Source organism: Xanthomonas sp. LMG 8993 (assembly GCF_009835065.2).
Lineage (GTDB): Bacteria > Pseudomonadota > Gammaproteobacteria > Xanthomonadales > Xanthomonadaceae > Xanthomonas > Xanthomonas arboricola.
In genome coordinates, this window is record NZ_QVIF02000012.1 from 1 (window position 1) to 113938 (window position 113938).

Consider the following 113938-nt stretch of genomic DNA (forward strand, 5'->3'; position numbering starts at 1 on the left):
TGCGCCGATGGTAGTGTGGCTCAAGCCATGCGAGAGTAGGTCATCGCCAGGGGCTTTACCCGAAACCCTCAGTCCAATAGGACTGAGGGTTTCTTTTTGTGCGAAATTTAAGCCAACTGGCCAAAGCCAGAGCCAGAGCCAGAGCCAGAGCCAGAGCCAAAGGCAGAGCTCAAGCCGAGTAGCGCCAGGGCAGTCGGGCACTTCAGGCGCATCCCTTGGAACTTTTGCCACGCTGTGATCGGGGCCTCATCGACATGTAGCGCAGTAGCTGACGCGTCGGTTCACGCAGGTCACTGACACGGCCCAAGGTTGAGCTTCTTTCTTACCTCTGTTCCCTGATTTTCACGTCGATGCCGAGAGGGAGGTACTCGCAGCGATGCTGTTGTGTAGCAATGACCTACCGCTTACTTCTACGCAATGCAGATCTACGGGCACGAGACCTTGTGCGGACATCTCGGCACAACAAAAAACCCCGCGATGCGGGGTTCTTGTTTTCCTCAGCGAGCCAAGAGATGGCCTGAAATGGTTTGGGCTGGATCTCAGTCGCCTAGTGTCAGAAGCGAGGCGTTGCCGCCTGCGGCCGTCGTATTGACGGTGACGACCTTCTCGGTGGCGAAACGGAGCAGGTAATGCGGGCCGCCGGCTTTCGGGCCGGTACCTGACAGACCCTGGCCGCCGAAGGGTTGTACGCCGACGACCGCACCGATCTGATTGCGGTTGACGTAGACATTGCCGACCGCAACACGCGTGGTGATGCGATCGATGGTCTCGTCGATGCGCGAGTGCACGCCCAGGGTCAGTCCGTAACCGGTGGCGTTGATCTGATCGATGACGACGTCGAGTTGGTCGGCTTTCCAGCGGATGATATGCAGGACCGGCCCGAAAATTTCGCGCTGCAGCTGCGCGAGCGAGGCCAGCTCGTACGCACGCGGGGCGAAAAAGCTGCCGTTGGCAGTGGCGGGGTCCAGGGTGGTGGTGCCGATCAGGCGGGCTTCGCGATCCATGCGCGCCGCATGATCGTCGAGGATCTTGAGCGCATCTGCGTCGATGACGGGGCCAACATCGGTGGACAGTAGCGCAGGATCGCCGATTTTCAGCTCTCCCATCGCGCCGGCCAGCATGGTCATGACCTTGTCGGCGATGTCGTCCTGCACGAACAGCACGCGGGCCGCCGAGCAGCGTTGGCCGGCGGACATGAAGGCGCTGGAGATCGCGTCCTTGACGACTGCTTCCGGCAACGAGGACGAGTCGGCGATGAAGGCGTTCTGGCCACCGGTTTCGGCAATCAGCACGCCGATCGCGGCATCGCGAGACGCCAGGGTACGGTTGATGACGCGCGCGGTCTCCGTGGAGCCAGTGAAGGCGACGCCCGCCACGCGCGGATCATTGGTCAGCGCAGCGCCGACGGTGGCGCCGTCGCCCGGCAGGAACTGCACGACCGCTTCGGGGATACCCGCTTCGTGCAGCAGCTTCACTGCAGCGTAGCCGATCAAGTTGGTTTGCTCTGCAGGCTTGGCGATCACGCTGTTGCCGGCAGCCAATGCGGCGGCGACCTGGCCGAGGAAGATGGCGAGCGGGAAGTTCCAGGGGCTGATGCAGACGAAGACACCGCGGCCATGCAGCTGCAGTTCGTTGGATTCGCCGGTTGGCCCGGGCAGACGCTCGGGTGCGCCGAACTGCGCGCGTGCCTGGGCGGCGTAATAACGCAGGAAGTCGACCGCCTCACGCACTTCTGCCACGGCGTCGGGCAGGGTCTTGCCGGCCTCCTTGACGCAGATCGCCATGAACTCGGGCATGCGTGCTTCGAGCAGGTCGGCGGCATGCTCCAGGATGGTGGCGCGGCTGGCCGCCGGCGTGCGGTTCCAGGCCGGCTGCGCGGCAGCGGCGGTTGCCAGCGAGGTCTGCACGGTGGCCGGATCGGCCGGCTGCCAGTGCCCGACCGTTTCGCGTCGGTCAGCCGGGTTGCGCACCGCCTCGCTCTGCGTGCTGATCACCGCGCCGGGCACCAGTGGGGTGGCCTTCCACGGCTTGATGGCGGCATTGAGTTGCTCGGCCAGCTGCCGCAGATCGTTGTCGTTGGCGAGATTGGCGCCCATGGAGTTTTTCCTGTGTTGGTTCTGGCTGCGCAACAGATCGGTGGGCAGCGGAATCTTGGGATGCGGAATGGAGCCGAACGAGGACACCGCTTCGACCGGATCGCGGATCAGGTCTTCGATGGCGACGTCCTCGTCGGTGATGCGATTGACGAAGCTGGAATTGGCGCCGTTCTCGAGCAGGCGACGCACCAGGTACGGCAGCAGATCCTCGTGCGAGCCGACCGGTGCGTACACGCGACAGGGCAGCCCCAGGCGATCGGCCGGAATCACTTCGGCATACAGGTCATCGCCCATGCCGTGCAGTTTCTGGTGTTCGTAATGCTTGGTCGTTGCGATTGCGCGTACCGCCGCGATGGTCTGCGCGTTGTGCGTGGCGAACATCGGATACAGCGCATCGCTGTGCGCGAACATGCGGCGCGCGCAGGCCAGATACGACACGTCGGTATTCTGCTTGCGGGTAAAGACCGGGTAGCCGGGGTGACCTTCGATCTGTGCGCGCTTGATCTCCGCGTCCCAGTACGCGCCCTTGACCAGACGCACCGGAATGCGACGGCCGACGCGGCGTGCCAGATCGGCGAGAAAATCGATCGTGTACGGCGTGCGCTTCTGATACGCCTGCACCGCCAGGCCATAGCCCTCCCATCCATCCAGCGACGGGTCCGAGAAGGTGGCCTCGATGATGTCCAGCGACAGTTCCAGACGGTCGGCTTCTTCGGCATCGACGGTGTAGCCGATGCCGTAGGACCTGGCCAGTTGCGCCAGCTCGAGCACGCCCGGCACCAGTTCGGCCATCACGCGTGCGCGTTTGGCATGCTCATAGCGCGGATACAGCGCGGACAATTTGATCGAGATGCTGGGCGCCGCAAAGACATCGGTACCGACGAAGCTGCCGCTGCGGCCGATCGCGTGGATGGCATCGCGGTACGCCTGCAGATAGCGCTGCGCATCCTTCATGGTCAATGCGCCTTCGCCGAGCATGTCGAACGAATAGCGGTAATCGGCGTTGTCGCCCTTGCGCGAGCGCGACAGGGCCTCACCGATGGTGCGGCCCATGACGAACTGGTGGCCCATGATCTTCATCGCCTGGCGCACTGCCAGGCGAATCACCGGCTCGCCGACGCGGCCGATCAGGCGCTTGAACGCACCCGGCACGTCGGCGCGGGTGAGGTCGTTGAGCTGCACCAGCTTGCCGGTGAGCATCAGGCCCCAGGTCGATGCGTTGACCAGCACCGAGTCGCTGCCGCCAACGTGTTTTTTCCAGTCCGCATCGCCGAGCTTGTCGCGGATCAGCTTGTCTGCGGTGTCCTGGTCGGGAATGCGCAACAGCGCTTCGGCCACGCACATCAGCAAGACGCCTTCTTCGCTGCCCAGGTCGTACTGGCGCATGAAGGCTTCGATCGCGCCCTGGTCCTGCGCACGTGCGCGGACGCGGGTGACCAGATCGGCGGCCACCGCCTGCACCTTGGCCTGTTCGGCGGCGGGCAGACGCGCCTGGTCGAGCAATTCGCGGACGTGCTCGGTTTCGTCCTTGAGCCAGGCGGCGGTGATCGCCGCACGCAATGCGCCGGGTGCGGCAGGCAGCTCGGGCGCCAGCAGCGGGCGCGCAACTGAGGGAGAGGCAAGCGGGTCGAGCTGAGCGTTCATGCGAAGGGTGCCTGGGAATCCTTGCTCATTCTAGAGAGCCGCAGCCCCTGCGCACTTGTGTGGAAGCGGCAACTTTTCCGCCGTTTTGTGCACGTGGCCGGCGCAGGCCCAAAACGGACTCGCTCCCTGCCGGCCGCAGCCGCGGGCATCGGCACATGCACCGGGAAGTGATTGATTTACGCGTGTTTTTAGCTGCACTGCAGCAATCGCATGATTGCCGGAAACGCTTGCCGCATGCGTTCGTGCGGGTCTACCATCGGGCCATTCCCGCAGTGCGCTGCGTGTTGCCAATGATCGAAGTACTGCCGTTGATGTCCGAAGGGGTCGGGACGCAGTTGCGGTTGCGGCCTCCGCGGGCATTGTCGGCCAGGCAATTCGTGCAGCTGTTCGCAGTGTTGGCGGGAACGATGTGGGTATTTGCGGGCCTGGGGTGGTGGACCGGCAATGCATTCGCGCCGGTGTTCGCCCTGTTGCACAGTGGTGTGGTGGCGCTGGCGCTACGGCAGTTGTGGCGAAGTGGCGAGCGCGAAGAAGCGATCCGGGTAGGGGAGACCGTTGTCGAGGTGTTTCCATCCGGACATGCGCCACCAGCGTTTCAGGCACATCCGCATTGGGTGCGGTTATGCATGGAACGCGACGACAGGGTGGTGCTGGTCAGCAGCGGCAAGCAGATCGAGATTGGAAGTTTTCTCGGGCCGGCCGAACGTGTGGAACTGGCAACTACGCTGAAACGCTTGCTCGCGGCCGCCAATGGCCGTCACCGATGACGTAAGGGTCTAGGCAATGACGCAACGCAGCAGCTGGAAGGCGACGTATCCGAAATTGGCTTTGGCGATGCTGGCGCTGTCGAGCGCCTCGGTTGCCTGGGCGCAATCGGCCGACCCGAAGGAATGGCAGCTCAACATGGGCCGCGGGGTCACCCAGACCGCGCGCATGGCCTACGAGGCGCACATGGTGGCGCTGTGGGTCTGCGTGGTGATCGGCGCGCTGGTGTTCGGTGCGATGGGCTATGCGATCTTCAAGTTCCGCAAGTCCAAGGGGGCGGTGGCCGCGCAATTCAGCCACAACACCACGGCAGAGGTGCTGTGGACGGTGATCCCGGTGCTGGTGCTGATTGCGATGGCCTGGCCGGCAACGGCCAAGCTGATTGCGATGTACGACACCCGCGAGTCGGAAATGACCGTCAAGGTCACCGGCTACCAGTGGATGTGGAAATACGAGTATCTGGGCCAGGGCGTGGAGTTCACCAGCCGGCTGGCGCGCGAATCCGATCGCATCCGCCAGAGTGGCGAGCGTCCGACCGCTGCATCGCAACCGCATTATCTGCTGGACGTGGACAATCGCCTGGTGCTGCCGGTCAACACCAAGATCCGTTTCGTGATCACCGCCGACGACGTGATCCATGCGTGGTGGGTGCCGGCCCTGGGCTGGAAGCAGGACGCGATCCCCGGCATCGTCAACGAGGCATGGACCAATATCGAGCAGCCGGGCGTGTATCGCGGGCAGTGCGCCGAGTTGTGCGGCAAGGATCATGGTTTCATGCCGATCGTGGTGGAAGCGCTGCCCAAGGCCGAATTCCAGCGCTGGCTGGCGGCCCGTCGCAGTGCCAGCGCAGCGCCTGCCGCACCGGCCGGCACCCCGGCGCCGGCGTCCACACCTGCAACACCGCCTGCCGGTGAGGCCGCTCCAGCCGCAGCGCCTGCTCCGACCGCCGCACCGACCGCCGCTCTTTAATCGCCCGCAACCGCACCGCTTCGTAGAGGTCGTTCCGTCATGGCGCATACCGCAGTCGATCACCACGGACACCACCAGCCCGGTTTTGTCGAGCGCTGGTTTTTCTCGACCAATCACAAGGACATCGGCACGCTGTATCTGCTGTTTTCCTTCGTGATGTTCATCATCGGCGCGGCGATGAGCGTGGTGATCCGCGCTGAACTGATGCAGCCCGGGCTGCAGTTCGTCAAGCCGGAATTCTTCAACCAGATGACCACCGTGCATGCCCTGGTGATGATCTTCGGCGGGGTGATGCCGGCCTTCGTCGGCCTGGCCAACTGGATGATTCCGCTGCAGATCGGCGCGCCGGACATGGCGTTGCCGCGCATGAACAACTGGTCGTTCTGGTTGCTGCCGGTGGCATTTACCTTACTGCTGCTGACGCTGTTCCTGCCCGGCGGTGCGCCGGCCGGCGGCTGGACGCTGTACCCGCCGCTGTCGCTGCAGGGCGGCTACAACGTGGCCTTCAGCGTGTTCGCGATCCATGTGGCCGGCGTCAGTTCGATCATGGGTGCGATCAACATCATCGCCACCGTGCTGAACATGCGCGCGCCGGGCATCGACCTGCTGAAGATGCCGATCTTCTGCTGGGCGTGGCTGATCACCGCCTTCCTGCTGATCGCGGTGATGCCGGTGCTGGCCGGCGCGGTGACCATGCTGCTGACCGACAAGTTCTTCGGTACCAGCTTCTTCAATGCGGCCGGCGGCGGCGACCCGGTGATGTACCAGCACATCTTCTGGTTCTTCGGGCATCCGGAGGTCTACATCATGATCCTGCCGGCGTTCGGCGTAGTCAGTGAGATCATCCCGACCTTCAGCCGCAAGCCGCTGTTCGGCTATCAGGCGATGGTCTATGCGATCGCGGCGATCGCGTTCCTGAGCTTCATCGTGTGGGCGCACCACATGTTCACCGTGGGCATGCCGCTGGGCGGCGAAATCTACTTCATGTTTGCCACGATGCTGATCTCCATCCCGACCGGGGTGAAGGTGTTCAACTGGGTCAGCACGATGTGGAAGGGCTCGCTGACGTTCGAATCGCCGATGCTGTGGGCGGTGGCGTTCGTGATTCTCTTCAGCATCGGTGGATTTTCGGGCCTGATGCTGGCAATCGTGCCGGCGGATTTCCAGTATCACGACACCTATTTTGTGGTTGCGCATTTCCATTATGTGCTGGTCACCGGTGCGGTCTTCGCGCTGATTGCGGCGGTGTACTACTGGTGGCCGAAGTGGACCGGGCGGATGTACAACGAGACCTGGGCCAAGTTCCATTTCTGGTGGACGATGGTGTTCGTCAATCTGCTGTTCTTCCCGCAGCATTTCCTTGGCCTGGCCGGCATGCCGCGGCGGATCCCCGATTACAACGTGGTGTTTGCCGACTGGAACCTGATCAGCTCGATCGGCGCGTTCGGCATGTTCGCCACGCCGTTCCTGATGGCCGGCATCCTGCTCGCCTCGCTGCGCAGCGGCGCCAAGGCCGACGCACGTGCCTGGGAAGGCGCCAAGGGACTGGAGTGGACGGTGCCGTCGCCGGCACCGGCGCATACCTTCACCGTGCCGCCGGTGATCAAGCCTGGAGATCTTGCGCATGAAGACATCGGTCACTGAGTCCGCGCCGCTGGCTGTGGCACGTCTGCTCTCCGCTGCCGAACGGCAGGCGCAACAGCGTCGTGCGGTGCGCCGCACGGCGATCACCGTCGGCGTCATCGCCCTGCTGATCTATGCGGGTTTCATTGCGTCGGGAGTCATCGGGCGGTGAACGCGCGGGCGCCCGCACCTGCACCGACGGCCGGCCTGTTCAAGCTGCTGGGCGTGGTGTTGGGCGTGTTCGTGCTGACCTTTTCGCTGGTGCCGCTGTATCGCATTGCGTGCGAAAAAGTCTTCGGCATCCGCATGGAGCGCGCGCCGGGCAGTACGCGTGGCAATGCCGCCGCGAGTGCAGGGGCTGGCAAACGCACGGTGCGGGTGGAGTTCGATGCCGGGGTCAATTCCAAACTGCCATGGACCTTTCATCCCGAGCAGATGACGATGGATGTGGTGCCGGGCGAACTCAATGAGGCGCTGTACTTCGCACGCAACGACAGTGCGCGGGCAGTGGTCGGCAGTGCGGTGCCATCGGTCGCACCGGCGCGGGCATCCGGATACTTCAACAAGACCGAATGCTTCTGTTTTACCGCGCAGACCTTGCAGGCCGGCGAAACGCGCGACATGCCGCTGCGTTTCATCGTCGACCCGGCGCTGCCGCCAGAAGTCACCACGATCACCCTGTCCTACACGTTCTATCGCAACGACACCCTGACCTCGGAGTTGCAGGGCGGTGGCGCATCCAGCGCGCCGCGCGCGGCGCCTTGATCCTTCATCCACACGCAGCACCGACACGGAAGCAACGCCATGGCCGACCATAGTCCCAACGCCGATGCGTATTTCGTCCCGAGCCAGAGCAAATGGCCCTTTGTCGGGTCGATTGCGATGTTCGTGATGATGATCGGCGTGGCCAGCTGGCTCAACGATGCGGCATGGGGGCGCTGGACGTTCTTCATCGGCATGGCGATGTTGCTGGCGACCTTGTTCATGTGGTTTGGCGATGTCATCCGCGAATCCAACGCCGGGCACTACAACCGCCAGGTGGACGGCTCCTTCCGCATGGGGATGGTGTGGTTCATCTTTTCCGAGGTGATGTTCTTCTGCGCCTTCTTCGGCGCGTTGTTCTACACGCGTGTGCTGACGCTGCCCTGGCTGGGCGGCGAAGGCGATGGCGTGATGACCAACGAGCTGCTGTGGAACGGCTATTCCGCTGCATGGCCGACCAATGGCCCCGGCACGATCGGTGGGCAGTTCCAGACCATTCCCGCCTGGGGCCTGCCGCTGATCAATACGCTGATCCTGCTCAGCTCCGGCGTGACCTTGACCATTGCGCACCACGCGCTCAAGGGCGGCCGTCGCGGCGCGCTATTGCTGTGGCTGGGCCTGACCGTGCTGCTGGGTTGCGTGTTCCTGTTCCTGCAGGCCGAGGAATATATCCACGCCTACACCGAGCTCAATCTGACGCTGGGATCGGGCATCTACGGCTCGACCTTCTTCATGCTCACCGGCTTCCACGGCATGCACGTACTGCTGGGCACGATCATGCTGGCGGTGATGTGGCTGCGGGTGGCGCGCGGGCACTTCACCCGCGACAACCACTTCGCCTTCGAAGCGGCGGCCTGGTACTGGCACTTCGTCGACGTGGTGTGGCTGGCGTTGTTCCTGTTCGTGTATGTACTTTGAGGGCGGGGATTGGGGAGTCGGGATTGGGGATTCGCAAGAGCGATCTGCGTTTGCTGTTACCAATCCCCAATCCCCAATCCCCAATCCATCGGCCGCGTCAGCGGCCGAGCCCATGCGGCTTGATCCAGCCGGTGTAGATGCCGAGGATCACGACGGCGATCAGTGCGACCGATAGACCGATGCGCCAGGTCAGTGCGTTGACTGTGCGCTTGGTTTCGCCACGGTCGGTGAGCAGGTAGTACAGGCCCGCACCCAGGTTCCACAGGATCACGATCAGGAAGGCGACAATCAGCAACGTCTTGAGCGAATCGTTCACAACAGCCCCGGTGGTCGTCGGCGTGGTAGCGGCATTGCACGCCTTTTTGCGTCGCTTGTCATGACGCGCAAGCACACGGCGGTGTTGGGATGGTGTCTGGCCGTGCTGGTCAGTGCGGGGTTTGCGGCGCTTGGTCAGTGGCAGCTGCAGCGCATGCACGACAAACAGGCCTTGCTGGAACGCGCAGCGCATGTGCGGCAGACGCCGTTGACCCTGGTGCAGGCGCTGGCCACGCCGCATGCGCTGGCCTGGGTGAGCGGAGAGGTGCGGTTCCTGCCGCAGCAGGTGCTGCTGGACAACCAGCTGCATGCCGGGCGCGCCGGTGTGCGGATCTATCAACTTGCCGCGCCGCAAGGCAGCCCGGTCACGCTGCTGGTCGATCTGGGCTGGCTGCCATTGCCGGCCAATCGGCAGTTGCCGACGATCACCCCGCTGCAAGGCACCCGGACACTGCAGGGCTTGCTGAGTGCGCCGCCGTCGGCCGGACTTGCGATCGGGCCGGCGTTGGCCGCCGGCAATGCGCCGCAGACCTGGCTGGCCACGCGCCTGGATACCAGCGCCCTGCGCAGCGCGTTGGGCAGGCGCGACATTTCGTCGCAGGTCCTGCGCCTGGATCCCGCCCTGCCGGTCGGGTATGCACGCGACCTGGAGATGCTGCCGAACACGCTGCCACCCGCGCGGCACTTGGGTTATGCGGTGCAATGGTTCGGTCTGGCCGCGGCCGTGCTGGCCACTGCGACGCTGCTGAGCTGGCGTGCGCGTCGCCGCCGTCAACGCGGGCACTGACGCCTGCGGCATGAGAAAATCGCCGGCATGACCTCCTCCACATCGGCCACGCCGCATTCGGTCAAACGCGGCCGCAGGATGCTGATTGCCCTGGCGTTGCTGTTCTTCGGCTCGATGTTGCTGGCCGGCGTGCTGCGCTTCTCCGGATGGCAGCCGGCATCGATGCGCAATCACGGCGAACTGCTCAAGCCGCCCGCTGACCTGCGCGGGTTGGTGCCGGTGCGCGCGGACGGGCAGCCGTATGCCTGGACGCCTGCCGAACGTGTGTGGCGGATTGCGCTCGCACCGCCTGCCGGCTGCACGCAGCGGTGCGTGATGTTGGCGGCCGAACTGGACAAGGTGTGGCAGCTGCTCGGCCATCGCGCCGACAAGGTGGAGGTGTTGTGGATCGGCGCCCCGCCGGCCGGTCTGCCGCCGATGCCGGCCCTGCGTGTGCTGCGCGATGACGCGCGGCTGCGGCAGGGCCTGCCGCGTGCCAACGATGCCGCCGGCGTGCCGGTGTATGTAATCGACCCGAATGGCTTCGTGATCCTGCGGTACGCCCCGGGCTTCGACCCGGCCGGCCTGCGTGCCGATCTGGTCAAGCTGCTGAAACTGATGTGAGCCCGTTTCGATGAATCTGTTTGCGCCACCGGCATTGTTCCGCCACTTCCATCGCATGGCCTGGCTGGCTGCGTTGTTCACTGCGAGCACGATCCTGTTCGGGTCGTTCGTGCGCCTGTCCGATGCCGGCATGAGCTGCCCGGACTGGCCGACCTGCTACGGCCGCGTCACCTGGCCGCAGACCAGCGACGAAGCCAATACGCATGTGGCCAGCAAGATCCGGCCGCTGGAATCGCACAAGGCCTGGCGCGAGCAGGTGCACCGCTTCCTGGCCGGTGCGCTCGGGGTGGAGGTGCTGGTGCTGTCGTTGCTGGCGGTGCGCCGCCGCCGCATGGGCATCGCCCAGGTGGTTTCTGCCGCGGTGCTGGTGGCCTTGTCGATTCCTTTGTACATGTCCGGCTGGCACGCACTGGCGTTCGGCGTGGCGATTGCCGGCGAGGCCATCCTGCTGCTGGCGGCGCTACGCTGGAGCAATATCGACCTGGCGCGTGCGGCGGTGCTGACGCTGGCAGTGGTGATCTTCCAGGCGCTGCTGGGCATGTGGACGGTGACGCTGCTGCTCAAACCCATCGTGGTGATGGGCCATCTGCTCGGCGGCATGCTGATGTTCTCGCTGCTGGTGTGGATGGCCTGGCGCGCGACGCACCTGCCGATCACGCTGGCCGATGCCTCGCGGCTCAAGTGGCTGCTGCGTGCGGGCGTGGCGGTGCTGGGCCTGCAGATCGCCCTCGGCGGCTGGGTCAGTGCCAATTACGCGGCGCTGGCCTGTGGCGGCGGTAGCTGGTCGGCCGATAATTTCCCGCGCTGCGTCAGTCAGTGGTGGCCGCCGCATGACTTCCGCGAAGGCTTCACGCTGTGGCGCGGGATCGGGGTGGATTACGAAGGCGGTGTGCTCGATGGCGCAGCGCGTATCGCCATCCAGATGGCGCACCGGTTGTGGGCAATTGCGACGGCGCTGTATCTGTGGTGGCTGGCCTGGCGCCTGTCGCGTTCGCCGGGCATGCGGGTGTGGGCCGGTGCGCTGGCGGTGCTGGTGGCGGTGCAGGTGACGCTGGGCATGCTCAACGTCAAGCTGGCGTTGCCGCTGGAAGTGTCGGTGCTGCATAACGGCGGCGCGGTCGCATTGTTGTTCGTGCTGGTCTCGCTGCTGGCGCGGCTGCGCGCGCCGGAGTGAGCATGGCTGCCAGCGCACGCGATTACTGGGATCTGACCAAACCCAAGGTGGTGGCACTGATCGTGTTCACCGCCCTGGTGGGCATGTTCCTGGCCATCCCCGATGTGCCGACGTGGGTGCAGGTGCGCACCGGTGCGTTGGGTTTTCTGGGCATCTGGCTGGCGGCGTCGGCGGCGGCGGCGATCAACCAGTTGCTGGACGCCAAGATCGACGCGCAGATGGCGCGGACCTCGTGGCGCCCGCTGGTGGTGGGCAAGGTACGGCCGTGGCAGGTACTGCTGTTTGCCGGCGTGTTGATCGTGATCTCCATGACCATCCTGGTGGTCTGGGTGAATGTGATCACCGCGGTGCTGACGTTCGCGTCGCTGATCGGTTACGCGGTGATCTACACCGTGTACCTGAAGCGTGCGACCTCGCAGAACATCGTGATCGGCGGCCTGGCCGGCGCCACGCCGCCGATGCTGGGCTGGGCCGCAGTGACCGGCTTGCCGACCAGCGCCGACTGGATCAACGCCTCGCTGCTGGTGCTGATCATCTTCATCTGGACGCCGCCGCATTTCTGGGCGCTGGCGATCTTCCGCCGTGCCGATTACGCCAAGGCGGCGATCCCGATGCTGCCGGTCACCCATGGCGTGCCGCATACGCGCAAGCAGATCCTGGTGTACACGGTGCTGCTGGCGATTGTGACCCTGCTGCCGGTGGCGGTGGGCATGAGCGGGCTGTTCTACCTGGGCGGCGCGGTGGTGCTCAACGTGGTGTTCCTCTGGTACGCCTGGCGCATGCTCGACCCGCCTGACGAGCTGTTCTCGATGAAGATGTTCGGTTACTCCATCGTCTACCTGATGGCGCTGTTCGCGTTTCTGATGGTGGACCACCTGCTGTTGCCGTGGGTGCGTTAGCGGCAGCGAACGCCCGCTGCTGCCATCACGGCGATCGATAGAGCTGCGACCGAGGCAGCCGTCAGGCGGATGCGGCCGGTGGCTGGAACCGGCTCATCTCGCTCTTACACACCCGTTGTGCGCGCCGTTGAGCATCCGGCGCGCAATCGCTACTTAGCGCACTCAAATTCGCCGCGTAGTGGGCTGCTCGCTCACGCCAGCTCAGCTCAGCCAGCTGGCGCACTCGCTGGTGTTCTTGCTGTCACAGCTGCTCTGCATCTTCTGCTGCAGGCGCGTCAGCACCGCATTGCCTTCCTGGCGATGCTGCTTGCTCCAGGTCTTCAACGTGGCGCCCAGCGTGGCGAAGCGCTGCCGGGTGCGTTGGCGGTAGCCATCGGGCTGCCCGGCCAGCTCGCCGATCACCTGCGTGGCAGCGGCCTCGATGCCGGCGGTGTCGTCCGGGCTGAGTCGGATCAGGCCATCCACGTACATCACGCCCCATTGCACGCGAGTGGCGGGGCCTTGCGCGCTTTCGTACGCCTTCCTGAGCCAGGACAACGCGGTCTTCTTATCGCCGCGTTGTTCGGCCAGATCGGCCAGTTCGGGCATGTAGTAGTAAGGCGTCTTGCTGCGCGTCAATTCGGCCAGCAGCAACTGTTCGGCGCCGCTGCGGTCGCCGACCTCGCCGAGCAGTGCCGCGGCGGTGCTGATGGTGGATTGGCGCTCCTCATCGGTCCTGGCGGTGTCGGTCGCCCATTGCACGCGTTGCTGCACGGTGTCGACCACGGTCTTGGGCAACGGCGGTTGCGGGCCCTTGGCCTCGGTTTCGGTGGGCTGGCCTTGTGCCAGGCGTGCCAGCTGGATGCGGGCGTACGCGGTGCCGAGCCGGTCGGCGATCGGCAGTGCGGTGTCGGCGTAGACCTTGTCCAATGCCAGATTCAGCGCATTGGACAAGGCAGTGCGCTCACCGGCATCGCTGCTGGCAGCGGCGACCAGCCGTGCAGGCATGTAGCTCAGCGTGCCGAGATTGGCGCGCACCTCTGCCGGATCGGCCAGCACCGCTTCCAGCAACGTGCGTGACGCCGCGCTGGGTGCAGGCGGTTCCTTGGCTGCGGTAATCGCCGCCAGGGCGAAGCTGCGTTGCAGCGCCGGCTGCGGCGCCGACCTGGACAGGCGCGTGAGCACATCCACGGCCTGCTCCGGCTTGACCAGCCGATCGTCGGTGCCCCAGGCATAGTTGCCGAGCACGGCCCAGTCGTCCGCGCTGAGCTGCTGCGGGGTCTGCAATGCGGTGTCGAGCAGTTGCCTGGCGGTGCTGGTGCTCTTGGCCGCCACCCGCAGCACATCGGCCAGACGTGCGTTGTCGGCATCGCCGGCCAGGCGGGTGATCTCGCTGCGATCCGGGCGCAGCACGATGATGGTGGGGTAGCCCTTGATGCCGAAGCGCTCGCCCCAGGCCTGCGCGCCCTCCGAATCGCCGTCCAGATGCACCGCCACGAATTGCTGCGTGCGGGCGATGAAGGCCGGGTCCTTGAACAAGGTGGCCTTCAGGCGATTGCAGGGCGGGCACCAGGCCGCACCCCAGTACAGCAGGATCGGCTTGCCGCTTTCCCTGGCCTCGGCGAAGGCATCTTCGACATCGCCCTCGCGCCAGGCGATGCTGGACGCAGGCGCCGGCGTGGCGGCCGCCTTGGTCTGTGTCGGGGCTGGCGGCGTGGCGGGCTTGTTGCAGGCAGTGAGCGTGGCCAGCACCGCCAGCAGCGCGATCAGGGACGGGGCAGGGCGTCGGAACGATAGCGTCATGGCAATCACCGATGGGGGCGGCAGCAAGGTGGATCGAACACTCTAGCGAGCGGCACTGTGCCAGCGTCGGAGTGCGTCATGACCGTTGTATATCTGCTTACAACCGGCACCGGCACGCAACGCGAACCGGTGTCGCGCCGGGCGTAGCGGGCCGGCGATGGCGCGCAGGCAACGCACCGGCGGCAAGCAGGCCTTTGCAGCGCGCGCAGCGTGGGCTGCGCCATGTGTCGTCGATCAGACCACCGCCGTGCAGTGGCCGTTACCTTCAATGACCACCGGGAGTGATCTGCGGCTCGCCCGGCGCGTTGCGCGCATAACGCGCGGCCACGAATGCACAGACGATCAGCTGCAACTGGTGATACAGCATGATCGGCAACACGATCGCGCCCAGGCCACCACCGGCGAACATCACCTTGGCCATCGGTACGCCGGTGGCCAGGCTCTTCTTCGAACCGCAGAACACGATCGCGATCTCGTCGGCGCGGTTGAAGCGCAGGCGCCGCGCGATGAAGGTGATCGAGAGCATCGCCACCGTCAGCAACAGCGCGGCGGCACCGAGCACCGCGAGCAAGGCCGGCAACGGCGTCTTCTGCCACAGGCCTTCGTTCACCGATGCGCTGAAGGCGGTGTAGACCACCAGCAGGATGGTGCCCTGGTCGGTGTAACGCAGCACCGCGCGATGCCGTTCGACCCAGCCGCCGATCCATGGGCGCATGAAATGGCCAGCCAGGAACGGCACCAGCAACTGCAGCAGGATCTTGCCGATCGCCTCGGCCGGGTGCGCCATCGCGCCCTGGCTGCCGACCAGGGCGCCCATCAGCAACGGTGTGAAAAACACCCCCAGCAGGCTGGAAAGCGAGGCGGCACACACGGCCGCCGGCACGTTGCCGCGCGCCATCGAGGTGAAGGCGATCGACGATTGCACCGTGGACGGCAGCGCGCACAGGAACAGCACGCCGATATACAGCTCCGGTGTCAGCGCAAGATGCGCGAGCGGTTTGAACAACAGCCCCAGCAGCGGGAACAGCACGAAGGTGCAGGCCAGGATCACCAGATGCAGGCGCCAATGCAGCGCGCCGGCCTTGACCGCCTCGCGCGACAGGCGCGCGCCGTGCAGGAAGAACAGCGCGGCGATCGCCACGTCGGTGACATCGTCCATGACCGCCGCGGCGGTGCCGGAGACCGGCAGGAACGAGGCGAGCGTGACCGTGCACAGCAGCGCGAGGGTGAATGGATCAATGCGCAACCGCGCCAGCCAGTGTTTGATCATCGTGCGTATTCAGGGGGAGGGCTGCCTGCAGAGTGCCATTGTAGAGGCCAGCGTGCACCGTGCGAGTCGGCCGCGCAGTGCAGGCCGGGGACGCATGCGTGCTCGCACCGGCTCCGGCAGCAGCATGCGCTTGCGCCTGCCTGCAGCACTGCAGACGGCGCCGCGTGTGGTGGTGAGCGATTCGTGCGATGCGTCGAGATTCCGCTGCGCGGGCGCTTCTGGCACGCACATCCTTTGTTAGATTCCGGTTGCACACGCCGCGCGTATCCGTGCCCGAACGGTGTCCGCGCGCTGCGTCCATGTTCGCTCGTGTTTCCACGCAAGGCCTAAGGAAAGGAGCCAGTCCATGCACTACGACCAATATCAACAGACCTTTGCGCTTTCCGCCCTGGCCAACTGGGTGGGCGATCGCAGGGGCAGCCAGCCGGCGTTGCAGGCGGACTACCAGGCCACGTTGCTGCAGACGCTGGCATCGGCCGACACCCAGGACCGGATCGGCGACTGGCAACTGGTGTGGGGGCCGCAGGTCTGGCAGGCGGCCGATTCGTCGCTGTCGGGCAATGCCATGTACGTGGCGCATACCGACGCCATGCCGGGCATCGGCGAGGCGTATGTGGTCGCGTTGAGCGCCACCAACCCGGAGTCGCTCTACGACTGGTTCACCGAAGACTTCGATGTGTCCTCGGTGGTGGATTTTGCGACCTACACGCCGTTGCTCGGCACCGCGCCGGTTGCGGCGAAGAAACCCGTCAAGCCAGGTTCGGCGGTCATCTCGATGGGGGCCGCCACCGGTGTGTGGCATCTGCTCAACATGGTCAGCCCCTCCACCGCACTGGCGCCGAACACGACGCTGCTGGATTTCCTGCAAGCGCTGGATGGCAGCAAGGCGACGGTGATCTTTGCCGGGCACAGCCTGGGCGGTGCGCTGTCGCCGACCTTGGCGACCTGGTTGAAGACCAACGGCAAGCTGGACAATTTCAGCGCCGTGCACTGCTATCCCACCGCCGGCGCCACGCCGGGCAACGGCGGGTTCGCCGCGCTGTATGCGCAGGCATTACCCTCTCCAGCGCCGGGCGCGGCGCCGTATCAGATCTGGAATGCCGACTTGTGGAACACGCTCGATTGCGTGCCGCATGCCTGGACCGTGCCGATGCTCAGCCAGATCAAGACGCTGTACGGGAACGCGCCGATCAAGGAGATCGATGTGCTGGTCGATGTGGCCATCGCCAATGCGGTGGCGTCCACGGTGAACTACCGGCAGATCGCCAACCAGCCGCTGACCGGCACGCTCACCGGCACCCCCACCACGGTCCTGCAATTTCTCGAGCAGATGGCTTCCCAGCACACCACCGCCTATCAGGCCTTGATTGCCCCGTGGCTCACGCCGGTGTCCGGTACGCCGCAGAGCCAGAGTGCCGACGAAGCACCCGCGCGCGATGCCCTGATCGAGCGGCTGACCGCGCATGCCGGCCAGGCCGCACTGGCCGATGCCGACAAGATCGAAGCGGTCAGCGCGGCGCTCGGCTCGATGGCCAAGACCTTGTTCAAGCAGCTATGAGCGCGCATCTGCATGCGGCGGCCAGCGCTGGCCGGCTGCGTCGGCAACAGGTGGTCTGACAGCATGCGCCGGATGCTCAGTGCGCGGTCGAACGCAGGCGCGGCAGTGCGCGCAGTGCGTGCTGGTCGATCTCGTCGAGTCCGTGTGCGCGTTGCCTTGTCTACAGCTCTTCGATGCGCTGCTGCAGCAGTTGCCGGTGCAACTGGGCCATGGCGTCGTGCAGCGTGCGCGCCTGGCCCGCACACGACAGCGTAAGTCGATCCCCTCGCGTTACCCGCACTACAACGCAGCGAGCGCCTTGAACAGCTCGCGCAATTCGTACTTGTCGGTGTCGTCCAGGCCCTGCGCGCGCTGCTTGTCCTGCAGTTCGTCCAGGCGCTGACGCAGCAATTGCTTGTCCAGTTGCGCGACGACGTCATGCAGTTCCATCGCCCAGCTGTGTTCGTCGCCGGGCAATGCCTGTGCGGCCAGTTTCTGCAGCGCGGCCTGTTCGTCGCGTTCGGCGAAGTGTTCCAGCAGCGCACCGGTGCTGATTTCCGGGCGTTGCCGCACCAGTGCCAGCAGTTCCATCAACAGGTCGATGCCGGGCAGGCGCAGGCCGGAAAAATCGTGGTCGCCCTCCAGGCTCATCGCCAGCGACGGCCGCTGCAGCAGGATCGCGATCGACGCGCGCACCAGGCTGCGTTTCTGCGCGGGCGCGCCCATGCGGGCAGGTGGCCGTGCCTGCGATGTGGACGCCTGCGCCGCCTGAGTGACGCCCACGCCGGTCAGGCGCGACAGCTCCTGCTTCATCAGGTCGCCGAATGCGCCTTCGGGGATCTGTGCCAGCATCGGCTTGGCGCGTTCGGCCAGCCGTGCCTTGCCATCGAGCGTGTGCAGGTTGATCTCGCGCGACATCTCGTCGAAGAAGAACTGCGACAGCGGCGTGGCCTGCTTCAGACGCTGATCGAAAGCCTGCGCGCCCTCCTTGCGCACGATGGTGTCCGGGTCCTCGCCATCGGGCAGGAACAGGAAGAACGCCTGGCGGCCGTCCTTCATGCGTGGCAGCACCGATTCCAGTGCACGCCAGCCCGCCTTGCGGCCGGCGTTGTCGCCGTCGAAGCAGAAGTACACATCCGGCGCGTTGCGGAACAGCAACTCGGCATGTTCGGGCGTGGTCGCCGTGCCCAGCGTGGCCACCGCCTGGGTGACGCCAAACTGGAACAGCGAGACCACGTCCATATAGCCTTCCACCACGATCAGCCGCTCGATCTTCTGATTGGCCTGGCGCACCTGCCACAGGCCGTACAACTCGCGGCCCTTGTGGAACAGCGCGGTTTCCGGCGAATTGAGGTATTTCGGCCCCGGGTCACGGCCGTCGGCCGGCGCGCCCATGATGCGTCCGCCGAAGGCGATCACGCGGCCGCGGCGGTCGAAGATCGGGAACATCACCCGGTCGCGGAACTTGTCGTAGACATGGCCGCGATCGTTCTTGGAAAACAGCCCGGCGCGTTCGAGCACGCTCATGCGGCGCGCATCGGTGCCCAGCGTGTCCTTCAGTGCGCTGTAGCCATCGGGCGCGTAGCCGATCTGGAAACGCGCGCGGTTGTCGGCATCCACGCCGCGGCCGTCCAGATAGTCGCGGGCGCGTTCGCTGCCCTCGAGCTGACGCTGGAAGAACTTGGTCGCCGCTTCCAGTGCCGAATACAGCTCGCGGCTGTCGTCCTGCTGCTGCGGGGTGCGTTGCTGGGTCTCGCGCGGGATTTCCATGCCGGCACGCTTGGCCAGCTCGTCGACCGCATCGAGAAATTCGAGGCGGTCGTAATTCATCAGAAAGCTGATCGCGGTGCCGTGCGCGCCGCAGCCGAAGCAGTGATAGAACTGCTTGGTCGGCGAGACCGTGAACGAGGCCGAGCGCTCGTCATGGAACGGGCAGCGCGCCGAGTATTCCTTGCCCTGACGCTTGAGCGGCACGCGACCGCCCACCACCTCGACGATGTCGGTGCGTGCAAGCAGTTCGTCGATGAATGCGTCGGGGATGCGGGCCATCCCGCTAGGATATCCCAGCCGCCGGCGCGCGCCGATTTCAGTGAGCGAGGGTCCTCAGCAAAGCGCTGGATGCCGCCTGGGTACGCGCGGCGCCAGGCGCAGCATGCGCAATCAACTGCGCGTCGGTGCTTCCGGCGGCTGCAGCGTGGCGTCTGGTTCGGCGGCGACCGGCGGCAGGTTGTCCGTATCCACCCCGGCCTCGCGCAGCTTGCGATGCGAGCGTACGCGCTCGTCGATCACCGCAGTCAGCAGGGCGCCGACGAAGAACACCACCGAGGCGTAGTACATCCACACCAGCAGGATGACCAAGGTGCCCATCGAACCATACGCGCTGCCAGGCGCGGCCTTGGCGATGTACAGGCCAATGCAGTAGCGGCCCAGTGCGAACAACAATGCAGTGATCACGCCGCCGACAAAGGCCTGCCGCCAGTTGACGGTACGATCGGGCAGATAGCGATACAGGAAAGCGAAGGCGAGCGAATACAGCGCCAGGGTGGTGACGTAGCCGATCGCCGGCAGCACTGATGGCAGCCGTGCAAACACCACCTGCAACGCGGTGGTGGCAATCATCGACACGATCAACAAGAAGCCCAGGGCCAGGATCACGCCGAACGAGAACACGCGCTTCTTCAGCCACGCCATCAGGCCTTCCAGGCGCTGCTTGTCGGTGCGGAAGATCAGGTTCAGGGCGTTCTGCAACTGCGCAAATACCGCCGTGGCGCCGATGAACAACAGCAACGTGCTCCACAGTCCGGCCAACGAGCCTACGCCGGGTTGATCGGTGGCGTTGCGGATCACCGTGTCGGCCACTTCCGCCGCGCTGCCACCGGCCAGTTGCGCGATCTGCTGCACCAGCGCTTCCTGTGCGGGCGGATACAGCGATGCGGTCAGCCACAGCAGCAGCACCAGCAGCGGTGCCAGCGACAGCAAGGCGTAGAACGACAGCGACGCGGCCTGCGTCATCACGTCGATCTCGAGAAAGCGATTGAGCAGTGCCATCGGCAGGCTGCGCTGCAGGCGGCTCAGATGTTTCTGCAGGTGTTCGGTTGAGAGCTTCGTCACCGGCGGGAGAATCCTTGGGCATACCGTTGTGTGCGCAGGCGTCGTAAGGCGAAGCCGGCATGCGGAATGCTTCACCCGGACCTGTGCTGGCGAAGGTGTTCTAACAGGGCATGTTCAAAGAGCGGGTGAAAGCGGGCGCTGGATGTTGCGCGTGTGCTGATATTGAAACGGCGCTGCAGCCAGCCGCACTCGGGCGGCTCGCTGCAGTGCCCTGGCCATCGGGCACAGGGCACTGTGCAGGCGAAGACTCAGCCTGCCAGATGCTGCTTGACCAGCGTCGAGACCAGGCCCATGTCGGCCTGACCGGCCAGCTTGGGCTTGAGTGCGCCCATCAGCTTGCCGATGTCGGCCGGGCTGCTGGCACCGGTCTGCGCGATGGCTGCCTGGATGGCGGCGACGATCTCTGCTTCGCCCATCTTGGCCGGCAGGTAGCGCTCGATCACCACGATCTCCTCGCGCTCGACCTGCGCCAGGTCGTCGCGTGCGGCAGCTTCGTACTGGGTGACCGAGTCCTTGCGCTGCTTGACCATCTTGTCGAGCACGGCGATCACGGCGGCATCGTCCATCTCGACGCGCTCGTCCACTTCCTTCTGCTTGATCGCGGCATTGATCAGCCGGATCACGCCCAGGCTGTGCTTGTCGCCGGACTTCATGGCGGCTTTCATGTCATCGGTGAGCTGTTGCTTGAGGGGCATGGTGTAACTCCTGGGAGTGCGTGTTGCAGATGTGCCGATGCGCCACGACGGGCGCAGTGCATCGGCAGGAAGTCGGCCTGACAGGCGCGGGTCATGGCAGCGACGCCGGCCGGCTCTGCAGCGCAGAACGCAGCGGTCGCCTGGCATCGGACCAATACAAAAAGCCGGCGACGCTTGCGCGTGCCGGCTCTTGGGTTCCACTCCGATGGGCCGCGCCTTCAGCGCATGCCCGTCGGCAAGGAACCGCGTTCGATCAGTACAAGCGCTGGCGCTTGGTGACGTCGCGCGAGGAACGACGCAACTGACGCTTCACAGCAGCGGCAGCCTTACGCTTGCGCTCCTGGGTCGGCTTTTCATAGAACTCGCGCTTGCGGGTTTCGGCCAGCACGCCGGCCTTTTCGCAGGTGCGCTTGAAACGACGGAGCGCAAATTCGAAGGGCTCGTTCTCGCGGACTTTAACGCTGGGCATGGGTTCTCCAGATAATGGGATTTCCGTCCGGGAGCCCCGGGCGGGTGCGAGCGGACTCGCGTGACGGAATTTCCGGGTTGCCCCGGCGAGCCGCGCATTATAACGACTTGCCAACGACCTGCAAGCCCCCTGCAGCATCTGCGCGAGCAAGCCTGATAAAGCCTGCGCTTGCGGGTGATCCGGTGGCGATGACATGGCCGCGCAGCAGATCGCCCCTGGCCGATCTGCGCAGGGTAAAAGCTGCGAAAATAGCCCGCATGTCCCTGCCTGCCGAGTTGCCGTGAAAGTTCTTGGGATCGAATCATCGTGCGATGAGACCGGCGTGGCGGTCTACGACACCGCACTGTCGGGCGTGCCGGCGCTGCGGGCCCACGCGGTCTACAGCCAGATCGCGCTGCATGCCGAATACGGCGGCGTGGTGCCGGAGCTGGCCAGTCGCGACCATGTGCGCAAGCTGCTGCCGCTGATCCGCCAGACCCTGGACGAGGCCGGATTGCGGATCGACGAACTCGATGGGGTGGCCTATACCGCCGGCCCGGGCCTGGTCGGCGCACTCCTTGTTGGTGCCGGTGTGGCGCGGTCGCTGGCCTGGGCGCTGGATGTGCCGGCGATCGGCGTGCATCACATGGAAGGCCATCTGCTGGCGCCGCTGATGGAAGACGACCCGCCGCAGCCGCCGTTCGTGGCGCTGCTGGTCTCCGGCGGCCACACCCAGCTGGTATCGGTGAAGGCGCTGGGCGAGTACGAGGTGCTTGGCGAGACGCTGGACGATGCGGCCGGCGAGGCTTTCGACAAGACCGCCAAGATGATGGGCCTGCCGTATCCGGGCGGGCCGCAACTGGCGGCGCTGGCTGAAACCGGCACTCCGGGGCGCTACAAGTTCGCGCGGCCGATGACCGACCGGCCCGGGCTGGATTTCAGTTTCAGCGGGCTCAAGACCCAGGTGCTGCTGGCCTGGCGCGGCAGCGACCAGTCCGACACCACGCGGGCGGACATCGCGCGCGGGTTCGAGGATGCGGTGGTGGAGACGCTGGCGATCAAATGCCTGCGCGCGCTGGATGCGGCCGACTGCAACACCCTGGTGGTGGCCGGCGGCGTGGGCGCCAACAAGCGCCTGCGCGCACGCCTGCAGGACGCGGCGCAGCGGCGCGGCGGCCGGGTGTGCTTCCCGCGGCCGGCCCTGTGCACCGATAACGGCGCGATGATCGCCTTCGCCGGCGCGCTGCGGCTGGAGGCCGGCGAGCGCGCCGACGCGGCAGTGCATGTGACGCCGCGTTGGGATATGGCTGCGCTGCCGCCGCTGGCGGCGGCGCGGGATTCGGGAGTGGGGATTGGAGATTCGTAGAAGCTAGTCCCTCTACCTGCTGTCTGTCGCGCTCTTGCCAATCCCCACTCCCGAATCCCTAATCACGGCTCCCAATGGACAAAGTTTTTATCGAAGGCCTGGAAATCGATGCGCTGATCGGCATCTACGACTGGGAGCGGCGCATCCGCCAGACGCTGCGGTTCGATCTGGAGATGGGCTTCGACAACCGCATTCCGGCCACCAGCGACGACATCGCCGATACCCTGAACTACAAGGCGGTGAGCAAGCGGCTGATCGAATTCGTGCAGGCCTCGGACTTCGGGTTGGTGGAGACCCTGGCCGAGCGCTGCGCGGCGATCGTGCTGGACGAGTTCGGCGTGCACTGGCTGCGGTTGAAGCTGAGCAAGCCCGGTGCGGTGCGCGGCGCGCAGGCGGTGGGAGTGATCATCGAGCGCGAGCGGGCCCGCTGACGGCCACCGGCCGCGGGCTCGCTCAGCGAGCTCCGATCCTTGGCCGCGCCCCGGAAAACCTAGGTGGCACCGGACCGAGATCTACGACCACGCCAACGATCCCCAGCCCCAAGGCGCGGTTCAACCGGACCCGACAAATCCCGAATCCCGAATTCCAAATCCCGGCACTTGCCCCCTCGCGGTCGCCTCAGGCTAGAATTGACGGCCATGTAAACGTTTTCTCAAGGATCTCATGGCTGCTGATCGTATCGAAACCCTGATTGCCCAGATGACCGTCGAAGAGAAGGTCGGACAGTTGGGTGTGTTCGCCGACATGGTGCGGCCGTTCGCGCCGGACGTGAATCCCGAAGCCAATGTGCTCAACGCCGACGAGGTGCTGCAGCAGGTGCGCGCAGGCCGGGTCGGCTCGTTGTTCAATGGCGTCGGCGCCGCGCTGGGCGTGCAGATCCAGAAGGTGGCGGTGGAAGAAAGCCGCCTGGGCATCCCGGTGATCCTGGCGGCGGACGTGATCCACGGCATGCGCACGGTGTTCCCGATCCCGCTGGGCGAGGCGGCCAGCTTCGAGCCCGAGCTGGCCGAGCGCACCGCGCGCGCCACCGCGATCGAGGCGACCGCCGCCGGCCTGCACTGGACCTACGCACCGGCCGTGGATATCGCGCGCGATCAGCGCTGGGGCCGTGGCGCGGAAGGCGCCGGCGAAGACGTGGTGCTGGGCGCGGCGTTTGCCGCCGCCCGCGTACGCGGCTTCCAGGGCAGCGATCTGAAGGCCGACGATTGCCTGCTGGCCACGCCCAAGCACTTCGCCGCCTACGGCGCCGTGGCTGCGGGCATGGAATACAACACCGTGGACATCGCGCCGCAGACGCTGCGCGATGTGCACCTGCCGCCGTTCAAGGCCGCCTTCGATGCCGGCGCACTGACCGTGATGTCTTCGTTCAACGACATCAACGGCGTGCCGGCCAGTGCCAACCACGAATTGCTGACCGAGATCCTGCGCGGCGAATGGCAGTTCCCCGGCGTGGTGATTTCCGACTACACCGCCGACATGGAATTGATTGCGCACGGCTATGCCGCCGATGAGCGCGATGCGACCAAGAAGGCGTTCCTGGCCGGCCTGGATCTGAGCATGCAGAGCGGCTTCTATGCCGCGCATCTGCCGTCGCTGGTGGAAAGCGGCGAGGTGCCGATGGCCACGCTGGATGCCAGCGTGCGCCGCATGCTGCAGCTCAAGGAGGCGATCGGGTTGTTCGACAACCCGTACCGTTCGCTGGATCCGGCACGCGAAGCCGACACCGCGCATCTGCCCGCGCACGATGCGTTGTCGCGCGATGCGGCGCGGCGTTCGATCGTGTTGTTGAAGAACCAGGGCGAGGTGTTGCCGCTGAAGAAAAGCGGGCAGCACATCGCGTTGATCGGGCCGTTCGTGCAGGACCGCGAGAACATCGAGGGGTGCTGGACACTGTTCGGCGACAAGCAGCGCTACGTGACCCTGGAGCAGGGTGTGCGCGCGGTGGTCGACAGCGAGCATCTGACGGTGGTGCCGGGCTGTGGCCTGGAAGACGCGCTCCCGGGCGGTATTTCCGCCGCCATCGATGCGGCGCAGGCCGCCGACGTGGTGGTGCTGGCGCTGGGCGAGCCGCAGCGCTTCAGTGGCGAAGCGCAGTCGCGCACCGAGATCGTGTTGCCGCCGGCGCAGCAGGCATTGGCCGAAGCCATCGCCGCCACCGGCACGCCGATGGTGGTGCTGCTGCGCAATGGCCGCGCGCTGGCCCTGAGCGGTGCGGTGCGCGATGCCGATGCGATCGCAGTGACCTGGTACCTGGGCACGCAGACCGGTACCGGCGTGGCCGACGTGTTGTTCGGCGACTACAACCCCTCCGCGCGTCTGCCGATCAGCTTTCCGCAGGTGACCGGGCAACAGCCGTATTTCTACAACCATCTGCGCACCGGCCGCCCTGAACTGCCGACGCTGTCCGAGTACAAGGCGCGCTGGCGCGAGATGCCCAACGAGCCGTTGTATCCGTTTGGCCACGGCTTGAGCTACACCACCTTTGCGTATGCGCAGCCGCAGCTGAGCAGTGCGCAGCTGGGCTGGGACCAGACCCTGACCATCACCACGCGCGTCACCAATACCGGTCGCGTGGCCGGCGAAGAAGTGGTGCAGCTATATGTGCACGATCGCGTGGCCAGCCGGGTGCGCCCGGTGCGCGAACTCAAGGGTTTCCGCAAGGTGTTGTTGCAGCCTGGCGAAAGTACGGACGTGGTGTTCACCCTGACCCGTGACGCACTGGCCTTTACCAACCACAAGAATGTGTTTGGCGCCGAGCCGGGCGTGTTCGATGTGTGGGTGTGCGCCTCGGCCAAGAGTGGCGAGGCGGTGACGTTCGAGTTGCTGGAGGCCTAAACACCCGCAGGCGTGGTAGGGCGCACTCACGCGATACGCAGCGGAGTGCGGCTGCTACGCGGAATTTGAGATGACGGTGGCGGACGTGGCCCAAGGGCGCGCCGTCATCGGGTCAGAGAAGATGTAGGCGCGTGCCTGGTCGATGTGGGACCACGGGGTTGCTCGCATCTGCGCGTGTCGCGCCATGCACCGCACCGGATCGAACGCGGCTTCGCCGCGAAAATCGTGGCCACCGCCAGCACGCATTCGACGCGTGGCGGTGGCACGACTCCCCTGGGCGCGATCTTGCGGAGTTATGCCTCGTTCTCGACTGCTGCCTTGCTCTTGGGCGTCAGCTTGAGCAGGCGCCCGGTGCTGCCGCTGGCTTCGTCTTCCAGCAACCACAGCGCGCCGTCCGGACCCTGTTCCACTTCGCGAATGCGCGCGCCCATGTCGTAGCGGGCCACCTCGCGCGGCTGATCGCCGAGCGAGACCTGCACCAGCGACATCGACGACAAGCCGCCGATAAAGCCGTTGCCGCGCCACGCCGGGAACTGCTTGCCGCTGTAGATCACAAAGCCGGCTGGCGAGATCACCGGTGTCCAGCTGATCTTGGGCGCGGCAAATTCTGGGCGGGTGTTGTGATCCGGGATCGGGGTGCCGTCGTAGTTGTCGCCGTTGGAGACGATCGGGTAACCGTAGTTGGCGCCGCGCTGGATCAGGTTCAACTCATCGCCGCCGAGCGGGCCCATCTCGTGTTCCCACAGGCGCCCCTTGCCGTCAAAGGCCAGGCCGAGAATATTGCGGTGACCCAGCGACCACACCTGCGCGGCAACGCCGCCCTGCGCAGCGAACGGGTTGTCGGCCGGCACGCTGCCGTCATCGTTGAGACGGATCAGCTTGCCGAGATTGGCTTGCATGTCCTGGGCGGGGGTGAACTTCTGGCGTTCGCTGGAACTGATCCACAGCTTGCCGTCCGGCCCGAACGCGAGCCGGTGGCCGAAGTGGCCGTTGCCGGTGACCTTGGGATCCTGGCGCCAGATCACCTTCAGGTCCGACAGCGTGCCGCTGCCGCTGGCATCCAGCGTGAGCTTGGCGCGTGCCACCGCTGCGCCGCGTGTATCGCCCTGTCCCGGTTCGGCGTAGCTGACATAGACCAGGCCATTTTTGGCAAAGCGCGGATGCGCCAGGACATCGCCAAAACCGCCCTGTCCGCCGTACGCCACCGCCGGAATGCCGGTAATGGCGCTCTTGCGGTTGGTCTTCAGGTCCAGCCGCATCAATGCGCCACGTTTTTCGCTGACCAACAGGCTGCCGTCAGGCAGGAAGGTCATTGCCCAGGGTTCGTCGAAATCGGCAACGGTGGTGGCCTGGAACGGCCACTGCGCCTTGGGAATGGCGGCCGCCGGCGCGACGGCAGGCGCGGCACATGCGGTGGCGGCGGTGAACAAGCTGGCCGAGCAGGCCAGGGCAAGCAGACGTCGGACAGACATGAGGTCCTCCAGGGAATGGGCGCAGTGACGTTGCAGCCCTCCCGCAACGTGTCCTGCGTCGGGTTTTAAAGTACCTTACACGACGCCTTCAAGGCCGCCTTGTCGTAGATCACTTTCTTTGTGAGACGTGTGCGTCCCACATTACCGCTTCACCATGAAAAGGAGTTTCCATGGCTGCCACGCAAAAAACGTCACCTGCTTTTATCGCCGCATCCTGGGCTGCATTGCTGCTGGGCGGCATTGCCTACCTGGTCGGGCTGTGGAACGCGCAGATGATGCTCAACGAAAAAGGCTATTACTTCACGCTGCTGTTGTTTGGCCTGTTCGCATCGGTGTCGTTGCAGAAGAGTGTGCGTGACCGCGCAGATGGAATTCCGGTGACGGGCCTGTACTACGCGATCTGTTGGTTTTCGCTGGTCATCGCGCTGCTGCTACTGGCAATCGGCTTGATCAACGCGACTTTATTGCTGAGCGAGAAAGGTTTCTACGCGATGGCCTACGCATTGAGCCTGTTCGGCGCAGTTGCGGTGCAAAAGAACACCCGCGATGCGATGGATGTCGCCAACGCATCGCATTACTCACGCGCAGTACCGCCGCCGCTGGACTGATGCACTACAGACAGATTGATACAACAACGCCACCTCGACGGTGGCGTTGCTGTCTTCAGGGCTTGGACTTGTTGTCGCCAGTCACGAAGTCTGTTGCATTTTCCCAGGCACGCTTGACGGCGTGACGGGCCTTGCTCCAGCTCAGGCCATCGGTACCTCGGTTGGCTTCCCACTCGCGGTGCAATTCCGCTTCCACCTGATCGTAGGCGCGGGCGTTTTCGCGGATGCGCGCTTGGTGTCCTGCGAGATAGGCGCCCTCGTAATCTTCGTAGCGGTCACCTTCGGTGTAATACGGTTCTTCGGTGAAGCGCTCGCGCCAATAATTGGACACGTTCTGGCTGCGGTCTTCGTCCGGTGCGCGGCCCGGAATCTGATACGGCACGTTCATGCTCGTCTCCGTGTTGAATGTGCGCCCTAACCTAGGCGGGCAGGTGTTAAATCCGTTGCCAGGACAGGTGAGGAGGGCATCAAGGCATGCTGCACTTGGTGACGCTCTCTGGCGCGCCCTTGCGCGACACGGTGCGCCGCGCCCAACGATTCAGCCGGTGGTCGGCGCGCGTCACGTCGCTGCCGATGCAGCTTCGTATGGTAGTGGCGTGGCACCGGCGGCACGCAGGCTGGCTTCGGCATGCTGCAGCGAGGGCTCGTCGGCGTCGATGATGACCAGGACGCGCCCTGCCTGGATTTCGTCCTCGAATTGGCGGCGGACCGGATCGGGGACGGTGGCGCCGATCAGTGCAGACGACCAGGTGCCGACCAGGGCACCTGCCAGTGCCATGACGCCGGCGCCGGCGATGGTGAGGCCGATCGGAGGCACGGCGATGGCAACCAGTCCGGCGACCAAGCCCGCAGCGCCCCCGGTGGCGGCGCCGCGCGCGGCAGCAGGGAGAAAATCCGTCTTGGCATCCTTGCGTTCATCGGGAATACCTTCCAGCTCGATATCCGAACGGGCAATCAAGGACAGCGCATCGTTGTCGATGCCGGCGCTGCGTGCGGCCTGCATGACGCGTTGCGCACTTTCGATATCGGGCGTGCTGTAGACACGGCGCAGTTTCATCGCAAGCTCCCATGCAGGTGAGAACTGCAGCGTTGGACGGGCACGGTTAGTCGTGCGTGATCATTGTGCGAGCGTCCTGCGAAAACCGCTAAGCAGACTTGCGCGGAAACAGGTAAATCAGCCAGCCCACCAGCAATGCCACCCCGGCGGCCGCCAGGTTCTGCCAGCTGGCGCTGGCTAGCAGGCCCAGCGACAGCAGCAGCGCTGCGATGGGAATGGCCGGTCCGCCAGGCAGGCGCAAGGTGTCGGTGCGTTGCCGGTAGCGACGCGCCAGCACGATCACTGCCGCAGCAGTGCCGATGTAGGCAAACAGCCGCGTGACCATCGACAGCAATGCCAGCTGCGTAAACGAGCCGGACACCGCCAGCGCCAGCGACAGCACGCCCTGGGTCAGCACCGCCGCAGCCGGGGTGTGGAAGCGCGGATGCACACGTGCCAGGAATGCGGGGCCGTAGCCATCCTGTGCCAGCGCGAACAGAAACCGCGGCCCGAGCATGACCGTATTGCTGGTGGTGCCGAGAATGGAAATGGTGGCACCCACGGTGAGGATCAGCGCCAGCGCTTCGCCACCGAAACGGCTTGCGGCATCGGCCAATGGCGTGGGCGAGGCGGCAAGATTGGGCAGCGTGCCCTGCGCGACGACCTGGACCGCGGCGTAGATCAAGGTGACGGTGACGATCATGGTGATCAGCGCAAACGGCACGTCGCGGCGTGGGTTGCGGTATTCGCCAGCGGCCGCAGGAATGTTTTCAAAGCCTGCATAGGCAAACAGCAGCAGCAAGGCCGCTTCGCCCAGATTGCCCAGGTCGCGCAGATCCGGCGTGGTGCCGGCAAAGGCCCACGACCAGTCCACGTAGAACAGACCGATGGCCACGAACAGCAGCAACGGCACCAGCTTGCCGATCACCAGCGCGATGCCGGTACGCGCAGCCGATTTCACGCCGATCACGTTGATGGCGGTGAGCAGACCCAGGGAACCGACGACCACCAGCAAGCGTGCCCAGTGATCGGTCGCCACGGTCGGCCAGAACCGCGCCACCGCATCGGCCAGGCCGTTGCTCAATGCCGCTGCCGAACTGATGCGCGTGAGCCAGATCATCCAGCCGATCTGAAAGCCGACAAACGGGCCGAACGCCTCACGCGTGTACAGGTAACTGCCGCCCGGCGTGTCGAAATAGCTGGCCGCCTGCGCGTAGCACAACACCAGCAACGCCACCGCCAGACCGGCCAGCATCACCGCCCACAGGCTCATCGGCCCCAGCAGTGCCGCGGTGGCCGCGGGCAGCAGATAGATGCCGCTGCCGATGACATCGTTGATCGACAAGCCGACGATCTGCCAGCGGCTGACCACGCGGACCAGGCCAGTGGAATCGGGTGCAGGAGCCGGGGTGGTCATCGTGCCGCCTCCTTCAATTCGGGCAACTGCCAGTGGGCTTGCAGGCGTGCATATTCGGCACGTGGCAACAGCACGAACAGCGGTTTGTCGTCTGGCTTCAACCAGGCCAGCAGGCGTTGCATATCGGCCGGCGCCATCGCGGTGCAGCCGGCGGTGAACTGGCCCGGCGTGCGCCACAGGTGCGCGAAGATGCAGCTGCCGCGCCCGGGAACCGCGTCAGGATTGTGGGCGATCACGAAGCCCTCGCTGTAACGCGCATCGCCGGGATGTTGCAGGTCCAGGCGCATCGGTTCGGTCGACCCGGCCACTGCGGCCTCACCGACCTGCGCGGCATCGACGATGCGGTTGTACAGCGGCGAACTCGGCACATCCATGCAGTAGTGGGTGGCGCGCATCGCCTGGTATGGCATGGCGCTGTCGATCTGCTGGGCATAGCCGAAGGCCGGGCCGATCGCGAATACACCGGCCGGGCTGCGGCCGTCGCCTTCGCGCTTCTGCGGGCCTTGCGCCTGCGCCGGATGCAGGCCATCGCCCCAGGCACTGCCATGCCGCCCGAGCGCGACCGCGAAGCCCGGTGCTGCCGGTTGCCAGTGACCGTCCACACGGGTGAATGTCTGCAGGCGCGCCTGGGTGCTGTCCCAGTCCGGCGTGGTCACCACGATCAATGCGCGCGCTTGATTCAGGGCATCGATCGGCCCGGCAGCGACGGCAACGCTGCCGCAGCTCGCCAGCGCCAACAGCACAGCGGATCGAAACAAGGTGGCAAGGCGCATGCAGGCTCCGGGGGGAATGGGTCGAGCGGGGGACGAGTCTGGGGGCGATACATGGTTGACGGAGACAGTACGCTGCTTTGGTGCCGCGTTGGGCACACCATCATGTCGCTACTGTACTCAGCAATGTGGCCGTGTGTCGCATGCGCGCGCCTGGTTTGTGCGACTGCTTGGCCGGGCTTCGAGTGTGTTTTGTTGTTCTGGGAGAGTTGGCCTCTGTGGCTGGCTGGCTGCAGAGCGGCTGATCTGGGGCATGGTTGCAGGGCCCTTGCCCGCCCACCATCGCAGGACACGCCGCAAGTACATCCTTGTAGGCGCTTACGCGGCATCCATGCCGCGTAAGGTCCCCGCGACCGTGAGCGGGCAAGGACCTGTCGAGATGATCGGTGTGCATGGTGCAAGCAATGCACGACGTTCGCTGTCGGGGTGACTGCGTGTGCAGAAGTGGTGAGGCATCGCGCCTGGACCAATGCGGCCTGGAGACCCTACTGACGTTTTAAGCCGGCAGGAGCTCCAGCCCGTGGATGCGGCGGATGCCCAGGCCGGGCGAGTCGTCGATATGGATCTGGGCATCGTCGAAGTGCACGCCGCCCTCGGTAGGATCGAACTGCCCGAGCGCGGGCGCATCCAGATCCGCCAGGGTGATGCTGCCGGCCTTGGCCACCGCCAGATGCACTGCAGCAGCCACGCTGATGCTGGATTCGATCATGCAGCCGATCATGCAGGGCACGCCGTACAGGCCAGCGATATCGGCAATGCGGATTGCGTTGGATAGCCCGCCGGTCTTCATCAGTTTGATGTTGACGATATCGGCGGCACGGCGCTGGATGAGGTCGATCACCTGGACCGGCGAGAACACGCTTTCGTCTGCCATCACCGGCGTGTCGATCCGCGCGGTGACAAACGCCAGCCCGTCGATGTCCGCGGCCTTGACCGGCTGCTCCACCAGTTCCATCACGATGCCGGTGTGTTCCAGCGTACGCATGGTGCGTACTGCCTGTTTGGGCGTCCAGCCCTGGTTGGCATCCAGGCGCAGCGATGCGCGGCCAGCGACAGCGGCATGTATCGCGGTGATCCGCTCGAGGTCCGAGCCGCTGTCCTTGCCGACCTTGATCTTCAGTGACCGATAGCCGCGCGCAAGCGCGGATTGCGCCTGCGCCACCATCACGTCGATGCTATCGACGCTGATGGTGATGTCGGTGGTGATGCGCGGCATGCCACCGCCGAGCGCCCGGTAGAGCGGGGTGCCCAGGGCCTGCGCCCAGAGGTCGTAGAGCGCGATCTCCACCGCCGCCTTGGCACTGGTGTTGCGCTCCAGCGCGTGTTGCACCAGCGCGCATAGCCGGTTGAGATCGGCCACGTCCTGGCCGATCAACGTCGGCCCGATGCAATGCTGGATCGCAGCGATGATGGAGCCGTGCGTATCGCCGGTGATCGGGGCGGTGGCCGGCGCTGCGCCATAGCCGATGTGGCCGCTGTCGGTCTGCAGCAGCACCACCACATCCTCGATCGCCTGCACGGTACGTACTGCCGTCTTGAACGGGGTTTTCAATGGCACGCGCAGCATGCCGAGGCGGAAGCCAGTGATCTTCATGGAAAGCCAATCGGTGCGATGCGTTGGATGCGGGTGATGTGGTCGACGAACGGTGTGCCGTCGCTGGCGAGCAGTGGCAGCAGCGGCGTCACCGACACACCGTTCAAGCGCGCGCGCTGCACGTTGCCGGCTGCGTCGCGATAACTGGCGCCGGCCACGTCATGGATCACCCATGGCGCACCGCGCTCGTGTCCGACCACCAGCATCACATGACCAGGGATGAAGATCAGGTCGCCGACCTGCAGCCGGGCGAGTTGTTGCAGGCGCTGCGGCAGTGCGGCCTGCGCCTGGAACGGAACGCCCAGCAGCGCAGGGCTGCGTGCCTGATCGCCGGTATTGCGCGGCAATGCGATGCCCAGGCTGCGATACACATCCAGCACGAAACCGCTGCAGTCGCGCGCATCGTAATCGTTGCCCCAGCCATAGCGTTCGCCAAGAAATTTGAACGCCTGCTGCAACAACGCTGCAGGCGTGGCCGGCAACGGGCCCACGCGCACGTCGGCGCCGCGTGGGATCAGTGCCGGCACCAGCTGCAAGCGACCATCACTGTTGCGCAGCGGCAGCTGCACGACATGGGCGGCCTGCGGCAACTGCCCGTTGACCGGTTGCTGCGGCGGCCAGTCGCCAAGCAGTGGCACGCTGGTGCCCATGTCCAGCGCCAGTGCGGAGATGGCGGGTACCTCCGGGGTGTAGGCGCTTTGCACGCGTGCGCCGGTGACCACCAGTCGTGGGCGGCGTTGTGCATAGTCCAGCACTTCCTCACGCGTGCCCACGGCAATCCGGTCGGCGGCGATCCAGGCCGCATAGTTGGCTGCCAGCACAAAGTGCCATGCACCATCGGCGCTGGTATGCAGCACCGCCACCGGTGTACCGGGGTAGAGCGCCGATTCCTGGAAGCGGTCGATATCGTGGTCGTCGGTGGTGCTGAACACGCGTTGCGCGGTGGGGAAGGTGCGCAGTGCCGCGCGCTGCACCACCAGTGCAAACCGTGGCGTGACCTGCGCAGGCAGTGCATCCAGTGCCAGGGCGTGGCGCAGCGTCGCAAGGCGGGAGGCATCGATGCTGCGAGCTTCGCTGTCGTACAGCGCACGCGTCGGCATGGCCGACAGCGCTTCGATGCGCGCGCGCACCTCGGCCGCCGGCAGCACTTCGGCCAGCTGCGACAGGTCGTGCATGGAGCGATCGTCACGCAGCAAACGCGCATTGAAGCCGGCGATCTGTGCGGCAGTCATACGCAGCGTCTGCGCGTTGTCAGTGCGCTGGATCCAGTAGTCGGCGGTCAGCTGCGCATCGCTGGCCGCAAACGGTGCCGTGTGCGATATCGGGTTGGCAGGCGTTGCCGCAGCGGCATCCCAGGACAGTCCGATGACCAGCAGCAACAACGTCAGCAGGCGGCGCGACAGTGGCATGAAGAGGGCTCTTGATGGGATACAGCGACTGGCGAGGCTTTTTACAGGGAATCACGACCGCAGGCGCGCGGACCTGCGCCGGCCTTTAGTGTACGCATGCGCATTATCACGGGTACGTGTCGCATGGCGCAGCGGCGCTGCAAGGTCTGTCGGTCTCTGCACACTCGCAGTCTGTCTGCCACTGGCCGCAGCCGCATGCTGCATGCCATCGTTCGCACGGCAGATAATGGGTACATCGCCTGCGCGGCCCATCAGGGTGCTGGTACAGCGCAAGCCCTTGCCGTTTTGCCAGGAGAATCCGGTGTCATCTGCTCCCACGCTGTCGCCATTGCCCTGGCTCCGTGCCGCGCTGTGCCTGGTGGTGCTGTCACTGGGGGCGTGCGCGCATGCGCCGCAGCGCAACCCGCTGGCCCAGTGGGTGCCCTCGCCCAACTACGACGCGCGGCGGCCGATCCTGATCGTGCTGCACTTCACCGACCAGCAATCGGTGCCGCAGAGCCTGGGCACGCTGCGCGGGCGCAATAGCGGCGGCCGGGTCAGTGCGCACTATCTGATCGGCGAGGATGGCGCGCGCTATCAACTGGTCAGCGACGACCAGCGCGCCTGGCATGGCGGCGCCGGGCGCTGGGGCACCATCACCGACATCAATTCCGCCTCGATCGGCATCGAACTGGACAACGACGGCAGCGAGCCGTTCGCGCCCGCCCAGATCGACAGCCTGCTGGTGCTGCTGGACGACCTGTGCACCCGCCTGCGCATTCCGCGCACGCAGATCGTCGGGCATGAAGACGTGGCCCCGACCCGCAAGAACGATCCCGGCCCGCTGTTTCCGTGGAAGCGCCTGGCCGACGCCGGCTTCGGCCGCTGGCCTGCCGCCGATGCCCCCGCCGCGCCGGCAGGCTTCGATCCCTGGCAGGCGCTGGCCCTGCTCGGCTACAGCCTCGACGATCCCGCTGCGACGCTGCAGGCATTTCATCATCACTACCGCGGCAGCGACGCCCGCACGCTGGATGCCGAGGATTTGCGCATCCTGCATGCGTTGACCGGGCCGCTGCGACCACTCAGCGTGCCAGTTACTGCCAAGCAGCTTGAGAGCGAAGGCTCATAAGTGCATCGTGGTCGCGTTCGCCAGCGCCATCCTGGCGACCGATTCGGGCGTGATGCCTGATGTGCAATGTCCCCATTGATTACAAGGGAAAAAACGATGAGGCAAATCAGGTCGGTGCGGACATTGCGTCGGCGGGTTCGGGGAGCGGTATGTCAGGCACTGCTGTCGATCGTGGTGGTGCCGTTGGTTGCCGCAGCTGCCGAGGTGCATGTCTCTTCGGCAACAACCGCCGCACAAGCCGGTCTGGTCAATGTGCACGGCCTTGCGCCCGAGATCGCGGTGGACATGCGTTATGCGGGCAGCAACAACTTCACCGGGCGTGTGGTGCCGGGGTATGAGGCGCCCACGTGCTATTTGCTGCGTCCGGCGGCGGAGGCGCTGGCACGGGTGGCGCGGTCCCTCAAGTCCCAGGGATATCGACTGCAGGTGTTCGACTGCTACCGGCCGGTGCGGGCGGTGCAGGCGTTCGTGGCCTGGGCTGCGGATCTGCAGGATCAGTCGACCAAGGCGCAGTACTACCCGCGTGTGGACAAGCGCGCGCTGTTGGGCGACTACATTGCCGAGACTTCGGGGCATAGCCGTGGCGCAACGCTGGACCTGGGCCTGCTCGATTGCCGGCAGGGCCCATGCCAGCCGGTGGCGATGGGCACCGACTTCGATTTCTTCGATGCGCGTGCGCATACCGATGCGCGCGACATCAGCCCCGCTCAGCGTGCCCACCGCCAGCAGCTGTTGCGTGCCATGGCGGCGGAGGGATTTGCCAACTATCCGATGGAGTGGTGGCATTTCACCTTCCGCCCTGAGCCGATGCCGGATACCGCGTTCGATGTGCCGGTCAACTGAGCAACCGCGCCGCAGGCGGTGACTCGGCCACCGGCCTGTCCATGTTGTGCATCACCCCAAATCGCTGCAAGGAATTGCCATGTCCGACCCGGAACGCTTTATCGATATCGCCTGCCCGTATTGCGGGGAGTGGATCACCCTGGCGCTGGATCTGACCGGCGGCGACCAGCACTACATCGAAGATTGCCAGGTGTGCTGCAAGCCGATCTCGGTCAGCGTGCAATGGGATGAGGAAGGCGAGGCGCAGGTGAGTGCGCGCGGGCAGGACGATGCGTGAGCGCGGCGTGCCGCAGTATCGGGCACTCGTAGCGCCCGGCCGGTCCGCGTTCGCGTAAGCGCTCGCGCTTGCTGCTTGGGCCGGGATCCATCACCCGCAACCGCTAGACTGATGCGCCTGCTGCCTGGATCGTCACGATGAATCTGCCTCTGCACTTCGGTCTGCTCGGTTCGCTGGAGGCTGGCCTGATCGCGTTGGTGCTGGGCGTACTGGTCTTCGCTGGGGTCGAGCACATCGGCCGGCGTGTGCACTTCACCCATGGGCACACCCTGGGTATTGCCTGTCTGCTCGCGGTCGCCATTGGCGGCGGCTACGACATCTGGAATCTCGTCTACACCAGCATCGTGCGGCTGGAGTCGCCGCTGTACGCGCGCCTGGCATTGGCCAAGATCCACGATCCCAACGAATTGGGATCGCGGGTGATCCTGGAAGTGGCTGGGGCGATCGCCGGTGTGGTGCTGGGTTGGAAACTGTTCAGCTCCGGAAGCTGGGATGACGAGGCACCGAATGCGTAAATTTACGTTATGAAATGGGGCGCGGTTCGCATATTTCGATGCATTGAATGAGCTGCTTCTGTTTGGCTCACCGATGTCTAACAGATGGCTAGGCGCAAATGTCCGACGCGTGGTTAAGAGGATGTTTTGCGCGAAATTGCGGCGGGTTTTGCGTTCATTCGTGCTGGGTAAGGTGGGGCCATGTGCGGCGACACCGCGCATTCCCAAGCCAAGGAGACCACCCAATGAAGAATCGCAATCGCACCTCGCTGCTCGCCGCCGCTGCCGCTCTTGCCGCCGCCCTGGCGCTGCCGGCGATGGCGCAGAGCACGCAGCAGGATGCCGCCGCGACGTCGGCCCAGTCGGGAAGCTCTGCCACGAGCGCGGCACAGCCTGCGCAGTCCGGCGGCGGCCAGACCTGGGCGAGCGTCGACACCGACAGCGACGGCGCCATCAGCACACAGGAGGCCCAGGTCAATGCCGGGCTCGCGCAGATCTTCAATGACGCCGATTCCGACAAGAACGGCAAGCTGACCCCGGACGAATACAAGGCATTTGTCGCCAAGCAGCAGGGCGGCGCAGCGGGTAGTGGGTCGCAAGGCAACTGAGGTAGTAGGTAGCAAGGTAGTGAGTTCGTTTGCTGACGTGTTTTTTCGACATCAGGAGGCAGCTTTCGCAATTGCAGTCATTTGAGCAGTTGTTGTCGTTTGATCCGTGGCATCGCTTCGTGGATGCCCGTGATCGGCAAGTAGCAGCATGACCACGTAACAGGATGGACACGCGGGAGCGATCTGCCAGGGTCGCTCCCGTTTTCTTTACGTGCACCGCGCTAGATTGCCCGCTCGTCCCTTCGGCACACTCTCATGCTGCTGCGTATCGCCATGCTGGTCGGCCTGTCGAGTCCACTGTGGGCGCTCGCGGCGCCGCCGGAGTTGCCACCAGCCAACCCGTCGCGTGCGACCTCCACCACAGGGCCGGCAACACCGACAATGGCGCCGTTGCCGATCGACCCACCACCGCCTGCCACAACACCCTTACTTCCGGTCGATGCTGCAGCGCCATCGGCTGCCAAAGGCGGTGCGGAGGCCGCACTGGCGCCGCAGGCCGGCACGTTGGCGCCACGGACCTTCCGCAGCCTGGACAGCGACGCCGACGGCTCATTGACGGTGGCCGAAGCCGGCGCCGACCCCGTCCTGCGCGAGAATTTTGCCGGCTTCGACAGCAATGGTGATGGGCGCCTGTCGCGCGACGAATTCGCCAGCTACCAGCCCGGTCCAGGCGACGCCGCGGGGGATTGACCGCGGCAGCACTCCAGTGCGCTGCTAAACTGGCGCGATGACCTCTTCTGCACAGCGCGACGGCCAGGCGATCCAACTGGTCGGCTTCGACGGCGACGATACCCTCTGGAAAAGCGAGGACTATTACCGCACTGCCGAAGCGGATTTCGAAGCGATCCTGGCCGATTACCTGGATCTGGGCGACAGCCGCATGCAGCAGCACCTGCTGGCGGTGGAGCGGCGCAATCTCAAGGTATTCGGCTATGGCGCCAAGGGCATGACGCTGTCGATGATCGAGACGGCGATCGAACTGACGCAGGCGCGCATCGCCGCACGCGACATCCAGCGCATCGTCGAGATCGGCCGCGCCACGCTGCAGCATCCGGTGGAGGTGATTGCCGGCGTGCGTGAGGCGGTCAGCGCAATTGCCGCCGACTATGCGGTGGTGCTGATCACCAAGGGTGACCTGTCCCATCAGGAGCAGAAGATCGAGCAATCCGGTCTGGCCGATCTGTTTCCGCGCGTGGAGGTGGTGTCCGAGAAGGATCCCCAGACCTATGCGCGCGTGTTGGGCGAGTTCGACCTGCCGGCGCAGCGCTTTGTGATGATCGGCAATTCCTTGCGCTCGGACGTGGAGCCGGTGCTGGCCATCGGCGGCTGGGGGATCTACACCCCGTACGCGGTGACCTGGGCGCACGAGCAGGAGCATGGCGTGGCCGCCGACGAGCCACGCATGCGCGAAGTGCCCGACGCTGCCGGCTGGCCGGCGGCAGTGCATGCGCTGGATGCAGTGGCCCGGCAGCACGCGCTAAGCTGACTTCCGTCGCGGCCAGCGCCGCGACCTGGATCTGCCGGCGCAACCAGCGGCGCCCAGCAACAGGACGTTTCCGGTCAGGCGCGAATGCCTGGCCGACTAGGAGGGATCACCGATGCGCATGTTGTCGTTTACCTGCCGTGTCAGCCTGACCGTATTGCTGGCTCTGTCAGGCGGCGTGCCGTCACTGACGGCTGCCGAGCTCGAAGAAGAAGTCATCAACCCGAGCGAAGTGATCTTTCGCGACGGTCAGCCTTACTACGACGATGGCGGCAACTATGTCCGCCTGCGTACGCGTCGGGACGCGGGAGAGCTGGTGTATTTCCGCATGGTGCGCTTCGACCGCGAGCAGGGCTATGTGGATGCCCAGGGCCAGAGCATTGCGACCTTGCAGACCCGGCCGGACCGGCACGAGCGCAGCAGCGTATTTGCTGTCGACGGATATTCGGGCGAGCGCTACGGCCCATACGGCGGCGACGCCCGCGCATACCTCGGGTATGGCGCCGGGCTGCGGCTGGGCGCGTCGCGCAACCGCCCCTCCGGCCAGATCTATTACGGCAATGGTCTGTACGGCCCGGACCCTTACAGCAGCCCGCACAATCGCGATGCGCGGCAGCGTTACATCGGCCCGGGCTATGTGGGTGCCTGCGATCTCAGCGGCTGCCGCGAAGTGCACTACGGCGGCTTTTACGATCTGCGCTGAGCGCGGCCGGCGCCGCTGTGTGCGCGCCACACATGCGAATGCTCGTGGCGGTCCGGCGTCATGCATCCGTTCCGACTCGGGGCATCCCATACGGCTGGCGCGCTGACGGCGCGCCGCCTGTGTCGGTGGCGCAAGCGCTCGGCCTGACAGCGACGCGGGCATGCGGCATCATCGGCGCATGCCTTCACTGCTTACCTCGCCGTTGCGATCCCTGCCGCTGCTGAGCGCGCTGCTGCTGCCGATGCTGGCAGTTGCGCAGACGTCGCCTGCGCCTGCCGCTGCGGCACCGGCTGCTGCGCCGGCAGTGACGCCAGGCACCGGCGATGCCTGGGTGGATCAGCATCTGGCCGACATGGGCAGCTACGCACAGCGCTACCCGGACAGCTTCATCGGCGAAGTTGCGCGCTACACCGGCACCCCGCGCGGCTATGTGCAGGCGTTGTTGCAGGTGCATGGCTGGCACGCCGGCGACATCTATTTCGCCTGTTTCTGGGCGCAGACGCTGCAGTTGTCCTGCCGCGACACCGTGCGCGCCTACAGCCGCGACCATCATGACGGCTGGGAGGGCGTGATCGCGCGGCTGTCGGTCACGCCGGAGACCGTGCATATGCGCGCGCTGCGGCACGCCATCGTCGCCAGTTACGACCGCTGGGAACGTCCGATCACGCTGGACGCGCTGCTGCGCCGCCAGCTCGGCGATCACGCGCAACGGCTGGAAGCCGCGCGCCAGGCCAGCGAGGCGGCCGAGGCAGCGGCGCAGGCCGGGCTTTAGAACGGCTGGCAAACCGACGGCGTAGCCGCCAGGCGGGTGCGGCCGTGCTCGGAACCGGCGTGTACCACTCGTACGCTGCGTTTCCTGCGCGCCGCCCACGCACATCCGGCGGCTGCCGGCTCAAGGTGGTGTCGGCTACCGGTGCGGCAGCGTGCTATTCGGCGTCAACTCGCTGCAGGTAGAGGCACCGGAGCTGTGCCAGCCGTTCGATGCGTGCCGGGTCAGCCTGAGCCTGGACGAGGCTGGCGGCCCCTCTCGCTTGTTAGCCATCCTCGGAGCGACCCACAAGATGACTGCGCTTCCGGCCACACGGGCGCAGCCGGCATTAAAACCGACATGGACCACGCCGTGCGCTGCGGTTCCGAGCTTTCCCACCATCCGCATCCAGCGGACGACCGCTCGCCAAGGATCGCCAGCCGCCACTTGATGCGTTTTACGCCTTGTTGGAACCCGCGCAGTGGCGAGGCGTGAGGTGACCAACCGGCTACGCTCCTGTCTGCGCGCCAACACAGGCGCCGGCATGCTGCCGTGCAGCTGGCCGCCGCAGGGCGCGGTCGGCGAGAATGCCGCAACGCCGGCGTTGGCCGGCCCTGCCAAGACCAGCCCATGCGCGATACCGTGTTTGTCTCTCCCGATCACATCCGCAGCCTGTTCGCGCAGGCGATGTCGGACATGTATCGCGCCGAGGTGCCGTTGTACGGCGACCTGATGACGCTGGTGGCGCAGGTCAACGCCGACACCCTGAGCGCCGATCCCGCCCTGGCCGCGCGCCTGCAACGCAACGACGAACGCGCGCGGCTGGATCTGGAACGGCACGGTGCCATCCGGGTCGGCACGGCGCAGGAACTGGCCACGTTGCGGCGGCTGTTTGCGGTGATGGGCATGCATCCGGTGGGCTATTACGATTTGTCGGTGGCCGGTGTGCCGGTGCATTCCACTGCGTTCCGCCCGATCGACGAGGCGGCGCTGTCGGTCAATCCGTTCCGCGTGTTCACCTCGTTGCTGCGGCTGGAGCTGATCGAAGACGCCGCGCTGCGGGCGCAGGCGGCGCAGATCCTGGAGCAGCGGCAGATCTTCACCGCCGCCGCGCTGGAGCTGATCGAGCAGCACGAGCGCCACGGCGGGCTGGAGGCGGCGCAGGCGCAGCAGTTCGTGGACGAAGCGCTGGAAACCTTCCGTTGGCATGGCGATGCCACGGTGTCGCTGCCGACCTACCGCGCGCTGAGCGAGGCGCACAAGCTGATCGCCGACGTGGTGAGCTTCCACGGGCCGCATATCAACCACCTGACGCCACGCACGCTGGATATCGATGCGGCGCAGGCGCAGATGCAGCGCGCCGGCATCGATGCCAAGGCGGTGATCGAGGGGCCGCCGCGTCGGCAGGTGCCGATCCTGCTGCGCCAGACCAGCTTCAAGGCACTGGAGGAGCCGGTGCGCTTTGTCGGCGACAGCGGGCAGGCCGAGCACGGCACGCACACCGCGCGCTTCGGCGAGATCGAACAACGCGGGCTCGCGCTGACGCCCAAGGGCCGCGCGCTGTACGACGCGCTGCTGGCGCAGGCACGCGACAGCGATGGCGCGGGCAGCACCGGTACCGATTACGCCACGCGGCTGCAGACCGCGTTCGTGGCGTTTCCCGACGACGAAGCCGTGCTGCGTCAGGAAGGTCTGGGCTATTTCCGCTATGCGCTGACCGAGGCCGGACGTGCCGACCCCGCGCAGGTGGCGGCAATGCCGGCAGAAACCGCAATTGCGCTCGGTCTGCTCAGTGCCGATCCGATCATCTATGAAGATTTTCTGCCGGTGAGTGCGGCCGGTATCTTCCAGTCCAATCTCGGTGGCGCCGAACAACGCGCCTATGCCGCCCATTCGAGCAAGCGCAGTTTCGAACAGGCGCTGGGTGCGCAGGTGCAGGATGAGTGCGCGTTGTATGCGCAGCTGGAGCGGGCGTCGCTGCAGGCGTTGCTGGTGTAGCGGTCAGGGCGCGCCGTCGCCCGAACAACGCATGTAACGCACGGTTTGCATCTTGCACACCGACCATCTCGACAGGTCATTGCCCGCCTATCGTCGCGAGACCTTACGCGGCATGGATGCCGCGTAAGCGCCTACACGGACGTACTTGCGGCGTGTCCTGCGATGGTAGGCGGGCAAGGGCCCTGCAACCAAGCTGCAGCCCTGCCGCGCGACAACTGATCCATCCCTGCCGTCCAACACGTCAAGGCAGCCGAACTTCCGGTCGCAGTGTCGTCTGGATGCGGTCAAACACGTGGGCTCTGGCCAGAAGCCGCGTGAGTCGAGCGCGCATTTGCAGCTCGCATCACTGTGCCGCGTTTGAATACGCTGCCAGCAGCGATGCCCCGACGTCATGCCAACAAGCGGCAAGCGATGGTGAGAGATGCCGGCCAACCGCCATGCCAGCCGGCACACACCGGTCCGTGCAGACCGGCGCGTGTGCTGCTTCGCCTCAGTGCGCCGACGCCGCCGGGCGCCGTGCCGCCGCGCGCTCTGCCCGGCGTGCACGCGCACGTGCGCGACGCGCCTTCCAGCGTTCGCTCAGGCAGGAGAAGATCACGTACAGCGCCGGGGTGCTGAGCAGGGTCAGGCTCTGCGAGAAGATCAGCCCGCCGATCATCGCGATGCCCAGCGGGCGGCGCAGTTCGGAGCCCTCGCCCAGGCCGACCGCCAGCGGCACCGCGGCCAGGATCGCCACCATCGTGGTCATCATGATCGGGCGGAAGCGCACGATCGAGGCCTCGCGTGCGGCCGCGCGCGCATCCATGCCGTGCACGCGCTGCGCCACCAGCGCGAAGTCGATCATCATGATCGCGTTCTTCTTGACGATGCCGATCAGCAGCACCAGCGCGATCATCGAAATCACCGACAACTCGGTGTTGGTGAGGAACAACGCCAGCAGTGCGCCGACGCCAGCGGCCGGCAGCGTGGACAGGATGGTCACCGGATGGATCAGGCTCTCGTAGAGCATGCCGAGCACGATGTAGACGGTGAGTACCGCGGCCAGCAGCAACACGCCCATCGAGTTGGGGCTGAGTTGCACGTTGAAGCTGTCATCGCCACTGAGGCGGATGCCGTCGGGCATGCGCAAGCCTTCCACGGTGGACTTGATGATCAGGTCCGCCTCGCCGGTGCTCACGCCCGGTGCGAGGTTGTAGCTCAGATCCATCGTGGTGTACTGGTTTTCGTGGACGATCTGCGGCGGCGCCAGCCCGGGCACCTGGGTGGCGACGGAGGTGATCGGCACCATCAGGCCGGCGCGGTTGGGCACGAAGACCTGGTCCAGCGCCTTGGGCGTTGCCGTTTGCGAGGGCAGTGCATTGACCACCACGCTGTACTGGTTGAGATCCGAATAGATGGTGGAAATGGAGCGCTGGCCGAAGGCGCCATACAGCGCGCCATCGATGGCACCGACCGAAATGCCCAGGCGCGCGGCCTTGGCGCGGTCGATCATGATGTTCTGGCGCAGGCCGGATGTATCCACGTCGGTGCCGACATCGCGCAGGCGCGGATTCTTCTTCAACGCCGCCTGCAGCTTGGGCAGCCATTCCTGCAGCTGCGCCAGGTCGTTGCCCTGCAGCGAAACGCGGTACTGCGCACCCTGGCTGGTGCCGCCACCGCCGTCGCTGGGCAGGTCCTGGATCGCGCGCAGGCGCAGATCCAGATCCGGGTAACGGTCGGCCTTGGCGCTCAGGCGTGCGACCACCTGCGCGGTGGTGTCGCGGCGGCCTTCGTCGCGCTTCTTCAATTCGATATTGAACGAGGCGCTGGAACCCTGCCGGCCGGAGCCCAGCCGCGCGCCGACGGTCTTCACCGCCGGGTCGGCCATCAGCATGTCGGTGATGCGGCGCTGGCGGCTGACCATGTCGGCAAACGACACCGTGGCGCTGGAATTGGCGCGGCCCCAGATCAGGCCGGTGTCCTGCGCCGGGAACGAGCCCTTCTTGACTGCGCCGCCGAGAAAGACGGTGGCGGCGATCAACAGCAGCGGCGTCAGCGACAGCAGCAAGGCGTGCCGCAGCGAGAAATCCAGTGCCACCGTGTACACCGCGAGCATGCGCTCGTGCATGCGATCCAGCCAGGCGCCAAAACGGCTAGGTTTTTCCGGTTCGGTGTGTGCGGACAGAAAGCGGCTGCACAGCGCCGGTGTCAGGGTCAGCGACACCAGCATCGACACCACGATCGCCGCCACCAGGGTCACGGTGAACTCGCGGAAGAACGCGCCGATCATGCCGCTGGCAAACAGCATCGGAATGAACACCGCCACCAGCGAGGCGGTGATCGAGACGATGGTGAAGCCGATCTCGCGCGCACCGGCCAGTGCGGCATCCAGACGCGGCATGCCTTCGTCCAGATGACGCATGATGTTTTCGATCACCACGATCGCATCGTCGACCACAAAGCCAATGGCGATCACCAGCGCCAGCAGGCTGAGGTTGTTCAAGGTGAAGCCCAGCATGTACATCACCAGCGCCGAGCCGGCCAGCGACAGCGGCACGGTGACCGCCGCGATCAGCGTCGGCGCCAGGCGGCGCAGGAACAGCGCCATGGTCAGGACCACCATCGCCAGGCTGATCAGCAGCGTGGCCTGCACCTCGTGCAGCGAGGCGCGGATGGTCGGGGTGCGGTCGAAGTAGGGCGTCAGCTTGGTGCCGGGCTGCAGGTAGGCGCGTAGCTCGGGAATCTGCGCCTTCACCTGGTCCACGGTTTCGACGATGTTGGCGCCGGCGCGGGTGAAGGCGTACATCACCACCGCCGGTTTGCCGTCGAACCAGGCCGCTTGATAGGCATCCTGCTGGCCGTCGTAGACGGTGGCCACATCGCCCAGCCGCACGATGCGGCCATTGGACTGGGTGGAGATCGCCAGCTGGGCGAAATCGGCGGCCTTGGATACCGAATCGTTGGCCACGATCGCCATGGTGGTGTTGCCGTCGGACAGGAATCCGGTCGGCGAGGTGACGTTGGCCGCGCGCACCGCGTTGCGCAGATCGTCCGGGGTCAGGCCCAGCGCGTTGAGCGCGCGCAGATCCACATCCACGCGGACCGCCGGTGTGGAGGCGCCGGCGATATCGACCGAACTGATGCCGGTGATCTGGCGCAGCCGTTGCGCCAGCAGCGAGTCGGCAACGTTGTAGAGCTCATCGGCCGATTGCGTGTCCGAGGTCAGCGCGATGGCAATGACCGGGTCGTCGTTCGGATTGGCTTTCGAATAGATCGGCGTGCCGAGCCCGGACGGCAGGTCCGATTGCGAGGAGTTGATCGCCGTCTGCACATCCTGCGCGGCCGAATCGATGTTGCGATTGCTCTGGAACACCAGCACCACCAGGCTGCTGCTCTCCGAACTGGAGGAGCGCATGCGGTCGATGCCGGGCAGCTGGCCCAGGTGGCGTTCCAGCGGTGCGGTGACGGTGGAGGCCATGGTGCTGGCATCGGCGCCGGACTGCGTGGCGTGCACGAAGATCACCGGAATCTGGATGTTCGGCAACGCCGCCACGCCCAGCCGCAGATAGCACATCAATCCGATCACGAACAAACCGATCGCCAGCAGCGCGGTGCCGATCGGGCGCTTGATGAAGGGCGCGGAGATGTTCATGGCTGTGGTGCCGGGATTTGGGAATCGGGATTAGGGATTCGGCAAGCGGGGGCAGCGCCACGCCCGAGCGCGCCTGCGCGCAGGCGAAGCCGCGGTCCGGTAATCCGATCAGCCATCGCTGCGCCGGTCATCATGCCGGGCGCTCCGAAGTGGAGGCCGGGGGCACGCCGTCGCGGCGGGCGGCACGCCGTGTGCGCCAGTCACGCAGCCGCTCGCCGGCACGTTCCATGTACAGGTAGATCACCGGCGTGGTGTAGAGCGTCACCAGCTGCGACAGCAGCAGGCCGCCGACGATGGCGATGCCGAGCGGACGCCGCAGTTCCGAGCCGATGCCGGTGCCCAGCGCCAGCGGCAGCGCGCCCAGCATCGCGGCGGCGGTGGTCATCATGATCGGGCGGAAACGCAGCAGGCAGGCGCGCCGGATCGCCTCGTGCGCATTGGCGCCTTCGCGGCGGGCGTCGATGGCGAAGTCGATCATCATGATCGCGTTCTTCTTGACGATGCCGATCAGCAACACGATGCCGACGATGCCGTCCACCGACAGGCTCAACCCGCACATCATCAGCGCCAGCAGCGCGCCGACGCCGGCCGGCGGCAGCGTGGAGATGATCGTCAGCGGGTGGATGTAGCTCTCGTAGAGCACGCCCAGCACGATGTAGATCACCACGATCGAGGCCAGCAGCAGCCATACGATATCGGTCTGGCTGCCGGTGAATTCGGCCGCCTTGCCGACGAACGCCGCATGCACCTGGGTGGGGATCTTCAGATCCTGGCGCGCCTGCTCGATCGCCTCCACCGCCTGCGACAGCGAATGGCCGGGCGCCAGATTGAACGAGATCGTGACCGCCGGCAGCTGTTGCTGGTGGCTGACCACCAACGGCGTGTTGGTGACCTTGGCCTCGGCCAGTGCGGCCAGCGGAATGATGCTGCCGGCGCCGACCACGATGCCGGTGTTCTGCGCGCCCACGCCGGTGGCGGTGGAGGAGTTGGACGAGGTCAGCTGGCCGAAGCTGGTGGCATTGGTGCCGGTCAACGCGCCGCTGCCGTTGCTGGCCACCGCCAGCTGGTTCATCAAGGCGGTGCTGCTGCGGAATTCCGGCGCCACTTCCAGCACCACCCGGTACTGATTGAGCTCGGTGAAGATGGTGGAGATCTGGCGTTGGCCGAAGGCGTCGTACAGCGTGTCGTCGATGGTCTGCATCGGCACGCCGAGCATGCTGGCCTTGTCGCGATCGATGCTCAGCTCCAGCGCCCGGCCCTGGTTGGCCAGGTTGTTGTCCACGTCGGCCAGCTCGGGCAGCTTGCGCATCGCCTCGGTCATGCGCCCGGCCCAGGTGGCCAGCTCGCTGCTGTCCACATCCGACATCGAATACTGGTACTCGGTGGCGGCCACGCGGGTGTCCAGGGTGACGTCCTGCACCGGCTTGAGGAACAGCGCCACGCCGGGAATGCCGGCCACCGCCTTTTGCAGGCGCGGCAGCACCTCGTCCAGGCCCTCGCGGTCGCCGCGCGTCTTCAGCACGATCGACAACTGGCCCTGGTTGATGGTCGGGTTCATGGTGCCGGCGCCGATGAAGGCGGCCACGCCGGTCACGGCGGGGTCTTTCTGCAGCGCCGCGGCCACCGCCTGGGTGCGCTGCTCCATCTGCGGGAACGCCACGTTCTGGTCGGCCTGCACCACGCCGGTGATCAGGCCGGTGTCCTGCTCGGGCAGCAGGCCCTTGGGGATCGCCATGTACAGCACCACGGTCAGCGCCACCGCGCCGATCGCCACCGCCAGGGTCAGCGGCTGGTGCGCCAGCACCCAGTCCAGGCTGCGCTCGTAAGCGCCCACGGTGCGCGTCCACAGGTTGGTCTTGCCGGCGGCGGCGGCGCGTTCGTGCGCGTCCTCGCCTTCGGGCAGGGCGTCGGGCTTGAGCAGGTAGGCGCACATCATCGGCGTCAGCGTCAGCGACACCAGCATCGAGATCACCACCGCAATCGACAGCACCCACGCAAACTCATGAAACAGGCGCCCGGTCACGCCCGGCATCAGCAGCAGCGGCAGGAACACCGCCACCAGCGACACGGTCAGCGACAGCACGGTGAAGCCGATCTGCTTGGCGCCGATCTCTGCCGCTTCCGGCCCGCTCTTGCCCTGTTCGATGTAGCGCACGATGTTTTCGATCATCACGATCGCATCGTCGACCACGAACCCGGTCGCCACCACCAGCGCCATCAGCGACAGGTTGTCCAGCGACATGCCGGCAAATGCCATCACCCCGAAGGTGCCGGCCAGCGACAGCGGCACCGCCACCGAGGGAATGATGGTGGCCCACAGCCGGCGCAGGAACACGAAAATCACCGCCACCACCAGCGCGATGGTCAGCACCAGGGTGAACTTCACCTCGTGCACCGAGGCGCGGATGGTTTCGGTGCGGTCGGAGAACACCTCCAGGTGCACGTCGGCCGGCAGCACCGCCTGCAGCTGCGGCAGGATGCTGCGGATCTGCTCCACCGTCTGCACGATGTTGGCACCGGGCTGGCGGCGGATTTCCAGCAGCACCGCCGGCTTGCCGTCGGCCCAGGCGGCGAGCTGGTCGTTCTCCACCCCGTCGACCACGTTGGCCACATCGGCCAGCCGCACCGGGCGGCCGTTGCTGTAGCTGATGATGGTCTCGCGGTACTGCGCCGCGTCGGTGAGCTGGTCGTTGGTGCCGATGCTGTAGGACTGGGTCTTGCCGTTGAGCGAGCCCTTGGGCGCGCTGACGTTGGTCTGGGTCAGCGCGCTGCGCAGCGATTCCATGGTCAGGCCCATGTTCGACAGCTGCGCCGGGTTGACCTGGATGCGCACCGCAGGCCGTACATTGCCGGCGATCGACACCAGGCCCACGCCCGGCACCTGCGACAGGCGCTGGGCCAGGATCGCATCGGCATAGCGGTTGACCTCGCGCAGCGGCAGCGAGTCGGAGGTGAGCTTGAGGGTCAGGATCGCCGCGTCGGCCGGATTGACCCGGTTGTAGACCGGTTGATACGGCAGCGACGAGGGCAGGGTGGCCTGACGGATCGCCGCCTGCACATCCTGCGCGGCGATGTCGATGTCGCGGTCCATCGAGAACTGCAGGATGATCGTGGACAGGCCTGCCGACGAATCGGAGGTCATCATCTGCAGCCCGGAGATCTGCCCGAACTGGCGCTCCAGCGGCGTGGTCACCAGCGAGGCCATGGTGGTCGCGTTGGCGCCGGGATACTGGGTGGTGACCACCAAGCTGGGCGCGTCGATCTCCGGCAGCGCCGAGACCGGCAATTGCCGGTAGCCCAGGATGCCCAGCAGCAGGATGCCCGCCATCAACAACGAGGTGGCGATGGGACGGCGGATGAAGATGGTCGAAAAGCCCACGGGGGGTGTCCTTGCTGAAGACGTCAATCGATGCCGGCGCGCGCAGCGCCGATGCACACCGGCGACGGAAGGCCCGTCGCCGGTGCTCGCGAGTTAGCGCGGACCGCCGCCGCCACGTCGGCCGCCGGCGCCGCCACGGCTCTTGTCCTGCGCGGCCTTGAGTTCGGCCTCGGTCGGCTCCGGCGGGGTCTCGCCCGGCTTGAGTGCGCTGACCTTGCTGCCCGGCTTGAGCCGGAACTGGCCTTCGGTCACCACGCGCTCGCCTGGCTTGAGCCCCTTGGTGACCTGCACATGGCTGTCGTCCACTTCCACGCCCTGCACCACGGTGCGCATCTGCGCGGTGTTGTCGTTGCCGACCACGTAGACGTAATCGCCGTCCGGGCCGCGCTGCACGGCCTGGGTCGGCACCACGGTGCCGCCGGAGATGGTGCGCAGCTGCAGGCGCACGTTGACGAACTGGCCCGGCCACAAGGCATTGTCGGTGTTGGCGAAGATCGCACGCGCACCGAAGGTGCCGCTGTCGGCGGCGATGCGGTTGTCGATCACCTCCAGCTTGCCGTCGCCGCTGATCACGTGCGCATCGCCGCGGTCCAGCGCCGCCACGTCCAGCGGGGCGGCCGCCTGGCCGCTGCGCACCGCCTGCAACTCGCGCTCGGGCAGGTTGAAGGACACGTAGATCGGGCGGATCTGGGTCAGGGTGACGATGGTGGAACTGGCGCTGACGATATTGCCCACATCCACGCCGCGGATGCCGGCGATGCCGTCGATCGGCGCGGTCACGCGGGTGAACTGCAACTGCACCTGCGCCGAGCGCATCTGTGCATCGTTGGCCGATACCGCCGCCTCGTACTGCGCCACCTGGTTACGCTGAGTATCCAGGTCTGTGCGCGAGACGTACTGCTTGTAGGCCGGGTCGTTGGAGCGCTGGTAGTTCACCCGCGAGGTCGCCAGCAGTGCCTGGTTCTGGCGCTTGGCCGCCAGTGCCTGGTCGTAGCTGGCCTGCAGGGTGCGCGGGTCGATCTGCGCCAGCAGCTCGCCCTTCTTCACTTCCTGGCCCTCCTTGAAATTCAGGCTCATCAGCTGGCCGCCGACCTGCGGGCTGACCGTGACGGTATTGAGCGCGGTCACCGTGCCCAGCGCGCTGGCGTAGACCGGCACATCCTGGGTGGTGGCGGCCACGACCGTGACCGGTACCGGGCCGCTGTTCTCGGTGCCATTGCCGTCCGGCGCGTCCGCCCGCTTGCCGTGGTTGCCCCCACCGAACATCCGCATTGCGACGAACACCACGACGAGCACCGCTACGACCAGCAGTGTGATCTTCCAAAAACGCGACATGCGACAACTCCTGAGGGCGGGCCGGGCGCTGGTGCGACCGTGGGGCGGCTGTGCGAAGCATATCGTTGCGATCAGGCAATTGAGCGTTACTGAAGTAACGGCCCGCCGGACGAAACGACTGCAGCGTTCACAGATGCAATGCAGCGGCAACGCGTCAGGGCCGATGTGGTTGACCGCAGGACTGAATCGAGCCCCACTGCAGCCCACCGAGCGTGCACCTGCACTACATTAAGCAACCATCTTTAGAGGATTGCTGATGCGCCACTCCCGCCTGCTGACCAGCGCGTTGCTGCTCGCCCTGCCCACCCTGGCCGCCGCCCAGGCCGCGCCCCGGCCCGACGTCCAGGCCGCCGCCGCGCCGTTGCAGAGCAAGCTGGTGCAGTGGCGCCGCGACTTCCACCAGCACCCGGAGCTGTCCAACCGCGAGGAGCGCACCGCCGCCACCGTGGCCGCGCAGCTGCGCAAGCTCGGCCTCAAGCCGCGTACCGGCATCGCCCATCACGGCGTGGTGGCCATCATCAAGGGCGGCAAGCCGGGTCCGAAGATCGCCTTGCGCGCGGACATGGATGCCTTGCCGGTCAAGGAGCAGACCGGCCTGCCGTATGCCTCCAAGGTCACCGCCGAGTACCGCGGCGAGCAGGTCGGGGTGATGCACGCCTGCGGCCACGACGCCCACACCGCGATCCTGCTCGGAGTGGCCGAAGCGCTGGTCGGCATGCGCGAGCAGCTGCCTGGCGAAGTGATGCTGATCTTCCAGCCCTCCGAAGAGGGCGCGCCCGGCAACGAGGAGGGCGGCGCCTCGCTGATGCTCAAGGAAGGCCTGTTCGCCGACTTCAAGCCACAGGCGGTGTTCGGCCTGCATGTGTTCTCCAGCGTGCAGGCCGGCAAGATCGCGGTGCGCAGCGGCCCGCTGATGGCCGCCTCGGACCGGTTTGCGATCAAGATGATCGGCCGCCAGACGCATGGCTCGGCGCCGTGGAACGGCATCGACCCGATCGTGGCCAGCGCCGACATGATCGGTGCCGCGCAGACCGTGATCAGCCGCCGCGCCAACCTGTCCAAACAACCGGCGGTGTTGAGCTTCGGCGCGATCAAGGGCGGCATCCGCTACAACATCATCCCCGACGACGTGGAAATGGTCGGCACCATCCGCACCTTCGACGAAGCCATGCGCCAGCAGATCTTCGCCGACCTCAAGACGGTGGCCGAGCACACCGCCGCCGCCCACGGGGCCAAGGTCGAGGCGCAGGTACCGGACCAGCCCGGCAACCCGGCCACGGTCAACGACCCGGCGCTGACCGCCAGGATGCTGCCCAGCCTGCAGGCCGTGGTCGGCGCCGACAATGTCTACGAGCCGCCGCTGCAGATGGGCGCGGAAGATTTCTCCTTCTACGCCCAGCAGGTGCCTTCGATGTTCTTCTTCGTCGGCTCCACCGCCAAGGGCATCGACCCGGCGACCGCGCCCAGCAACCATTCGCCGCAGTTCCTGCTCGACGAATCGTCGCTGGATGTGGGTCTGCGCGCGCTGTTGCAGGTGTCGCTGGATTACCTGCATCAGGGGGAGGCTGGCTGATTCGGGAATGGGGAATGGGGAATCGGGAATCGTGTGCAGTTGCGCGGTCTCCGCTGAGCGTTGGTGATCGTGTGGGGCGGCGGGCCGCTTGACGGCCCGCTGCTTCTGTCGCCAGCTCGCTCCAGCGTCCGCTATACACCTCACGGCCAGCCCGCTCGGCCTAAAATGGCGCGATGAATACCCCAGAAGATTCCACCCTCGGTCGTGAGGTCGCCTATCCCAGCGGCTACGATCCGTCGCTGTTGTTCCCGATTCCGCGCGCGGCCGGGCGCGAGGCGATCGGCCTGACGGGGGCCTTGCCCTTCATCGGCCGCGACCGCTGGCATGCCTACGAACTCAGCTGGCTCGATGCGCAGGGCAAGCCGTGCGTGGCCACTGCCACCTTGCACGTGCCCAGCGAGTCGCCGTCGTTGATCGAATCCAAGTCGCTCAAGCTGTATCTCAATTCGCTCAATGCCACCCGCTTCAATAGCGCCGAAGCGGTGCGTATGCGCATCGCCTCCGACCTGTCCACGCGCGCCGGTGCCGATGTGGTGGTGGAATTCGGTCTGCCGCCGATCGATGCGGTGGGTGAGGGCGAGTCGATCGACGCACTGGATGTCAGCATCGACGATTACGGCCCGCCCAATGCCGCATATCTGGCGGCGCACGCACAACCAGTGGTGGAAGAAGTGCTGACCTCGGCCCTGCTCAAGTCCAATTGCCCGGTCACCGGTCAACCGGATTGGGCCAGCGTCACGTTGCGCTACCGCGGCGCCCCGATCGACCGCGAAGGCCTGCTGCGTTATCTGGTGAGTTTCCGCGACCACGCCGAGTTTCACGAGCAATGCGTGGAGCGTATCTTCCATGACGTGCTGCTCCGCTGCGCGCCCGAATGGTTGGTGGTGGAAGCGCGCTATACCCGCCGTGGCGGGCTGGACATCAACCCCTTGCGCAGCTCGCCCAGCGTGCCGACGCCGCTATCGATCTTCCGCGACCTGCGCCAGTAATCGCGCCCATTCAAGGCTCGCGCCAGCTTCACGGTGGCGCGATCCACGCTTAACAGCGCGCCGCGCACCCTGCAGTCATCGTGATGCAAAGGGATCGCGGCAATGAATGTCGACAAGAAAGCAGATTTTTCCAACGTGACGTCCTCGGTCGACAGCACCGCAGACGTCGCGCCAGCGGCGGATTTCTCCAACGTGCGTACCAGCGTGCAGAGCACTGCGCAGCTGGTCGGCGAATCGGTCACCGTGCAGGCGGGCGACAGTCTGTCCAGCATCGCCAAGCGTCATTACGGCGACGGCAACCTGTGGCCGCGGATTTTCGAGGCCAACCGCGAAACGCTCAAGGATCCGGACAAGATCTTTCCAGGTCAGGTCCTGCAGTTGCCGCCGAAGTCATAGGCGCACCGCACCCCTGGCACCTTTCGAAACCCACTTTTATTCTGATATCCGGAGATCGATCCATGCGTACTACATCCGTTTCTAGCACCCTCGCCATTGCCCTTGCCGGCGTTCTCGCCCTGTCGGGCTGCAGCAAGAAGGCCGACGACGACAGCGTGTCCAAGGATCCGACCTCCGGGGCTGCCACCGAGGCGATGCCGGGCCCGGCCGCAACACCGCCGGCGAGCGATCAGGCGGGCCAGAGCACCGCGACCGGCGCCGCCAGCACCGATACCGCAGCCACGACGGGTTCGGCAGTCATGGTGTCAAGCGTAGTGGTCGGCACCACGGCGACTGCCGACAAGTCAGTGACCCCGTCGGCCAATATCGGCAGCAAAGACACCATCATCGTCTCGGTGAAAACCGATGGCAGCGCGAGCAATGTGGCGGTCGCAGCCAAGCTCACCTATCAGGATGGCCAGGTGGCCGGCGAGCAGAATGCCACCTTGACCACGACTGGCCCGGAAACCACCAACCTCAGCTTCAGCAAGCCAGATGGCTGGCCGGCCGGCAGCTACACCGCGCAGGTCATGGTGGATGGCAAGCCGGCGGGTACTCCGCAGACCATCACGGTCAAGTAAGCAGCCACGCGAGCGGGCAGTCTGCAGATAGGGATGCGTGCTCGCAACCTGGGTAGCGCACTGACTCCAAGCATGTCGGACACGCGCGTCCATCGCGCTGCCCCAACGCTCATTAAGCAGGCCATCAGGGCGCGATCACACGATCGCGCCTTTGCTTCTGCGTAATTCTCTCAGCCGGCACATTCGTTACAGCTGCATCCATCGCATTGGCCGAGTGGCGGGATGGAGCATCCGCCTGTGGTCGCTTTACCCGGGCGCGGCTCAGACGCGACAATGCCGTGCTGATCCATCGCCGCGTTCCACGCGCCGGCCGACCGGCGTGCCAGCAGCGACCCTCGTCGCGCACGCCAACGCCAGTGCCAACAACGCCGGCGCTCCTTCCGACCACACGAGCCATCGCACCTTATGTCGAAGACACCGAAGATCATTTACACGCTCACCGACGAAGCACCGTATCTGGCCACGCAGTCGCTGCTGCCGATCATCGATGCCTACACCAATACTGCCGGCATCGTGGTCGAAACCCGCGACATCTCGCTGGCCGGCCGCATCCTGTCGCTGTTTCCCGAGCACCTGAGCGACGCGCAGAAGATCGCCGACGACCTCGGTGAGCTGGGCGAGCTGGCCACCACGCCGGAAGCCAACATCATCAAGCTGCCCAACATCAGCGCCTCGGTGCCGCAGCTCAAGGCCGCCATCGCCGAACTGCAGGGCCAGGGCTATGCGCTGCCGGCGTATCCGGACACGCCCAAAGACGATGCCGAAAAGGACGTCAAGGCGCGCTACGACAAGGTCAAAGGCAGCGCGGTCAATCCGGTTTTGCGCGAAGGCAACTCCGACCGTCGCGCGCCGCTGTCGGTGAAGAATTACGCGCGCAAGCATCCGCACCGCATGGGCAAGTGGAGCAGCGATTCGAAGTCGCACGTGGCCCATATGGACGACGGCGACTTCTTCGGCAGCGAGCAATCCACCACCGTGGCGGCCGCCGGCGCGTTGAAGATCGAATTCGTCGGCAACGACGGCAGCAGCAGCGTGTTGAAGGACAAGGTGGCGGTCAAGGCCGGCGAAATCGTCGATGCCGCGGTGCTGAGCAAGCGCGCGCTGGCCAGCTTCATCGACGCGCAGATCGCCGATGCCAAGGCCAAGGATGTGCTGTTCTCGGTGCATCTGAAAGCCACCATGATGAAGGTCTCCGACCCGGTGCTGTTCGGTGTGGTGGTCGGCGAGTTCTACAAGGACACGCTGAGCAAGCATGCCGAAGCGCTTGCGTCGGTCGGCTTCGACCCCAACAACGGCATCGGCGACCTGTACGCACGCATCGCCACGCTGCCGGACGACCAGCAGGCGCAGATCAAGGCCGATATCCAGGCCGAATACGCGCAGCGTCCGGCCCTGGCCATGGTCAATTCGGACAAGGGCATCACCAACCTGCATGTGCCCAGCGACGTGATTGTCGATGCGTCGATGCCGGCGATGATTCGCGACTCCGGTCAGATGTGGAATGCCGAAGGCAAGCTGCAGGACACCAAGGCAGTGATCCCGGATCGCTGCTACGCCGATGTCTATCAAGCGGTGATCGACGACTGCAAGGCGCATGGCGCATTCGATCCGTCCACCATGGGCTCGGTGCCCAACGTTGGCCTGATGGCGCAGAAGGCCGAGGAATACGGCTCGCACGACAAGACCTTCCAGATTGCCGCCGCCGGGACCGTCAAGGTCACCGACGACACCGGCGCCACCGTGTTCGAACATGCGGTGGAAGCCGGCGACCTGTGGCGCATGTGCCAGGTCAAGGACGCGCCGATCCAGGACTGGGTCAAGCTGGCTGTGGAGCGCGCGCGCCTGAGCGAGACGCCTGCGGTGTTCTGGCTGGACAAGGCCCGCGCGCACGATGCGCAGGTCATCGCCAAGGTCGAAACCTATCTGAAGGATCACGACACCAGCGGCCTGGATATCCGCATCCTGCCGCCGGTGGAAGCGACCACCTTCTCGCTGGAGCGCATCCGCAAGGGCCAGGACACCATCTCGGTCACCGGCAACGTGCTGCGCGATTACCTCACCGACCTGTTCCCGATCCTGGAGCTGGGCACCAGCGCCAAGATGCTGTCGATCGTGCCGCTGATGGCCGGTGGCGGCCTGTTCGAGACCGGTGCCGGTGGCTCGGCGCCCAAGCACGTGCAGCAGTTCGTCGAACAGAACAGCCTGCGCTGGGATTCGCTGGGCGAGTTCCTGGCCCTGGCCGCCTCGCTGGAGCATCTGGGCAACCGCTACGACAACCCGTCGGCCACGGTGCTGGCCAAGGCGCTGGACGTCGCTAACGGTCAGTTCCTGGACAACAACAAGTCGCCAGCGCGCAAGGTCGGTGAACTGGACAACCGCGGCAGCCACTTCTATCTGGCGATGTACTGGGCGCAGGCCCTGGCTGCGCAGACCGAGGACACCGCCCTGCAGGCCAAGTTCGCACCGCTGGCCAAGGCCCTGACCGAGAACGAAGCCACCATCGTGGCCGAGCTCAACGGCGCCCAGGGCAAGCCGGTCGAGATCGGCGGCTACTATCACCCCGACCTGGCCAAGGTCAGCGAGGCGATGCGCCCGAGCAAGACCTTCAACGACGTGTTGGCCACGCTGAAGGCCTGATCCAGCGCACCGCCTGGCGGTGCGTCCAGCAGGTGCAACAGGCAGGGCCCGCCTCGATGAGGGGCGGGCCTTGTCGTTTCCGGCGTTTGCGCGCAACAGCGAGAACACGGTCGTTGCGTGCCAGGCCTCACGACCTGGTAATGCCTTGCCGGCGAGAGATCCTGCGCCTCGGTGCGAGCAGTCTCGGCATGTGGCCGACTGTGCGCCTGTTCGATTGATCGTTTGTCTCCGCTGCACGTCGCAACATGCGCTGGGTACACTGCCGGCATGAGCCAGCTCCCGTTACCGCCACAGTCCGAGCGCCGTGCGCTGGCGATCGCCCATGCCGTGTACGACGCCTTCGAGGATTATCACGCCCGTTTTGCCGAGATCACCGCACGCGCCAAACAGCGCTTTGAAACGCGCGACTGGAGCGGCGCGCGCGATGATGCGGTGGCGCGGATCGCGCTGTACGACCAGTACATCAGCGAATGCATGCTGCGCTTGCGTGCGGTGCTGCTGGGGCAGGCGCACGATCGCGCGCTGTGGATGCGCGCACGCGTGCATTACGACGCGCTGCTGAGCGGGCTGATCGACCAGGAGTTGTACAAGACCTTCTACAACACCCTGACCCGGCGTTACTTCGGCACCCACGGCGTGGATGCGGAGATCGAATTCATCGCGCTGGATATCGAGCCGACCGACGCGATCACCGTGCCGGTCGCACGGCATACCTATGCGGTCTCGCCCGGCCGGCTGACCGACATGCTGGTGCGCGTGCTCGGCGATTATTCCTTCGACGTTCCGTATGCGCATCGCACCCGCTGTGCAGCGGCGATCGCGGTGCGCCTGCTCGATGATCTCGCGCACTGGGGCGAGCACCCGGTGCGCAGCGTGGAGCTGCTGGAGACGGTGTTCTATCGCGAACGGCGCGCCTACCTGGTCGGCCGCGTGTTCGGCGAACATCGCTTCTCGCCATGCGTCATCGCCCTGGTCAACGACGACGCCGGCCTGCGTGCCGAAGCGGTGCTGACCAAACGCAGCGACGTCGCGCAATTGTTCAGCAACTCGCGCAGTTACTTCCAGGCCGATCTGGCCACCGTCGGCGACGCAGTGGTGTTCTTGCGCAGCCTGCTCACCCACAAGCCGGTCGACGAGCTGTACACGATGCTCGGGCGCGCCAAGCAGGGCAAGACCGAACGCTATCGCACGTTTTTCAGCCATTTCCAGGCGCATCCCTCCGAGCAGCTGGTGCATGCCGACGGCACGCCCGGCATGGTCATGGTGGTATTTACCCTGCCCAGTTATCCGCTGGTGTTCAAACTGATTCGCGACCGCTTTGCCTATCCCAAGACCATGAGTCGTGCGCAGGTCGAAGGCAAGTACGAGCTGGTGTTCCAGCTCGATCGCATCGGGCGCTTGCTGGACGCGCAGCCGTATCGCTTCCTGCGGTTTCCCAAATCGCGTTTCTCGCCCGCGTTGCTGGAAGAGCTGCAGACCAGCTGTGCGACGAGCCTGAGCGAAGATGGCCAGGACGTGCTGATCGCGCTGTGCTACGTGCAGCGCCGCCTGCGCCCGCTCAATCTCTACCTGCGCGAACAGCTGCCCGAAGCCGCGCATGCGGCCGCGCTGGACTACGGCCAGGCGATCAAGGACATGGCGCGCAACAATATCTTTCCCGGCGACATGCTGCTGAAGAACTTCGGTATCACCCGCCATCAGCGCGCGGTGTTCTACGACTACGACGAGCTGTGCCTGATCACCGAATGCACCTTCCGCGACTGGCCAACCGCCACCACCTATGAAGAACAGATGGCTGCCGAGCCCTGGTTCCATGTCGGCCCGCGCGATGTGTTTCCCGAGCGCTTCGCGCTGTTCATGGGCTTGCCACCCTCGCAGCTGGAAGCGGTCAAGCACCTGCACCCGGAACTATTCGACCCGCAATGGTGGCGCGACCTGCAAACCCGCCTGCGCGAGGACGACTACCCCGACACCCCGCCCTACGCAGACTCGCGAAAACTGGCCTGACGATTTACGCGTATGCGCCAAGCTGGTACAACGAAACTCAATAACCATGGAGTGCGGTCATGCAGTGGAAGCAACGCTTGGGCTTGGGCATTTTGTTGGCAATGGCGAATGTCAGCGGCGTGCAGGCAGTTCCCAGTGCCGCGCAGGTACAGGCACAGATGGAGGCCAGCATGAATATTGCAGGCGAATTGACGCTGACGCCGGACGGTACCGTTACGGAGGTCAAGCTCACCGACGAAGCAAGCCTGCCGCCAGTGGTCCGCGACCGCGTCAAACAATCGATCGCTTCCTGGCGCTTTGACCCTGTCAAAGACGATGGAAGCGCCTTGCCCGCGCAATTGCTGATGAATCTGCTGCTGGTCGCCAAGCCGGCCGATAACGGCACCTATTCCGTATCGATTCGCAGCGCGCATTTCGGCAGCCAGGAGCAAGCTGCAGCCAGCGTCGCTGCCAAGGACATGCCGGCACCTGCGTACCCTGAGCATGCGTTTCGAGAAGGTGTGACCGGGGTGGTCTATCTGCTGCTCAAGGTCGGGCGCGATGGCAAGGTCGAAGATCTGGTCGCCGAGCAGGTCAACCTGACCACGCTGGCGCCGGAATCCAAGCGCCCGCGCTGGCGCAAGGCGTTTGCCGACGTTGCAATCGCCAAGGCGCGAGGCTGGACATTTGTGCCGCCAACGCAAGGCGCCGAGGCCGACGCGCCGTACTGGGTCATGCGGGTTCCGGTCACCTTCGCCATCGAATCCTGGCCAGGCAATTCGATCGCTGCAAAGCAAGCCAAAAAGTGGCAATCCTATCTGCCGGGCCCGCGTCAGCCGGCGCCCTGGCACGAGCAGCGCGATGCGTCGGCATCGACCGACAGTCCGGATGCGCTGCCGGGTAGTGGCTTGTTCTCCGCACGCGGAGAAGGTGTGCGGCTGGTGACGCCGCTGCAAGGAACTTAAGCGCGAAGCCAACATCAGCGCGGCTGGCGAAGGTACCTCACGCCTGTTGCATGCAGAGCGGATGGTCTTGATCGTTGCCTGCCTGACGGCTTATCAGGGCTTGGCTACAAGGCCGCTGATCTGCCAGTTGGCTGCAGGGCCCTTGGCCCGCCCACCCTCGCGGGACACGCCGCAAGTACGTCCGTGTAGGCTCTTACGCGGCATCCATTCCGCGTAAGGTCCCGCGACGATGGGCGGGCAAGGACCCGTCGAGATGGTCGGTGTGCATGTTTGCGAGCAGAGCATGAGGTTTGTTGTTTGAGTCACAGCGCGTCCCACCAGCGTTCCATTTCAAGCCGAGAGAAGGCAGGCTTTTCAACAAGCACCCTGCAAAGCCTTCTGGCATCCCAACGCAGACGCGGCGATAGGCAGGTATTGGCCCCGCCGATCAACTTCCTGGTGCGGTGTCCTCGCCGCTTGCGGGACCGCGGGCGGCGAGGATGCCGCTCCCGAGCCTACACGTACGTACCTGCGGTGTGTCCCGCGAGCGGCGAGGGCACCGCGCACTCGACCAACCCGACTTGTGATTGCAAGCAACCACGCACCCACAAAAAAAGCCCCGCAATGCGGGGCTTTTTCTTGTCGAGAATACCGACCGACTCAGCGCTTCATCGAACTGAAGAACTCGTCGTTGGACTTGGTGGTCTTCATCTTGTCCAGCAGGAATTCCATCGCCGCGATTTCGTCCATCGGGTGCAGCAGCTTGCGCAGGATCCAGATCTTCTGCAGCAGCTCCGGCTCGATCAGCAGGTCTTCGCGACGCGTGCCCGAGCGGTTGATGTCGATCGCCGGGTACACGCGCTTTTCAGTGATGCGACGGTTCAGATGCACTTCGCTGTTGCCGGTGCCCTTGAACTCTTCGTAGATCACCTCGTCCATCTTGCTGCCGGTTTCCACCAGCGCCGTGGCGATGATGGTCAGCGAGCCGCCTTCTTCCACGTTACGGGCCGCACCGAAGAAGCGCTTCGGACGGTGCAGCGCGTTGGCGTCCACACCACCGGTGAGCACCTTGCCGGAGCTGGGCACCACGTTGTTGTAGGCGCGTGCCAGGCGGGTGATCGAGTCGAGCAGGATCACCACGTCCTTCTTGTGCTCGACCAGGCGCTTGGCCCGCTCGATCACCATCTCGGCGACCTGCACGTGGCGCGCGGCCGGTTCGTCGAAGGTGGAGGAGATGACCTCGCCGCGCACGGTGCGCTGCATTTCGGTCACTTCTTCCGGGCGCTCGTCGATCAGCAGCACGATCATGTGCACTTCGGGATGATTGCTGGTGATGGCCGTGGCCACCTGCTGCATCATCATCGTCTTACCGGCCTTGGGCGGGGAGACGATCAGCGCACGCTGGCCTTTACCCTGCGGCGCCATCAGATCCAGGATGCGGCCGGTGATGTCCTCGGTCGATCCATCGCCACGCTCCAGACGGAAGCGGCGACGCGGGAACAGCGGGGTCAGGTTCTCGAACAGCACCTTGTTCTTGCTGGCTTCCAGCGGCTCGCCATTGATGGTGTCGACGATCGACAGCGCGAAATAGCGTTCGCCGTCCTTCGGGAAGCGGATGCGGCCGGACAGGTGATCGCCGGTCCGCAGGTTGAAGCGGCGAATCTGGCTGGGCGAGATATAGGTGTCGTCCGGGCCGGCCAGGTAGCTGGCTTCTGCGGCACGCAGGAAGCCGAAGCCGTCGGGCAGGATTTCCAGTACACCGTCGGCGGCAACGCCTTCGCCGTGGCGGGTCAGCACCTTGAGCAGAGCGAAGATCACGTCCTGCTTGCGCGCGCGCGCCACGCCTTCCTGGATGTTGAGCTGGTCGGCGATATCCAGCAGCTTCTGCGCCGGCATCCGCTTGAGATCGCTCAGCGAGTAGACCGGGAAGCCTTCCGGCACGGCCGGGTGCGGGCGCGCGACGAACGGCTCGTTGCTGCCATCCGACGACGGCATGCCGCCGCCACCTTCGTTGCCGAAGCGGTCGCGTCCACGGTCGCGGCGGTTGCGGAAGCGGTCACGGCGGTTGCCCTGCTGGTTCTGCCCCTGCCCCTGACCTTGCTGATGCTGGCCGCCATTCTGGGCTTGGTCCTGACCCTGACCCTGACCTTGCGCCTGGGGCTGAGCCTGGTTCTGGCCCTGGCCACGGTGCTGCGCCTGATTCTGGTTCTGTTGCTGCTGCGCCTGATTGAAGCGCTGCTGCTGTGTCTGGCCACCCTCGCGGGAGTCGCCATGGGTGTCGTTGCCCTGGTTGCCCTGGTTGGGGCTGGGGGCGTTACCGGCATAGGACGCGCCATCGCCGGACGTCTGCGCCGGTGCCGAATCGGCAGCGTGCGACGGGGCCTGCGGGGCACGTGGAGCGTCGGGTGCGGGGCTGGCGGGCAAGGGCAGGTTGGGCTGCTGCGCGCCACCGTCGTCGGTGGCAGCGGCGGTCTTGCTCACGCGCGGCTTGCGCACGCGCTTCTCGACAGGAGCGTCGACGCTGCTCCCGGTATCGGAGGAAGGATGATCGGACAAGTGCGTGATTCCTCGCTAAGAGTGCGAGCGCCCGGCTGGGGGGCGAACTTTAGGTGATGGGAGTCTAGAAGAGGTTTCTAGAGGGGTACGTCGGCGCACGAACGTGCTCCGGATCAACTGACACTATCACCGCTGCGCGCAACCGCGCAAGCGCCTGCCGCAGCAGGATTTAACTGCTGGCGCATCACGGGGCGCCCATCGCTGGACGCCCACTCGCTCAGGCGGCCGCGCCGCCCAGGGTCTTGTCGATCATCTGGGTCAGCTGGCCCTTGCCAACCGCACCGATCTGGGTGGCCTGCACCTGGCCATCCTTGAACAGCAACAGCATCGGGATCGAACGCACGTGGTACTTGATGGCCAGGGCGCGGTTCTGGTCCACATTGACCTTGGCAACCTTCAGTCTGCCCTGGTATGTATCGGCCAGATCGTCCAGCACCGGGGCGATCATCTTGCAGGGTCCGCACCACTCGGCCCAGAAATCCACCAGCACCGGTTCGCCGGATTGCAGTACAGCTGTATCGAAGTCGGCATCGCCGACATGTTGAACCTTATCGCTCACGTTGGGTCTCCTGGAAACCAAAACGGCCCGCCCGAACGGGCAGGCCGCTACATTGCGTTAAACTGGGGCATTGCGCGACTGAATCAAGTGTCAGTCCTGAAGCCGCGCTGTCCGCCACAACAGCCGCAGTTTGCGACGCTGTCGGCATCGATGCAAGCCGCGCCCGGGCTGCCCAGGGCGCCTCACGAAGACGGAATAATGAGCGACAAACCGCTGACCGATTTGACTTTTTCCACGTTCGACCTGCATCCGGCGCTGATCGCCGGGCTGGAGAGCGCCGGGTTTACCCGCTGTACCCCGATCCAGGCGCTGACCCTGCCGGTCGCGCTGCCGGGCGGCGACGTCGCCGGCCAGGCCCAGACCGGCACCGGCAAGACCCTGGCGTTCCTGGTGGCGGTGATGAACCGCCTGCTGATCCGCCCGGCGCTGGCCGACCGCAAGCCGGAAGACCCGCGCGCGCTGATCCTGGCGCCGACCCGCGAGCTGGCGATCCAGATCCACAAGGATGCGGTCAAGTTCGGCGCCGACCTGGGCCTGCGCTTCGCGCTGGTCTACGGCGGGGTGGACTACGACAAGCAGCGCGAGCTGCTGCAGCAGGGCGTGGACGTGATCATCGCCACCCCGGGCCGGCTGATCGACTACGTCAAGCAGCACAAGGTGGTCTCGCTGCATGCCTGCGAGATCTGCGTGCTGGACGAAGCCGACCGCATGTTCGACCTGGGCTTCATCAAGGACATCCGCTTCCTGCTGCGGCGCATGCCCGAGCGCGGCACCCGCCAGACCCTGCTGTTCTCGGCCACGCTCAGCCACCGCGTGCTCGAGCTCGCCTACGAGCACATGAACGAGCCGGAAAAGCTGGTCGTCGAAACCGAGAGCATCACCGCCGCACGGGTGCGCCAGCGCATCTATTTCCCGTCTGACGAAGAGAAGCAGACGCTGCTGCTGGGCCTGCTGTCGCGCAGCGAAGGCGCGCGCACCATGGTGTTCGTCAATACCAAGGCGTTCGTCGAGCGCGTGGCGCGCACGCTGGAACGGCACGGCTACCGGGTCGGCGTGCTATCGGGCGACGTGCCGCAGAAGAAGCGCGAGTCGTTGCTCAACCGCTTCCAGAAGGGCCAGCTCGAAATCCTGGTCGCCACCGACGTGGCCGCGCGCGGCCTGCACATCGACGGCGTCAAGTACGTCTACAACTACGACCTGCCGTTCGATGCGGAAGACTACGTGCACCGTATCGGCCGTACCGCGCGGCTGGGCGAAGAGGGCGATGCGATCAGCTTCGCCTGCGAGCGCTATGCGATGAGCCTGCCGGACATCGAGGCCTATATCGAGCAGAAGATCCCGGTCGAGCCGGTGACCTCCGAGCTGCTGACGCCGCTGCCGCGTACCGCGCGTGTACCGGTGGAAGGCGAAGAGGCCGACGAGGATGCTGGCGACAGCGTGGGCACCATCTTCCGCGAGGCGCGCGAACAGCGTGCTGCCGAAGAGCAGCGCCGCGGCGGTGGTCGCAGCGGTTCGGGTGGCGCATCGCGCAGCGGCAGTGGCGGCGGTCGTCGCGACGGCGGCAGTGCCGATGGCAAGCCGCGTCCGCGTCGCAAGCCGCGTGTGGAGGGCGAAGCCCCGGCAGCGGCAGCGCCGGCCGAAACGCCGGTGGTTGTGGCGGCGTCGGTCGAGGCGCCTTCCACCATCGTGGCCGATGCCGAGCGCGCACCACGCAAGCGGCGCCGTCGTCGCAACGGCCGCCCGGTCGAAGGTGCCGAGCCGGCAGTGGCCTCCACACCGGTCGCCGCACCTGCCGCACCGCGCAAGCCCACCCAGGTGGTCGCCAAGCCGGTGCGCAGCGCCGCCAAGCCGTCCGGCAGCCCGTCGCTGCTGAGCCGCATCGGTCGTCGCCTGCGCTCGCTGGTGTCCGGCAACTGATCGCCTGCGGCCTGCGTCGCATTGCCGGGCTCCGGCGATGCGACGCAAGCGCTGGCGCTCCGGCATAATCGCTGAATGACCGTTCTGCGTTTCGACAACGTCAGCAAGCACTACGCCGGTGGCCACCAGGCGCTGACCGATGTCAGCTTCGAAGTGGCCGATGGCGAGATGCTGTTCGTGACCGGCCACTCCGGCGCCGGCAAAAGCACCCTGCTCAAATTGATCCACCTCAGCGAGCGGCCCAGCCAGGGCGCGGTGCTGCTGGGCGAACGCAACCTGCTCAAGGTGCGCGGCCGGCAGATTCCGCTGCACCGTCGCCAGGTGGGTGCGGTCTATCAGGACCATCGCCTGCTCAACGACCGCAGCATCGCCGAGAACGTGGCGTTGCCGCTGATCCTGCGCGGCACCCGGCGTGCCGAGATAGGCAAGCGCGTGCGCTCGGCATTGGAGCGGATCGGGCTGGCCCATCGCGAGCGGGCCTTGCCGTCGCAGTTGTCGGCCGGCGAGCAGCAGCGCGTGGGCATCGCCCGTGCCATCGTCGGCGAACCACGCCTGCTGGTGGCCGATGAGCCCACCGGCAATCTGGATCCGGCGCTGGCCGCGGAAATCATGCAGTTGTTCGCCGAACTGCCCGCGCGCGGCACCAGCGTGCTGGTGGTCAGCCATGACCTGGCCCTGCTCAAGCAGATGCGCAAGCGCGTGCTGATCCTGGATCACGGCCGCCTGGTCGACGACATCTCGCCGCAGGATCTGGCCGAATGAGCAAGCCCGCCAATACCGAAGCCGTCGCCCCCTCGCGGGTCGGCGTGTGGATCGACCACCATCTGCACAGCATCGCCTTCAGCCTGGGCCGTGCCATGCGCAAGCCGTGGGCCACCTTGCTGACCATCGTGGTGATGGCGCTGGCGCTGGCCTTGCCGCTGGGGCTGTCGATCGCGCTGGACAACGTCAAGTTGCTGGCCGGCAGCGTGCAGCAGTCGCGCGAGATCAACCTGTTCCTGAAGGTCGAGATCGGCGCCGAGGCCGCGCAGGCCCTGGCCGGCGAACTGCGTGCGCGCCCGGACGTTGCCCAGGTCGCGCTGCGCACGCCGGCGCAGGGGCTGACCGAACTGCGCGAGAGCGCCAAGCTCGACGAGGCGATCGATGCGCTGGGCGACAACCCGCTGCCGACGCTGCTGGTCGTCACGCCCAGCGAGACGGCCGACGATGCGCAGCTGGCCGGCGCGCTGCAGGCCTTGCCGCAGGCCGACCAGGTGCAGCACGACGCGCTGTGGCGCAAGCGCCTGGATGGCTGGCTGCACTTCGGCGAGCGGCTGGTGCAGGTGCTGTCGGCTCTGCTGGGTGTCGGCGCGGTGCTGGTGGTCGGCAATACGGTGCGGCTGGACATCCAGTCGCGGCGCGAGGAAATCGGCGTGCTGCAGTTGCTGGGCGCCAGCGATGGCTTCATCCGGCGTCCGTTCCTGTACCTGGGGGCCTGGTACGGGCTCGGTGCCGGCGCTGTGGCGCTCGCGCTGATCGCCGCCTCCGGGCTGGCACTGCGCGCGCCGTTGGCGACCCTGGCCGACAGTTACGGCAGCTCCTTTACCCTGCACGGGCTGGATCTGCTGCATTCTGCGCTGGTGCTGGTCGGCACCCTGGTCCTGGGCTGGCTGGGCGCCTGGCTGGTCACCGGCCATTTCCTTCGCCAGACCCGTCCCACCGAGACCTGAGGCCTGCCATGCATCCACCGGATCTCAAGCACCTGATCAGCGACGCGCCGCGTGTGATGGTGGTCGATGGCTCCAAGCTGGTGCGCAAGCTGATCGCCGATGTGTTACAGCGCGATCTGCCCAACGTGCAGGTGATCGGCTGCTCCAGCATCGCCGAGGCGCGCCAGGCGCTGGAAGCCGGGGCGGTGGATCTGGTCACCACTTCGCTGTCGCTGCCCGATGGCGATGGCCTGACCCTGGCGCGCAGCGTGCGCGAAGCGGCCGGCCAGGCCTATGTGCCGGTGATCGTGGTCTCCGGCGATGCGCAGCAGCATCTGGTGGAGCGCCGCTTCACCGAATACGTCACCGATTATTTCGACAAGGCGCTGGGCCACGAAGCCCTGGCGACCTTCATCCGCGGCTATGTGCAGCCCGAGCCGGTGGTCGGCGCGACCGTGCTGTACATCGAGGACAGCCGCGTGGTGGCCGAGGCGACCAAGCGCATGCTCGAGCGGCAGAGCCTGAAGGTGGTGCATGTGCTCACCGCCGAGGATGCCTTTGCGCTGCTCACCGCCGAATCGCTGGGCCGCACCGAGCGCCGCATCGACGTGGTGCTGACCGATGTGACCCTGAAGGGCGAGCTCAACGGCCGCGACGTGGTCGAGCGCATCCGCATCGACTTCGCCTACGGCAAGCGTCGCCTGCCGGTGCTGGTGATGACCGGCGACACCAATCCGCGCAACCAGTCCGAGCTGCTGCGCGCCGGCGCCAACGACCTGGTGCAGAAACCCATCGAAGAACGTCTGCTGGTGACCAAGGTGCTGTTCCAGCTGCGCCTGGCACGGCTCGAGGACCAGGCTGTCACGCTATGACCGAAGTGGCTGAAGTGGAAGCGCGTATCCAGCTGGAACCGTCGTGGAAGGCGCGGGTGGGCGATTGGTTGCTGCGCCCGGAAATGCAGGAGCTGTCCGCATTCCTGCGCCAGCGCAAGGCGGCCGGGGCGCGGGTGTTCCCGCCGGGCCCGCAGATCTTTGCGGCCTTCGACGCCACCCCGTTCGAGCAGGTCAAGGTGGTGATCCTGGGCCAAGACCCGTATCACGGTGAAGGCCAGGCGCATGGGCTGTGCTTCTCGGTGCTGCCCGGGGTGCCGGTGCCGCCGTCGCTGCTCAACATCTACAAGGAGATCCAGGACGACCTGGGCATCGCACGTCCGGACCATGGCTATCTGATGCCGTGGGCGCGCCAGGGCGTGCTGCTGCTCAATGCGGTGCTGACGGTGGAGCAGGGCCGTGCCGGCGCGCACCAGAACAAGGGCTGGGAAGGCTTCACCGACCATGTGGTGGAGACCCTCAACCGCGAGCGCGAAGGTCTGGTGTTCCTGCTCTGGGGCAGCTACGCGCAGTCCAAGGGCAAGGTCATCGACCAGGCGCGCCATCGCGTGTTCAAGGCCCCGCATCCCTCGCCGTTGTCGGCGCATCGCGGCTTTCTGGGCTGCCAGCACTTCTCCAAGACCAACGAGCACCTGCAGCGCCGCGGGCTGGGCCCGATCGACTGGTCGCTGCCGCCCCGCAACGCGCTGGACACCACTCCGGCCAGCGGCTGAACGGTACCGGCGCCGGCCCGTTTCGCGGCGGCTTTGTCACGGTCTGCGCAGGGCGGCGGTGGTAGCGTAGATGCTCGAAGTCGGGGAGCTTCGCCGTAGAACGACGGCGACGCAAAAAGCCCGAACGTCCTATAAATGGAACGCTGGGAACTTTTTCTGTACCCGGCAGTCCAATAGTTCGACTGCTAAGATGGTGCCCTATGAACCAGATCACCTCGACTGCCCTAGTGGCAAACAATCTCCCGATTCCCAGTGCGCTCGGTTCGCTGGACGCCTACATCGGTGCCGTGCACCAGATCCCGGTGCTGTCGGTCGATGAGGAACAGAATCTTGCCCGTCGCTTCCGTGACGAGCTGGATCTGGACGCCGCGCGCGAGCTGGTCCATTCCCACCTGCGCTTCGTGGTGCACGTCGCTCGCGGCTACAACGGCTACGGCCTGCCGCTGGGCGACCTGATCCAGGAAGGCAACATCGGCCTGATGAAGGCGGTCAAGCGCTTCGACCCGGAAATGGGCGTGCGCCTGGTCAGTTTCGCGGTGCATTGGATCCGTGCCGAGATGCACGAGTTCATCCTGAAGAACTGGCGCATCGTCAAGGTCGCCACGACCAAGGCGCAGCGCAAGCTGTTCTTCAACCTGCGCAAGTCCAAGACCCGCCTGGGCTGGCTCAATGCGTCCGAGGTGACTGCGGTCGCCAAGGACCTGAACGTCTCCGAGCGCGAAGTGATGGAGATGGAGTCGCGTCTGTCCGGTCGCGATATCGGCTTCGATGCCTCGTCCGACGAAGACGACGATCATGGTCCGCCGTCGCCGGTGAGCTACCTGGTGGCCAACGACGAAGATCCGTCGCAGGCCTACGAGCGCCACGACAGCGAAGACAATCAGCTGCAGTTGCTGCGCGAAGGCATGGCCGGCCTGGACACGCGCTCGCGCGACATCGTCAAGCGCCGCTGGCTGGACTCCGACTCCAAGGTGACGCTGCAGGAGCTGGCCGACGAGTACGGCGTGTCGGCCGAGCGTATCCGCCAGATCGAGGCGAATGCGCTGAAGAAGATGAAGGCACTGTTCGTGGCCTGATCTCTCGATCATGCCCCAGGTGTCGTACAAACGGCCCGGTCTTCCGGGCCGTTTGCATGTGGGCTGCCGGTGCTGCGTCGAGTCCGACGACGCGTGGTTGTTCGTCGTGGTCGCTCGCCGATGATCGACCGCGCGCTGCGCCCGCCCGCGCTATTCCGGCAGGCGCGCCACCGGCAGATGCCAGCCGTAGCGGATGGCCATGAAACGCAGCCCGAAACAGACCAGCGCGCCGGTCGCCAGCGACCAGGCCTGCGGCACTGCGAGCATGTGCCCGATCGCGACCAGGCCGCCACCGGCCAGCGCGGCGACCGCATACAGCTCGGCCTGCAGCACCACCGGCGTCCGCGCCACCAGCAGATCACGCGCGATGCCGCCGCCGATGCCGCTGAGCATGCCGAGTAAGGTCGCGCTGAGCGGGCTGAGTTGGTAATCGAGCGCCTTGCTGGTGCCGTACACCGCAAACAGCGCCAACCCGGCCGCGTCGAACAACTGCACCGGGTTGCGCAGCCGTTCCACCGCCGCATGCCAGTAGAAACCGGCCACGCCGGCCAGGCAGGCGACCAGCAGGTACTGCGGATGCACCAGCGCGGCCGGCGGGGTGGCGCCGATCAGCACATCGCGCACGATGCCGCCGGACACAGCCGCCGCGCACGACAGCACCAGTACGCCGAACAGATCCAGGCGATTGCGCACCGCCACGGTCGCGCCGCTGAGGGCGAACACGAAGGTGCCGAGCAGATCCAGCAGGAACAGGAGAGTGGTCACGATCAGACCGTCGCATCAGGCCGCACAGCATCGCGCACGGCCTGCGCCGCTGTCATCCGTCCTTGCTGCTGGGCGGCGGATCGTCGGTGGCACCGCCGAAGATGATGCGCGCGGCGCGCTGGTAGCTCCAGTACGCCATCGCCCAGTTCACCAGCACCACGAACCGGTTGCGGAAACCGATCAGGAAGTACACGTGCGCGGCCAGCCAGAACCACCAGGCCACGATGCCGGAGAGCTTGAGCTTGCCGACATGCACGATGGCGGCCATGCGGCCGATCGTGGCCAAGTTGCCGTAGTCCTGGTAACGGAAGGCTGGTGCAGGCTGGCTGCGGTGGCGGGCGCGGATCGCCTTGGCGATGTGCTTGCCCATCTGCTTTGCTGCCGGTGCCACACCTGGTACCGGGCGGCCGTCTTGCTGGACCGAGGCCAGGTCGCCGCCGACGAAGATCTCCGGGTGACCGGGTACGCTCAGGTCCGGCTCCACCAGCACGCGGCCGGCACGATCCAGCGGCACGCCCAGCGTGCGCGCCAGCGGCGATGCCGCCACGCCGGCGGCCCACACCACGGTGCGTGCAGGCACGAAGGTGTCGCCGAGCTGATAGCCCAGCGCATCGATGTGGGTGACCGGCGTGCCGGTGTGCACCTCCACGCCCAGGCGCTCGAGCTGCTTGCGCGCCTTGGCGGTGAGATCGTCCGGGAACGAGGGCAGCACGCGCGGGCCGGCTTCGACCAGGCGCACGCGCGCCTGCTGCGGGTCGATATGGCGGAATTCGTTCTTGAGCGTGTGGCGGGCGATCTCGGCCAGCGTGCCGGCCAGCTCGACGCCGGTCGGGCCGCCGCCGACCACGGCAAAACTCAGCCAGGCCGCGCGTGCGGCCGGGTCGGACTCTGCCTCGGCGCGCTCGAAGGCGAGCAGCAACTTGCGCCGCAGCACCAGCGCGTCGTACAGCGTCTTCAGGCCGGGCGCATGCTCGGCCCATTGATCGTTGCCGAAGTAGGCATGGGTGGCGCCGGTGGCCAGCAGCAGCATGTCGTAGCCGAGCGTGCTGCCGTCGGCGAGCACCACCTCACGGCGGGCCGGTGCGATTTCGGCGACGTCGCCGAGCAGCACTTCGACATTGCGCTGCTCGCGCAGGATATGGCGCAGCGGCGCGGCGATATCCGGTGCCGACAGGCCGGCGGTGGCGACCTGGTACAGCAGCGGCTGGAACAGGTGATGGTTCTGGCGGTCGATCAGGGTGATGCGGATGCCGGGATCGTCGAGTGCGCGGGTGGCCCATAAGCCGGCGAAACCGCCGCCAACCACAACCAGGTGCAGCGGAGCTTGGGAGGGGGAAGAAGTCATCGTAAGGTCCGATGGATTGCGACGCGGGCTCATCAGCATGCCGCATCGGTAATGAACATGCCGCCTGGACCCGGCCTGCCTGCGGCATCATGTCGCATCTCATCCACATGATGACCGCATGCCGTCGCTACCCCCACCGTTGCCGCCGCTGTCGCCACCGCCATCCGCTTCTCCGGCGATGGCACCGGCTGCCGCGCGTGCGCCCGGACAGAAGCTCAGCGGCGTCACACTCGGCCTGATCGGGCTGGCGACCTGCGTGGTGCTGTTCGGCATGCTGGTGCTGGGCGCGCTCGGCTGGCTGATCGTGTTCGGCTGGTCGCTGTTTGCCGACCAGGCACGCGCCGCGCTGCAGGACGATGCGGTGGTGCAGGAACAGATCGGCCAGATCCACACGATGCGGGTGGATCTGGTGCGCACCGGTCTGGCGCCGGGTGACGACGATTTCGTGTTCACGGTGGAAGGCGATCGCGGCCGCGGCCGCGTGCATGCCACCTGGGTCAGCGGCGGGTCCGAGCGCGAGATCCTGAGCGATGGCGTGTTGACCATGCACGATGGCAGCCAGTACACGCTGCCGTCGGCCGATGCCGCCGACACCGAAATCGACACCGACTCTGCCGACACCTTCGAGGAATGACCATGATCGACAATCCCGACAAACGCATCGCCTTGCTGATCGATGCCGACAACGCGCCGGCCGGCAAGATCGACGTGGTGCTGGCCGAAGTGGCGCGCTATGGCGTGGCCAACGTGCGCCGCGCCTACGGCAACTGGAAGAGTCCGCACCTGAAGAGCTGGGAAGCGGCGCTGCACGAATACGCGATCCGGCCGATCCAGCAATTTGCCTACAGCTCGGGCAAGAACGCCTCGGACATGGCGATGGTGATCGATGCGATGGACCTGTTGTATGCACGCAATCTGGATGGCTTTGCGATCGTTTCCAGCGATGCGGATTTCACTCCGTTGGTGATGCGTCTGCTCACCGATGGCATGAAGGTGTATGGCTTCGGCGAGAAGAAAACCCCGGCGCCGTTCGTCAATGCCTGTTCCAAATTCACCTATGTCGAAGCGCTGGGCGAGCAGGCGGCAGCGGCCAGCGACACCGCCGCCGGCCGCAAGGATGCCACCGCGCTGCGCGGCGACACCCGGCTGGTGCAGATGCTGCGCAATGCGATCGACAGTGCCTGCGAAGACGATGGCTGGGCGCATCTGGGCGCGGTGGGCAAGCAGGTGGCCAACCAGGCCTCGTTCGACCCACGCAACTACGGTTATCGCAAACTCAGCGACCTGGTGCGTGCGATCGGCCTGTTCGAGATCAAGCAGGACGAGCAGGCCCTGTGGGTGCGCGATGCGCCCAAGGGCGGGCGGGCGAAAGCAGCGCAGCCAGCGGCCGCCGTCGCCACGCAGGCGTCCACCGCGAAGCGTCCGGCGCGCGCGACCCCCAAACCGCCAGCAGGGAAATGACGATGGCTGACGCTGCGATGCAACCGGCGGCAGGAAACGCCTCGATCACGCTATGGGGGCGGCGCAATTCCAGCAATGTCCGCAAGGTGCTGTGGTGCGCCGAAGAAGCCGGGGTGCCGTACACCTCGATCGAAGTCGGTGGTGCGTTTGGTCGTAACGACACGCCCGAGTATCGCGCGTTGAATCCCAACGGTCTGGTGCCGACGATGCAGGATGGTGAGTTGGTGCTGTGGGAGTCCAATGCGATCGTGCGCTACCTGGCCGCGCAATATGCGCCGGCCCTGTATCCGCAGGCACCGGCCGAACGCGCGCTGGGCGATCGCTGGATGGACTGGACCACCTCGACGTTTGCCGGCGTGTTTCGCGACCTGTTCTGGGGCGTGCTGCGCACACCGGAACCCGAGCGCGATCCTGCGCGCATCGCCGCGGCGCTGGCGCACTCGGGCGACCTGCTCGCACGCGCGGATGCGGCCCTGGCGCAGCAGCCGTATCTGTCCGGCGCGCAATTTGCGATGGGCGATATTCCACTGGGCAGCTTCATCTACGCCTGGTTCGAAATGCCGATCGAGCGGCCCGAGCTGCCACATCTGCAGGCGTGGTACCAGCGCCTGCGCGCACGGCCTGCGTACCAGCGTGGCGTGATGACCGCGCTGACCTGAGTTTCGCGTTTCCGCTCAGGCCAACATGGCCCATGGCAGACACCGCACGCGCTGCCGACACGGCACGTTGCTGCAAGGACATGCGCCTCATACATCGCGCGGCCAAATAGCCCGCGTTCTCTGTAGGAGCGCACTTGTGCGCGAGGGCATTCCCAGTAACGCCCCATCGCGCGCAAGCGCGCTCCTACAAAAACGTGAGGACACGTGCGGCCTGTTCGCTCGCGGTGTTGTAGGAGCGCACCCGGGCGCGAGGGCATTCCCGGTAACGCCACATCGCGCCCAGGTGCGCTCCTACGCAAGCTGGGTACACGGTGGTCTGGCTGCAGCCCCGCGTGCGATACGCCCGCCCTAATACAGATCGATCGGATCCACATCCAGCGACCAGCGTACGCGCCGCGCCTGCGGCAACGCATAGACCGCAGGCAGTTGCGCATCCAGCAGACGATGCAGCGCCGAGCGCTGTTGCGCGGACAACAGCAACTGGGTGCGCTGGAAACCGGCGCGACGTGGCATCGGTGCCGGCATCGGGCCGTAGCACTCCACTGCGGCAAACGCAGGCGATTGTGCGGTGCTGTCTGCCGTGGTCAGGCCGCGCACCGCCATCAGGAACTGGTTGGCCGCGGCCACGTCCTTGGCCTCGGCGCGGAACAGCGCCAGATGCGCGAACGGCGGAAATCCCGCGGCCTCGCGCTGCTGCAATTCGGCATCGGCGAAGGCGTGGTAGCCGCCGTTGACCAGGGTCTGCAGCAGGGGATGTTCGGGGTGATGGGTCTGCAGCCAGACCTCGCCGGGGCGGTCGGCGCGGCCGGCGCGTCCGGCCACCTGGATCAGCTGCTGGGAGAGCTTTTCGGCGGCACGGAAGTCGGCCGAGAACAGGCCTTCGTCGATGCCGACCACCACCACCATGGTCAGCCGTGGCAGATCGTGGCCCTTGGCCAGGATCTGGGTGCCGACCAGGATGCCGGCCTCGCTGCCCAGGCGCGCCAGCTGGGTCTCCAGCGCGTCGCGGCGCTGGGTGGTGCTGCGGTCGATGCGCACCACCGGAAACTCCGGGAACGCTTCGGTCAGGCGTTCTTCCAGCCGCTCGGTGCCGATGCCTTGCGGCTGCAGCGCCAGGCTGGCGCAGGCCGGGCAGGCCAGCGGTGCCTGCTGGCGCGCGCCGCAGTGATGGCATTGCAGGCGCCGCCCGCCGGCGTGCACGGTCATCGGGGTCTGGTGCAGCGGCGTGCTGCAGCGCTGGCAGGCGGCAGTCCAGCCGCAGTCGTGGCACAGCAGCACCGGCGCATAGCCGCGGCGGTTCTTGAACACCAGTACCTGCTCGCCGCGCGCCAGGGTGGCGCCGATGCCGGCCAGCACCTCCGGCGACAGGCCGTCCTTGAGCGGGCGCTTGCGCACGTCGAGCACGCGCACGCGCGGCGGACGCGCCTCGCCGGCGCGGCGCGACAGGCGCAGATGCCGGTAGCGGCCGGAATAGGCGTTGTGCAGGCTCTCCAGCGACGGCGTGGCGCTGCCCAGGATCACCGGCACATCCAGCGCCTTGCCGCGCACCAGCGCGAAATCGCGGGCGTGATAGCGGATGCCGTCCTGCTGTTTGTAGCTGCCGTCGTGTTCTTCGTCGATCACGATCAGCCCGGCATTGGGCAGCGGGGTGAACACCGCCGAACGCGTGCCGACGATCAGCTTGGCTTCGCCGCGCCAGGCCGCCGCCCACACCCGCGCACGTTCGCCGTCAGACAGCCCCGAATGCAGCGCGTGCACCGGCACGCCCAGGCGGGCGCGGAAGCGGCCCAGCGTCTGCGGGGTCAGGCCGATCTCCGGCACCAGCACCAGCGCCTGGCGGCCAGCCGCCAGGCAGTCGGCGATCGCCTGCAGGTAGACCTCGGTCTTGCCGCTGCCGGTGACGCCATCGAGCAGATAGGTGGCAAAACCGCGCTGCGCACGGATGGCGTCGGCGGCGGCCTGCTGTTCGTCGTTGAGCTGCGGGCCGTTGCCGGGACGGGGCGGGATGCTGTCGGCCGGCACCGCCACGCGCTCGGCATGGCCGCGCTTGACCAGGCTGCGTGCGGCCTCGCGCCACTGCGGCAGCAAGGGGTCCAGCTGTTCTTCGCCCAGCGCACCGGTCAGCAGCAGGGCGGCCAGCAAGGCGGGGCGGCTGCCGGCGCGCAGGCTGGCGGCGCCGGTGCGCCCGGCCTCGGTGAGCTGCCAGGCCCAGGCATGGGTGTCGGCCAGCGGCTCGCCGCGGCGCAACGGGCCGGGCAGGGCGCTGGACTGGGCCTCGCCCAGCGGTGCGTGGGTGTAGCGCGCCAGCCACTGCAGCGAACGCGCCAGCTCCTCGACCAGCAGCGGGGCGTCGTCGCACCAGGCCAGCGCCGGGCGCAGTCCTTCGGCGGAGGCCAACTGGCCGATCTCCACCACCACCCCGACCAGCTCGCGCGGCCCGAACGGCACCCGCACCCGGCAGCCGACCCGCGCGGGGTCGGTCAGCGGCGCGTCGGCCGGAGGCAGATAGTCGAACAGTTGGGGCAGCGGCACCGGCAGGGCGACGCGCAAGGTGGCGACGGTCGAAGACATCCGGTCAGTCTACCGACCCTGTCCAGTACCCGGCAGACGCCGCTCGGTCGTCTCCGAATCGGTGCTTCGGCTTACGACGCGTTTGTGTGACGGAAGTGATAAATCCGACGTAAACCTATGTGAGGACTAGGGAAACGGGTTTATCCACACTGCCTGTGGATAAACCTGTGAATTAGTCTCGTGCTCCACGCTGTGAAGGCGGATTCACTAGCTTCTGCAACCTGTTGGACATTTTTTCGCCAATCGGCTTAAAGCGATAAGGATCAATCACTTAGGCGTGAAACACGAATGCAACAAAGAAAAATCAACAGTTGACAGACGCCCGCGTATCGGCATGTCTGCCGCTGTGCACAACCTGCGCAGGTGACGGCAGTCGATGGCACCGGGACGCAGCGCAGCCGGGTCGATCTGTCAAGCCATCGGCGGGGGCCGATTGCGTCGGTATCATGCCGGCCGATGCTGGAGTTCCCATGACCGTAGTCCCCGACGCCCCCGTCACCCCTGCCGCGCTGTCTGCTTTCCTGCGCGGTGTCGAACGCCGGGGTCTGGTACTCGCACAACTGCAATGCGGCGATGGCGCGGCGGCCGAGCGGGCCCTGGCGGCGGCGTTGCGTGCGTTCAGCAGCCAGGCGGCGGGTCGCCCGATGGCCGGCTGGCCGATGCGCTTCTGGAGCCTGCTGGCAACGGCACCGCCGCTGCGGCGCGAGCCCATGCCGGGGACCTGGCTGCCGCCGTTCACCGCACTGGGGCGGATGCAGACCAGCGACCGGCTGGCGCTGCTGCTGCGTATCGTGGCCGGGCTGGAAGAAGAGCCTGCCAGCGAGGTGCAGGGCATCGAGGTGGCGGCCTATCGGCAGTCGCTGGCCCGTGCCTGCCCACGCGATGCGGCCGGCAACCCGGATGCGCAGGCCTGGCGGGCCCTGGCCGAGGCGGCGCAGCAGGAGTTGCGCGAGCTCAGCCCGGCGCAGGTCAGCCGGCTGGCACAGCTCCGCGAGTCGGCCCTGGCAGGCATGCCGCTGCAGCCTGTCGCGGCCGCGCCTGCGGCCGCCGCCGAAGCGCGCCGCCCGGCCGCGCCGCGCCACCGTCCTGCACGCCAGTGGCAGTGGCCGCGGATCGACCGCCGCCACGCCGGCCTCGTGCTGGCCGTGCTGGCGTTGGCGCTGCTGCTTGCGGCGCTGGGCTGGTGGTGGACGCATCGCCGCCCGGCCCTGCCGCCCGAGCCGGTCTCGCAGGCCCCGGCCGGCGTGCTGCACGTCACCGATGCAGCGCCGGTGCTGGTGGAAGACCTTCCCGCCGCCGACTTGCCGGAGGCGGTGGCAAACCCCGGCCTGGATCCGCGCGACCAGGCGATGCTGGCCGACCCGGACCTGGAACTGGCGCGTTCGGCCGATTTCTACGCCTGGTATGCGGCCGGCCATCCGGTGCCGGCCGACGAATCCGGCGCGCATGCCACCACCGCCGACCAGCCTGCCGCCACCCTGGAGACCGTCGATGACGACAATTAAGTGGTGCGGCCTGCTGGCGTTGGCTGTTGTCGGCATGGCCGCTGCGCAGACCCTGCCGGCGCCGTTGGAGGAAGGCAACGCGACTGCGCCCGCCGGCATGCCGACGCCCGCAGCCGCCACTGCCGCAACCCCGAGCGCCGCGCAGCAGCGCGCGCGCTGGGACGCATTGACGCCGGCCCAGCGGGCCGAGCTGCGCGCCCGTTATGCGGCCTGGAAAGGGCTCACCGCCACCGACCGGGTGGTATTGCGGCAGGCACGCGAGCGTCTGCATGGCTTGCCCGACGACCAGCAGCGCGCGCTGCGCACGCAGTTCACCGCGATGGATCGCCTGCATCGCGATGGCTGGCGCCTGGGCTCGCAGCTGGGTGCGTTCTATCCGCAGTTGCAGCCCCTGATCGGCTACGTGCCGCCAGCGCAGCGCGATACGCTGCTGGCGGCGTTGCGCAGCCTGGACGCCGGGCAGCTGGAACAGCTGGCGATGCTGGCACAACGCACCCCGCCGCAGGAGCGCGATGGCTTGCGCGATGCCCTGCTTGCGCAGGCGCCGGCAACGCGCAGCGCCTGGTTGAAGCGCCAGCTGGCGCGCTGATTGGCAGCGGCGGGACTGCGCCGCTGCAGCCCCCTGCGTCGGCGTCGTCTCCACGCGTGCTCGGTGTCCATCCTCGATACCGGGCAGTCGGGCCGGACACCGAGCCGAGAGCCTGCGGGGCTGCCGCCTTCGGCGATGCGTGCGCGAAGCGGCGGGCGTCACGAAGGACACGGACCGCGCTGAAGCCCGGGCATTCCGTTCCGCTGACCAGCCACGCCGGCCGCTCATTGCCGCGCATCTCCCGCCTTACGCCTTGCCGCCGACAACCGCTGCCCGTGTCGCAAGTGCGGGTAAGATAGCGGCCCCACGCGACCCGGTGCCAGCGCCTCCCGGCACGGCCGTAGTCCGCGCAGCGATCGGTTGTCATGTCTGTCTCTCCTGTACCCACCTCCGCGACGCCGCGTTTCGGCGCGGAAGTGCGCACCACCGGCCTGCTCGCATTGCCGCTGGTACTCGGTCACGTCTCCACCGGCCTGATCGGATTTGTCGATAACGTCATCGCCGGTCACCACGGCACCGCCACGCTGGCGGCGGTCACCATCGGCACCTCGCTGCTGTGGCTGCCGATGCTGGTGCCGATCGGCACGCTGATCTCGTTGACCGCCTCGGTCTCGCAGCTGCGTGGCGCCGGCCGCGAGCGCGAGATCGGCCCGCTGTTCCGCCAGGCCCTGTGGCTGTCGCTGGGACTGGGCGCGGTGATGTTCGCGTTCCTCAGTGCGGTGCCGCCGCTGTTGCCCACCTTCGGGATTGCGCCGGACATCGTGCCGGGCGCGACCGACTTCCTGCACGCGGTGCGCTGGGGCGGGCCGGCGCTGACGTTCTACTTCTGCATGCGCTATCTCAGCGAGGGCATGCACTGGACCCTGCCGACCATGCTGCTGGGCTTTGGCGGCCTGCTAGTGCTGGCGCCGCTGGGTTATGCGCTGACCTATGGCAAGTTCGGCGTTGCCGAGCACGGTGCGCAGGGCCTGGGCATGGCCTCGGCGGTCACCATGTGGGTGCAGGCCAGTGTGTTTGCGCTGTATCTGTGGCGCTCGCGCCGCTTCGCGCACCTGCAGTTGTTCGCCCATTTCGAAGGCCCGCGCTGGCGTGCGATCGGCGATCTGTTGCGCACCGGTCTGCCGATCGGCATCACCGTGCTGATGGAGGGCGGCCTGTTCATCGTCACCGCCTTGCTGATCGGCCGGCTCGGCTCCACCGAAGCGGCCGCGCACCAGATTGCGATCAACGTCGCGCAGCTGTGTTTCATGATTCCGATGGGCGTGGCCGAGGCGACCACCGTGCGGGTCGGGCATGCGGTCGGGCGCGGCGATCCGCTCGGCATGCGGCGCGCGGCCTGGGCCGGTTACGCCATCGTGCTGGGCACCCAGGCGCTGTCGGCCAGCGTGCTGTTGCTGGGCCACGATGCCATCGTGAGCGTCTATACCGACGATGTGGCGGTGGCCGCGCTGGCCTCGGTGCTGCTGCTGTTTGCCGCCACGTTCCAGTTTCCCGACGGCATCCAGGTGCTTTCCAGCGGCGCGCTGCGTGGGCTCAAGGACACCCGTGTGCCGATGTTCCTGGCGATGTTCTCGTACTGGGGTGTCGGCATGCCGATCGGCGCCGGGCTCGGCCTGGGGCTGGGCTGGGGGCCGCAAGGCATGTGGATCGGCCTGATTCTGGGTCTGACCGTGGCGTCGGTCCTGATGGGCTTGCGCTTCCGGCAGACCAGCCGGCGGCTGACTGCCGGCACGGCCCCCTGACTTCCAGCGCATGCCGCGCGCACCGCGCAGCCGGTATGCTGGACACCATTGAATTGTATGCAGCGTCTTTCGACGGAGTTTTCCATGAACCACCCCGTGCATCGCAGTCCCATCGCCAGTTTCTTCGTCGGCCTGTGGGATGTGATGAATTTCACCCGGCGCCTGATCTTCAACTTGGTGTTCTTCGGCTTCCTGTTCCTGGTGCTGCTGCTGTTTGTGGTGGCGATCGCGCGTGGCGACGGCAGCAAGCCGCTGGCCGAGCGCACCACCCTGGTGATCAACCCCGAAGGCACGCTGGTCGAGCAGTTCAGCGCCGACCCGGTGAGCCGGTCGCTGGCCAAGGCGGTCGGTGACAAGAGCGCCGAGGAAGTGCAGCTGCGCGACCTGGTGCGGGTGATCGAGGCCGCCGGCAAGGATCGCAAGATCGAGCGGGTGGTGTTGAACCTGGACAAGTTTCAGCCCGCCGGTTTTGCCTCGCAGCGCGAAGTGGCCGCGGCGTTGCAGAAGCTGCGCGCCTCCGGCAAGCAGATCGTCGCCTTCAGCGAGAGCATGAGCCAGGGCCAGTACCTGCTGGCCGCACAGGCCAACGAGGTCTATCTCGACCCGATGGGCAGCGTGCTGCTGGAAGGGCTTGGCCGTTATCGCCAGTATTTTCGCGAGGGCCTGCAGGACAAGCTCGGCGTGGACGTGCATCTGTTCCGCGTGGGCGAATACAAGTCCGCCGCCGAGCCGTACATCCTCGATGCCGCTTCGGCCGACGCCAAGGAAGCGGACCTGTTCTGGATGAACGACGTGTGGCAGCGCTACCTGGCCGATGTCGGCAAGGCGCGCAAGCTGAGCCCGGCGCAGCTGACCGCCGGCATCGACACGCTGCCCGAGGGCGTGGCCGCCGCCGGTGGCGATCTGGCCAAGTTCGCGCTGCAGCAGAAGCTGGTCGACGGGCTCAAGACCCGCGAGGACGTCGATGCGCTGCTGACCAAGCGCGGCGTGGCCGACAGCGACGCCGACAGCGGCTTTCGCAACATCGGCTTCAACGATTATCTGAGCCAGCTGCAGGCGCAGCGCTCGCCGATGGACAGCCGTCCGCAGGTGGCCGTGGTGGTGGCCGCTGGCGAGATCAGTGGTGGCGAGCAGCCGGCCGGCCGCATCGGTGGCGAGTCCACCGCCGCGTTGCTGCGCCAGGCGCGCGACGACGACGAGGTCAAGGCGGTGGTGCTGCGTGTGGATTCGCCCGGCGGCGAAGTGTTCGCTTCCGAGCAGATCCGTCGCGAGGTGGTCGCGCTCAAGCAGGCCGGCAAGCCGGTGGTGGTGTCGATGGGCGATCTGGCCGCCTCGGGCGGTTACTGGATCAGCATGAACGCCGATCGCATCTATGCCGACCCGTCGACCATCAGTGGCTCGATCGGTATCTTCGGCATGGTGCCCAACCTGACCCGCGCGCTGGACAAGATCGGCGTGCACACCGATGGCGTGGGCACCACGCGCTTTGCCGGTGCCTTCGACATCACCCGTCCGCTGGACCCCGCCGCCGGCCAGGTGATCCAGGCGGTGATCAACAAGGGCTACGCCGACTTCACCGGCAAGGTGGCGCAGGCGCGGCATCAGTCGGTGGACGCCATCGACAAGGTCGCACGCGGCCGCGTGTGGAGCGGTGCGCAGGCCAGGCAGCATGGCCTGGTGGACGCGTTCGGTGGCATGTCCGAAGCGGTGGCCGATGCGGCCGACCGCGCCAAGTTGAGCCGCGGCAAGTTCCGCGTGCGCTACGTGGAAAAGCCGGCGACGCCGTTCTCGCAGTTCATGAGCGGATTTGCCGGCAGCCGCATGGGCGCCTGGGTGCTGGGCGACTCGGGCATGGCGCGCGCACTGTTGGCGCGCTCGCTGCCGGAAGTGGACACGCAGTTGCGCTTCGTCGAAGACGCCGTGCACGACAGCAAGGCGGGCGGCACCCCGGTCAAGTCGCTGGCGTACTGCTTCTGCGGCTTCTGACGCGGCATGTTCGCAACCTGATGGATCGACAACGCCGGCCCTGTGCCGGCGTTGTTGTATCTGCGCTCAGGCGATGCAGCAATGCGGGCGCGCCAGCAGCGCAAGAATGGCAGAACGCACGGCGCCACGATCACAGGCAATCAGCCATCGGTCGAGCGACCTCACGCGTGTTTGCCGTATGCGCAGATGTAGTGATCGCCTTGCGCTCAATCGCAGGCGCGCACGCGCAGTTGCTGCGTCGACAAAAAACGCGCGTGCTTCAGACGTCAGGCTTCGGCTACTGTGTGGCCGCATCGATCGCCTTGCGTTGATCGTCTGCGGCCTGATCGCTTGCCGCCTGCACTGCGTGCGCCTTGTTCAACGGTTCCTGGATGTGGTCGCGCAGGGCGGTGGCCTGCGGCTCGGGCTTCTGCTCGGTGGGCGCAGGTTGCGGCCGCTGACAGGCGCCCAGCAGCAACGTCAAGCTGATCGCAAGAATCCAATGCCGTTTCATCGTCGTGACCTCGCTCGGGGTGGCGGTATCCTAACGCCCGGGCCGCAGGCATGCGTCAAGCGCGCTGCTGCGGCCGTTTCCTGCGTCTTGAAAGAGGATGACCCACGTGACAACTCACCGTTGGCGGCTGGATGGACAGACCGCGCTCATCACCGGCGCCAGCGCCGGCATTGGCTTTGCCATCGCGCGCGAATTGCTGGCCTTCGGCGCGGACCTGCTGATGGTGGCGCGCGATGCCGATGCGCTGGCGCAGGCGCGCGACGAGTTGGCCGAGGAATTTCCCGAGCGCGAGCTGCATGGGCTGGCCGCCGATGTGGCCGACGACGAAGAGCGGCGCGCGATTCTGGATTGGGTGGAAGACCATGCCGATGGCCTGCACCTGCTGATCAACAATGCCGGCGGCAACATCACCCGCGCGGCAATCGATTACACCGAAGACCAGTGGCGCGGCATCTTCGAAACCAATGTGTTCGCCGCTTTCGAGTTGTCGCGTTATGCGCACCCGTTGCTGACCCGCCACGCGGCGTCGGCGATCGTCAACGTCGGCAGCGTCTCCGGCATCACCCATGTGCGCAGCGGCGCGCCGTACGGCATGACCAAGGCCGCGCTGCAGCAGATGACCCGCAACCTGGCGGTGGAATGGGCCGAGGACGGCATCCGCGTCAACGCGGTGGCGCCGTGGTACATCCGCACCCGTCGCACCTCCGGGCCATTGTCGGATCCGGATTACTACGAGCAGGTCATCGAGCGCACCCCGATGCGCCGCATCGGCGAACCGGAAGAAGTGGCCGCCGCCGTCGGTTTCCTGTGCCTGCCGGCCGCCAGTTACATCACCGGCGAATGCATCGCGGTGGATGGCGGCTTCCTGCGCTACGGGTTCTGACACGCCTGCGTGCGTGGTCGCGCGGACAGTGCCTGCGCATGGCATCGGAAGACGCGCAGGCAGGCGCCGACCCGTCGCTGCGCCTGCGCCTGCAGTGTTCGTCCGCCGCGTCTGCACGCAACGCAGGCGACAGTGCGGCGGGCTTGCTCGCATGCGGCTCGCTGCACCGCGCAGGTCATCCGGTGATCGCTAACGGTTGCAGTGGCTCGAAAGAATCAGCCCGGCAAGCACTGCACCGGCACACTGGCTGCCATGCGCTGCCACGCCGGCTGCAGCGTCATGGCGTGGCGGACGGATTCGCGCAGCGGCTTTCGTCCAGCACCCGACGCATCTGCAAATAGCGCTGCTTGCGCTCGGCCGCTTGCGCCTCGTCGGAGAAGCGCCAGGTCGATTCGGCCTGCTCGGCACGCTGGCGCCAGGCCTCGCACAGGCTCTGGTCCGGCACCGGTGCGCAGCGGTCGGTGACCACTTCGCAGGCGCTGCCGCCGCCGGTTGCCGGCCCGCCCGCCAGGTTGGTGGTCTGCATCGGCAGGCAGCGCGTGGCCGGCTCGCGGTCTTCGGTGAAATAGCGCCCGTTGTCGTGCGCGGTGCATTCGAACAAGGGTGGCGGTGGCAGCGTGGAGGTCGAGGCCGCGGCAGGTGGCGTCGGTGCCGGCGTTGCAGCCGGGACGGCGGCGGGCACATCGGTCTTGGGCATGGTGGGGGGCTGCGCAGCGGGCGTGCTACGCGCAGGCGATGCTGCGCCTGATCCACCCGCCGTCAACGGCACCGCGGCCGGTGCCGTCATCAGTTTCTTCTGCTGCTGCATGCCTTTCGGGCAGGGCATGTTCTGCACGGTAAGCGCGCCGCTGGAGTCGGTGCACCGGTAGATCGCCACTTCCTGTGCGCCGGCCACCGAGGCACTCGCCAGCAATACCGCCCACGGCCAGCGCCTCATGCGCCGCCGCAATCGCGCTGCAGGCGCGCGTCGATACCGCGCTGTTCGCGGCTGAGATCCTGGCGCTCGCTCTGCAGGGCATTGTTGTAGCGGCGGATCAGTTCCCAGCGACGGTCGGCCAGGCGCGCGCAGACTTCCTGTTCGGGCAGGGCATGGCATTCGTCGCGGATCTGCACGTTGCCGTACGGCACGATCACCGTGCCGCCGTAGCCGCCGCCGTTGTAGCCGCCTTGATAGCCACCCTGATAACCGTCGCCGCCGAAGCTTGCGCTGCCGCGCAGGCTGCCACCCCGACCGGCGCTTCCCTGCACCGACATCGCCGGGCGTGGGCGGACCGAAATCGGCGGACGCTGGATGCCGCCGCCGCTGACCGGCGGGGCAATGCCGTTGCCCACATAGGCCGGGCCCCAGGTCGGCACCCAGCGCGGATTGCCTTCCGGGCTGTCGCTGGTATAGCGGTTGCCGTCTTCGGTGGTGCACTCGTACATCGGCTGTGGCGGCTGCACGGTGACGATGCGCACCTCGCGCGGTGGCTGCGTCGCGACGGCGGCCGGGGCGGCAACGGTGCGCTGCGGTTGCGGCGGCGGATCCTGCGGGCGCTGAAGGTCCAGCACCTGCTGGCGGCCGCTGCTGCATGGCGCATCCTGCAAGGCGACGGTGCCGGTGCTGCTGACGCAGCGGTAGATCCGCACATTCGGATCCGGTTTGCTGGCGGTACTGGCCGCCGACGCAGGCAGCGCGGTGGCCAGCAACAGAAGGGTCAGGACGGTACGCATGGCCGCAGTGTGCGCGTCTACCCGGCTGTGGGCAAAGGGGCAGGCGGTGTTCATGGCCAAGCGCGCCGACAGGCGGCGCGTGGCGGCTGCTCAGTCGCGCAGGATCTGTCCGCTGCGGGCGTCGCGGATCTGGGTCGGTTGCGCCAATGCGCCCACCTCGCCATCCGTCACCCCGTCGATGCTGGCCAGCAGGGCCGGGTCCAGCGCCTGTCGGCTGCGCGCGGGCGGTTCGCCGGCCAGGTTGGCGCTGGTGGACACCAACGGGCCGCCCCAGGCCGCACAGAGCGCGGCGACCAGCGGGTGTGCGCTGATGCGCACCGCCAGCCCGTCATGCGCGCCTGTGACCCAGCGCGGCGCCTGGGCGGTGATCGGCAGGATCCAGGTATGCGGGCCTGGCCAGCTGGCCAGCACCTCCTGCTTGCGGGCCGGCGCCAGTGCGTCCAGATCCACCCAGTCGTACAGCACATCCACGCTGGCGGCGACCACGATCACGCCCTTGTCGACCGGGCGGCGTTTGATCTCCAGCAGCCGCAGCACGGCGGCCTGCTGGCGCGGGTCGCAGCCCAGCCCCCACACCGCTTCGGTGGGATAGGCGATCACGCCGCCCCGGGTCAGGGTGGCGACGGCGCTGTCCAGGCTGAGCGTGTGCATGTGGCGGTCTTAGCTTGCGGCCTTGCTCGCGGTCTTCTTGACCACGCGCTTGCTGGCCTTCTTGGCAGCGGCCTTCTTGGCCGGCGCCTTCTTCGCCGCGGTCTTGGTGGCGGTCTTCTTTACCGCGGTCTTCTTGGCTGCGGCGTCCTTGGCCTCCTTGGCCGAATCCTTCACCGCGTTCTTCTTGAGCGTGGCCTTCTTGGCGCCGAAGCCCTTGCGCACTGGCTTGCCGGTGTCGGCCAGCAGCTGCTGCACTTCCTCGAACGTCAGCGACGCCGGCTCGCGATCCTTGGGGATCTTGCCATTGAGCTTGCCATCGCTGATGTACGGGCCGAAGCGGCCGTTGAGCACCTGGATGTCGCTGCCTTCGAAGTCCTTGATCACGCGGTTGCGCGCGATCTCTTCCTTCTCCTCGATCAGGAACACCGCGCGCGCCAGATCGATGGTGTACGGGTCGTCTTCCTTCTTCAGCGACGCATAGACGCTGCCGCGGCGCGCGAACGGGCCGAACCGGCCGATGCCGACGCTGACGTCCTGGTCCTTGTCCTGGCCCAGTGCGCGCGGCATCTTGAACAGCTCCAATGCGTCTTCGATGGAGATCGAGTAAATGCTCTGGCCTGGCCGCAGCGAGGCGAAGGTGGGCTTTTCCTCGTCTTCGACGGTGCCGATCTGCACCATCGGGCCGAACCGGCCGATGCGCGCGCTGACTTCCTTGCCGCTGACCGGGTCGGTGCCCAGTACGCGCACGCTGCCGGCGTCGGTCTTGTCCAGCGAATCCTTCTTGTCCTCGACCAGTTCCTTGAACGGGCCCCAGAACTTCTCCATCAGCGGGATCCACTCTTCCTCGCCACGCGAGACCGCATCCAGGTCGTCTTCGAGCTTGGCGGTGAAGTCGTAATCCACGTAACGGGTGAAATGCCCGGACAGGAACTTGGACACCGCGCGGCCCACGTCGGTGGGGCGGAAGCTGCGACCTTCCATTTCCACGTACTTGCGGAACTGCAGGGTCTGGATGATCGAGGCGTAGGTGGACGGCCGGCCGATGCCGTATTCCTCCAGTGCCTTGACCAACGCCGCTTCGGTGAAGCGCGGCGGCGGCTGGGTGAAATGCTGGTCGGTGACGATGCGGTCCAGCGGGATGTTGTCGCCGGCCTTCATCAGCGGCAGCTTGCGGCCTTCGTCCTCGTCCTCGCTGCTCTTGGTGTCCTTGCCTTCCTCGTAGACCGCCAGGAAGCCGGGCACCACCACGGTGGTGCCGCTGGCGCGGAACACGTGCTCGCTGCCGGCCGACAGATCGACGCTGACGGTGTTGAGCGTGGCCGGGATCATCTGGCAGGCCACGGCGCGGCGCCAGATCAACTCGTACAGGCGACGCTCGTCGTCGGACAGGAAGCGCGCCACCTGCGCCGGGGTGCGCAGCGCCGAGGTCGGACGTACCGCCTCATGCGCTTCCTGCGCGTTCTTGGATTTGGTGGTGTAGGCGTTGGGCTGGTCCGGCAACGAGGAGGTGCCGAAATCGCGCGCGATCACATCGCGGATTTCCGACAGCGCGTCCTGCGACAGGTTCACCGAGTCGGTACGCATATAGCTGATCAGACCGACCGAGCCTTCGTCGCCCAGCGCCACGCCTTCGTACAGCTTCTGCGCCACCTGCATGGTCTTGCGGGTGGTGAAGCCGAGCTTGCGCGAGGCTTCCTGCTGCAGCGTGGAGGTGGTGAACGGCGGGGCCGGGCGACGCTTGCGCTCCTTGCTGGCCACATCGGTGACATGCAGCACGCCTTGCGCGGCCTGCTGGATGCGCAGCCGCGCCGCTTCGGCGGTATCGCCGTCGGTGACGGTGAACTGCTCGAACTTCTGCCCGTCCAGCTTGATCAGGCGCGCATTGAACGGCTGCGACGGATGCCGGCAATGCGCATCGATGGACCAGTACTCGCGCGCGATGAAGGCTTCGATCTCTTCTTCGCGCTCGACGATCATGCGCAGCGCCGGCGACTGCACGCGGCCGGCCGACAGGCCGCGCTGCACCTTGCGCCACAGCACCGGCGACAGGTTGAAGCCGACCAGGTAGTCGAGCGCGCGACGGGCCTGCTGCGCATCGACCAGATCGGCCGCGATCGCGCGCGGCTTGAGCATGGCTTCCTTGATCGCACGCGGGGTGATCTCGGTGAACACCACCCGCTGCATCGTCTTGTCCTTGAGCAGCCCGCGCTCTTTCAGGATCTCGGCGATGTGCCAGCTGATCGCCTCGCCCTCGCGGTCCGGGTCGGTCGCCAGATAGATGTCGTCGGCGCTCTTGGCCGCGCGTGCAATGGCTTCGACATGCTTCTCGTTCTTTTCGATCAGGTCGTAGCGCATTGCGAAGCCGTTGTCCGGATCGACCGCGCCTTCCTTGGGGACGAGATCGCGCACGTGCCCATACGAGGCCAGGACGGTGAAGTCCTTGCCGAGGTATTTATTGATCGTCTTGGCCTTGGCAGGCGATTCGACGATGAGCAGGTGCTTGGGCATGGTGGCGAATTCTTTGGGCAGGGCCCGGGGGGCGGGTAGCGTGGCCTAATTGGCCGGTGGAGGGAAGCACATCGACCGTTTCCCACAGGTCAACGCCCGGGAAACGAGCCCGGGCGTTCAGTTCTCTTATTAGAAAGATCACGGCGGACGCCGCCGTGTCAAGCGGCCAGGGCTGCCAACTGCTAGCTCTGGCTCATTCCGATGGCGGCCAGCATGAAGCCCACCACCACCACCGAGATCACCAGCATCACCGCATAAATGGCCAGCACCACGATGGTGACCGTGTCCAGACCCCTGGATTGGCGCTCCGGGTGATCCGTAAACGCCCAGCGGTCCACCACCAGGGTGTCGCAGACCTTGTCGTGCGGAGCCTGCTTGCGCGCGGTCATGCCGGCCATGAACGCGGCCACGACCACGCCGATGCCCAGGGTGAGCACGCTGATCAGCATGTAGGCCAGGTAGCGCAGCACATTGCGCCAGAAACCGACCCGGCCGCCGTTGCTGTCGGCGCGCACCAGCTTGATGCCGCAGGCGAGCTTGCCCAGGCTGGCCTGGTGCCGGCTGGACTGCATCCAGGCGAAATACAGCGTCGGGATCGCCAGGCCGATGCCGTAGGACATCACCAGGATGGCGATGCTGAGCGCGCTGCCGTCGTCCAGCGCCGAGCCGGAATCACCCCGGCTGGTCGCCAGCGCCACGACGAACACCAGCGGGATCACGATCAGGTACACCGCAAAGCTGGTGATCAGGCTGTCCAGGATGCTGGCGGCCACGCGCCGCCACAGGCCGGCGTAGACGACCGGGGCATCGTGCAATGCGACGCTTGCCGCGGGCGCGGCGACGGAATCCCAGGCGCTTGGAAGCGGCGCGCCGGCCGGTGGTTGCGACACGGCATGCGCGGGTGTTGCAGGCGCGTGGGAGGTGTCGGTCAGGAGCGGGCTCGATGCCGCCGGGGTTGCCGCAGGGTCTGCCGGCGTGGTGGGCCACGCCGCTGGATCTGTCAGCGCAGCCTGCCCGCTCGGCGGACGCTGCAGGTGGTCGGCTACGGGAGGGTGATCGGCAAGGCCGGAGTCGGACCGCCCGAGCACAGCGTCTGCCGCCGGGCCGGCAAACGGCGCATCTGCGGCAGGCGTGTGATCCACCGCGACGCTGGTCGGGTGAACCGTCGCCTGCGGCTCACTGTGCGCAACGTGCACCGGCACATCTCCGACGCTCGGCGCGGCGGGCGCTGGAACGGCGCTGTCGATCCCCAGCTCGGCCATGACCTCGCCAAGTGCCACCCACTGCGGAAAGCCTTCGCGCCAGACCAGGCTGGATGCATCGATCAGGCCTTCCGACAGGCGCGCGCGAAGCGTGTCCGTGTCCACCGGCCCCTGGCGCTCGCGTTGTGCGTCGGCGTAATACCACTGCGTCATTGAAGTCCCCTTGCGTAAAGCGATTGACTAGCCGCGGCAGTCCGGCGGAAGTTGGTTGTCGTCGATCTCGGAGCTGCACTGCCAGCTGCCGGCGTCCGCGTCGAAATCCAGCCACAGCGCCTTGCCGTCGATCCTGGTCATTTTTGGCGCATGCAGTAGCGCCTCGACGCCGCACTCGGTGGTGTCGAAACGGCCGATCCGCACGCTGCTCAGGACATCGTTTGCATACTGCTCGGGCGCGAGAAAGCCGGCGTCGCCGTTGACCGGGCAACGGCCTTGCTGCGCGAGAAATTCGGCGATCTGCGGCTTCAGGGGCGTCAGCGCCGCGATCGCCTGGGCGACCTTGGTACGCGTGGTGTAGTCCTGGTACGCCGGCAGCGCGATCGCCGCCAGGATGCCGATCATCGCCACCAGCACGAACATGCCCACCACCGCGCCCAGCACCAACGCCAGCGGCCACCCCGGCCCGTTGCCAGGCAGGCGATGCGCTGACGAAGAGGGTGCACTGGCGGCTGCGTTGTGAACAGCCGCTGGCGGAACCGACGGCAGGGGCGGCGGCAGCGCTGCGGCGCGCAGATCGGTGGAAATCGGTGGCCCAAGCTCGTCGGCGCATGCAGACAGCGGCACCCATCGGGCAAATCCTGCGCGCCAGACCAGGGTGTCCAGTGCAATCGCGTGCTCGCGATACAGCGCCAGCAAGGCCTCGCCGGCCACCGGGCCACGCCGGTGGCGGTTGCCCTCGGCGTAATACCAACTACTCATTGCCGTCCCCTCGCACGCGTCCGTTGCGGCTTCCGCCTCAGTGTACGGGTTCAGGCTCGTCCAGGAACATCTGCGTTTCCATCCAGGCGTAGGCCGCTTCGGCACCCGGCTGGTTGAACAACACCATCAAGACCACCCATTTGAGGTCGTCCAGGTCCAGTTCGTCCTGGTCCAGCGCCATGGCGCGATCCAGCACCAGCTCGCGCTGGTCGGCGTCGAGGATGCGGTGTTGCTCCAGGAACAGCAGGAATCCACGGCAGTCCACATCGAGCTTGTCCAGCTCCGGGCCGTGGTAGATGCGTACCGGTCCATCGACATGCGGGCGCGCCACGCTTGGCCGCTGCTCGGAGAGCGCGTCCAGCCAATCGAAGGCTTTGCTGATTTCTGCGGGGCTGAAACCGGCCTGGATCAGGCCATTCTGAAGCGAGTCACGGTCGCGGACCAGGTCCGCATCTTCGCTGAAATAATGTTCGAACAGGTACAGCAGTACATCAAGAATGCTCTCTTTCATTGCCCCTCGGCCTGCGTCGCGCGACGCTGTGGAGGTGAAGAAACTAGGGATTGCGGGTATAGCGACCGTGCTCGGTGACCACGTCTCCCTCCAGTTCCATGATGAGCAGCATGGAGGACAGCGCGGCGGCCGTCAATCCGGTGCGTTTGACCAGGGAATCCATAGGGGTTGGGTCATGGCCCAGCGCCTGCCACAAGCGCTGGTAGTCCGGATCCGGGCGCGCCGGGCCGGCTTGCGGCGGTGTCCTGGCCTGATCAGTGGGGGCGGCCAGGCGCTGGCGCAAGGCGCTTGCCAGTTCGCCCGACAGCAGGCGCAGGCCGTCGATGACCTGGGCCGGCTCCTGGGCCAGGGTGGCGCCCTGCCGGATCAGGTGATGGCAGCCCCGCGCGAGCGGATTGTGCAGCGAGCCGGGCAGGGCGAACACCTCGCGCCCGGCCTCCGCCGCCAGCCGCGCGGTGATCAGCGCGCCCGAGCGCATGGCCGCTTCCACCACCAGGGTGCCCAGGGCCAGCCCGGCGATGATCCGGTTGCGGGCCGGGAAGTGCCCCGCGACCGGCCCGGTGCCGGGCAGGTATTCGCTGACCACCGCGCCACGCGCGGCGATGCGATCGCGCAGGGAGTGGTGATTTGCCGGGTAGGCCACATCCGCGCCGGTGCCCACCACCGCCACGGTGATGGCCCCGGCACGGCCAAGCGCGGCCTCGTGCGCGATCGCGTCCACGCCGGCGGCCATGCCACTGACGATGGCCAACCCGGCGCCGGCCAGGCCGGAGGCGAACGCGCGGGTGTGGTCGCGGCCCCCGGCGGTGGCGGAGCGGCTGCCGACCACGGCCACGCCCGGGTGCCAGAGCGCGTTCGGGTCGCCGTCCACGAACAGGGCCAGCGGCGGATTGACGATGTGGCGCAGCAGGGCGGGGTAGTCGGGATCGTTCAGGCCGATCAGGTGATGGCCGGGCTGCTCGCACCACTGCAGGGCGGCGTCAAGCGCGCGCGCATCGGGAGTCTGCAGCCGTGCCGCCTGCAACTCGTCGCAGCCGGCGGCAAGCCAGGCCTCGGGCCCGGCCGCCAGTAGCTCGGCCGGGCTGGCGAAGCAGTCCAGCAGCGCATGGCGCGGCGGGCTGCGGCCGCCCGCCAGGAGCAGGGTCAGGAGCGCGCGCAGGTCGGAAGTGGGGAGGGCCATACGTCCAGCCTGAACCGCAAACGCCGACGGCGCCCTCAGGCGCCGTCGTATTACCGCATCGGAATTTTCGCTTACTGCGCGTCGGGATGCTTGACGAAGTAGCCCAGGCCGGTCGGCTTGACGCTTTCCATCACCAGCGCATAGCTGACCTTGTCGAAGGTACGGAACACCATCGCGTGCGAGGCGTATTCGTCGGGCAGGCCGACGGTGGAGCCGGCCGGGCCGCTGAAGTCGTCGTCGGTCCGCGAGAAGCGCGAGTGCTTGACGCGGTCGCTGACCGTGCGGCCCTTGCGCCAGATCGAGAACACCGTGCCGTTGTTGATGCCTTCGCGGGCACCGCCGGAGATAGCGATCACGTCGCGGGTGCCGCCGACGGTGAAGGCATCGGAGATGGCCAGTACCCGCAATTCGGTCTGCAGGGCCTGTTCCGACGGCGGATGCGGGATGAACTGCAGGTCGTAGGGCTGCGCCTCGACGGCGACGATGCGATCGCCGGCGCGTACTTCGCGGCCGCTGTCCTGCAGCAGCAGGGTGGCCGCCTTGGAGTTGCCGCCCGCCGCGCTGCGCGTGATGGTGCCGACGTTGACCTGTGCCAGTTCGTAGCCGAGGAACTCGCGGCGCGTGCTCGGCGCGATGTAGTTCTTCCAGATGTTGCCGGCGCCTGCGGTGATGTTGCCGGCCGCATCGAGGTCTTCGTTGTGCTTGGGCAGGCTGAACTTCACCGTCGGGCGCACCACCGCAAAACGCTGGCCCGGCTGTGCATCGTCCAGGCCGACCACATAGGCCACCTGGCCGGTGGTGGCGCGCGTGCGGCCGCCTTCCAGGCCCACCACGTACGGCAGCTGGTCGAAGTCGTCGGTGACGCGCAGGTTCTTCAGGAACGGCTCGACATCGGCCAGCGGAATCGCATTGATCGGCGCTTCCTGGCGCGGACCGGGCTGGACGGTGCCCTTGGCGACGCGATCCAGGTAGGCCAGGCTGATCACGTCACCGGGATAGATCAGGTGCGGATTCTGGATCTGCGGGTTGGCCTGCCAGATTTCCGGCCACAACCAGGGTTTTTGCAGGAAACGTCCAGCGATGTCCCACAGGGTATCGCCCTTGCGGACCACGTAAGTCTCTGGATGCTCGCCCACCGCTTGCGCGGCAGCGTAGGTCGCGACGGTCAGCATCGCCGCAGCGACGACCGTACGAAGTCGGTTCAACATGAGTGCCTTCTTGCCTGATTCCCCAACAGGTCTGCGCACTATAGTCCAGAAACCGGGGCGTCACGCAAGCATTGCGCTAGAATGACAGCGTCTTGCCGGCGCAGCGCCGGTGTTCCCAGACGGGTAATCACATGGCTTTGCTCCCTATTCTCGAATTCCCCGATCCGCGGCTGCGCACCAAGGCCGTGCCGGTCGATGCTGCCGAGCTCACCAGCCCGGCATTCCAGACCCTGCTCGACGACATGTTCCAGACCATGTACGAGGCGCCCGGCATCGGCCTGGCCGCCAGTCAGGTGGACGTGCACAAGCGTTTCATGGTGATCGACGTCAGCGAGGAGAAGACGCTCCCGCAGGTGTTCATCAACCCGGAGATCGTGAGCAGGCAGGGCGAGCAGGTCTACCAGGAAGGCTGCCTGTCGGTACCGGGCATCTATGCCGACGTCGCCCGCGCCGATGCGATCACCGTGCGCTATCTCGACCGCCAGGGCAAGGCGCAGGAACTGAGCACCGACGGCCTGCTGGCGGTGTGCATCCAGCACGAGATGGACCATCTGGACGGCAAGTTGTTCGTCGATTACCTGTCGCCGCTCAAGCGCGAAATGGTGCGCAAGAAACTGGCCAAGCAGCGTAAGCACGTGGCCTGAGGGCAGGGATTGGGGAGTTGGGATTGGGGATTGGTGAAGCGGGTTTTCTGGCTGCTTGCCGGTCCGTTGGTCCCACGCTCAATCGCTAGGCGCGGGGCTATGCGTGTGATTGGGCGATGGCGCAGGCCGTCGCTGCACGCGCTCCGCGTACACGGATGGAGCGACACGTCGGGACCTGGGATATGGGATTGGCCAGCCACTGCGGTGTTGCCCAAGCCCCCTGCTGCGAATCCCGATGCCCGAATCCCCATTCCCCGCCGCTGCCACTCCCCAATCCCCACTCCCGAATCCCCGCCCTATGAGAATCGTATTCGCCGGTACGCCGGATTTTGCCGTCGCCTCGTTGCGCGCAGCCGCGCAGCGGCATGAAGTGGTGGCGGTCTACACCCAGCCGGATCGGCCGGCCGGCCGTGGCCGCGGGTTGACGCCGTCGCCGGTCAAGCTGGAGGCGATTGCGCGCGGCATCCCGGTCTTCCAGCCGCAAACGCTGCGCTCGTCGGAGGCGCTGGCCACGCTACGCGCGCTCAATGCCGATCTGATGGTGGTGGTGGCCTACGGCCTGATCCTGCCCAAGGCAGTGCTGGCCGCGCCGACCCATGGCTGCTGGAACGTGCATGCCTCGTTGTTGCCGCGCTGGCGTGGCGCCGCGCCGATCCAGCGCGCGATCGAGGCCGGCGATACCGAAACCGGCGTCTGCCTGATGCAGATGGAAGCCGGGCTGGATACCGGCCCAGTGCTGCTGTCGCAGCGGCTGGCCATCGGCGAGCAGGAAACCGGCGGGCAGCTGCACGATCGCCTGGCCGCGCTGGGCGCGCAGGTGCTGGCCGATGGCCTGGGCCTGCTGCGTGCCGGCATCCGCCCGGTGGCGCAGCCGCAGCCGGCCGAGGGCGTGACCTATGCGCACAAGCTGGACAAGACGCAGGCGCGGCTGGACTGGACCCAGCCGGCGCAGGAGCTGGCGCGGCGGGTACGCGCGTTCAATCCATGGCCGGTGGCCGAGGCGGTCCTGGCCGGCGAGCGCGTGCGCCTGCATGGTGCGGTGGCGCTGGAGCTGGCCCATCAGCAGGCGCCGGGCACCCTGCTCGCCGCCAGCAAGCAGGGCATCGACATCGCCTGCGGGCAGGGCGCGCTGCGGGTGCGCGTGCTGCAGCGCGAGGGCGGCAAGGCGATCACCGCTGCCGACTACCTCAACGCGCGCCGCGACCTGCCGGCGCTGCGCTGATGTCGGCAGAGACCGCAACCGCCGGCGTTGGCTCGCGTCTGGCCGCGGCACGGGTGCTGACGGCGGTGTTCGACCAGGGCCGCTCGCTCAAGGCCGAACTGGCCGCGACCTTGCCCGGTCTTGCTGATCCACGCGACCGCGCGCTGGTGGAGGCGATCTGCTTTGCGGTGCTGCGCCGCCGCCCGGCCTATGACGTGGCATTGCGGCAGTGGCTGGAACGCCCGCTGCCGCCGCGCGACGCGGAACTGAAAGCGCTGCTGATGGCCGGCTTCGCCCAGCTCGACGTGCTGCAGCTGCCCGCGCACGCGGCCTTGTCGGCCACCGTGGACGCGTGCCGCGCGCTGGGCCGGCCGCGGCAGGCCGGCATGGTCAACGCGATCCTGCGGCGCGCCCAGCGCGAGGGGTTTCCAGCGGTGTCCGCCGATGCGGGCTGGCCGTCCTGGCTGCGCAAGCAACTGCGCGCCGATTGGGGCGAGCAGGCCGAACGCATCTTCGTGGCCAGCGCGCAGATGGCGCCGATGTGGCTACGCGTGCAGCGCGCGCGGATCGACCCGGCCGGCTATGTCGCCCGGCTGGCCGCGCTGGGCATCGGCGCGGACACCGATGCGCTGTTGCCGGATGCGGTGCGTCTGCACGGGGCGGTGCCGGTGAGCCAGTTGCCGGGCTTTGCCGACGGCGATGTCTCGGTGCAGGACGGCTCTGCCCAGCAGGTTGCCGATGCGCTGGCGCTGGCGCCATCTGCACGCGTGCTCGATGCCTGCGCGGCGCCCGGCGGCAAGGCCGCGCATCTGCTGGAACGTCATCCTGGCCTGCAGCTCACCGCGCTGGATGTGGATGCGCGCCGGCTGGAGCGGGTGCAGCAGACCTTGCAGCGCACCGTGCCGGCCGCGCAGGTGACCTTGCACACCGCTGACGCAGCCGATACCGCCGCATGGTGGGACGGCCAGCCGTTCGATGCGGTGCTGCTGGATGCGCCGTGTTCGGCCACCGGCGTGGTGCGCCGTCAGCCCGACGTGCTGCTGCATCGCCGTGCCGACGATATCGACGCCTTGTGCGCGTTGCAGGCGCGTCTGCTCGATGCCACCTGGCGCACGCTGCGGCCGGGCGGGCAGCTGCTCTACACCACCTGTTCCCTGCTGGCGCGCGAGAACCAGGCGCAGGTGCAGGCATTCCTGCAACGCACTGCCGATGCGCAGGCGCAGCCGCTGGGCGCGCAATTCGGTCATGCGGCCGGTGCCGGACGCCAGCGTTTTCCCGGCGAGCAGCACTGCGACGGTTTTTTCTACGCGCTTTTGCTAAAAGCGTCCTGACCGCGCGCCGATCCCGGCGCTCCACCTGTGCATCCACTGCCGCCCGTCATGCTCAAGACTCGTGCTTCCAAGGATTTCTGGCTGCTGGCCATCACCGCCGTTCTGGTGATCGGTGCCGGCCTGGGACTGCGCGACCCCTGGCCGTCGGACGAGCCGCGGTTTGCACTGGTCGCCAAGCAGATGGTGATGAGCGGCGACTGGCTGTTCCCGCATCGCGGCAACGAGCTGTATTCGGACAAGCCGCCGATGCTGATGTGGCTGCAGGCGCTGTTCTACACGCTGCTGGGCAACTGGCGGGTGGCGTTCCTGCTGCCGTCGCTGCTGGCGGCGCTGGGCACGCTGGCCTGCGTGTACGACCTGGGGCGGCGCCTGTGGACCCGGCGTGTGGGCGCGTATGCGGCGTGGATGCTGTTGTTCACGCTGCACTTCACCTTCCAGGCCAAGAAGGCGCAGATCGATCCGCTGGTGGTGTTCTGGATCACCCTGGCCAATTACGGGTTGCTGCGCCATCTGTTGCTGGGGCCGGCCTGGCGTTGGTGGACGCTGGGCTGGTTTGCCGCCGGGCTGGGCGTGATCACCAAGGGGGTCGGCATCATCGCCCTGCTGATGCTGATCCCGGCCGGCATCGCGGCGGCGCGCGGCTGGCCGGGCGTGCGCGTGCATGTGCGCGATCGGCGTTTCTGGCTGGGGCCGCTGTTCTTCTTCGTCGCGATCCTGCTGTGGTTCGTGCCGATGATGGTGACCGCGCTGACTGCCGGCCAGCCCGAGTACCGCGTCTATCTCAACGACATCCTGCTGCGCCAGACCGCCAAGCGCTATGCCAATTCCTGGGATCACGCGCAGCCGGTCTGGTACCACTTCAAGGGCATGGCCACGATGTGGCTGCCGACCATCCTGGTGCTGCCCTGGGCGATCCCGGCCTGGTGGCGCCGGCTCAAGCGACGCGATGCGCGCTATCTGTTGCCGCTGGCCTGGTGGCTGCTGGTGCTGGTGTTCTTCACCATTCCCAGCGGCAAGCGCGATGTGTACATCCTGCCGGCGCTGCCGATGTTCTGCCTGGCGCTGGCGCCGCTGGCGGCAGGCCTGCTGCGTCGCGCCGGGGTGCAGCGGCTGCTGTTCGGATTCGTGCTGCTGCTGACGGTGGCCTTCGCTGCCGGCGGCGCGGCGATGCTGATCGGGCACCCGGGCTTCGAGCAGAAGATCATGGACAGCCGCGGGGTCGGCAGCGAGGCCACCGACCCGCTCGGCTGGCTGCTGCTGGCGGTCGGTCTGTGGGGCGTGGCCAGCCTGTTGCTGCTGCGGGTGCGCCGCTCCGCGCTTGCCGCTGCATCGCTGCTGGGCGCGTGGTGGGTGGCGTTCGGCCTGGTCTGCTATCCGATCTTCAACGACTCCAGTTCGGCGGGCGCGGTGATGCGCGAGGCCGGGCGCCGGATCGGCCCGGACGCGCAGCTCGGGCTGGTGGCCTGGAAAGAGCAGAACCTGCTGATGGCCGACCGCCCCGCGCAGACCTTCGGCTTCAAGGTGCCGTGGGAACAACAGCTGCAGCGCGCGGTGGCCTGGCAGGCAGAGCGTCCCGATCGACGTTGGCTGATGGCGCAGGAGACCGCGCTGCTGGCCTGCGTGGACCGCAGCCGCAGCCAGATGGTGGGGGTGGCCAACCGCCGTCGCTGGTGGCTGGTGCCGGCCGATGCCGTGCACGGCAGCTGCGTGGCGAGTTCCGAGCAGCGGGCAGTGGAAGCGCAGGAGCAGGGCAACCTGGACACCGAATGAGCCGGCGCAGCGCAGGTGTCTGCCGCGATCGGCGGCCCGTCAATGCCGTCGCCGGCCGCTGTCTAGCATGGATTCATGCGGGGCATCGTTAGCTTGGCCGGCGTCGCTGACGCGTGTCGCCCGATGTCACCCCCACTTGCCACCGATGTCTGAATGAATTCCTTGCCCACCCAGCCCGCTGCGCTTTCCTCGTCGGCCCCCATCGCGTCACCCGCAGGTGTGGGCATCGCCGAACTGGGCGTGTTCGCGTTGACCGCGCTGGTGGTCAGCATGCCGAGCGGATTGCTGCCGTTCGGGCTGTGCCTGTTGCTTGGCTCGCTGGTGGGTTGGCGCAGCCTGCGCGCAGGCGTTGCCATGCGCCCCTGGTCGCTGCGTGCGCTGGGGTGGTTGGCCGCGGCGGTGATCGCGATGTCGCTGTTGTCGATCGTGCTGTTCGAGCACGGGCTGCGCGATGTCGACAACCGCTCGCGCTTTCTGGTGCTGCCGTGGGCGGCGGTGTGGGCGTACGCACTGCGGCCGCGCCAGGTCTGGCTATGGCGTGGCGCGCTGGCCGGCGTGTTCGCGGCAATGTTGATCGCCATGCTGCAGGTGATGAACGGTGCCGACCGCGCGGAAGGCTGGACCAATGCGATTGTATTTGCCGATATCGCGCTGATGTTGCTGGTAGTGGCGGTGTTCTGCCGCCCGCCTGGCAAGGTGCGCTGGCTGGTGGGCGCGGCCATCGCCACGGTGGTGGTGATCGTGCTCAGCGGCAGCCGCGGGGTGTGGTTGTCGCTGCTGGTGACCTTGGGCGTGCTGATCTGGGGCGCGCCCTGGCAGAGCGCACGCATGCGCTTGCTGACCTTCGTCGGCAGTGCGGTGCTGGCGGTGGGCGTGGTGCTCAGCGTGCCGGCGTTGACCCAGCAGATGCGCCTGGGCGAGTTGCAGAGCGACCTGCAGCGCTATGAGGTCGGCGACAGCGACTCCTCCGCCGGTGCCCGGATCGAGCGCCTGCACGTGGCCTGGGACACCTTGCGCGCGCATCCGCTCACCGGCATCGGCGTCGGGCGCTTCGACGATGCGATGCGCGAGCTGCCGGTGTGCGCCGGCGACACCTGGCTGCTGCGCTGCCATCTGGGCCATGCGCACAACGATCTGGCCGAGTGGGGCGCCACCCAGGGCGTGCCGGGCCTGTTGCTGCTGTTTGCGGTCTACGGGGTGCCGTTATGGGTCTTCGCGCGGCTGCATCGCCGCAGCGGCCAGCGCCAGTTCCGCGGACCGGCCGCGGCCGGGGTGATGATCGTGGTGAGCTATGCGCTGTGCGGACTGACCCAGTCGATGTTTGCGCACCAGGTGTCGGCCAGCTTCTATACGGCGATGGTCGGTGTGCTGGTCGGGCTGGCAGCGCGTCAGGCGCAGGAGTTCCCGGCTCGAGCGGCCGACAAGGTCTAGCAAGCGGGCTTGCGGTGGCGGTGGGTTATTCGCTCGTCACCGGAATTGACGTGGTGGACTGCCGGCTTCGAGCGCGTCTTGCGCCGACGTAGCGGCGAGCGCAGTCGTGTTGCTGACCGCTCTCAGTCGCCGCGCCGCTCGTCCGCACGCGGCGGGTCCTGCACCGGCTGGTTGTGCTGCAGCAGCCACAGCATGATGGTCTTCTGGCGCACGTAGTTGGCGCGCACGTAGGCATAGATCAACCCGCGCCAGCCATCGCGAAACCCGCCGCGCAGCAGGTAGCCGCGCCAGAAGCGCCAGGCCGGCGCCAGCACCAGCTTGCTCCAGGTCGCGCGTTTGCCGCGGGCGTGGTCGTGTTCGGCCATCATCTGCGCGTAGCGCTGGGTCTTGGCCAGTTGCTGCGCCAGTGAGCGGTACGGGTAGTGGATCAGATCGCCGGCCAGGGTCACCACTGCACCGTCGACACTGGCCGCCTCGTGGATCTCGCGCTTGCCGCGCCAGCCGCCGCGGCGTCGATCGAACAAGCGCAGCACCCGATCCGGATAGGCATTGCCATGGCGCAGGAACCGGCCGAAATAATCCGACAGCCGTGCGAAGCGATAGCCTGCGGCATTGGCAAAGCCGCCATCGCGCGCGGCAACGATCGACGCCCGCAAGGCATCGCTGACGCGTTCGTCGGCATCCAGGCACAGCACCCAGTCGTGGCTGGCCTGCGCAACGCAGAACGCCTTCTGGCTGCGGTAGCCATCGAAGGCACGCTGCAGGACGCGTGCCCCGTGCGCGGTGGCCAGCGTCACGGTGGAATCGGTGGAGCCGGAGTCCACCACCACGATCTCGTCGCAGAACGCCAGCGAGCGCAGGCAGTCGCGTAGGCGATCGGCCTCGTTGAACGCGATAATGCAGGCGCTGATGCGCGGCCGTTCGTCGGGTGCGGTCGAAGAGGACATGTGATGGCTCAATACCTGCTGTTCGCAACGGAACGTTACGCGTTGCCTATTCTGGCGCCATTGGCGCAGGCATTACAGGCCCGCGGGCACGCCGTGTCGGCGTGGTTCGAGGGCGGTGCGCGCGGGCTGGTGTTGCCGGAGGTGCGCGAGGTCGGCCTGCGCGAGGCGCTGGCGTTGCGTCCGCGTGCGGTGTTCAGCGCGGCCAACTGGGTGCCGCCGTTCATTGCGGGCGCCAAGGTGCAGCTGTTCCATGGGTTCAACGTGCAGAAACGCGAAGACAACCGCGGGCACTTCCGCGTGCGCGGATTGTTCGATCTGTATTGCACGCAGGGCTCGGCCACCACGGCGCCGTTTCGCGCGCTTGCCGAGCGCGAAGGGCATTTTGCCGTGGTCGAAACCGGCTGGCCCAAGCTCGACCCGGTGTTCCGCGACGATGGCGGCCGCAGCGCTGCACTGCGCGCGCCCGCCAACGGGCGCCCGGTGATCCTGTTCGGCTCCACGTTTACCGAGCGCTTGAGCGCTGCGCCCGCGCTCTACGACGAGATCGCCGCCGATATCGCACGCGGTGCGCATTACTGGCTGCTGACGCTGCATCCGAAGTGCGCGCCGGAGCTGTTCGATCGCTATCGCGCGCTGGCCGGGCCGCATGCCCGCTTTGTCGAACCCGAAGAAGTGATGGCCGCGCAGCGTGCGGCCGATGTGCTGGTGTCGGATACCTCGTCGATCGTGTCCGAGTTCGTGGTGCAGCACAAACCGGTGGTGACCTTCCGCAACCGCGTGCCGCAGCCGCATATGCTGGACTTCCAGCAGCCCGGGCAATTGCCGCAGCAGCTGGCGCGCGCGCTGGCACCGGATGCGTCGCTGCGCGATGCGCTCGCCCGTTATGCCGACGCGATCCACCCGTACCGCGACGGGCAGTCGTCGGAGCGGGTGATGGCAGCGACCGAGGACTTCATCGCCGGCAAGCTCGGCCCACTGCGGCGCAAGCCGCTGGGCGCAGTGTGGCGAGGCCTGCAGATCCGCCGCGAACTCGGATACTGGGGCCCGGCACAACGCTGATCGCTGCGAGTTGCGCATCGACGAGATAACGCTGCCAATCAGCACTTCACCCAATCCCGATTCCCGACTCCCCAATTCCGATTCCCAATCACCAACGCAGCTTGCGCCGCGCCAACGCGGCACCCAACTGCGCCTGCAGTGCCTGCGCCTGCGCCAACGGCACGAAGCGCAGCCGCAACCCCGGGCCGGCCGCGCTGGCGCCGGCAGTGTCCAGCCACAGCGTTGCGGTGCCGGACAGACGGTCCAGCGGCGAGCGTTGCAGTTGCAGCGCCTGCAGCTTGTCCAGCTCGGCCAGCCGCCACCAGCGTTTCCACCAGCCACCGCGCACGGCGACAAACCGTGCATCCACCGCGTAGCCCATGCGGTGCACCTGGCGATGCGCCTTGAATGCGCTCCACGGCAACCACAGCAGCAACCACGCCGCCTGGTTGCCGAATTGCCAGGCCAGGCCGATCACCAGCGGCAGCAGCAACAGCAGCGTGGGCAGACTCAAGCGCCACCAGCAATGCGTGGCGATCGCCTGCCACTGTGCCGGCGGCCAGGCGATCCCCGGCAGCAGGCGCTGCAACAAGGCATCGCAGCGCTGCGGGTCGGCAATCGGTGCAAGCTCCTTCAATGCGCTGCCTTCGCGGTCGGCGCTGCCGGCTACTGCAGTCTCCACCCGCAACTGGCGACGGCCGAACAGGCGATGCAGGCGGCTTTCGTACAGCGTCCACGACTGGATGCGCCGCAGCGCCACACTGCTGCGGATGCGCGTCAGCAGGCCGCGCTCCACGGTGAGGCGGCGCTCGGATTGGCTGAGATGGAAGCCGTGGTACTGCGCCACCGCCAGCGCCACCGACAGCGCGCGCATCGCGACCAATACGGCCAGGGCGCCCAGCACCACCAACGCGGCGGTCACCGCCGCCCCCGGATGGATCTGGCTGACGTAGCGGTACGCCAGCTCGCCGTTGTGTTCGACGAAGTTGGACACGGTGCGGCGCGGAATCATCTGGTAGATCACGCCGAAGCTGGCAGCCACCACCACCATGCCGCGGTTGGAGATCAGCCCCAGCCGGATCACTTCGCCCAGCGGCAGACGCAGTAGCGTGTTGCTGTCGGCCTCGATCTGCGGCGTGCCGGCATCGGCGTCATGCGTGCGGCGACGGATCAGGTCTTCCAGCGCCAGTGCCTGGTCCAGCCGCAGCACGCGCATTTCCGCTTCGGGCTTGTGGCCGCCGGCCGATTCCAGGCGCACCTCGGCCACGTTGGCCAGCCGGTGCAGCAGCGATTGATGCACCACCACGTTATGGATGCGCGCGAACGGGATATCGCGCCGGCTGCGTTCCAGCAGCCCACTGCGGATCGCCACGCCATCGGTGCCGATGCGGTAGCGATAGGTGAAATAGCGCAGCACCGAGATTGCCACCAGCACTGCCATCACCACGCCGGTGGCGATGTGGTCGGCCGAGTCGCGGCTGCCATCGCGGCTGCCGAACAGCACCAGGGCCGCCAGCGGAATCAGGAACTGGCGGATCTGCTGCAACAACACGAACACCCACGACAGCGGATGCAGGCGCTGCTCGTCCTGGCCGGAGTGTTCGATGGCGCTCACAGCGCGTCGTCGTCGTGATCGAGCTGGCGGGCGAGGCGGTCGCGCAGGCGTTCGGCATCGCCCTGATCCAGGCCGGACAAGGCCACCGCGTTGAGCCGGCTGCCGGCGGTATGCACCACCAGCGTGGTCAGCCGGGTGGCGCGTTCGATCGGGCCGCGGCGCAGGTCCACGTGCTGCACGCGCGAAATCGGAATGCGCGTGTCGCTCTGCCACAGATGGCCGCGTTGCAGCGCCAGGCCGTGCTGGTCGAGTTTCCAGTGGGTGAGCCGATGCCGTTTGACCGCGAACCACGCACCCAGCAGCGCGGCCACCACGGTCACGCCCAGCACCACCGGCCAGTCATGCCAGGCGTGCAGCACGGCGACGGTTGCGCCGGCGGCGATCAGCCCGGCACATCCGCCGCCCAGCGCGCCGTTGACGCCGGCCACATACGCACCGCGTTGCGGTAGCGGTTGCCACTGGGTGTGGTCCACCGCCGGAGCCTGTGCCGGCGCGGCAGCGACGATGACCTCGGGGTGCGGCGGTGGAGCGTCGTGCACAAGGTTGGCCTGCAGGAGCGGTGCGCAAGCATAGCCGGGCGCCGCGGACGGGCGCATCCGGCGCAGCGGCGCTTACTGCGCGGCCAGAATCAGCGCGTCCACATCCAGCGCATGCCCGGCACGCGCGGCCTTGGTGCGCAGGTACTGCTCGTTCTCCGGAGTGATGTCGCCGGTCACCGGGATGCGGTCTTCGACCGCGATGCCGGCCGCACGCAGGCGCTCGGCCTTGGCGGGATTGTTGGTCAGCAGCCGGATCCGGCCGATGCCCAGACCGCGCAGCATCGCCACCGCACTGCCATAGCGGCGCTCGTCCGGGCCGAAGCCCAGTTGCGCGTCGGCATCGATGGTGTCCAGGCCGGCATGCTGGTAGCCGTACGCGCGCATCTTGGCGGCGATGCCGGTGCCGCGGCCTTCCTGATCCAGATACAGCAGCACGCCGCCGCCGAGTTCCTTCAGCTTGGCTAGGCCATGCCGCAGCTGGTCGCCGCAATCGCATTTGAGCGAACCGAACAGATCGCCGGTCAGGCAGGAGGAATGCACGCGCACCGGCACTGCCGCCGACAGGTCGGGCTGGCCGACCACGATCGCCACCTGGTCGCGCTGCGCCACTCCGCCACGAAACACCACGAACTCGCTCATCCCCAGCCCGCGCAACGGCACCGGCGTGCGGGTGACCAGCTCGTAGCCGGCCGCGGCGGATTTGGCGCAGCCGCTGCCCAGATCGTCCAGTGCCAGCGACTGGCAACCGGCGAAGGCGGCGTGGTCATCCGCGTCGTGCAGTTCCACGGCCAGCATCGCCGGCAGCAGCAGTCCCAGCCGCGCGATTTCCACCGCGCCGGCATCCAGCGCATCGCCCGGGGTCCATTGCGTCGGTACCGGGGTGTCGCGCAGGTAGGCCAGGGCAGCGAGCTGGTCGTAGTCGTGTTCGACCAGCGCCACACGTGCGCCTTGCGGCGCGCTCAGGCCCAGCACCTGGGCGCGGGTCGGGGTGACGAACAGATAGTGCCGCCCCTGTGCCGCACGCGCGAAGGCCGCGTAGGACTGCGCGGTGCTGCTGTCCAGCGCCAGCACCGCGCGCGCCTGCCCGTTGGCCGCCGTCAGCAGCACCGGGCGGCCGGCGCGCAGCTCGGAGGCGGCGCGCTCGCAACGGATCGCGGCCGGATCACCGAAGGCCTGCGCGCTGGGGGAGGGGACGGGGCTGCTCATGCACGACTCCAGATGGGGATTGCCACGGCCGCTTCAAGGCGGACGCCGCCGCGGCCGTTGCCTGCCGCGTGCGGTCATTGTCGCGTGGTTCGCAAGCGCCAGTCGCCACGGCCGGGTGGAACGCTGCATCCAGCGCCCGCCGTTTGAGTTGCGCGGCAGGCGTGGATTGGTTGCGTACCGGCTGCGTTGTTCATCGCCCGGCAATGCCTTTTAATCCCAAGACCCTCTGCCCGCACCGGACCCCATGTCTCTTATCGACTGCAGCGAAGACCGCCACGCCAGCGCCATCCTGGAGATCTTCAACGACGCCATCGCCAACTCGACCGCGTTGTACGACTACAAGCCGCGGCCACCGGAGAGCATGGTCGGCTGGTTTGCGACCAAGCGCGCGGGCGGCTTTCCAGTGATCGGGGTGGAAGCTGCCGACGGCAGCCTGATGGGGTTCGCCAGCTACGGCACCTTCCGCGCCTGGCCGGCGTTCAAGTACAGCGTGGAGCATTCGATCTACGTGCACCGCGACCACCGCGGCAAGGGGCTTGGACGCCTGCTGTTGCAGGGCGTGATCGCGGCGGCGGAACAGCGCGGCGTGCATGTGCTGGTCGGCGGCATCGATGCCAGCAATCAGGCCAGCATCGCCCTGCACGAACAGTTCGGCTTCACCCATGCCGGCACCGTGCGCGAGGCCGGTTTCAAGTTCGGCCGTTGGCTGGACCTGGCGTTCTATCAGCGCATCCTCGCCACGCCGGCCGCTCCGCACGACGATTGAGCCGCCGGCAACGCCGCGCCATGCGCGGGCGGCTCCGTCTTTAGGCAGCCGGCGTCAGTGCGGATGCCGCTCGGTCGCATACGGATTGGGCTCGCCGCTGCCCGGCGGGCGCAGCGTGTAGCGCTTGTAGGTCCATTGATATTGCGCCGGGTCGCGCCGGGCGATCTGTTCGATGCCCGCGTTGAGCGCGCTGGCGGCGCGCACCGGGTCGGCGTCGGCCACTGCCGGGTCGGCCGGCTGCACATGCAACGCGAATTGCAGGTCGCCGCCGGCACGTTCGCACCAGCCATACAGCACGATCGCGCCGGTGCGCTCGGCCAGTCGGTTGACCAGGGTCATGGTCAGGGCGGGGATGCCGAAGAACGGCGCAAACACGCCATCGCCCATTTTCGGCTGCTGGTCGGGCAGGATGCCGACCGCGCCACCGTCCTTGAGCACCTTGAACAACTGCCGCACCGCCGGGCCTTCGGCACGCACCTGGCGCACGTTGTCGCCGCCGCGGGCCAGTTGCAGGAAACCGTCCACCGCGTCCGATTCGGGCGGGCGATACACGATGGCGATCGGCCCGCGTTCGGACAGCCACTGGTTGAGCAGCTCCCAGTTGCCGAAGTGCGGCGCGGCCACGATGACACCACGCCCGGAAGCCAGTGCGGCATCGTAGAGCGCCTGGCCATTGCGTTGCAGCCGGGCCAGGTTCTCGGCCGGCGGGCGGGTCCAGGTGCGCAGCACTTCCAGCGTCTGCCGCGCGGTCGACCGCAGCACCTGCGCATGCAGCTGCGCGCGCTGGCCGGCATCCAGTTCCGGGTACGCCAGTTCCAGGTTGCGGCGTGCCACGCGCGCCTCGCGCGCATTGAGCTTGCGCCAGCTCCAGGCCAGCGCGTCGGCCACACGTTTGAGCAACGGCCACGGCAGGCGGCCCACGGTGGCGGCGGTGGCGTAGAGCAGGCGAGCGCGAACATCGGGTTTCATCCGCGCAATTCTAAACAGCGCGGCCGGCGATGACCCGCGCGTGACAGTGCCAACCGTGCTGGGCATGCTGCGCGGCACAGTTTGCTGCCGGAGAGTGCCCATGCTTGCGCTGATCCAACGTGTCACCCGCGCCGCCGTCACGGTCGATGCGCAGACCGTCGGGCAGATCGGTCCCGGGCTGCTGGCCCTGGTCGGGGTCGAACCCGGCGACAGCGACGCGCAGATCCGGCGCCTGGCCGAGCGCCTGCTCGGCTACCGCGTGTTCGCCGACGACGCCGGCAAGATGAACCGCTCACTCACCGACACCGGCGGCGGCCTGCTGCTGGTCAGCCAGTTCACCCTGGCCGCAGACACCAGTTCCGGCAATCGCCCCGGCTTCAGCACGGCCGCACCGCCGTCGGAGGCTGAACGGGCGTTCAATCAATTGGTGGCGATCTGCCGGCAAAAACATCGCGGCGGGGTGGAAACCGGGCGCTTTGGTGCCCATATGGTTGTCGACCTGGTCAACGATGGCCCGGTGACCTTCCTTCTCAGACCCTAGAAACCCACGTCCACCAGCGGTCCTGTCTTGAATCCGGCAGACCGGGCTTCACGCTGGTATAATGCTAGGTTCTCTTTCCAATCTCAAAGCCGGTGGCGCGAGCACTCATGGCCAACGAACGTCCTGCCCAGCAATCCGACATCAAGCTACTGATCAGCAAGGGCCTGGAACAGGGCTATCTGACCTACGCCGAAGTCAATGACCACCTGCCCGACGACCTGGTCGACCCGGAGCAGATCGAAGACATCATCAGCATGATCAACGGCATGGGCATCGATGTCCATGAAGTTGCCCCCGATGCTGAAACCCTGTTGCTCAACGATGGCAACACCGGCAACCGCGAGGTTGACGACACCGCAGCCGAAGAAGCTGCCGCCGCGCTGACCGCGCTCGACACCGAAGGTGGCCGCACCACCGACCCGGTGCGCATGTACATGCGCGAAATGGGTACGGTCGAGCTGCTGACCCGCGAAGGCGAAATCGCCATCGCCAAGCGTATCGAAGAAGGCCTGAGCCAGGTCCAGGCAGCGCTGGGCGTGTTCCCGCTGTCGACCGAAATGCTGCTGGCCGATTACGAAGCGCATAAGGAAGGCAAGAAGCGTCTGGCCGAGATCGTGGTCGGCTTCAACGACCTGATCGAAGAAGCCGACGCCGCCGCTGCTGCGCTGGCCGCCGCCGGCCCGGTCGCCGTGGACGAAGATGCGGTCGATGAAGACGACGACGAAGACGGCGATGACGACGCTGCCGAGGAAGAGGCCGGCCCGACCGGTCCGGACCCGGTGGAAGTGGCCACGCGCATGGAGAACCTGGCCAACGAATACGCCAAGTTCAAGAAGATCTATGCCAAGAACGGCGCCGAGCACAAGCTGGTGGTCAAGGCGCGCGAAGACATGGCCGCCATCTTCACCACGCTCAAGCTGCCGCTGCCGCTGACCGATGCGCTGGTCACCCAGCTGCGTGGCGTGGTCAACGGCATCAAGGATCACGAGCGCAAGGTGCTGCACCTGGCCACCACCGTGGCACGCATGCCGCGCAAGGATTTCATCCGCTCCTGGGAAGGCAACCAGACCAACCTGGAATGGGTGGAAGACGCACTCAAGCGCAAGCAGAAGTGGTCGTCGGCGCTGCGCGACGTCAAGGACCAGATCGTCTCCGAGCAGCAGGGCTCGATCGAGATGGAGAAGGCCAACTACCTGACCCTGGGCGAGATCAAGGAGATCAGCCGCGCGATGGCCTATGGCGAAGCCAAGGCACGCAAGGCCAAGAAGGAAATGGTCGAGGCCAACCTGCGCCTGGTCATCTCCATCGCCAAGAAGTACACCAACCGCGGCCTGCAGTTCCTCGACCTGATCCAGGAAGGCAACATCGGCCTGATGAAGGCCGTGGACAAGTTCGAATACCGCCGCGGTTACAAGTTCTCGACGTATGCGACGTGGTGGATCCGTCAGGCCATCACCCGTTCGATCGCCGATCAGGCGCGCACCATCCGTATTCCGGTGCACATGATCGAAACGATCAACAAGTTGAACCGCATTTCCCGCCAGATGCTCCAGCAGTTCGGCCGCGAGGCCACGCCGGAGGAGCTGGCCAAGGAAATGGACATGCCCGAGGACAAGATCCGCAAGGTGATGAAGATCGCCAAGGAGCCGATCTCGATGGAAACCCCGATCGGCGACGACGAGGATTCGCATCTGGGCGACTTCATCGAGGACACCAACGTGGAGTCCCCGATCGACAACACCACCAACATCAATCTCTCCGAGACGGTGCGGGACGTGTTGGCAGGGCTGACCCCGCGCGAGGCCAAGGTGCTGCGGATGCGCTTCGGTATCGACATGAATACCGATCACACGCTGGAAGAAGTGGGCAAGCAGTTTGACGTCACCCGCGAGCGGATCCGTCAGATAGAGGCCAAGGCGTTGCGCAAACTGCGTCACCCGAGCCGTTCGGAACAGCTGCGCTCGTTCCTGGACATCGACTGATCCGGTAGCCGTATCGGTGCAGTGATCACACAACAGCCCCGCACATGCGGGGCTGTTGCGTTGTGGGGCATGCTGCGCGCTATGCTTGCCCGGGTGGACGTCGCCGAAGCACGGACGCGCCGGGGATGGCGCAGGCGACATTCACGCCCCGGCGACGAAGCCAGACAGCGGCGCAACATAAAGCCCGTGTTTCTGCCTGACTCACGTGACGTTCTAGCCGTGGCTTCTAAGTTGATGGACGAATGGAACGAGGCCGTCGTATGAGCAGGCAAAGCCGCTTTGAAACCACCACATACCGCGAGCACGAGATTCGCGTACGCACCGAGCAGGCGTCCCCGGGCGCCAGGTGGACGTTGTGGGTCGACGTGTATGCACTGGGCGGCAAACGCCAGCCACGCATCGGTGGCCGGGAACAGGGATGGGAGACCTACCAGGAAGCCATCGCGCAGGGATTCCGTGCAGGCCGGCAATTGGTCGATGCGCAGCTTGAGGTGGCTTAGTAGCCGGGAGTGGGGAGTGGAGATTCGGGATTGCTGAGGTGCTTGTCGATCCGGGTCGTCTACCGCGAATGGTGCGCAAAGCGCACTGATCGCATACAAATTTAGAAGCCCGGCTCGCGCCGGGCTTTTTTTGTGGGCATGCACGGGCACGGGTGGGTGCGGGCGCTTCTCCTCATCGATGCCTGATGTCAGCAGACAGCGACGCGCGCGGACAGGTAAACTTTCGCCTCAGCTGGACGGTCCGACATGCCCCGCATCTCGCCACCCACCCCGCCGGGCCTATAGCTCAACGGTTAGAGCAGAGGACTCATAATCCTTTGGTTCCAGGTTCGAATCCTGGTGGGCCCACCAATAGAAAGCAGGCACTTGGACGCGCGGCCAAGTGCCTTTTTTGCTGCTCGGAAACTACCGGGACACGTCGTGTTCTTCTTCGCTGATCGCGTAGTCGGCGTCTTCTGGATAAGCGTTTGCGTGTGCGGTAGTCATCGTGCCGCTCAGTTGCGGTGCGCTTGCTTGCGCAGCCAGGTGAGGACATCAACTGCCGGGTCTTCATGCATGCAGACATGCAGCCGGCCCAGCACGATGCTCTGCGCATCGCCGCCTGGCAAGACGTCATCAAGGCCGGTGGCTTCGCAGGCGATCAGGACCGGCGGCAGACCAGGCTGCGCGTGGGAATGCAGCATGGCCAGCACATAGCCCTGCATCATTTCGAAGCTGAGGGTGACGCCCGTGCAGACACGGAACTGCTTGCTAGTGCTCATCGCCGCACCTGCGCATCTAAGGCGTCGACGGCAGTGATCGCTGCAGCAGCGTCGGCAATCGTGATGGCGCCTGTACTTCCGAGGCGTGCCATCAGGCTCAGCCACGCGGTATGGCTGCATTCGAGGGTGTTGGCGATTAGACCCACACGCTGGGGCATCTGGCGCGCCGCAGACGCGGGCGCTACTTGGGTGTTGTAAGACATGCTGGACTCCTTTTGTGGTTTGGAATCCGCCACGCCGAGACCAATCGGGGTGGCGGACAGTGCGCGGTTGGTCTGCCGGCCAAAAGGAACCGGTGGGCCTTGCGGCCCCCGCGCACCGCCCGCCATAAAGCTGGCCGGCATGCGCCCGCGACGATGCGGGCGATAAAAAAGCGCCATGCATCGATCGATGGGCGCTGGTGCGCCTTTTGATTCGGGAGACCAATCCCGGTCGCCGAATGTGCGGCGACGTTGGAATACTCGCTCCGCTGCTAGGAGCGTGTCAACGGAAAAATCCGCAACGCTATAGCGATAGTCTCGAGGCAGCACACTTCATAGCGGTGGCGGTGCCGAAACGATTGGTCAGCGCCGCGATCCTTAAGGCGGTGTTGGCCGACATAGGCGTATGCCAGCGCGAATTGCGCCATCACTCCATGCAGCAAATTTTCAGCTCCAGTAATTCCAGCCTGACCGAATTACGCCACGAGCAGCGGCGTAATCTCGTACCACCGCAAGACCACGCAATGCTCAAGAACCTCCGTTGTGGCGAATGCGCCCGCCTGCTGTGCAAGGCCGGGGTGGATGCACCTGTGGCTGTCCGAGTGCGCGCGCGTGCTCAAGGAAGGCGCGCCGGTGCTGCTGTTCACCGACGCGCTGTAGATCGTCGGCGTTGCCTGGCGCGACATCACTGTGTGGGGCAAGACCGAAGGCGTGCGGCCGCAGTTGGGGCGCTGCTGGAACCAAGCCGCACACATCGTGTGGGGCAGCAAGGGCAACATGCCACTGGATCGCCGCGCGCCTGTGCTGCCGGGGCTCATCCGTGAATCGGTGCGCAAGGCTGACAAGCATCACCTGACCGGCAAACCCACCGACTTGATGCGGCAGCTGGTCAAGATCTGCGAGACAGGCGGACGAATCCTAGATTCCTTCGCCGGCAGCGGCACGACACTGGTAGCGGCCGAGCTTGAGGGATACGGCTGGACTGGTGTGGAGATGACTAGCCACTATGTGGGCTATGCGTCCGAGCGGTTAGGCTCCCTGTAAAACTCACGGGGGCTGAGAATTCTCGGCTGCGATTTCGTTGCGCCATCATCAACCTGTCGCGCATCAGTCCAAGCAACCGCCCAGACCATCATTGCGATAGCGGCAGCCAGATCCAAAGTGCGACGAGGGTGGCCAACAGAACGGGCGGCGTCAGTATCAGTCCCACCTTCATGTATTGGCCCCACGTGATTCGTTGGCCCTTTCCGGCTAGGACATGCAGCCATAGAAGCGTCGCGAGCGAGCCGATCGGGGTGAGCTTAGGACCCAAATCATTGCCCACGACGTTGGCATAGATCATCACATCGCGGGTAGCATCGGGAAGGTTGGCCCCATCGATGGCGAGCGCGCCCACCAGCGTTGCCGGCATGTTGTTCATGATCGAGGCGAGTCCCGCCACTGCGAAGCCGGTGCCGATCGTGGCCACAAAACTTCCTTGCGCCGCCAGCCACTCAAGGACCGCACTTGCCGCTTTAGTTAGCCAAGCATTGCCGAGTCCGTAGACCACCAGATACATGCCAACCGAAAACAGCACGATCTGCCAGGGCGCTTCGCGCAGGATCTTCGTCAGCTGCATCGTGGCGCCTCTGCCGCCCGTCGCCCAGCGGCCAGCAATTGCCATCAGCATCAGCGCGGCCGCGCCCGTCACCAGAGCGATGGGTACACCGAGCGGCCCGGTCACGAAATACGCCACAAGTAGCAACGCGAGAAGTGGCAAGGCAGCACGGAAGACCGCCGTGTCACGTATCGCCTCACGCGGCGCTTCGAGATCGCTGACCGGATACGTGCGAGGAATGTCGCGCCGGAACCAGAGCGACAGCACGATCAGTGTCGCTACGACCGACACTAGATTCACCGGCACCATGACCGTTGCATAGCGTCCGAACGACACGTCAAAGAAGTTCGCCGTGACGATGTTGACCAGATTCGAGACAACGAGCGGAAGGCTTGCCGTGTCAGCGATGAAACCACATGCCACCGTGAACGCGAGCGCGCCGGCAGGTGGGAAATTCAGGCGCAGCAAAATGGCGAGAACAATGGGCGTCAGCAAAAGTGCCGCGCCATCGTTAGCGAAAACCGTAGCGATCGTGGCGCCTAGCAGAACGATCAGTGGAAACAGTTTCCGACCATTGCCGCCGCCCCATCGAGCCACGTGCAGTGCTGCCCAGGCAAAGAAGCCGGCCGCGTCCAAGATGAGCGAGATGATGATGAGGGCGACGAAGGTAAAGGTCGCATCCCAGACGATCCCCCACACGGTGCCGACGTCGTTCCACCCGACGACGCCGGTAGCCAAAGCGACTGCGGCACCGGCGAGGGCCGACCAGCCGATGCCAATCCCGCGCGGTTGCCAGATGACGAAAACAAGGGTGGCGATGAAAATCGCGAGGGCAAGCATGCAGCGCTCCGCAGTGGTCAGATGGAGCGCTGATTTACGCGCTTGGACAATTCTTCGGCGTTTTCAACTCGCTCAGAATAGCGATCGGTCAGATACGCCGAGCGGCCACGCACAAGCCAGGTGAATTTGACCAGTTCCTCGCAAACGTCGACGACGCGCTGATAGTAGGCAGACGGCTTCATCCGCCCGGACTCATCGAACTCCTGAAACGCCTTGGCAACGGATGACTGGTTCGGGATCGTGAGCATGCGCATCCACCGGCCGAGCACGCGCAGCTGGTTCACAGCGTTGAAGCTTTGCGAACCGCCGGAAACCTGCATGACGGCCAGCGTCTTGCCCTGCGTCGGGCGCTTGGCGCCCTCGGTGAGAGGAATCCAGTCGATCTGCGCTTTCATGATCCCTGTCATCGCGCCATGGCGCTCCGGACTGACCCAAACCATACCCTCCGACCAGTAGGCGAGCTCGCGTAATTCACTCACCTTCGGGTGGTCTGGAGCCGCCCCGTCGGGCAGCGGCAGGTCGTGCGGATCGAAGATGCGTACGTCGCAGCCGTACCAGCGCAACAAGCGGCCAGTTTCCTCTGCCAGCAGCCGCGAATAGGAACGCTCGCGCAACGAGCCGTACAGGATGAGGATGCGGGGCGGATGTCTGGGGTCGCCGGGCGTGGCCAGTGCGTTGACGTCGATTGGGGTGAGGTGTGTCGGATCGATGCCTGGTAGATCCATGGCAACGCCACCCATCACTTCGACGCTCCGCCTGTCGTCACCGCTTCGCCGTCTTCTTTCGTAAAGGACGCGACCGGGTGGGCCAGCAACGTGAGCACTTTCTCGGATGGCCGGCAGAGCGCCACGCCCCGATCGGAAACGACGATGGGACGATTGATAAGGATTGGGTGCGCGATCATCGCGTCCACCAGCTGTTCGTCAGTGAGGGCAGGATTGTCCAAGCCCAACTCCGCGTACGGGGTTCCCTTCTGGCGTAACAGATCGTGCGGCGCGATGCCCATGGCGGCAATTAGCTCGACCAGCTTCTCGCGCGTCGGCGGGGTGTGCAGATA

98 protein-coding genes, 1 tRNA gene, 1 other RNA gene and 3 pseudogenes (1 of these 103 cut by a window edge) are annotated in these 113938 nt (G+C 66.5%); 60 read left to right on the forward strand and 43 right to left on the reverse strand.

The genetic code is table 11. The features are described 5' to 3' along the window. Nucleotides 1-539 precede the first annotated feature (539 nt). Entirely contained in the window at nucleotides 540-3740 is a 3201-nt protein-coding gene (putA, locus tag DYQ94_RS18245) for a bifunctional proline dehydrogenase/L-glutamate gamma-semialdehyde dehydrogenase PutA (RefSeq protein WP_126966493.1), read from the reverse strand. 290 nt (nucleotides 3741-4030) lie between these two features. Here putA and DYQ94_RS18250 point away from each other — a divergent pair, with 290 nt between their 5' ends. From DYQ94_RS18250 to DYQ94_RS18275, 6 genes are read left to right on the forward strand one after another with little or no spacing between them, the layout of a single operon-like run. Beyond that, nucleotides 4031-4507 (forward strand): DUF2244 domain-containing protein, encoded by a 477-nt coding sequence (locus DYQ94_RS18250; RefSeq protein WP_016902801.1) that lies wholly within the window; start codon nucleotides 4031-4033, stop codon nucleotides 4505-4507. Between the two features lie 16 nt (nucleotides 4508-4523). Next, nucleotides 4524-5474 (forward strand): cytochrome c oxidase subunit II, encoded by a 951-nt coding sequence (gene coxB / locus DYQ94_RS18255; protein ID WP_126966494.1) that lies wholly within the window; start codon nucleotides 4524-4526, stop codon nucleotides 5472-5474. Between the two features lie 39 nt (nucleotides 5475-5513). Then, nucleotides 5514-7118 carry a cytochrome c oxidase subunit I gene (gene ctaD / locus DYQ94_RS18260; protein ID WP_016902803.1) on the forward strand — a complete coding sequence of 535 codons (1605 nt, stop codon included), beginning with the start codon at nucleotides 5514-5516 and terminating at the stop codon, nucleotides 7116-7118. After that, the gene (locus tag DYQ94_RS18265; protein ID WP_126966495.1) at nucleotides 7099-7269 is read left to right on the forward strand and encodes a hypothetical protein; all 171 of its coding nucleotides are present in this window, start codon (nucleotides 7099-7101) and stop codon (nucleotides 7267-7269) included. The genes ctaD and DYQ94_RS18265 overlap by 20 nt, the downstream gene beginning before the upstream one ends. Further along, on the forward strand, nucleotides 7266-7862 hold the full coding sequence (locus tag DYQ94_RS18270; RefSeq protein WP_039518470.1) for a cytochrome c oxidase assembly protein: 597 nt from the start codon (nucleotides 7266-7268) through the stop codon (nucleotides 7860-7862). The genes DYQ94_RS18265 and DYQ94_RS18270 overlap by 4 nt, the downstream gene beginning before the upstream one ends. A 39-nt stretch (nucleotides 7863-7901) precedes the next feature. Further along, the gene (locus tag DYQ94_RS18275; protein WP_104567873.1) at nucleotides 7902-8777 is read left to right on the forward strand and encodes a cytochrome c oxidase subunit 3; all 876 of its coding nucleotides are present in this window, start codon (nucleotides 7902-7904) and stop codon (nucleotides 8775-8777) included. Between the two features lie 97 nt (nucleotides 8778-8874). Here the strand turns inward: DYQ94_RS18275 and DYQ94_RS18280 are convergent, their stop codons facing one another. Continuing rightward, the gene (locus DYQ94_RS18280) at nucleotides 8875-9093 is read right to left on the reverse strand and encodes a twin transmembrane helix small protein (protein WP_006449736.1); all 219 of its coding nucleotides are present in this window, start codon (nucleotides 9091-9093) and stop codon (nucleotides 8875-8877) included. A gap of 60 nt (nucleotides 9094-9153) precedes the next feature. Here DYQ94_RS18280 and DYQ94_RS18285 point away from each other — a divergent pair, with 60 nt between their 5' ends. Genes DYQ94_RS18285 through cyoE form a run of 4 tightly spaced genes read left to right on the forward strand, consistent with a single transcriptional unit; the run spans nucleotide 9154 to nucleotide 12555 of the window. Continuing rightward, the gene (locus DYQ94_RS18285; RefSeq protein ID WP_126966496.1) at nucleotides 9154-9879 is read left to right on the forward strand and encodes an SURF1 family protein; all 726 of its coding nucleotides are present in this window, start codon (nucleotides 9154-9156) and stop codon (nucleotides 9877-9879) included. Nucleotides 9880-9906: 27 nt separating this feature from the next. Continuing rightward, the gene (locus DYQ94_RS18290; RefSeq protein ID WP_126966497.1) at nucleotides 9907-10482 is read left to right on the forward strand and encodes a redox-active disulfide-containing membrane protein; all 576 of its coding nucleotides are present in this window, start codon (nucleotides 9907-9909) and stop codon (nucleotides 10480-10482) included. Between the two features lie 10 nt (nucleotides 10483-10492). Beyond that, the gene (locus DYQ94_RS18295; protein ID WP_016902809.1) at nucleotides 10493-11656 is read left to right on the forward strand and encodes a COX15/CtaA family protein; all 1164 of its coding nucleotides are present in this window, start codon (nucleotides 10493-10495) and stop codon (nucleotides 11654-11656) included. 2 nt (nucleotides 11657-11658) lie between these two features. Beyond that, nucleotides 11659-12555 (forward strand): heme o synthase, encoded by an 897-nt coding sequence (cyoE, locus tag DYQ94_RS18300; RefSeq protein WP_160955066.1) that lies wholly within the window; start codon nucleotides 11659-11661, stop codon nucleotides 12553-12555. 201 nt (nucleotides 12556-12756) lie between these two features. Here cyoE and DYQ94_RS18305 read toward each other — a convergent pair whose 3' ends face one another. Then, the gene (locus DYQ94_RS18305) at nucleotides 12757-14337 is read right to left on the reverse strand and encodes a thioredoxin family protein (protein WP_126966498.1); all 1581 of its coding nucleotides are present in this window, start codon (nucleotides 14335-14337) and stop codon (nucleotides 12757-12759) included. Nucleotides 14338-14602: 265 nt separating this feature from the next. Then, nucleotides 14603-15607 (reverse strand): bile acid:sodium symporter family protein, encoded by a 1005-nt coding sequence (locus DYQ94_RS18310; protein ID WP_039524893.1) that lies wholly within the window; start codon nucleotides 15605-15607, stop codon nucleotides 14603-14605. A gap of 346 nt (nucleotides 15608-15953) precedes the next feature. On the opposite strand from DYQ94_RS18310, the gene DYQ94_RS18315 reads away from it, so the two are divergent. Beyond that, complete coding sequence (locus tag DYQ94_RS18315; RefSeq protein WP_054591057.1) at nucleotides 15954-17165, forward strand: lipase family protein; 1212 nt, start codon at nucleotides 15954-15956, stop codon at nucleotides 17163-17165. Nucleotides 17166-17444: 279 nt separating this feature from the next. Here the strand turns inward: DYQ94_RS18315 and dnaG are convergent, their stop codons facing one another. From dnaG to rpsU, 4 genes are all read right to left on the reverse strand, one after another. Then, on the reverse strand, nucleotides 17445-19193 hold the full coding sequence (gene dnaG / locus DYQ94_RS18320) for a DNA primase (protein ID WP_054591058.1): 1749 nt from the start codon (nucleotides 19191-19193) through the stop codon (nucleotides 17445-17447). A gap of 111 nt (nucleotides 19194-19304) precedes the next feature. Further along, a complete protein-coding gene (locus DYQ94_RS18325) occupies nucleotides 19305-20255 on the reverse strand; it encodes a YihY/virulence factor BrkB family protein (RefSeq protein ID WP_065032993.1) in 951 nt (316 codons plus the stop codon). Nucleotides 20256-20503: 248 nt separating this feature from the next. Then, nucleotides 20504-20950, reverse strand: a complete 447-nt coding sequence (locus DYQ94_RS18330) for a GatB/YqeY domain-containing protein (protein ID WP_065032992.1) — start codon at nucleotides 20948-20950, stop codon at nucleotides 20504-20506. A gap of 253 nt (nucleotides 20951-21203) precedes the next feature. After that, nucleotides 21204-21419, reverse strand: coding sequence for a 30S ribosomal protein S21 (gene rpsU / locus DYQ94_RS18335; RefSeq protein ID WP_002808376.1), 216 nt, complete (start codon nucleotides 21417-21419; stop codon nucleotides 21204-21206). Nucleotides 21420-21699: 280 nt separating this feature from the next. Between rpsU and tsaD the strand changes: the two genes are divergently transcribed. From tsaD to DYQ94_RS18350, 3 genes are all read left to right on the forward strand, one after another. After that, on the forward strand, nucleotides 21700-22764 hold the full coding sequence (gene tsaD, locus DYQ94_RS18340; protein WP_160955065.1) for a tRNA (adenosine(37)-N6)-threonylcarbamoyltransferase complex transferase subunit TsaD: 1065 nt from the start codon (nucleotides 21700-21702) through the stop codon (nucleotides 22762-22764). A 74-nt stretch (nucleotides 22765-22838) separates the two neighbouring features. Then, on the forward strand, nucleotides 22839-23195 hold the full coding sequence (gene folB, locus DYQ94_RS18345) for a dihydroneopterin aldolase (protein WP_126966503.1): 357 nt from the start codon (nucleotides 22839-22841) through the stop codon (nucleotides 23193-23195). Between the two features lie 232 nt (nucleotides 23196-23427). Next, complete coding sequence (locus tag DYQ94_RS18350; protein WP_024938858.1) at nucleotides 23428-25599, forward strand: glycoside hydrolase family 3 N-terminal domain-containing protein; 2172 nt, start codon at nucleotides 23428-23430, stop codon at nucleotides 25597-25599. A 293-nt stretch (nucleotides 25600-25892) separates the two neighbouring features. On the opposite strand, the gene DYQ94_RS18355 is transcribed toward DYQ94_RS18350, so the two are convergent. After that, nucleotides 25893-27071 carry a PQQ-dependent sugar dehydrogenase gene (locus DYQ94_RS18355; protein WP_126966504.1) on the reverse strand — a complete coding sequence of 393 codons (1179 nt, stop codon included), beginning with the start codon at nucleotides 27069-27071 and terminating at the stop codon, nucleotides 25893-25895. A gap of 170 nt (nucleotides 27072-27241) precedes the next feature. Between DYQ94_RS18355 and yiaA the strand changes: the two genes are divergently transcribed. Further along, nucleotides 27242-27679, forward strand: a complete 438-nt coding sequence (gene yiaA / locus DYQ94_RS18360) for an inner membrane protein YiaA (RefSeq protein WP_046344757.1) — start codon at nucleotides 27242-27244, stop codon at nucleotides 27677-27679. A 55-nt stretch (nucleotides 27680-27734) separates the two neighbouring features. Here the strand turns inward: yiaA and DYQ94_RS18365 are convergent, their stop codons facing one another. The 6 genes from DYQ94_RS18365 to DYQ94_RS18390 form a co-directional block, all read right to left on the reverse strand. Beyond that, entirely contained in the window at nucleotides 27735-28067 is a 333-nt protein-coding gene (locus DYQ94_RS18365) for a hypothetical protein (RefSeq protein ID WP_102256994.1), read from the reverse strand. Between the two features lie 171 nt (nucleotides 28068-28238). Next, nucleotides 28239-28736, reverse strand: coding sequence for a hypothetical protein (locus tag DYQ94_RS18370; RefSeq protein WP_016902823.1), 498 nt, complete (start codon nucleotides 28734-28736; stop codon nucleotides 28239-28241). 88 nt (nucleotides 28737-28824) lie between these two features. Continuing rightward, complete coding sequence (locus DYQ94_RS18375; protein WP_024938862.1) at nucleotides 28825-30132, reverse strand: APC family permease; 1308 nt, start codon at nucleotides 30130-30132, stop codon at nucleotides 28825-28827. Next, complete coding sequence (locus DYQ94_RS18380) at nucleotides 30129-30905, reverse strand: L,D-transpeptidase family protein (RefSeq protein WP_126966505.1); 777 nt, start codon at nucleotides 30903-30905, stop codon at nucleotides 30129-30131. The genes DYQ94_RS18375 and DYQ94_RS18380 overlap by 4 nt, the downstream gene beginning before the upstream one ends. Before the next feature lie 493 nt (nucleotides 30906-31398). Then, the gene (locus tag DYQ94_RS18385; protein ID WP_104593652.1) at nucleotides 31399-32496 is read right to left on the reverse strand and encodes a dipeptide epimerase; all 1098 of its coding nucleotides are present in this window, start codon (nucleotides 32494-32496) and stop codon (nucleotides 31399-31401) included. Then, complete coding sequence (locus DYQ94_RS18390) at nucleotides 32493-33905, reverse strand: SH3 domain-containing protein (RefSeq protein WP_160955064.1); 1413 nt, start codon at nucleotides 33903-33905, stop codon at nucleotides 32493-32495. The genes DYQ94_RS18385 and DYQ94_RS18390 overlap by 4 nt, the downstream gene beginning before the upstream one ends. A gap of 301 nt (nucleotides 33906-34206) precedes the next feature. Here DYQ94_RS18390 and DYQ94_RS18395 point away from each other — a divergent pair, with 301 nt between their 5' ends. The 12 genes and pseudogenes from DYQ94_RS18395 to hglS all read left to right on the forward strand — a co-directional run bounded on the left by DYQ94_RS18395 (nucleotide 34207) and on the right by hglS (nucleotide 42167). Continuing rightward, the gene (locus DYQ94_RS18395) at nucleotides 34207-35013 is read left to right on the forward strand and encodes an N-acetylmuramoyl-L-alanine amidase (RefSeq protein ID WP_160955063.1); all 807 of its coding nucleotides are present in this window, start codon (nucleotides 34207-34209) and stop codon (nucleotides 35011-35013) included. A gap of 96 nt (nucleotides 35014-35109) precedes the next feature. Continuing rightward, nucleotides 35110-35856, forward strand: coding sequence for a M15 family metallopeptidase (locus DYQ94_RS18400; RefSeq protein ID WP_237474966.1), 747 nt, complete (start codon nucleotides 35110-35112; stop codon nucleotides 35854-35856). Between the two features lie 79 nt (nucleotides 35857-35935). Further along, the gene (locus tag DYQ94_RS18405) at nucleotides 35936-36133 is read left to right on the forward strand and encodes a CPXCG motif-containing cysteine-rich protein (protein ID WP_115511710.1); all 198 of its coding nucleotides are present in this window, start codon (nucleotides 35936-35938) and stop codon (nucleotides 36131-36133) included. 137 nt (nucleotides 36134-36270) lie between these two features. Then, the gene (locus tag DYQ94_RS18410) at nucleotides 36271-36648 is read left to right on the forward strand and encodes a hypothetical protein (protein WP_024938866.1); all 378 of its coding nucleotides are present in this window, start codon (nucleotides 36271-36273) and stop codon (nucleotides 36646-36648) included. 224 nt (nucleotides 36649-36872) lie between these two features. Beyond that, nucleotides 36873-37235: an EF-hand domain-containing protein gene (locus DYQ94_RS18415; protein WP_065033001.1), complete on the forward strand. Its 363-nt coding sequence runs from the start codon at nucleotides 36873-36875 to the stop codon at nucleotides 37233-37235. Nucleotides 37236-37490: 255 nt separating this feature from the next. Further along, nucleotides 37491-37925 (forward strand): EF-hand domain-containing protein, encoded by a 435-nt coding sequence (locus DYQ94_RS18420; protein WP_049818089.1) that lies wholly within the window; start codon nucleotides 37491-37493, stop codon nucleotides 37923-37925. Between the two features lie 37 nt (nucleotides 37926-37962). Then, the gene (locus tag DYQ94_RS18425) at nucleotides 37963-38721 is read left to right on the forward strand and encodes an HAD family hydrolase (protein ID WP_126966508.1); all 759 of its coding nucleotides are present in this window, start codon (nucleotides 37963-37965) and stop codon (nucleotides 38719-38721) included. Between the two features lie 112 nt (nucleotides 38722-38833). Further along, the gene (locus DYQ94_RS18430) at nucleotides 38834-39421 is read left to right on the forward strand and encodes a hypothetical protein (RefSeq protein WP_126966509.1); all 588 of its coding nucleotides are present in this window, start codon (nucleotides 38834-38836) and stop codon (nucleotides 39419-39421) included. Nucleotides 39422-39581: 160 nt separating this feature from the next. Beyond that, nucleotides 39582-40193 carry a hypothetical protein gene (locus DYQ94_RS18435; protein ID WP_126966510.1) on the forward strand — a complete coding sequence of 204 codons (612 nt, stop codon included), beginning with the start codon at nucleotides 39582-39584 and terminating at the stop codon, nucleotides 40191-40193. 59 nt (nucleotides 40194-40252) lie between these two features. Then, a non-coding RNA gene (locus DYQ94_RS18440) (sX9 sRNA) lies at nucleotides 40253-40330 on the forward strand. Then, a pseudogene (locus tag DYQ94_RS18445) lies at nucleotides 40318-40443 on the forward strand (beta-ketoacyl-[acyl-carrier-protein] synthase II); the annotation flags it as partial. The gene DYQ94_RS18440 and the pseudogene DYQ94_RS18445, both read left to right, overlap by 13 nt. 356 nt (nucleotides 40444-40799) lie before the next feature. Continuing rightward, nucleotides 40800-42167, forward strand: coding sequence for a 2-oxoadipate dioxygenase/decarboxylase HglS (hglS, locus tag DYQ94_RS18450; protein ID WP_126966511.1), 1368 nt, complete (start codon nucleotides 40800-40802; stop codon nucleotides 42165-42167). Between the two features lie 490 nt (nucleotides 42168-42657). Here hglS and DYQ94_RS18455 read toward each other — a convergent pair whose 3' ends face one another. The 3 genes from DYQ94_RS18455 to DYQ94_RS18465 all read right to left on the reverse strand — a co-directional run bounded on the left by DYQ94_RS18455 (nucleotide 42658) and on the right by DYQ94_RS18465 (nucleotide 50512). Beyond that, nucleotides 42658-45798 carry an efflux RND transporter permease subunit gene (locus DYQ94_RS18455; protein ID WP_104555117.1) on the reverse strand — a complete coding sequence of 1047 codons (3141 nt, stop codon included), beginning with the start codon at nucleotides 45796-45798 and terminating at the stop codon, nucleotides 42658-42660. Nucleotides 45799-45928: 130 nt separating this feature from the next. Then, nucleotides 45929-49177, reverse strand: coding sequence for an efflux RND transporter permease subunit (locus DYQ94_RS18460; RefSeq protein WP_160955062.1), 3249 nt, complete (start codon nucleotides 49175-49177; stop codon nucleotides 45929-45931). A gap of 93 nt (nucleotides 49178-49270) precedes the next feature. After that, a complete protein-coding gene (locus tag DYQ94_RS18465) occupies nucleotides 49271-50512 on the reverse strand; it encodes an efflux RND transporter periplasmic adaptor subunit (RefSeq protein ID WP_046344730.1) in 1242 nt (413 codons plus the stop codon). Between the two features lie 256 nt (nucleotides 50513-50768). On the opposite strand from DYQ94_RS18465, the gene DYQ94_RS18470 reads away from it, so the two are divergent. From DYQ94_RS18470 to DYQ94_RS18500, 7 genes are all read left to right on the forward strand, one after another. Then, nucleotides 50769-52085: a M20 family metallopeptidase gene (locus tag DYQ94_RS18470; RefSeq protein ID WP_046344728.1), complete on the forward strand. Its 1317-nt coding sequence runs from the start codon at nucleotides 50769-50771 to the stop codon at nucleotides 52083-52085. A 173-nt stretch (nucleotides 52086-52258) separates the two neighbouring features. Next, nucleotides 52259-53074 (forward strand): NADPH-dependent 7-cyano-7-deazaguanine reductase QueF, encoded by an 816-nt coding sequence (queF, locus tag DYQ94_RS18475; protein WP_054591073.1) that lies wholly within the window; start codon nucleotides 52259-52261, stop codon nucleotides 53072-53074. Nucleotides 53075-53176: 102 nt separating this feature from the next. Continuing rightward, the gene (locus DYQ94_RS18480; protein WP_102580498.1) at nucleotides 53177-53470 is read left to right on the forward strand and encodes a LysM peptidoglycan-binding domain-containing protein; all 294 of its coding nucleotides are present in this window, start codon (nucleotides 53177-53179) and stop codon (nucleotides 53468-53470) included. Nucleotides 53471-53532: 62 nt separating this feature from the next. Then, nucleotides 53533-54090, forward strand: coding sequence for a hypothetical protein (locus DYQ94_RS18485; protein WP_065032974.1), 558 nt, complete (start codon nucleotides 53533-53535; stop codon nucleotides 54088-54090). Nucleotides 54091-54495: 405 nt separating this feature from the next. Beyond that, nucleotides 54496-56727, forward strand: a complete 2232-nt coding sequence (locus tag DYQ94_RS18490; protein ID WP_126966514.1) for an NADP-dependent isocitrate dehydrogenase — start codon at nucleotides 54496-54498, stop codon at nucleotides 56725-56727. Between the two features lie 267 nt (nucleotides 56728-56994). Continuing rightward, complete coding sequence (aceK, locus tag DYQ94_RS18495) at nucleotides 56995-58734, forward strand: bifunctional isocitrate dehydrogenase kinase/phosphatase (RefSeq protein WP_126966515.1); 1740 nt, start codon at nucleotides 56995-56997, stop codon at nucleotides 58732-58734. 59 nt (nucleotides 58735-58793) lie between these two features. Next, nucleotides 58794-59678 carry an energy transducer TonB gene (locus tag DYQ94_RS18500; RefSeq protein ID WP_104575632.1) on the forward strand — a complete coding sequence of 295 codons (885 nt, stop codon included), beginning with the start codon at nucleotides 58794-58796 and terminating at the stop codon, nucleotides 59676-59678. Nucleotides 59679-60317: 639 nt separating this feature from the next. Here the strand turns inward: DYQ94_RS18500 and rho are convergent. After that, nucleotides 60318-62213 carry a transcription termination factor Rho gene (gene rho / locus DYQ94_RS18505; protein ID WP_160955061.1) on the reverse strand — a complete coding sequence of 632 codons (1896 nt, stop codon included), beginning with the start codon at nucleotides 62211-62213 and terminating at the stop codon, nucleotides 60318-60320. Nucleotides 62214-62430: 217 nt separating this feature from the next. Next, nucleotides 62431-62772, reverse strand: coding sequence for a thioredoxin TrxA (trxA, locus tag DYQ94_RS18510; protein WP_005923050.1), 342 nt, complete (start codon nucleotides 62770-62772; stop codon nucleotides 62431-62433). Between the two features lie 198 nt (nucleotides 62773-62970). Between trxA and rhlB the strand changes: the two genes are divergently transcribed. The 6 genes from rhlB (at nucleotide 62971) to rpoH (ending at nucleotide 69056) form a co-directional block, all read left to right on the forward strand. After that, a complete protein-coding gene (gene rhlB, locus DYQ94_RS18515; RefSeq protein WP_126966516.1) occupies nucleotides 62971-64689 on the forward strand; it encodes an ATP-dependent RNA helicase RhlB in 1719 nt (572 codons plus the stop codon). Nucleotides 64690-64764: 75 nt separating this feature from the next. Further along, nucleotides 64765-65451, forward strand: coding sequence for a cell division ATP-binding protein FtsE (ftsE, locus tag DYQ94_RS18520; RefSeq protein WP_016903688.1), 687 nt, complete (start codon nucleotides 64765-64767; stop codon nucleotides 65449-65451). Then, the gene (gene ftsX / locus DYQ94_RS18525; protein ID WP_016903687.1) at nucleotides 65448-66398 is read left to right on the forward strand and encodes a permease-like cell division protein FtsX; all 951 of its coding nucleotides are present in this window, start codon (nucleotides 65448-65450) and stop codon (nucleotides 66396-66398) included. The genes ftsE and ftsX overlap by 4 nt, the downstream gene beginning before the upstream one ends. 8 nt (nucleotides 66399-66406) lie before the next feature. Beyond that, entirely contained in the window at nucleotides 66407-67249 is an 843-nt protein-coding gene (locus tag DYQ94_RS18530; protein WP_016903686.1) for a response regulator, read from the forward strand. A 5-nt stretch (nucleotides 67250-67254) separates the two neighbouring features. Beyond that, entirely contained in the window at nucleotides 67255-67980 is a 726-nt protein-coding gene (gene ung, locus DYQ94_RS18535) for a uracil-DNA glycosylase (protein WP_054591102.1), read from the forward strand. A gap of 200 nt (nucleotides 67981-68180) precedes the next feature. After that, nucleotides 68181-69056: an RNA polymerase sigma factor RpoH gene (rpoH, locus tag DYQ94_RS18540; protein WP_024938885.1), complete on the forward strand. Its 876-nt coding sequence runs from the start codon at nucleotides 68181-68183 to the stop codon at nucleotides 69054-69056. Nucleotides 69057-69206: 150 nt separating this feature from the next. Here rpoH and DYQ94_RS18545 read toward each other — a convergent pair whose 3' ends face one another. Both DYQ94_RS18545 and DYQ94_RS18550 read right to left on the reverse strand, forming a co-directional pair. Continuing rightward, on the reverse strand, nucleotides 69207-69821 hold the full coding sequence (locus DYQ94_RS18545; protein WP_016903683.1) for a trimeric intracellular cation channel family protein: 615 nt from the start codon (nucleotides 69819-69821) through the stop codon (nucleotides 69207-69209). A 52-nt stretch (nucleotides 69822-69873) separates the two neighbouring features. Further along, nucleotides 69874-71166 carry an NAD(P)/FAD-dependent oxidoreductase gene (locus DYQ94_RS18550; protein ID WP_024938886.1) on the reverse strand — a complete coding sequence of 431 codons (1293 nt, stop codon included), beginning with the start codon at nucleotides 71164-71166 and terminating at the stop codon, nucleotides 69874-69876. Between the two features lie 118 nt (nucleotides 71167-71284). Here DYQ94_RS18550 and DYQ94_RS18555 point away from each other — a divergent pair, with 118 nt between their 5' ends. The 3 genes from DYQ94_RS18555 to DYQ94_RS18565 are packed head-to-tail and all read left to right on the forward strand — an operon-like array spanning nucleotide 71285 to nucleotide 73286. After that, nucleotides 71285-71800 carry a hypothetical protein gene (locus DYQ94_RS18555; protein ID WP_126966517.1) on the forward strand — a complete coding sequence of 172 codons (516 nt, stop codon included), beginning with the start codon at nucleotides 71285-71287 and terminating at the stop codon, nucleotides 71798-71800. Further along, a complete protein-coding gene (locus DYQ94_RS18560) occupies nucleotides 71797-72627 on the forward strand; it encodes an NYN domain-containing protein (protein ID WP_024938888.1) in 831 nt (276 codons plus the stop codon). The genes DYQ94_RS18555 and DYQ94_RS18560 overlap by 4 nt, the downstream gene beginning before the upstream one ends. A gap of 2 nt (nucleotides 72628-72629) precedes the next feature. Then, entirely contained in the window at nucleotides 72630-73286 is a 657-nt protein-coding gene (locus DYQ94_RS18565) for a glutathione S-transferase family protein (RefSeq protein WP_160955060.1), read from the forward strand. Between the two features lie 348 nt (nucleotides 73287-73634). On the opposite strand, the gene DYQ94_RS18570 is transcribed toward DYQ94_RS18565, so the two are convergent. Beyond that, nucleotides 73635-75857 (reverse strand): primosomal protein N', encoded by a 2223-nt coding sequence (locus DYQ94_RS18570; protein ID WP_126966518.1) that lies wholly within the window; start codon nucleotides 75855-75857, stop codon nucleotides 73635-73637. Between the two features lie 470 nt (nucleotides 75858-76327). Here DYQ94_RS18570 and DYQ94_RS18575 point away from each other — a divergent pair, with 470 nt between their 5' ends. From DYQ94_RS18575 to sppA, 4 genes are all read left to right on the forward strand, one after another. After that, the gene (locus tag DYQ94_RS18575; RefSeq protein ID WP_160955059.1) at nucleotides 76328-77362 is read left to right on the forward strand and encodes a hypothetical protein; all 1035 of its coding nucleotides are present in this window, start codon (nucleotides 76328-76330) and stop codon (nucleotides 77360-77362) included. Further along, on the forward strand, nucleotides 77349-77951 hold the full coding sequence (locus DYQ94_RS18580; RefSeq protein ID WP_039515368.1) for a DUF3106 domain-containing protein: 603 nt from the start codon (nucleotides 77349-77351) through the stop codon (nucleotides 77949-77951). The genes DYQ94_RS18575 and DYQ94_RS18580 overlap by 14 nt, the downstream gene beginning before the upstream one ends. A 365-nt stretch (nucleotides 77952-78316) precedes the next feature. Next, nucleotides 78317-79693 carry an MATE family efflux transporter gene (locus DYQ94_RS18585; protein WP_024938536.1) on the forward strand — a complete coding sequence of 459 codons (1377 nt, stop codon included), beginning with the start codon at nucleotides 78317-78319 and terminating at the stop codon, nucleotides 79691-79693. Between the two features lie 84 nt (nucleotides 79694-79777). Beyond that, a complete protein-coding gene (sppA, locus tag DYQ94_RS18590; RefSeq protein WP_160955057.1) occupies nucleotides 79778-81679 on the forward strand; it encodes a signal peptide peptidase SppA in 1902 nt (633 codons plus the stop codon). Between the two features lie 277 nt (nucleotides 81680-81956). Here the strand turns inward: sppA and DYQ94_RS18595 are convergent, their stop codons facing one another. Then, the gene (locus tag DYQ94_RS18595) at nucleotides 81957-82172 is read right to left on the reverse strand and encodes a hypothetical protein (protein ID WP_016903674.1); all 216 of its coding nucleotides are present in this window, start codon (nucleotides 82170-82172) and stop codon (nucleotides 81957-81959) included. Between the two features lie 106 nt (nucleotides 82173-82278). On the opposite strand from DYQ94_RS18595, the gene DYQ94_RS18600 reads away from it, so the two are divergent. Further along, nucleotides 82279-83055 carry an SDR family oxidoreductase gene (locus DYQ94_RS18600; RefSeq protein ID WP_024938534.1) on the forward strand — a complete coding sequence of 259 codons (777 nt, stop codon included), beginning with the start codon at nucleotides 82279-82281 and terminating at the stop codon, nucleotides 83053-83055. Nucleotides 83056-83332: 277 nt separating this feature from the next. Here the strand turns inward: DYQ94_RS18600 and DYQ94_RS18605 are convergent, their stop codons facing one another. The 9 genes from DYQ94_RS18605 to DYQ94_RS18645 form a co-directional block, all read right to left on the reverse strand. Next, a complete protein-coding gene (locus DYQ94_RS18605; RefSeq protein ID WP_126966520.1) occupies nucleotides 83333-83992 on the reverse strand; it encodes a DUF4124 domain-containing protein in 660 nt (219 codons plus the stop codon). Further along, on the reverse strand, nucleotides 83989-84768 hold the full coding sequence (locus tag DYQ94_RS18610) for a DUF4124 domain-containing protein (protein ID WP_126966521.1): 780 nt from the start codon (nucleotides 84766-84768) through the stop codon (nucleotides 83989-83991). Before DYQ94_RS18610 ends, DYQ94_RS18605 begins: the two co-directional genes overlap by 4 nt. Before the next feature lie 90 nt (nucleotides 84769-84858). Further along, on the reverse strand, nucleotides 84859-85419 hold the full coding sequence (tsaC, locus tag DYQ94_RS18615) for an L-threonylcarbamoyladenylate synthase type 1 TsaC (protein ID WP_126966522.1): 561 nt from the start codon (nucleotides 85417-85419) through the stop codon (nucleotides 84859-84861). A gap of 9 nt (nucleotides 85420-85428) precedes the next feature. Beyond that, nucleotides 85429-87927 (reverse strand): DNA topoisomerase I, encoded by a 2499-nt coding sequence (locus DYQ94_RS18620; RefSeq protein WP_126966523.1) that lies wholly within the window; start codon nucleotides 87925-87927, stop codon nucleotides 85429-85431. A gap of 182 nt (nucleotides 87928-88109) precedes the next feature. Then, the gene (locus DYQ94_RS18625) at nucleotides 88110-89342 is read right to left on the reverse strand and encodes an RDD family protein (RefSeq protein WP_126966524.1); all 1233 of its coding nucleotides are present in this window, start codon (nucleotides 89340-89342) and stop codon (nucleotides 88110-88112) included. 27 nt (nucleotides 89343-89369) lie between these two features. Continuing rightward, entirely contained in the window at nucleotides 89370-90104 is a 735-nt protein-coding gene (locus DYQ94_RS18630; protein WP_126966525.1) for a pilin, read from the reverse strand. 37 nt (nucleotides 90105-90141) lie between these two features. Then, the gene (locus DYQ94_RS18635; RefSeq protein WP_003484452.1) at nucleotides 90142-90615 is read right to left on the reverse strand and encodes a DUF494 family protein; all 474 of its coding nucleotides are present in this window, start codon (nucleotides 90613-90615) and stop codon (nucleotides 90142-90144) included. Between the two features lie 43 nt (nucleotides 90616-90658). Then, nucleotides 90659-91795 carry a DNA-processing protein DprA gene (gene dprA / locus DYQ94_RS18640; RefSeq protein ID WP_184429098.1) on the reverse strand — a complete coding sequence of 379 codons (1137 nt, stop codon included), beginning with the start codon at nucleotides 91793-91795 and terminating at the stop codon, nucleotides 90659-90661. A gap of 71 nt (nucleotides 91796-91866) precedes the next feature. After that, nucleotides 91867-93003, reverse strand: coding sequence for a LysM peptidoglycan-binding domain-containing protein (locus tag DYQ94_RS18645; RefSeq protein WP_104575567.1), 1137 nt, complete (start codon nucleotides 93001-93003; stop codon nucleotides 91867-91869). Between the two features lie 131 nt (nucleotides 93004-93134). Here DYQ94_RS18645 and def point away from each other — a divergent pair, with 131 nt between their 5' ends. The 5 genes from def to DYQ94_RS18670 all read left to right on the forward strand — a co-directional run bounded on the left by def (nucleotide 93135) and on the right by DYQ94_RS18670 (nucleotide 99380). Then, nucleotides 93135-93647 carry a peptide deformylase gene (def, locus tag DYQ94_RS18650; protein ID WP_024938525.1) on the forward strand — a complete coding sequence of 171 codons (513 nt, stop codon included), beginning with the start codon at nucleotides 93135-93137 and terminating at the stop codon, nucleotides 93645-93647. 298 nt (nucleotides 93648-93945) lie between these two features. Next, a complete protein-coding gene (gene fmt / locus DYQ94_RS18655) occupies nucleotides 93946-94869 on the forward strand; it encodes a methionyl-tRNA formyltransferase (protein WP_102255868.1) in 924 nt (307 codons plus the stop codon). Beyond that, nucleotides 94869-96179: a 16S rRNA (cytosine(967)-C(5))-methyltransferase RsmB gene (gene rsmB, locus DYQ94_RS18660; RefSeq protein ID WP_126966526.1), complete on the forward strand. Its 1311-nt coding sequence runs from the start codon at nucleotides 94869-94871 to the stop codon at nucleotides 96177-96179. Before fmt ends, rsmB begins: the two co-directional genes overlap by 1 nt. A 48-nt stretch (nucleotides 96180-96227) precedes the next feature. Continuing rightward, nucleotides 96228-97949: an ArnT family glycosyltransferase gene (locus DYQ94_RS18665; protein WP_102580479.1), complete on the forward strand. Its 1722-nt coding sequence runs from the start codon at nucleotides 96228-96230 to the stop codon at nucleotides 97947-97949. Between the two features lie 153 nt (nucleotides 97950-98102). Next, a complete protein-coding gene (locus DYQ94_RS18670; protein WP_126966527.1) occupies nucleotides 98103-99380 on the forward strand; it encodes an O-antigen ligase family protein in 1278 nt (425 codons plus the stop codon). Nucleotides 99381-99502: 122 nt separating this feature from the next. Here the strand turns inward: DYQ94_RS18670 and DYQ94_RS18675 are convergent, their stop codons facing one another. Continuing rightward, nucleotides 99503-100327 (reverse strand): glycosyltransferase family 2 protein, encoded by an 825-nt coding sequence (locus tag DYQ94_RS18675; protein ID WP_126966528.1) that lies wholly within the window; start codon nucleotides 100325-100327, stop codon nucleotides 99503-99505. Between DYQ94_RS18675 and DYQ94_RS18680 the strand changes: the two genes are divergently transcribed. Continuing rightward, nucleotides 100328-101386: a CDP-glycerol glycerophosphotransferase family protein gene (locus DYQ94_RS18680; protein ID WP_126966529.1), complete on the forward strand. Its 1059-nt coding sequence runs from the start codon at nucleotides 100328-100330 to the stop codon at nucleotides 101384-101386. An 88-nt stretch (nucleotides 101387-101474) separates the two neighbouring features. On the opposite strand, the gene DYQ94_RS18685 is transcribed toward DYQ94_RS18680, so the two are convergent. The 3 genes from DYQ94_RS18685 to ribA form a co-directional block, all read right to left on the reverse strand. Further along, nucleotides 101475-102980, reverse strand: a complete 1506-nt coding sequence (locus DYQ94_RS18685) for a PH domain-containing protein (RefSeq protein ID WP_126966530.1) — start codon at nucleotides 102978-102980, stop codon at nucleotides 101475-101477. Further along, complete coding sequence (locus DYQ94_RS18690) at nucleotides 102977-103453, reverse strand: PH domain-containing protein (protein ID WP_024938517.1); 477 nt, start codon at nucleotides 103451-103453, stop codon at nucleotides 102977-102979. The genes DYQ94_RS18685 and DYQ94_RS18690 overlap by 4 nt, the downstream gene beginning before the upstream one ends. Nucleotides 103454-103591: 138 nt before the next feature. Then, nucleotides 103592-104725, reverse strand: a complete 1134-nt coding sequence (gene ribA / locus DYQ94_RS18695; RefSeq protein ID WP_016902497.1) for a GTP cyclohydrolase II RibA — start codon at nucleotides 104723-104725, stop codon at nucleotides 103592-103594. A gap of 244 nt (nucleotides 104726-104969) precedes the next feature. Between ribA and DYQ94_RS18700 the strand changes: the two genes are divergently transcribed. After that, entirely contained in the window at nucleotides 104970-105491 is a 522-nt protein-coding gene (locus DYQ94_RS18700) for a GNAT family N-acetyltransferase (RefSeq protein ID WP_047129480.1), read from the forward strand. Nucleotides 105492-105545: 54 nt separating this feature from the next. Here DYQ94_RS18700 and DYQ94_RS18705 read toward each other — a convergent pair whose 3' ends face one another. Continuing rightward, nucleotides 105546-106562 carry a lauroyl acyltransferase gene (locus tag DYQ94_RS18705; protein ID WP_024938516.1) on the reverse strand — a complete coding sequence of 339 codons (1017 nt, stop codon included), beginning with the start codon at nucleotides 106560-106562 and terminating at the stop codon, nucleotides 105546-105548. Between DYQ94_RS18705 and dtd the strand changes: the two genes are divergently transcribed. The 4 genes and pseudogenes from dtd to DYQ94_RS18725 all read left to right on the forward strand — a co-directional run bounded on the left by dtd (nucleotide 106561) and on the right by DYQ94_RS18725 (nucleotide 109834). Then, nucleotides 106561-107001 carry a D-aminoacyl-tRNA deacylase gene (gene dtd / locus DYQ94_RS18710; protein ID WP_104608183.1) on the forward strand — a complete coding sequence of 147 codons (441 nt, stop codon included), beginning with the start codon at nucleotides 106561-106563 and terminating at the stop codon, nucleotides 106999-107001. The two genes, DYQ94_RS18705 and dtd, sit on opposite strands and share 2 nt — an antisense overlap. Nucleotides 107002-107108: 107 nt before the next feature. Next, complete coding sequence (gene rpoD / locus DYQ94_RS18715; RefSeq protein ID WP_016902493.1) at nucleotides 107109-108983, forward strand: RNA polymerase sigma factor RpoD; 1875 nt, start codon at nucleotides 107109-107111, stop codon at nucleotides 108981-108983. A 186-nt stretch (nucleotides 108984-109169) separates the two neighbouring features. Beyond that, nucleotides 109170-109483: pseudogene (locus DYQ94_RS18720) on the forward strand (hypothetical protein). Between the two features lie 275 nt (nucleotides 109484-109758). Further along, nucleotides 109759-109834: transfer RNA gene (locus tag DYQ94_RS18725), tRNA-Ile, on the forward strand. 143 nt (nucleotides 109835-109977) lie between these two features. Here DYQ94_RS18725 and DYQ94_RS18730 read toward each other — a convergent pair. Both DYQ94_RS18730 and DYQ94_RS18735 read right to left on the reverse strand, forming a co-directional pair. Beyond that, nucleotides 109978-110244, reverse strand: coding sequence for a hypothetical protein (locus DYQ94_RS18730; RefSeq protein WP_160955244.1), 267 nt, complete (start codon nucleotides 110242-110244; stop codon nucleotides 109978-109980). Further along, the gene (locus DYQ94_RS18735) at nucleotides 110241-110447 is read right to left on the reverse strand and encodes a hypothetical protein (protein ID WP_104552815.1); all 207 of its coding nucleotides are present in this window, start codon (nucleotides 110445-110447) and stop codon (nucleotides 110241-110243) included. The genes DYQ94_RS18730 and DYQ94_RS18735 overlap by 4 nt, the downstream gene beginning before the upstream one ends. A 576-nt stretch (nucleotides 110448-111023) precedes the next feature. On the opposite strand from DYQ94_RS18735, the pseudogene DYQ94_RS18740 reads away from it, so the two are divergent. Further along, nucleotides 111024-111488 (forward strand): annotated as a pseudogene (locus DYQ94_RS18740) (DNA methyltransferase); the annotation flags it as partial. Between the two features lie 88 nt (nucleotides 111489-111576). Here the strand turns inward: DYQ94_RS18740 and DYQ94_RS18745 are convergent. The 3 genes in view from DYQ94_RS18745 to arsC are tightly spaced (at most 17 nt apart) and all read right to left on the reverse strand, a layout consistent with a single transcriptional unit that may run on beyond the window. Further along, on the reverse strand, nucleotides 111577-112881 hold the full coding sequence (locus tag DYQ94_RS18745; RefSeq protein ID WP_237475028.1) for an arsenic transporter: 1305 nt from the start codon (nucleotides 112879-112881) through the stop codon (nucleotides 111577-111579). Nucleotides 112882-112898: 17 nt separating this feature from the next. Then, nucleotides 112899-113606, reverse strand: coding sequence for an arsenical resistance protein ArsH (gene arsH / locus DYQ94_RS18750; protein WP_181097625.1), 708 nt, complete (start codon nucleotides 113604-113606; stop codon nucleotides 112899-112901). A gap of 14 nt (nucleotides 113607-113620) precedes the next feature. After that, nucleotides 113621-113938, reverse strand: partial view of an arsenate reductase (glutaredoxin) gene (gene arsC, locus DYQ94_RS18755; RefSeq protein ID WP_080931373.1) — the 3' portion only. Its footprint extends 93 nt past the window's final position; only the last 318 of its 411 coding nucleotides appear in the window; the start codon falls outside the window, past its right edge; its stop codon occupies nucleotides 113621-113623.

Bases quoted from the DNA above. Each gene is read 5' to 3' on its own strand.
- DYQ94_RS18370 (WP_016902823.1), bottom strand. From the start codon at position 28,736: ATGAAACTGCGCCGTGTCTACAGCACGCCCGATATCGAAAGTGCGCAA.
- DYQ94_RS18265 (WP_126966495.1), top strand. From the start codon at position 7,099: ATGAAGACATCGGTCACTGAGTCCGCGCCGCTGGCTGTGGCACGTCTG.
- DYQ94_RS18400 (WP_237474966.1), top strand. From the start codon at position 35,110: ATGAGGCAAATCAGGTCGGTGCGGACATTGCGTCGGCGGGTTCGGGGA.
- folB (WP_126966503.1), top strand. From the start codon at position 22,839: ATGGACAAAGTTTTTATCGAAGGCCTGGAAATCGATGCGCTGATCGGC.
- dnaG (WP_054591058.1), bottom strand. From the start codon at position 19,193: ATGGCCCGCATCCCCGACGCATTCATCGACGAACTGCTTGCACGCACC.
- putA (WP_126966493.1), bottom strand. From the start codon at position 3,740: ATGAACGCTCAGCTCGACCCGCTTGCCTCTCCCTCAGTTGCGCGCCCG.
- ctaD (WP_016902803.1), top strand. From the start codon at position 5,514: ATGGCGCATACCGCAGTCGATCACCACGGACACCACCAGCCCGGTTTT.
- DYQ94_RS18500 (WP_104575632.1), top strand. From the start codon at position 58,794: ATGCAGTGGAAGCAACGCTTGGGCTTGGGCATTTTGTTGGCAATGGCG.
- yiaA (WP_046344757.1), top strand. From the start codon at position 27,242: ATGGCTGCCACGCAAAAAACGTCACCTGCTTTTATCGCCGCATCCTGG.
- arsH (WP_181097625.1), bottom strand. From the start codon at position 113,606: ATGGATCTACCAGGCATCGATCCGACACACCTCACCCCAATCGACGTC.
- DYQ94_RS18705 (WP_024938516.1), bottom strand. From the start codon at position 106,562: ATGGGCACTCTCCGGCAGCAAACTGTGCCGCGCAGCATGCCCAGCACG.
- DYQ94_RS18670 (WP_126966527.1), top strand. From the start codon at position 98,103: ATGAATTCCTTGCCCACCCAGCCCGCTGCGCTTTCCTCGTCGGCCCCC.
- ribA (WP_016902497.1), bottom strand. From the start codon at position 104,725: ATGAGCAGCCCCGTCCCCTCCCCCAGCGCGCAGGCCTTCGGTGATCCG.
- DYQ94_RS18530 (WP_016903686.1), top strand. From the start codon at position 66,407: ATGCATCCACCGGATCTCAAGCACCTGATCAGCGACGCGCCGCGTGTG.
- DYQ94_RS18730 (WP_160955244.1), bottom strand. From the start codon at position 110,244: ATGAGCACTAGCAAGCAGTTCCGTGTCTGCACGGGCGTCACCCTCAGC.
- tsaC (WP_126966522.1), bottom strand. From the start codon at position 85,419: ATGCACACGCTCAGCCTGGACAGCGCCGTCGCCACCCTGACCCGGGGC.
- DYQ94_RS18330 (WP_065032992.1), bottom strand. From the start codon at position 20,950: ATGCCCCTCAAGCAACAGCTCACCGATGACATGAAAGCCGCCATGAAG.
- DYQ94_RS18575 (WP_160955059.1), top strand. From the start codon at position 76,328: ATGACCGTAGTCCCCGACGCCCCCGTCACCCCTGCCGCGCTGTCTGCT.
- DYQ94_RS18375 (WP_024938862.1), bottom strand. From the start codon at position 30,132: ATGACCACCCCGGCTCCTGCACCCGATTCCACTGGCCTGGTCCGCGTG.
- DYQ94_RS18570 (WP_126966518.1), bottom strand. From the start codon at position 75,857: ATGTCTTCGACCGTCGCCACCTTGCGCGTCGCCCTGCCGGTGCCGCTG.
- DYQ94_RS18485 (WP_065032974.1), top strand. From the start codon at position 53,533: ATGCGTACTACATCCGTTTCTAGCACCCTCGCCATTGCCCTTGCCGGC.
- fmt (WP_102255868.1), top strand. From the start codon at position 93,946: ATGAGAATCGTATTCGCCGGTACGCCGGATTTTGCCGTCGCCTCGTTG.
- DYQ94_RS18585 (WP_024938536.1), top strand. From the start codon at position 78,317: ATGTCTGTCTCTCCTGTACCCACCTCCGCGACGCCGCGTTTCGGCGCG.
- DYQ94_RS18665 (WP_102580479.1), top strand. From the start codon at position 96,228: ATGCTCAAGACTCGTGCTTCCAAGGATTTCTGGCTGCTGGCCATCACC.
- DYQ94_RS18315 (WP_054591057.1), top strand. From the start codon at position 15,954: ATGCACTACGACCAATATCAACAGACCTTTGCGCTTTCCGCCCTGGCC.
- DYQ94_RS18425 (WP_126966508.1), top strand. From the start codon at position 37,963: ATGACCTCTTCTGCACAGCGCGACGGCCAGGCGATCCAACTGGTCGGC.
- sppA (WP_160955057.1), top strand. From the start codon at position 79,778: ATGAACCACCCCGTGCATCGCAGTCCCATCGCCAGTTTCTTCGTCGGC.
- cyoE (WP_160955066.1), top strand. From the start codon at position 11,659: ATGGCTGCCAGCGCACGCGATTACTGGGATCTGACCAAACCCAAGGTG.
- DYQ94_RS18560 (WP_024938888.1), top strand. From the start codon at position 71,797: ATGACCATGATCGACAATCCCGACAAACGCATCGCCTTGCTGATCGAT.
- DYQ94_RS18350 (WP_024938858.1), top strand. From the start codon at position 23,428: ATGGCTGCTGATCGTATCGAAACCCTGATTGCCCAGATGACCGTCGAA.
- ftsX (WP_016903687.1), top strand. From the start codon at position 65,448: ATGAGCAAGCCCGCCAATACCGAAGCCGTCGCCCCCTCGCGGGTCGGC.
- DYQ94_RS18310 (WP_039524893.1), bottom strand. From the start codon at position 15,607: ATGATCAAACACTGGCTGGCGCGGTTGCGCATTGATCCATTCACCCTC.
- DYQ94_RS18250 (WP_016902801.1), top strand. From the start codon at position 4,031: ATGATCGAAGTACTGCCGTTGATGTCCGAAGGGGTCGGGACGCAGTTG.
- rpoH (WP_024938885.1), top strand. From the start codon at position 68,181: ATGAACCAGATCACCTCGACTGCCCTAGTGGCAAACAATCTCCCGATT.
- DYQ94_RS18285 (WP_126966496.1), top strand. From the start codon at position 9,154: ATGACGCGCAAGCACACGGCGGTGTTGGGATGGTGTCTGGCCGTGCTG.
- DYQ94_RS18415 (WP_065033001.1), top strand. From the start codon at position 36,873: ATGAAGAATCGCAATCGCACCTCGCTGCTCGCCGCCGCTGCCGCTCTT.
- DYQ94_RS18470 (WP_046344728.1), top strand. From the start codon at position 50,769: ATGCGCCACTCCCGCCTGCTGACCAGCGCGTTGCTGCTCGCCCTGCCC.
- DYQ94_RS18305 (WP_126966498.1), bottom strand. From the start codon at position 14,337: ATGACGCTATCGTTCCGACGCCCTGCCCCGTCCCTGATCGCGCTGCTG.
- rhlB (WP_126966516.1), top strand. From the start codon at position 62,971: ATGAGCGACAAACCGCTGACCGATTTGACTTTTTCCACGTTCGACCTG.
- def (WP_024938525.1), top strand. From the start codon at position 93,135: ATGGCTTTGCTCCCTATTCTCGAATTCCCCGATCCGCGGCTGCGCACC.
- DYQ94_RS18580 (WP_039515368.1), top strand. From the start codon at position 77,349: ATGACGACAATTAAGTGGTGCGGCCTGCTGGCGTTGGCTGTTGTCGGC.
- DYQ94_RS18625 (WP_126966524.1), bottom strand. From the start codon at position 89,342: ATGACGCAGTGGTATTACGCCGACGCACAACGCGAGCGCCAGGGGCCG.
- rpsU (WP_002808376.1), bottom strand. From the start codon at position 21,419: ATGCCCAGCGTTAAAGTCCGCGAGAACGAGCCCTTCGAATTTGCGCTC.
- DYQ94_RS18645 (WP_104575567.1), bottom strand. From the start codon at position 93,003: ATGTTGAACCGACTTCGTACGGTCGTCGCTGCGGCGATGCTGACCGTC.
- DYQ94_RS18430 (WP_126966509.1), top strand. From the start codon at position 38,834: ATGCGCATGTTGTCGTTTACCTGCCGTGTCAGCCTGACCGTATTGCTG.
- DYQ94_RS18405 (WP_115511710.1), top strand. From the start codon at position 35,936: ATGTCCGACCCGGAACGCTTTATCGATATCGCCTGCCCGTATTGCGGG.
- DYQ94_RS18380 (WP_126966505.1), bottom strand. From the start codon at position 30,905: ATGCGCCTTGCCACCTTGTTTCGATCCGCTGTGCTGTTGGCGCTGGCG.
- DYQ94_RS18435 (WP_126966510.1), top strand. From the start codon at position 39,582: ATGCGGCATCATCGGCGCATGCCTTCACTGCTTACCTCGCCGTTGCGA.
- DYQ94_RS18555 (WP_126966517.1), top strand. From the start codon at position 71,285: ATGCCGTCGCTACCCCCACCGTTGCCGCCGCTGTCGCCACCGCCATCC.
- rpoD (WP_016902493.1), top strand. From the start codon at position 107,109: ATGGCCAACGAACGTCCTGCCCAGCAATCCGACATCAAGCTACTGATC.
- DYQ94_RS18620 (WP_126966523.1), bottom strand. From the start codon at position 87,927: ATGCCCAAGCACCTGCTCATCGTCGAATCGCCTGCCAAGGCCAAGACG.
- ftsE (WP_016903688.1), top strand. From the start codon at position 64,765: ATGACCGTTCTGCGTTTCGACAACGTCAGCAAGCACTACGCCGGTGGC.
- DYQ94_RS18420 (WP_049818089.1), top strand. From the start codon at position 37,491: ATGCTGCTGCGTATCGCCATGCTGGTCGGCCTGTCGAGTCCACTGTGG.
- DYQ94_RS18275 (WP_104567873.1), top strand. From the start codon at position 7,902: ATGGCCGACCATAGTCCCAACGCCGATGCGTATTTCGTCCCGAGCCAG.
- hglS (WP_126966511.1), top strand. From the start codon at position 40,800: ATGCGCGATACCGTGTTTGTCTCTCCCGATCACATCCGCAGCCTGTTC.
- DYQ94_RS18390 (WP_160955064.1), bottom strand. From the start codon at position 33,905: ATGCCACTGTCGCGCCGCCTGCTGACGTTGTTGCTGCTGGTCATCGGA.
- DYQ94_RS18465 (WP_046344730.1), bottom strand. From the start codon at position 50,512: ATGTCGCGTTTTTGGAAGATCACACTGCTGGTCGTAGCGGTGCTCGTC.
- dtd (WP_104608183.1), top strand. From the start codon at position 106,561: ATGCTTGCGCTGATCCAACGTGTCACCCGCGCCGCCGTCACGGTCGAT.
- queF (WP_054591073.1), top strand. From the start codon at position 52,259: ATGAATACCCCAGAAGATTCCACCCTCGGTCGTGAGGTCGCCTATCCC.
- DYQ94_RS18735 (WP_104552815.1), bottom strand. From the start codon at position 110,447: ATGTCTTACAACACCCAAGTAGCGCCCGCGTCTGCGGCGCGCCAGATG.
- coxB (WP_126966494.1), top strand. From the start codon at position 4,524: ATGACGCAACGCAGCAGCTGGAAGGCGACGTATCCGAAATTGGCTTTG.
- DYQ94_RS18635 (WP_003484452.1), bottom strand. From the start codon at position 90,615: ATGAAAGAGAGCATTCTTGATGTACTGCTGTACCTGTTCGAACATTAT.
- DYQ94_RS18745 (WP_237475028.1), bottom strand. From the start codon at position 112,881: ATGCTTGCCCTCGCGATTTTCATCGCCACCCTTGTTTTCGTCATCTGG.
- DYQ94_RS18595 (WP_016903674.1), bottom strand. From the start codon at position 82,172: ATGAAACGGCATTGGATTCTTGCGATCAGCTTGACGTTGCTGCTGGGC.
- DYQ94_RS18480 (WP_102580498.1), top strand. From the start codon at position 53,177: ATGAATGTCGACAAGAAAGCAGATTTTTCCAACGTGACGTCCTCGGTC.
- DYQ94_RS18455 (WP_104555117.1), bottom strand. From the start codon at position 45,798: ATGAACATCTCCGCGCCCTTCATCAAGCGCCCGATCGGCACCGCGCTG.
- DYQ94_RS18550 (WP_024938886.1), bottom strand. From the start codon at position 71,166: ATGACTTCTTCCCCCTCCCAAGCTCCGCTGCACCTGGTTGTGGTTGGC.
- DYQ94_RS18565 (WP_160955060.1), top strand. From the start codon at position 72,630: ATGGCTGACGCTGCGATGCAACCGGCGGCAGGAAACGCCTCGATCACG.
- DYQ94_RS18630 (WP_126966525.1), bottom strand. From the start codon at position 90,104: ATGAGTAGTTGGTATTACGCCGAGGGCAACCGCCACCGGCGTGGCCCG.
- DYQ94_RS18365 (WP_102256994.1), bottom strand. From the start codon at position 28,067: ATGAACGTGCCGTATCAGATTCCGGGCCGCGCACCGGACGAAGACCGC.
- DYQ94_RS18355 (WP_126966504.1), bottom strand. From the start codon at position 27,071: ATGTCTGTCCGACGTCTGCTTGCCCTGGCCTGCTCGGCCAGCTTGTTC.
- DYQ94_RS18295 (WP_016902809.1), top strand. From the start codon at position 10,493: ATGAATCTGTTTGCGCCACCGGCATTGTTCCGCCACTTCCATCGCATG.
- DYQ94_RS18605 (WP_126966520.1), bottom strand. From the start codon at position 83,992: ATGAGGCGCTGGCCGTGGGCGGTATTGCTGGCGAGTGCCTCGGTGGCC.
- DYQ94_RS18385 (WP_104593652.1), bottom strand. From the start codon at position 32,496: ATGAAGATCACTGGCTTCCGCCTCGGCATGCTGCGCGTGCCATTGAAA.
- DYQ94_RS18700 (WP_047129480.1), top strand. From the start codon at position 104,970: ATGTCTCTTATCGACTGCAGCGAAGACCGCCACGCCAGCGCCATCCTG.
- DYQ94_RS18290 (WP_126966497.1), top strand. From the start codon at position 9,907: ATGACCTCCTCCACATCGGCCACGCCGCATTCGGTCAAACGCGGCCGC.
- DYQ94_RS18410 (WP_024938866.1), top strand. From the start codon at position 36,271: ATGAATCTGCCTCTGCACTTCGGTCTGCTCGGTTCGCTGGAGGCTGGC.
- aceK (WP_126966515.1), top strand. From the start codon at position 56,995: ATGAGCCAGCTCCCGTTACCGCCACAGTCCGAGCGCCGTGCGCTGGCG.
- DYQ94_RS18610 (WP_126966521.1), bottom strand. From the start codon at position 84,768: ATGCGTACCGTCCTGACCCTTCTGTTGCTGGCCACCGCGCTGCCTGCG.
- dprA (WP_184429098.1), bottom strand. From the start codon at position 91,795: ATGGCCCTCCCCACTTCCGACCTGCGCGCGCTCCTGACCCTGCTCCTG.
- DYQ94_RS18490 (WP_126966514.1), top strand. From the start codon at position 54,496: ATGTCGAAGACACCGAAGATCATTTACACGCTCACCGACGAAGCACCG.
- rsmB (WP_126966526.1), top strand. From the start codon at position 94,869: ATGTCGGCAGAGACCGCAACCGCCGGCGTTGGCTCGCGTCTGGCCGCG.
- DYQ94_RS18675 (WP_126966528.1), bottom strand. From the start codon at position 100,327: ATGTCCTCTTCGACCGCACCCGACGAACGGCCGCGCATCAGCGCCTGC.